The 115,343-nt window shown below is 64.3% G+C and carries 88 protein-coding genes and 1 pseudogene (1 of these 89 running past the window's edge); 59 read left to right on the forward strand and 30 right to left on the reverse strand.

Annotated features, from left to right (window positions below; all coding sequences use genetic code 11):
• Both ACFPN5_RS11330 and ACFPN5_RS11335 read left to right on the forward strand, forming a co-directional pair.
• Positions 1-272: hypothetical protein (locus ACFPN5_RS11330; protein WP_379783229.1), on the forward strand; the 272-nt coding region annotated here is incomplete at its 5' end.
• Between the two features lie 39 nt (positions 273-311).
• Positions 312-611 (forward strand): hypothetical protein, encoded by a 300-nt coding sequence (locus tag ACFPN5_RS11335; protein WP_379783231.1) that lies wholly within the window; start codon positions 312-314, stop codon positions 609-611.
• Positions 612-629: 18 nt separating this feature from the next.
• On the opposite strand, the gene ACFPN5_RS11340 is transcribed toward ACFPN5_RS11335, so the two are convergent.
• Positions 630-2,060: a DHA2 family efflux MFS transporter permease subunit gene (locus ACFPN5_RS11340; RefSeq protein WP_379783233.1), complete on the reverse strand. Its 1,431-nt coding sequence runs from the start codon at positions 2,058-2,060 to the stop codon at positions 630-632.
• A 130-nt stretch (positions 2,061-2,190) separates the two neighbouring features.
• Entirely contained in the window at positions 2,191-2,754 is a 564-nt protein-coding gene (locus tag ACFPN5_RS11345; RefSeq protein WP_379783235.1) for an acyloxyacyl hydrolase, read from the reverse strand.
• A gap of 107 nt (positions 2,755-2,861) precedes the next feature.
• Between ACFPN5_RS11345 and ACFPN5_RS11350 the strand changes: the two genes are divergently transcribed.
• Positions 2,862-3,761, forward strand: a complete 900-nt coding sequence (locus tag ACFPN5_RS11350; RefSeq protein WP_379783237.1) for an NAD(P)-dependent oxidoreductase — start codon at positions 2,862-2,864, stop codon at positions 3,759-3,761.
• 21 nt (positions 3,762-3,782) lie between these two features.
• On the opposite strand, the gene ACFPN5_RS11355 is transcribed toward ACFPN5_RS11350, so the two are convergent.
• On the reverse strand, positions 3,783-4,976 hold the full coding sequence (locus ACFPN5_RS11355) for a M20 aminoacylase family protein (RefSeq protein ID WP_379783239.1): 1,194 nt from the start codon (positions 4,974-4,976) through the stop codon (positions 3,783-3,785).
• A 149-nt stretch (positions 4,977-5,125) separates the two neighbouring features.
• On the opposite strand from ACFPN5_RS11355, the gene ACFPN5_RS11360 reads away from it, so the two are divergent.
• The 4 genes from ACFPN5_RS11360 to ACFPN5_RS11375 all read left to right on the forward strand — a co-directional run bounded on the left by ACFPN5_RS11360 (position 5,126) and on the right by ACFPN5_RS11375 (position 12,001).
• The gene (locus ACFPN5_RS11360; RefSeq protein WP_379783241.1) at positions 5,126-7,234 is read left to right on the forward strand and encodes a molybdopterin-containing oxidoreductase family protein; all 2,109 of its coding nucleotides are present in this window, start codon (positions 5,126-5,128) and stop codon (positions 7,232-7,234) included.
• Positions 7,215-8,345 (forward strand): aminopeptidase, encoded by a 1,131-nt coding sequence (locus ACFPN5_RS11365; protein WP_379783243.1) that lies wholly within the window; start codon positions 7,215-7,217, stop codon positions 8,343-8,345. Before ACFPN5_RS11360 ends, ACFPN5_RS11365 begins: the two co-directional genes overlap by 20 nt.
• A gap of 178 nt (positions 8,346-8,523) precedes the next feature.
• Positions 8,524-10,227 carry a long-chain-fatty-acid--CoA ligase gene (locus ACFPN5_RS11370; protein ID WP_379783245.1) on the forward strand — a complete coding sequence of 568 codons (1,704 nt, stop codon included), beginning with the start codon at positions 8,524-8,526 and terminating at the stop codon, positions 10,225-10,227.
• Positions 10,228-10,318: 91 nt separating this feature from the next.
• Entirely contained in the window at positions 10,319-12,001 is a 1,683-nt protein-coding gene (locus tag ACFPN5_RS11375; RefSeq protein ID WP_379783247.1) for a long-chain-fatty-acid--CoA ligase, read from the forward strand.
• A gap of 61 nt (positions 12,002-12,062) precedes the next feature.
• Here the strand turns inward: ACFPN5_RS11375 and ACFPN5_RS11380 are convergent, their stop codons facing one another.
• Positions 12,063-12,743 carry a DJ-1/PfpI family protein gene (locus tag ACFPN5_RS11380; protein ID WP_379783249.1) on the reverse strand — a complete coding sequence of 227 codons (681 nt, stop codon included), beginning with the start codon at positions 12,741-12,743 and terminating at the stop codon, positions 12,063-12,065.
• Positions 12,744-12,826: 83 nt separating this feature from the next.
• On the opposite strand from ACFPN5_RS11380, the gene ACFPN5_RS11385 reads away from it, so the two are divergent.
• Entirely contained in the window at positions 12,827-13,816 is a 990-nt protein-coding gene (locus ACFPN5_RS11385; protein WP_379783251.1) for a GlxA family transcriptional regulator, read from the forward strand.
• Here ACFPN5_RS11385 and ACFPN5_RS11390 read toward each other — a convergent pair.
• Both ACFPN5_RS11390 and ACFPN5_RS11395 read right to left on the reverse strand, forming a co-directional pair.
• Entirely contained in the window at positions 13,813-15,387 is a 1,575-nt protein-coding gene (locus tag ACFPN5_RS11390; RefSeq protein ID WP_379783253.1) for an alkaline phosphatase D family protein, read from the reverse strand. The two genes, ACFPN5_RS11385 and ACFPN5_RS11390, sit on opposite strands and share 4 nt — an antisense overlap.
• Positions 15,388-15,389: 2 nt before the next feature.
• Complete coding sequence (locus ACFPN5_RS11395) at positions 15,390-15,833, reverse strand: acyl-CoA thioesterase (protein WP_379783255.1); 444 nt, start codon at positions 15,831-15,833, stop codon at positions 15,390-15,392.
• 62 nt (positions 15,834-15,895) lie between these two features.
• Here ACFPN5_RS11395 and ACFPN5_RS11400 point away from each other — a divergent pair, with 62 nt between their 5' ends.
• A complete protein-coding gene (locus tag ACFPN5_RS11400; protein ID WP_379783257.1) occupies positions 15,896-17,743 on the forward strand; it encodes an ABCB family ABC transporter ATP-binding protein/permease in 1,848 nt (615 codons plus the stop codon).
• Between the two features lie 64 nt (positions 17,744-17,807).
• Here ACFPN5_RS11400 and ACFPN5_RS11405 read toward each other — a convergent pair whose 3' ends face one another.
• Positions 17,808-19,121: a metal-dependent hydrolase family protein gene (locus tag ACFPN5_RS11405; RefSeq protein WP_379783259.1), complete on the reverse strand. Its 1,314-nt coding sequence runs from the start codon at positions 19,119-19,121 to the stop codon at positions 17,808-17,810.
• A gap of 78 nt (positions 19,122-19,199) precedes the next feature.
• The gene (locus ACFPN5_RS11410) at positions 19,200-20,474 is read right to left on the reverse strand and encodes a dicarboxylate/amino acid:cation symporter (RefSeq protein WP_379783261.1); all 1,275 of its coding nucleotides are present in this window, start codon (positions 20,472-20,474) and stop codon (positions 19,200-19,202) included.
• A 215-nt stretch (positions 20,475-20,689) separates the two neighbouring features.
• Between ACFPN5_RS11410 and ACFPN5_RS11415 the strand changes: the two genes are divergently transcribed.
• The 5 genes from ACFPN5_RS11415 (at position 20,690) to ACFPN5_RS11435 (ending at position 24,821) form a co-directional block, all read left to right on the forward strand.
• Positions 20,690-21,415: an amino acid ABC transporter ATP-binding protein gene (locus ACFPN5_RS11415; RefSeq protein WP_379783263.1), complete on the forward strand. Its 726-nt coding sequence runs from the start codon at positions 20,690-20,692 to the stop codon at positions 21,413-21,415.
• Positions 21,416-21,495: 80 nt separating this feature from the next.
• Positions 21,496-22,560, forward strand: coding sequence for a dihydroorotase (gene pyrC, locus ACFPN5_RS11420; protein WP_379783265.1), 1,065 nt, complete (start codon positions 21,496-21,498; stop codon positions 22,558-22,560).
• Positions 22,561-23,364, forward strand: a complete 804-nt coding sequence (locus ACFPN5_RS11425; protein WP_379783267.1) for a DUF3025 domain-containing protein — start codon at positions 22,561-22,563, stop codon at positions 23,362-23,364.
• Between the two features lie 26 nt (positions 23,365-23,390).
• Positions 23,391-24,383: a Gfo/Idh/MocA family protein gene (locus tag ACFPN5_RS11430; protein ID WP_379783269.1), complete on the forward strand. Its 993-nt coding sequence runs from the start codon at positions 23,391-23,393 to the stop codon at positions 24,381-24,383.
• Positions 24,384-24,479: 96 nt separating this feature from the next.
• Positions 24,480-24,821, forward strand: a complete 342-nt coding sequence (locus ACFPN5_RS11435) for a hypothetical protein (protein WP_379783271.1) — start codon at positions 24,480-24,482, stop codon at positions 24,819-24,821.
• 40 nt (positions 24,822-24,861) lie between these two features.
• Here the strand turns inward: ACFPN5_RS11435 and recG are convergent, their stop codons facing one another.
• Entirely contained in the window at positions 24,862-26,922 is a 2,061-nt protein-coding gene (gene recG / locus ACFPN5_RS11440; RefSeq protein WP_379783273.1) for an ATP-dependent DNA helicase RecG, read from the reverse strand.
• A 106-nt stretch (positions 26,923-27,028) separates the two neighbouring features.
• Here recG and queA point away from each other — a divergent pair, with 106 nt between their 5' ends.
• From queA to ACFPN5_RS11560, 24 genes are all read left to right on the forward strand, one after another.
• The gene (queA, locus tag ACFPN5_RS11445; RefSeq protein WP_379783275.1) at positions 27,029-28,054 is read left to right on the forward strand and encodes a tRNA preQ1(34) S-adenosylmethionine ribosyltransferase-isomerase QueA; all 1,026 of its coding nucleotides are present in this window, start codon (positions 27,029-27,031) and stop codon (positions 28,052-28,054) included.
• 6 nt (positions 28,055-28,060) lie between these two features.
• The gene (tgt, locus tag ACFPN5_RS11450) at positions 28,061-29,200 is read left to right on the forward strand and encodes a tRNA guanosine(34) transglycosylase Tgt (RefSeq protein WP_379783277.1); all 1,140 of its coding nucleotides are present in this window, start codon (positions 28,061-28,063) and stop codon (positions 29,198-29,200) included.
• A 172-nt stretch (positions 29,201-29,372) separates the two neighbouring features.
• Positions 29,373-29,705: a preprotein translocase subunit YajC gene (gene yajC, locus ACFPN5_RS11455; protein WP_379783279.1), complete on the forward strand. Its 333-nt coding sequence runs from the start codon at positions 29,373-29,375 to the stop codon at positions 29,703-29,705.
• A 57-nt stretch (positions 29,706-29,762) separates the two neighbouring features.
• Positions 29,763-31,640: a protein translocase subunit SecD gene (gene secD, locus ACFPN5_RS11460; RefSeq protein ID WP_379783281.1), complete on the forward strand. Its 1,878-nt coding sequence runs from the start codon at positions 29,763-29,765 to the stop codon at positions 31,638-31,640.
• 15 nt (positions 31,641-31,655) lie between these two features.
• Positions 31,656-32,675 (forward strand): protein translocase subunit SecF, encoded by a 1,020-nt coding sequence (gene secF, locus ACFPN5_RS11465; RefSeq protein ID WP_379783283.1) that lies wholly within the window; start codon positions 31,656-31,658, stop codon positions 32,673-32,675.
• Between the two features lie 530 nt (positions 32,676-33,205).
• Entirely contained in the window at positions 33,206-36,202 is a 2,997-nt protein-coding gene (locus tag ACFPN5_RS11470; RefSeq protein WP_379783285.1) for a TonB-dependent receptor, read from the forward strand.
• Between the two features lie 126 nt (positions 36,203-36,328).
• Complete coding sequence (locus tag ACFPN5_RS11475; protein ID WP_379783287.1) at positions 36,329-37,690, forward strand: MFS transporter; 1,362 nt, start codon at positions 36,329-36,331, stop codon at positions 37,688-37,690.
• Between the two features lie 34 nt (positions 37,691-37,724).
• Entirely contained in the window at positions 37,725-38,675 is a 951-nt protein-coding gene (locus tag ACFPN5_RS11480) for a glycoside hydrolase family 43 protein (protein WP_379783289.1), read from the forward strand.
• A 21-nt stretch (positions 38,676-38,696) separates the two neighbouring features.
• A complete protein-coding gene (locus ACFPN5_RS11485; RefSeq protein WP_379783291.1) occupies positions 38,697-39,755 on the forward strand; it encodes an aldose epimerase family protein in 1,059 nt (352 codons plus the stop codon).
• Between the two features lie 10 nt (positions 39,756-39,765).
• Positions 39,766-40,653 carry an SMP-30/gluconolactonase/LRE family protein gene (locus tag ACFPN5_RS11490; protein WP_379783293.1) on the forward strand — a complete coding sequence of 296 codons (888 nt, stop codon included), beginning with the start codon at positions 39,766-39,768 and terminating at the stop codon, positions 40,651-40,653.
• 161 nt (positions 40,654-40,814) lie between these two features.
• A complete protein-coding gene (locus ACFPN5_RS11495; protein ID WP_379783295.1) occupies positions 40,815-42,557 on the forward strand; it encodes an IlvD/Edd family dehydratase in 1,743 nt (580 codons plus the stop codon).
• A 96-nt stretch (positions 42,558-42,653) separates the two neighbouring features.
• Positions 42,654-43,646 carry an AraD1 family protein gene (araD1, locus tag ACFPN5_RS11500; protein ID WP_379783297.1) on the forward strand — a complete coding sequence of 331 codons (993 nt, stop codon included), beginning with the start codon at positions 42,654-42,656 and terminating at the stop codon, positions 43,644-43,646.
• Positions 43,643-45,214, forward strand: coding sequence for an aldehyde dehydrogenase (NADP(+)) (locus tag ACFPN5_RS11505; RefSeq protein ID WP_379783299.1), 1,572 nt, complete (start codon positions 43,643-43,645; stop codon positions 45,212-45,214). Before araD1 ends, ACFPN5_RS11505 begins: the two co-directional genes overlap by 4 nt.
• Positions 45,215-45,247: 33 nt before the next feature.
• A complete protein-coding gene (locus ACFPN5_RS11510) occupies positions 45,248-46,015 on the forward strand; it encodes an SDR family NAD(P)-dependent oxidoreductase (protein WP_379783301.1) in 768 nt (255 codons plus the stop codon).
• Positions 46,016-46,157: 142 nt separating this feature from the next.
• On the forward strand, positions 46,158-48,077 hold the full coding sequence (locus tag ACFPN5_RS11515; RefSeq protein ID WP_379783303.1) for a glycoside hydrolase family 97 protein: 1,920 nt from the start codon (positions 46,158-46,160) through the stop codon (positions 48,075-48,077).
• Positions 48,078-48,103: 26 nt separating this feature from the next.
• Entirely contained in the window at positions 48,104-49,651 is a 1,548-nt protein-coding gene (locus ACFPN5_RS11520; RefSeq protein WP_379783305.1) for an alpha-N-arabinofuranosidase, read from the forward strand.
• An 86-nt stretch (positions 49,652-49,737) separates the two neighbouring features.
• Complete coding sequence (locus ACFPN5_RS11525) at positions 49,738-50,766, forward strand: arabinan endo-1,5-alpha-L-arabinosidase (protein WP_379783307.1); 1,029 nt, start codon at positions 49,738-49,740, stop codon at positions 50,764-50,766.
• 10 nt (positions 50,767-50,776) lie between these two features.
• Entirely contained in the window at positions 50,777-53,122 is a 2,346-nt protein-coding gene (locus ACFPN5_RS11530) for a beta-L-arabinofuranosidase domain-containing protein (protein WP_379783309.1), read from the forward strand.
• Positions 53,123-53,263: 141 nt separating this feature from the next.
• Positions 53,264-54,223, forward strand: a complete 960-nt coding sequence (locus tag ACFPN5_RS11535; protein WP_379783311.1) for an ABC transporter substrate-binding protein — start codon at positions 53,264-53,266, stop codon at positions 54,221-54,223.
• 7 nt (positions 54,224-54,230) lie between these two features.
• Positions 54,231-55,754, forward strand: coding sequence for a sugar ABC transporter ATP-binding protein (locus ACFPN5_RS11540; protein ID WP_379783313.1), 1,524 nt, complete (start codon positions 54,231-54,233; stop codon positions 55,752-55,754).
• A complete protein-coding gene (locus ACFPN5_RS11545; RefSeq protein WP_379783315.1) occupies positions 55,751-56,815 on the forward strand; it encodes an ABC transporter permease in 1,065 nt (354 codons plus the stop codon). Before ACFPN5_RS11540 ends, ACFPN5_RS11545 begins: the two co-directional genes overlap by 4 nt.
• Before the next feature lie 26 nt (positions 56,816-56,841).
• Positions 56,842-57,816, forward strand: coding sequence for a galactofuranose ABC transporter, permease protein YjfF (gene yjfF, locus ACFPN5_RS11550; protein WP_379783447.1), 975 nt, complete (start codon positions 56,842-56,844; stop codon positions 57,814-57,816).
• 39 nt (positions 57,817-57,855) lie between these two features.
• Positions 57,856-58,806 carry a glycoside hydrolase family 43 protein gene (locus ACFPN5_RS11555; RefSeq protein ID WP_379783449.1) on the forward strand — a complete coding sequence of 317 codons (951 nt, stop codon included), beginning with the start codon at positions 57,856-57,858 and terminating at the stop codon, positions 58,804-58,806.
• A 55-nt stretch (positions 58,807-58,861) separates the two neighbouring features.
• Positions 58,862-59,803: a LysR family transcriptional regulator gene (locus ACFPN5_RS11560; RefSeq protein WP_379783317.1), complete on the forward strand. Its 942-nt coding sequence runs from the start codon at positions 58,862-58,864 to the stop codon at positions 59,801-59,803.
• A gap of 40 nt (positions 59,804-59,843) precedes the next feature.
• Here ACFPN5_RS11560 and ACFPN5_RS11565 read toward each other — a convergent pair whose 3' ends face one another.
• The 3 genes from ACFPN5_RS11565 to ACFPN5_RS11575 form a co-directional block, all read right to left on the reverse strand.
• Positions 59,844-60,677 carry an HDOD domain-containing protein gene (locus tag ACFPN5_RS11565; RefSeq protein ID WP_379783319.1) on the reverse strand — a complete coding sequence of 278 codons (834 nt, stop codon included), beginning with the start codon at positions 60,675-60,677 and terminating at the stop codon, positions 59,844-59,846.
• A 71-nt stretch (positions 60,678-60,748) separates the two neighbouring features.
• Positions 60,749-61,030, reverse strand: coding sequence for a hypothetical protein (locus ACFPN5_RS11570; protein ID WP_379783321.1), 282 nt, complete (start codon positions 61,028-61,030; stop codon positions 60,749-60,751).
• Complete coding sequence (locus ACFPN5_RS11575) at positions 61,027-61,497, reverse strand: MarR family winged helix-turn-helix transcriptional regulator (RefSeq protein WP_379783323.1); 471 nt, start codon at positions 61,495-61,497, stop codon at positions 61,027-61,029. Before ACFPN5_RS11575 ends, ACFPN5_RS11570 begins: the two co-directional genes overlap by 4 nt.
• Before the next feature lie 118 nt (positions 61,498-61,615).
• Here ACFPN5_RS11575 and ACFPN5_RS11580 point away from each other — a divergent pair, with 118 nt between their 5' ends.
• A complete protein-coding gene (locus ACFPN5_RS11580; protein WP_379783325.1) occupies positions 61,616-62,518 on the forward strand; it encodes a DMT family transporter in 903 nt (300 codons plus the stop codon).
• A 22-nt stretch (positions 62,519-62,540) separates the two neighbouring features.
• On the opposite strand, the gene ACFPN5_RS11585 is transcribed toward ACFPN5_RS11580, so the two are convergent.
• Positions 62,541-65,468 (reverse strand): alpha/beta fold hydrolase, encoded by a 2,928-nt coding sequence (locus ACFPN5_RS11585; protein ID WP_379783327.1) that lies wholly within the window; start codon positions 65,466-65,468, stop codon positions 62,541-62,543.
• Positions 65,469-65,866: 398 nt separating this feature from the next.
• Between ACFPN5_RS11585 and ACFPN5_RS11590 the strand changes: the two genes are divergently transcribed.
• Positions 65,867-66,805 carry a GlxA family transcriptional regulator gene (locus ACFPN5_RS11590; protein ID WP_379783329.1) on the forward strand — a complete coding sequence of 313 codons (939 nt, stop codon included), beginning with the start codon at positions 65,867-65,869 and terminating at the stop codon, positions 66,803-66,805.
• Between the two features lie 467 nt (positions 66,806-67,272).
• On the opposite strand, the gene ACFPN5_RS11595 is transcribed toward ACFPN5_RS11590, so the two are convergent.
• Both ACFPN5_RS11595 and ACFPN5_RS11600 read right to left on the reverse strand, forming a co-directional pair.
• Complete coding sequence (locus tag ACFPN5_RS11595) at positions 67,273-68,001, reverse strand: alpha/beta hydrolase (RefSeq protein WP_379783331.1); 729 nt, start codon at positions 67,999-68,001, stop codon at positions 67,273-67,275.
• A 242-nt stretch (positions 68,002-68,243) separates the two neighbouring features.
• On the reverse strand, positions 68,244-69,305 hold the full coding sequence (locus tag ACFPN5_RS11600) for a DUF5694 domain-containing protein (protein WP_379783333.1): 1,062 nt from the start codon (positions 69,303-69,305) through the stop codon (positions 68,244-68,246).
• 286 nt (positions 69,306-69,591) lie between these two features.
• Between ACFPN5_RS11600 and ACFPN5_RS11605 the strand changes: the two genes are divergently transcribed.
• Positions 69,592-70,818 carry a hypothetical protein gene (locus tag ACFPN5_RS11605; RefSeq protein WP_379783335.1) on the forward strand — a complete coding sequence of 409 codons (1,227 nt, stop codon included), beginning with the start codon at positions 69,592-69,594 and terminating at the stop codon, positions 70,816-70,818.
• A gap of 356 nt (positions 70,819-71,174) precedes the next feature.
• Positions 71,175-73,400: a catalase/peroxidase HPI gene (gene katG, locus ACFPN5_RS11610; RefSeq protein WP_379783337.1), complete on the forward strand. Its 2,226-nt coding sequence runs from the start codon at positions 71,175-71,177 to the stop codon at positions 73,398-73,400.
• Between the two features lie 93 nt (positions 73,401-73,493).
• Here the strand turns inward: katG and ACFPN5_RS11615 are convergent, their stop codons facing one another.
• Complete coding sequence (locus ACFPN5_RS11615; protein ID WP_379783339.1) at positions 73,494-74,390, reverse strand: ion transporter; 897 nt, start codon at positions 74,388-74,390, stop codon at positions 73,494-73,496.
• 188 nt (positions 74,391-74,578) lie between these two features.
• Here ACFPN5_RS11615 and ACFPN5_RS11620 point away from each other — a divergent pair.
• The 8 genes and pseudogenes from ACFPN5_RS11620 to ACFPN5_RS11655 form a co-directional block, all read left to right on the forward strand.
• Positions 74,579-74,868: pseudogene (locus tag ACFPN5_RS11620) on the forward strand (IS110 family transposase); the annotation flags it as partial.
• Between the two features lie 472 nt (positions 74,869-75,340).
• Positions 75,341-76,585 carry an acetylornithine/succinylornithine family transaminase gene (astC, locus tag ACFPN5_RS11625; RefSeq protein ID WP_379783341.1) on the forward strand — a complete coding sequence of 415 codons (1,245 nt, stop codon included), beginning with the start codon at positions 75,341-75,343 and terminating at the stop codon, positions 76,583-76,585.
• 84 nt (positions 76,586-76,669) lie between these two features.
• On the forward strand, positions 76,670-77,695 hold the full coding sequence (locus ACFPN5_RS11630) for an arginine N-succinyltransferase (RefSeq protein ID WP_379783343.1): 1,026 nt from the start codon (positions 76,670-76,672) through the stop codon (positions 77,693-77,695).
• Between the two features lie 10 nt (positions 77,696-77,705).
• On the forward strand, positions 77,706-78,737 hold the full coding sequence (gene astA / locus ACFPN5_RS11635; protein ID WP_379783345.1) for an arginine N-succinyltransferase: 1,032 nt from the start codon (positions 77,706-77,708) through the stop codon (positions 78,735-78,737).
• Complete coding sequence (astD, locus tag ACFPN5_RS11640) at positions 78,730-80,211, forward strand: succinylglutamate-semialdehyde dehydrogenase (protein ID WP_379783347.1); 1,482 nt, start codon at positions 78,730-78,732, stop codon at positions 80,209-80,211. The genes astA and astD overlap by 8 nt, the downstream gene beginning before the upstream one ends.
• A 17-nt stretch (positions 80,212-80,228) precedes the next feature.
• Positions 80,229-81,572: an N-succinylarginine dihydrolase gene (gene astB, locus ACFPN5_RS11645; protein ID WP_379783349.1), complete on the forward strand. Its 1,344-nt coding sequence runs from the start codon at positions 80,229-80,231 to the stop codon at positions 81,570-81,572.
• Positions 81,573-81,896: 324 nt separating this feature from the next.
• Positions 81,897-86,591 carry an NAD-glutamate dehydrogenase domain-containing protein gene (locus ACFPN5_RS11650; RefSeq protein ID WP_379783351.1) on the forward strand — a complete coding sequence of 1,565 codons (4,695 nt, stop codon included), beginning with the start codon at positions 81,897-81,899 and terminating at the stop codon, positions 86,589-86,591.
• A gap of 3 nt (positions 86,592-86,594) precedes the next feature.
• Entirely contained in the window at positions 86,595-87,593 is a 999-nt protein-coding gene (locus ACFPN5_RS11655; protein ID WP_379783353.1) for a succinylglutamate desuccinylase, read from the forward strand.
• Positions 87,594-87,643: 50 nt separating this feature from the next.
• Here ACFPN5_RS11655 and ACFPN5_RS11660 read toward each other — a convergent pair whose 3' ends face one another.
• Positions 87,644-89,587: a serine hydrolase domain-containing protein gene (locus tag ACFPN5_RS11660; protein ID WP_379783355.1), complete on the reverse strand. Its 1,944-nt coding sequence runs from the start codon at positions 89,585-89,587 to the stop codon at positions 87,644-87,646.
• Positions 89,588-89,785: 198 nt separating this feature from the next.
• Here ACFPN5_RS11660 and ACFPN5_RS11665 point away from each other — a divergent pair, with 198 nt between their 5' ends.
• Positions 89,786-90,901: an NADH:flavin oxidoreductase/NADH oxidase gene (locus ACFPN5_RS11665; RefSeq protein WP_379783357.1), complete on the forward strand. Its 1,116-nt coding sequence runs from the start codon at positions 89,786-89,788 to the stop codon at positions 90,899-90,901.
• An 11-nt stretch (positions 90,902-90,912) separates the two neighbouring features.
• On the opposite strand, the gene ACFPN5_RS11670 is transcribed toward ACFPN5_RS11665, so the two are convergent.
• Both ACFPN5_RS11670 and ACFPN5_RS11675 read right to left on the reverse strand, forming a co-directional pair.
• On the reverse strand, positions 90,913-91,596 hold the full coding sequence (locus ACFPN5_RS11670; RefSeq protein WP_379783359.1) for a ferredoxin reductase domain-containing protein: 684 nt from the start codon (positions 91,594-91,596) through the stop codon (positions 90,913-90,915).
• A gap of 113 nt (positions 91,597-91,709) precedes the next feature.
• The gene (locus ACFPN5_RS11675; protein WP_379783361.1) at positions 91,710-92,177 is read right to left on the reverse strand and encodes an RrF2 family transcriptional regulator; all 468 of its coding nucleotides are present in this window, start codon (positions 92,175-92,177) and stop codon (positions 91,710-91,712) included.
• A gap of 193 nt (positions 92,178-92,370) precedes the next feature.
• Here ACFPN5_RS11675 and ACFPN5_RS11680 point away from each other — a divergent pair, with 193 nt between their 5' ends.
• Positions 92,371-93,837, forward strand: a complete 1,467-nt coding sequence (locus ACFPN5_RS11680) for an APC family permease (RefSeq protein ID WP_379783363.1) — start codon at positions 92,371-92,373, stop codon at positions 93,835-93,837.
• 101 nt (positions 93,838-93,938) lie between these two features.
• On the opposite strand, the gene ACFPN5_RS11685 is transcribed toward ACFPN5_RS11680, so the two are convergent.
• The 4 genes from ACFPN5_RS11685 to ACFPN5_RS11700 form a co-directional block, all read right to left on the reverse strand.
• The gene (locus tag ACFPN5_RS11685) at positions 93,939-94,889 is read right to left on the reverse strand and encodes a PGN_0703 family putative restriction endonuclease (RefSeq protein WP_379783365.1); all 951 of its coding nucleotides are present in this window, start codon (positions 94,887-94,889) and stop codon (positions 93,939-93,941) included.
• Between the two features lie 57 nt (positions 94,890-94,946).
• Positions 94,947-97,106, reverse strand: coding sequence for a S46 family peptidase (locus ACFPN5_RS11690; RefSeq protein WP_379783367.1), 2,160 nt, complete (start codon positions 97,104-97,106; stop codon positions 94,947-94,949).
• 109 nt (positions 97,107-97,215) lie between these two features.
• Positions 97,216-98,493 (reverse strand): phospholipase D-like domain-containing protein, encoded by a 1,278-nt coding sequence (locus tag ACFPN5_RS11695; RefSeq protein ID WP_379783369.1) that lies wholly within the window; start codon positions 98,491-98,493, stop codon positions 97,216-97,218.
• A gap of 70 nt (positions 98,494-98,563) precedes the next feature.
• Complete coding sequence (locus ACFPN5_RS11700; protein WP_211526581.1) at positions 98,564-98,833, reverse strand: GlsB/YeaQ/YmgE family stress response membrane protein; 270 nt, start codon at positions 98,831-98,833, stop codon at positions 98,564-98,566.
• A 297-nt stretch (positions 98,834-99,130) separates the two neighbouring features.
• Here ACFPN5_RS11700 and ACFPN5_RS11705 point away from each other — a divergent pair, with 297 nt between their 5' ends.
• Positions 99,131-100,627: a hypothetical protein gene (locus ACFPN5_RS11705; protein ID WP_379783372.1), complete on the forward strand. Its 1,497-nt coding sequence runs from the start codon at positions 99,131-99,133 to the stop codon at positions 100,625-100,627.
• Between the two features lie 84 nt (positions 100,628-100,711).
• On the opposite strand, the gene ACFPN5_RS11710 is transcribed toward ACFPN5_RS11705, so the two are convergent.
• Genes ACFPN5_RS11710 through ACFPN5_RS11720 form a run of 3 tightly spaced genes read right to left on the reverse strand, consistent with a single transcriptional unit; the run spans position 100,712 to position 102,411 of the window.
• Positions 100,712-101,281: a YceI family protein gene (locus ACFPN5_RS11710; protein WP_379783374.1), complete on the reverse strand. Its 570-nt coding sequence runs from the start codon at positions 101,279-101,281 to the stop codon at positions 100,712-100,714.
• Positions 101,282-101,305: 24 nt separating this feature from the next.
• Positions 101,306-101,869 carry a YceI family protein gene (locus ACFPN5_RS11715; RefSeq protein WP_379783376.1) on the reverse strand — a complete coding sequence of 188 codons (564 nt, stop codon included), beginning with the start codon at positions 101,867-101,869 and terminating at the stop codon, positions 101,306-101,308.
• Positions 101,870-101,877: 8 nt separating this feature from the next.
• The gene (locus ACFPN5_RS11720; RefSeq protein WP_379783378.1) at positions 101,878-102,411 is read right to left on the reverse strand and encodes a cytochrome b; all 534 of its coding nucleotides are present in this window, start codon (positions 102,409-102,411) and stop codon (positions 101,878-101,880) included.
• Positions 102,412-102,620: 209 nt separating this feature from the next.
• Here ACFPN5_RS11720 and ACFPN5_RS11725 point away from each other — a divergent pair, with 209 nt between their 5' ends.
• Positions 102,621-104,591: a TOL_0244 family TonB-dependent receptor gene (locus ACFPN5_RS11725; protein WP_379783380.1), complete on the forward strand. Its 1,971-nt coding sequence runs from the start codon at positions 102,621-102,623 to the stop codon at positions 104,589-104,591.
• Between the two features lie 92 nt (positions 104,592-104,683).
• Here the strand turns inward: ACFPN5_RS11725 and purB are convergent, their stop codons facing one another.
• A complete protein-coding gene (gene purB / locus ACFPN5_RS11730; RefSeq protein WP_379783382.1) occupies positions 104,684-106,063 on the reverse strand; it encodes an adenylosuccinate lyase in 1,380 nt (459 codons plus the stop codon).
• Positions 106,064-106,209: 146 nt separating this feature from the next.
• Between purB and ACFPN5_RS11735 the strand changes: the two genes are divergently transcribed.
• Together ACFPN5_RS11735 and ACFPN5_RS11740 are read left to right on the forward strand one after the other, a co-directional pair.
• Complete coding sequence (locus tag ACFPN5_RS11735; protein WP_379783384.1) at positions 106,210-106,830, forward strand: glutathione S-transferase N-terminal domain-containing protein; 621 nt, start codon at positions 106,210-106,212, stop codon at positions 106,828-106,830.
• A gap of 17 nt (positions 106,831-106,847) precedes the next feature.
• On the forward strand, positions 106,848-107,801 hold the full coding sequence (locus ACFPN5_RS11740) for a PfkB family carbohydrate kinase (RefSeq protein WP_379783386.1): 954 nt from the start codon (positions 106,848-106,850) through the stop codon (positions 107,799-107,801).
• 158 nt (positions 107,802-107,959) lie between these two features.
• Here the strand turns inward: ACFPN5_RS11740 and ACFPN5_RS11745 are convergent, their stop codons facing one another.
• On the reverse strand, positions 107,960-108,535 hold the full coding sequence (locus tag ACFPN5_RS11745; protein WP_379783388.1) for a TMEM165/GDT1 family protein: 576 nt from the start codon (positions 108,533-108,535) through the stop codon (positions 107,960-107,962).
• 183 nt (positions 108,536-108,718) lie between these two features.
• On the opposite strand from ACFPN5_RS11745, the gene ACFPN5_RS11750 reads away from it, so the two are divergent.
• Together ACFPN5_RS11750 and ACFPN5_RS11755 are read left to right on the forward strand one after the other, a co-directional pair.
• Complete coding sequence (locus tag ACFPN5_RS11750; RefSeq protein WP_379783390.1) at positions 108,719-110,584, forward strand: M1 family metallopeptidase; 1,866 nt, start codon at positions 108,719-108,721, stop codon at positions 110,582-110,584.
• Positions 110,585-110,615: 31 nt separating this feature from the next.
• Positions 110,616-112,274 (forward strand): serine hydrolase, encoded by a 1,659-nt coding sequence (locus tag ACFPN5_RS11755; protein ID WP_379783392.1) that lies wholly within the window; start codon positions 110,616-110,618, stop codon positions 112,272-112,274.
• 60 nt (positions 112,275-112,334) lie between these two features.
• Here the strand turns inward: ACFPN5_RS11755 and ACFPN5_RS11760 are convergent, their stop codons facing one another.
• Entirely contained in the window at positions 112,335-113,234 is a 900-nt protein-coding gene (locus tag ACFPN5_RS11760; protein ID WP_379783394.1) for a LysR family transcriptional regulator, read from the reverse strand.
• A gap of 109 nt (positions 113,235-113,343) precedes the next feature.
• Here ACFPN5_RS11760 and ACFPN5_RS11765 point away from each other — a divergent pair, with 109 nt between their 5' ends.
• Positions 113,344-114,612, forward strand: coding sequence for an SGNH/GDSL hydrolase family protein (locus ACFPN5_RS11765; RefSeq protein ID WP_379783396.1), 1,269 nt, complete (start codon positions 113,344-113,346; stop codon positions 114,610-114,612).
• A 91-nt stretch (positions 114,613-114,703) separates the two neighbouring features.
• Here the strand turns inward: ACFPN5_RS11765 and ACFPN5_RS11770 are convergent, their stop codons facing one another.
• A protein-coding gene (locus ACFPN5_RS11770) for a class I SAM-dependent methyltransferase (protein WP_379783398.1) crosses the window boundary here: on the reverse strand, positions 114,704-115,343 show its 3' portion. It continues 149 nt past the right edge of the window; the window shows 640 of its 789 coding nt (coding positions 150-789); the start codon falls outside the window, past its right edge; it ends in the stop codon at positions 114,704-114,706.

Here is a 115,343-nt window from a genome sequence, read left to right on the forward strand (position 1 = left end):
GCGCCGATGATAGTGCTGCAACCAGTGTGAAAGTAGGTTATCGTCAGGCTAGTTATAAAGAAAAACCCCGCAGAGTGATCTCTGCGGGGTTTTTTGCTTTTGGCTTTTGGTGTGTAATTACCGGTTTACTCCTTGCTTTGTTGGCGGAGCGGGCGTTGAAAAACGCCGCCGCACCCGGCGGCGCACCCACGACAAGGCGCGGCAGAGCTGAACGCGAGCGACACAAGCGCACGCAGGCCCGTTGCGGTAGCTCATCGCGTGTGCCAGGATAGCGCGCATGATTTCCCGGTTACCTTTCCGCGGAGATACACATGCAAGAGACGCTCAACCCCTCAGCCTTGTCCGACAAGCTGGCCGCGCCCTTCAATGCCATCCTCTGCCGCCATCGCGCCTCGCTCATGCCCATGCTGGGTGGTAGCGAAACGGCGGCACGCGCCGCCCTGTCCAATGACGAGGCGGTGCGCAAGGTCGCTGTGTTCTGCTATCCGCTGCTGCCGGGCATCGTGCGCCTCGCCATCAAGGAACACACCTTCATCGGCTTCGTGATGAACAACCGCGAAAAGCTGCTGGTGCGCCTGACCGGCAATATGGCGCCGGCAGATCACGCCTGACAGGGCCAACCAGGCGCGCTACTGCGCCACCGGCTCGGCCTGGCTGGCGGTAGCGCGACCGCGGCTGATACTGTCGCCGTCGCGCTTGCGCAGGCGCCAGAAGACGGCGGCCGACAGCACGGTCATGATGGCCAGCGCCCAGAATCCACGATGCAGGGCATCGGTCACCAGCACCTGGTTGGTCTGCGGTATGCGGCCAAGGAACCAGGCGGTCACGAGGGAGCCCGTCGCCAGGCCAAAGCTCATCGACAATTGCTGGAAGGAGCTCGAAATCGTGCTCGCCATGCTCGAGTCGCCCGGTTCGATGTCGGCATAGGCCAGGGTGTTCATGCTGGAGAACTGCAGTGAATTGAAGAAACCCAGCATCAGGCTGATGCCCACGATGAGGGCCAGCGGCGTCTCGCGCCCGACCAGCCCGAACAGCGCAATGGTCAGCCCGATGCACAGCGTATTCACGACCAGTACTTGCCGGTAGCCGAAGCGCGCCAGCACTTTCGGCGCAATCAGCTTCATGCCCATCGCCGCCGCTGCCGACGGCATCATCAAGAGGCCGGACTGCCAGGCCGGCAAGCCCAGTCCGAGCTGGTAGAGCAGCGGCAGCAGGAAAGGCAGGCCGCCGACACCCAGGCGCGTGACGAAACCTCCGACCACCGAAATACGGAAAGTGCGCACCTTCAGCAGGGTCAGGCGCAGCAGCGGGAACCTGGTGCGGGAGGCATGCCAGACGTAGGCCGCGAGCAGGCCAAGCGACAGGGCAAGCATCAGGCCCATCGTCGTACTGCTGAGCGTATGCTCGCCGAACACTTCCAGTAGCCAGGACAGGATGGCCGTTCCCGAGCTGAACAGGATCAGGCCGGGTATGTCGAGCGGGCGGCGTTCGTCGCCGTGGTAGTCCGGCATATGGCGCCAGACCAGGTACATCGCGATCACGCCAAACGGAATGTTGATGAAGAAGATCGCGCGCCAGGAAGTCCAGTGCACGATCAGGCCGCCGACGGTCGGCCCGAGCAGGGGCCCGATCAGCGCCGGAATGATGACGAAGTTCATCGCCCCCATCAGTTCGGACTTGGGGAAGGTGCGCACGATTGCCAGCCGGCCCACCGGCATCATCATCGCGCCACCAAGGCCTTGCAGCAGGCGTGCCGCCGTCATCATTTGCGCGGTCGGCGCCAGGCCGCACAGGACCGACGCCAGGGTGAAGATGCCGATGGCGATCAGGAACACGCGGCGCGTGCCGTAGCGGTCGGCCATCCAGCCGCTGACCGGAATGCCGACCGCCAGGCCGAGGATATAGCTGGTGACGACCGACTTCAGGCTCAGCGGCGTGACCCCGAGGCTGGCCGCAATGCTCGGGATGGCAGTGTTGACGACCGTGGCGTCGAGCTGCTCCATGAACAGGGCAGTGGCCACCAGCCACGGCAAGTAGGTCTTGACGCTGGAACTATTCAATCGGCCCTCATCCGGTCCGGCGCGTACGGGTGTGTGCGCCTGATCGGATTGTCACATAATTCGGAAAAGGCCGATTTCAAGAGGACCCGGCCTGGAGGGAGACTCCAGGCCGGGCAAGCCCTTGGTCCCTTCAGAAGTTGTAGCGTGCGCTGATGATGGCGAAATTGACGCCGCTGTTCGGCCGCTTGATGCTGGCGTTCGAATAATGCTGGAACTTCAGGCCGATATCCCACTTGTTCTGCGTGATATAGCCGATACCGACATGGTCGCCGAACTGGAAAGCGGTGGAGAGCTTGTTGTCGTAGTTATCGTACAGCTCGGAGAGCAGATTGGCGCCGATGCCGCCCTCGACATACCATCCGAGTTTGTCTTCGCGGCCGTAGCGCAGTACCGGGGTAAAGCCGATCACGCCGATGTGCTGGCGGTCGCCGCGCACGCCGCGGTGGGCAGTGCCGCGCCAGTAGGCGGCCGACACGTCCCAGTAACCCGACAGGTGGCGGCCATTCGAGGCGAGCCAGCGCCAGCGCGGGTCCCAGTCGGACTGCAGGCCCACGCGCACGAGGCGCACCTTGGCGCCAGTGCCATAGTCGAACGAGGCCGAGTCGATGAGGCCGGCGTCAAAGGCAAACGCCGGGCTCGCGGTCAGGAGCGTTGCGCCAAGAAAGATCCCGATTTTTTTTTGGAGTGAGAACATAATTGCTTTCGTCAGTAAAAGGCGCCAGTCCATGCTGGAACCATTAATTATTGTACTAGTACAAACGGAATCGCGTAGTCCTCACTCAACTCGCATGAAGGAACCACATGAGCTTCCCAACTGTCGCGTTTCTCGGTATCGGCCTCATGGGCCGGCCGATGGCAGCACGTCTCGCCGCTGGCGGCGTCCCGGTGCGCGCCTGGAACCGGACTGGCGCGAAAGTGCAGGCACTGGCGGTGCACGGTGCGCTGCCATGCGTGTCCCTTGCGGAGGCGGTCAGCGGCGCTGCGGTCGTGATCTCGATGCTCGAGGCGGGGCCGGCGGTGCAGGCAAGCATCGACGCCGCCTCCCCTGCGCTGGCCCCGGGTGCACTGTGGATCGACATGAGTTCCACGCGCCACGACGAAGCGCTGGCCTTCCATGCCCGCCTGGCAGCGCAGGGCGCGCGCTTCCTGGATGCGCCGGTATCCGGGGGCGTGCCGGGCGCCGAAGCGGGAACGCTCGCGATCATGGCCGGGGGCAGCCTGGCGGACTTCGACGAGGCGGCGCCGCTGTTTGCCATTCTGGGCAGCGCGCGCCTGGTGGGCCCGGCCGGGAGCGGCCAGGTCGCCAAGTTATGCAATCAACTGATTGTTGGCGCGACGATTAATATCGTGGCGGAAGCCTTGCTGCTGGCACAGGCGGCAGGGGCCGATCCGGCAGCGGTAGTGGAGGCGATCCGTGGCGGCTTTGCCGGCAGCCGCGTGCTCGAGGTGCACGGGCAGCGCATGTTGGAGCGCAATTTCGTTCCGGGCGGCCAGGTCAAAAGCCAGTTGAAGGACTTGCGCAACGTGCTGGCGGCGGCAGGGGAGGTCGGCTTGGCCTTGCCACTGGCGACGGCGGCGACGCGCAGTTACGAGTCGATTGCGCTGGAGCTAGGGAGGGCGGACCATGCGGCGGCGTTATTGGCGCTGGAGCGGATCAATCCGGGGCAGCGCCTGGGAACCGGGGAGGACACGTTGCCCTGAGTCCGCTCTGGTCACCTCATTTCACCCCACCGGCAATCCCGTCTCCACCAGCCGCACCCAGTAGCTCGCCCCGATCGGCAGCAGCTGGTCATTGAAATCATAACTGCCGTTATGCAGCTGGCATGGCCCCAGTCCGTGCCCGCCCGCCCGGTGCTCGCCATCGCCATTGCCGATGAACACATAGCACCCGGGCTTGGCCTGCAACATGAAGGCGAAATCTTCTGCGCCCATGGTCGGCTCGACCGCCGTATTCACATTCGCCGCACCCACGACAGCACGCATGGCCTCGACCGCAAACGCCGTCTGCTCGGGATGGTTGATCAGCGGCGGGTAGTTGCGCTTGAAGCCGAAGTCGACGCTGGCGTTATACGCGGCCGCCACGCCGTTCGCCATTTCCTCCATGCGGCGCTCGACCAGGTCGAGCACCTCGGTCGAGAAGGTGCGTACGGTGCCGATCAGGACCGCCTCGTCGGGAATGACATTGGTCGCGCTGCCCGCGTGGATTTGCGTGATCGACAGCACCGCCGTTTCCAGTGGATTCTTTTCGCGCGAGATGATCGTCTGCCAGGCTTGCGCAATCTGCACCGCGACCATCACCGGATCGATGCCGCGGTGCGGCTGGGCGGCATGCGCACCTTTCCCTTTTACCACCACGCGGAACTCGTTACTCGAGGCCATCATCGGCCCCGGAATCACGCCGAAGCTTCCCGTCGGCAGACCCGGCCAGTTGTGCATGCCGTACACGGCATCCATCGGGAACTGCTCGAACAGGCCATCCTCGATCATCTTGCGCGCGCCGGCCCCGCCTTCCTCGGCCGGCTGGAAAATCAGGTAGACCGTGCCATCAAAGTTGCGATGACGCGACAAATAGTGGGCTGCGCCCAATAACATCGCCGTATGCCCGTCGTGGCCGCACGCATGCATCTTGCCGGGGTGGCGCGACGCATGGTCAAATGTGTTGAGCTCCTGCATGGGCAGCGCATCCATGTCGGCGCGCAGGCCAATGGCGTGGCTGGAGGTCCCATTCTTGATGATGCCGACGACGCCGGTCTTGCCGAGCCCACGCACCACCGGAATGCCCCACTCGGCCAGGCGCGCGGCGACTACATCGGAGGTGCGCTGCTCTTCGTAGCAGAGTTCAGGATGGGCATGCAGGTCGCGGCGGATTTGTTCCAGTTCGGTCTGGAGTGCGAGGATAGGTTCAACGAGTCTCATCTTGTTCTCCCTGGCTGCATGGACAGCTATGCAAGTGTTGTGAACTATTGTAGCCCGTCTCATCATGCGAAATCCAGCACGCGATACCGGCCCCGGCGGAATCAGCTAAAGTATTGGTTTATCGACGTTTTTTCCAAGAATTGATTCCGATGTCTATCACCCAAGTCCGCGCCGCCTGCCCCCACGATTGCCCCGATACCTGTGCCTTGCTCGTCACCGTCGACAACGGCGTGGCGGTCGACGTGCGTGGCGACCCGGAGCATCCGACCACGGCTGGCGTGCTGTGCACGAAGGTGTCGCGCTACGTCGAGCGCACCTACTCGCCGGACCGGGTGCTGTACCCGATGCGCCGCGTCGGCAAGAAGGGGGAGGGCCGTTTTGAGCGCATCAGCTGGGACGCCGCGCTGGATGAGATTGCCGCCCGCCTGCAACCGATTGCCGCGCGCGATCCCGAAGCCATCCTGCCCTACAGCTATTGCGGCACGATGGGCCTGGTGCAGGGCGAGGCGATGTCGATGCGCTTCTTTAACAAGCTGGGCGCTTCGCTGCTGGACCGCACCATCTGCGCGACTGCCGGCTTCACCGGCTACAAGTACACGGTCGGCGCCTCCATCGGCACCGACATGGAGCAGTTCCAGGACGCCAGACTGATCATCATCTGGGGCGGCAACCCGATCGCCTCGAACCTGCACTTCTGGATGCGCGCGCAGGAAGCCAAGCGGCGCGGCGCAAGGCTGATCGCGATCGACCCCTACCGCTCGCTGACCGCCGAGAAGTGCCACCAGCACATTGCGCTGCTGCCCGGCACGGACGCTGCGCTGGCGCTGGGCCTGATGCATGTGCTGATGGAGGAAGACCTGCTGGATCACGACTACATCGCCGCCTACACCCTCGGCTTCGAGGAGCTGAAAGGGCGCGCTGCCGAATGGACGCCGGAGCGCACCGCGGACACCTGCGGCATCACCGCGCAGGAAGTGATCGACCTCGCACGCCTGTACGGCGGCATGGCCCAACGCGGCGAACCGGTCGCGATCCGCTGCAACTACGGCGTGCAGCGCGCACGCGGCGGCGGCATGGCCGTGCGCAACATGAGCTGCCTGCCGGCGCTGGTCGGCGCCTGGCGCCACGCGGCCGGCGGCATCCAGCTCTCGACCTCGGGCTCGTTCCCGGCCAACCGCGCGGCCCTGCAGCGCCCGGACTTGCTGGACGGGCGCACGCCGCGCACGATCAACATGACCACCATCGGCGACGACCTGTTAAAAGACGCCTCGCCCGAATTCGGCCCGAAGGTCGACGCCGTCATCGTCTATAACGCCAATCCGCTGGCGATCGCGCCGGATTCGAGCAAGGTACAACAGGCCTTTGAGCGCGAAGACCTGTTCACCGTGGTGCTGGAACACTTCCGCACCGACAGCGCCGATTACGCCGACATCCTGCTGCCTGCCACGACCCAGCTCGAACACGTGGACGCGCACCTGGCCTATGGCCACCTGTACATGCTGGCGAATAATGCGGCGATTGCGCCGATGGGCGAAGCGAAGCCGAACACCGAGATCTTCCGCCTGCTGGCGGCGCGCATGGGCTTCGACGACCCGTGCTTCGTTGAAACCGACGACGAACTGGCCGCTCAGGCTTTTGATAAAACCCATACCCGCGCGATCCACTTCGACTGGGAATCCCTGAAGCTGAAGGGCTGGCAAAAGCTGAACATGCCGGACGCGCCGTTCGCCGAAGGCGGCTTCCCGACACCGTCGGGCAAGTGCGAGTTTTATTCAAGCGCGATGGCGGCGGACGGGCTCGACCCGCTGCCGGCCTATATCGCGCCCTACGAATCGAAGGCGTCGAACCCGAAGTTGGCAGAAAAATATCCACTCGCAATGATTTCTCCGCCAGCAAGGAACTTCCTGAACTCGACCTTTGTCAACGTACAGAGTCTCCGTGCAACCGAGGGCGAGCCGCACCTCGACATCCACCCGAACGACGCCGCCCCGCGCGGCATCGCCCACGGTGACATGGCACGTATCTTCAATGATCGCGGCTCTTTTGTCGCCAAGGCGCGCGTGACCGAGAAAGCGCGACCGGGCCTCGTGGTGGGCTTGTCGATCTGGTGGAAGAAACTCTCCAGGGATGGCAAGAACGCCAATGAAGTGACCAGCCAGCGCCTGACCGACATGGGTCGGGCGCCCACTTTCTACGACACCCTGGTGCAGGTCGAACAGGCCGCGCCGACACCCGGACATGAAGAACCTATCCGCTAAACTCCCCCGTTTGTTCCGGCGCGCGCTCGTCATCGGCGGCGCCGCTTCCGCAGTTTCATTACTTGCCAGTTGTTCTACTCTGAATTACTACAGCCAGGCCGCCCAGGGCCAGCTCGAACTCCTCGCCGACGCCCGGCCCATCGATGACTGGCTGGCCGACCCGGCCACCAACACCTCGCTGCGACACCGCCTGGAGACCGCACGCCAGATCCGCCGCTTCGCCGTGCAGCAGATGGGCTTGCCCGACAACGGCAGCTACACCAACTACGCCTCCCTCAAGCGCAAGTATGTGTTGTGGAACGTCGTGGCCACGCCGGAACTGTCCCTGAAACCCCTGCAGTGGTGCTTCCCGGTGGCGGGCTGCGTGAATTACCGCGGCTACTACAGCAAGGCCGATGCCGACGCCTACGCCAACGAGCTGCGCGTCCAGGGCCGCGACGTCGAGGTAGGGGGTGTCTCCGCCTATTCGACCCTCGGCTGGTTCAGCGATCCGCTGATCTCGACCTTCATCAACTACCCCGATGCCGAGCTCGCCCGCCTGATCTTCCACGAGCTGGCGCACCAGGTGACCTATGTGCCGGGCGACTCGCGCTTCAACGAGTCCTTCGCCAGCGCGGTCGAGGAGGCCGGCGTCGAACTCTGGCTCGAGCGCTTCGGCAACCCGGCGATGCGCGAGGCCTACGAGCGCTACACGGTAAGGCGCAAGGATTTCCTGGCGCTGCTGCTGAAGTACCGGCGCGAGCTGGAACGCACCTACGCCTCCATCATTCCCGACGAGGACAAGCGCATCGGCAAGGCGCGCCTGTTCCTGGCGCTGAAGGACGAGTATCAGGTGATCAAGGCGAACTGGGGCGGCTATGCTGGTTACGACCGCTTCTTCGCCGAGCCGCTCTCGAATGCCCACCTGGCCTCGATCGCCACTTACAACGACTACGTGCCGGCCTTCCGCGCCATGCTGCGCGGCGAGAAAAACTTCGGCGCGTTTTACCGCAAGGTGAACGCCCTGGCCAAGCTCGACAAGGACGGGCGCCAGCGTGCCATCAACCGGATCGACGTCGCGCCGCCGTCGGGGGCGCTTATGGTGCAGCGCACCAGTGGAGGTCTCCGGTAGAGTGCCTGTTCCAATCGCCGCAAAACTGCTTGCTTCCAAGCGCGCTGCCCGATAGCATCACATTCAGCAATAGCAAAGGCACAAGCATATTCATGCTGTAGGCTGCTGACCGACACCAGGGCCCATCGTGACCCTGGTGCCGGATATAACGATACTATTGGAGACAGGGGCACTACTGATGGACAATATTTGGCTGAAGTCGTATCCGCCCGGCGTACCCGCCGAGATCAATCCTGACCAGTACACGTCGCTCGTGCACATGCTGGATGAGTCGTTCCAGAAGTACGCACAGAACAACGCCTACGTGTGCATGGACAAGTTCCTCACCTATGCGGAACTCGATGCCTGCTCGAGGAAGCTCGCCGGCTGGCTGCAAAGCCGGGGCATGGCCAAGGGCGCACGCGTGGCGGTGATGATGCCAAACGTGCTCCAGTATCCAATTGCGATTGCCGCGATCCTGCGCGCCGGCTACACGGTGGTCAACGTCAACCCGCTGTACACCCCGCGCGAACTCGAGCACCAGCTGAAGGACTCGGGCAGCGAAGCGATCATCGTGCTGGAAAACTTCGCGCACACGCTCGAGCAGGTGCTGAAGAACACCCCGGTGCGCCATATCGTCGTGGCGAGCATGGGCGAGATGCTCGGCGGCGCCAAGGGCATGCTGGTCAACTTCGTCGTGCGCAACGTCAAAAAAATGGTGCCCGACTTCGCCCTGCCGAACATGGTGCGCTTCAAGGAAGCGCTGGCGCAGGGCGCGAAGATGCCGTTCACCCCGGCCACGCTGACCTCGTCCGACATCGCCTTCCTGCAATATACGGGCGGCACCACCGGCGTCTCGAAAGGCGCAACGCTTACCCACCGCAACGTCATCGCCAACGTCCTGCAGGTCGAGACCTGGTCGCAGCCGGCAATGGCCCAGCCGCCGGTGGTCCAGTTCCCGACCATCGTCTGCGCGCTGCCGCTGTACCACATCTTCGCGCTGACGGCCTGCGCCATGTGGGGCATGCGCATTGGCGCCCTGAACATCCTGATCCCGAACCCGCGCGACATTCCGGGCTTCATCAAGGAGCTGGGCAAGTACCCGTTCAGCATGCTGCCGGCCGTGAACACGCTCTACAACGCGCTGGTCAACCATCCTGACTTCGCCAAGCTCGACTTCTCGAGCCTGAAGATTTCGAACGGCGGCGGCATGGCCGTGCAGAAGGCGGTCAGCGACAAGTGGAAGCTCGTCACCGGCCACGCCATCATCGAGGGCTACGGCCTGTCCGAGACCTCGCCGGTCGCCACCTGCAACCGCTGCGACGAAGTTGAATTCACCGGCAACATCGGCCTGCCGGTGCCGTCCACCGACATCGCCATCCTGGACGACGACGGCAACCCGGTGCCGAACGGCCAGCCCGGCGAAATCGCGATCCGCGGCCCGCAGGTGATGGCCGGTTACTGGAACCGCCCGGACGAAACGGCCAAGGTCATGACGCCCGACGGCTTCTTCAAGTCGGGCGACGTCGGCATCATGGACGAGCGCGGCTTCGTGAAGATCGTCGACCGCAAGAAGGACATGATCCTGGTGTCCGGCTTCAACGTCTATCCGAACGAGCTCGAGGGCGTGATCGCCTGCCATCCGGGCGTGCTGGAATGCGCGGTCGTGGGTGTACCGGATGAGCATTCGGGCGAAGCGGTGAAGGTGTTCGTGGTGCGCAAGGACCCGAACCTCACGGAAGCGGCCCTGATGGAATACTGCAAGGAGCAGTTCACCGCCTACAAGAAACCGAAGTACATCGAGTTCCGCGACGAGCTGCCGAAGACCAACGTCGGCAAGATCCTGCGGCGTGCCCTGCGCGACGAACAGCAGCAGAAAAAGCAGGATAAAGAAGCAGCCTGACACGCCGTTCGCGCGATCAGGTTGTGAAACCGCCCGGGCTCGGGCGGTTTTGCATTTTATTGACCACAGAGTTTGAAGAAGCGAGGCATAGATGGACAAGTTTTGGCTCAAGTCGTACCAGGCTGGCGTACCGGCGGAAATCGACCCGACACAGTACCGCTCCCTGACCCATTTGCTGGAAGAGTCCTTCCGCAAGTACGCGGGCCAACGTGCCTTTGCCTGCATGGACAAGAGCATCACCTACGGCGAGCTCGACCGCATGTCGCAGCAGATGGCGGCCTGGCTGCAAAGCCGCGGCCTGCAGCCGGGCGCGCGCGTGGCGATCATGCTGCCGAACGTGCTGCAATACCCGGTGGCGATGGCCGCGGCCCTGCGCGGCGGCTACACCATCGTCAACGTCAACCCGCTGTACACCCCGCGCGAACTCCAGCATCAGCTGGTCGACTCCGGCGCCGAAGTCCTGGTGGTGCTGGAAAACTTCGCCCACACGGTGCAGCAGGTGATCGGCAACACGCAAGTGAAACACGTCGTCGTCGGCAGCATGGGCGACCTGCTGGGCACCGTGAAGGGCACGATCGTCAACCTGGTCGTGCGCAAGGTCAAGAAGATGGTCCCGGCCTGGTCGCTGCCCGGCAGCACGCCCTTCAACAGGATGCTGCTTGAGGGTGCGCGCCATACCTTCAAGCCTGTCACGCTCGGCCACGACGACATCGCCTTCCTGCAGTACACCGGCGGCACCACGGGCGTCTCCAAGGGCGCCGTGCTGCTGCACCGGAACGTGCTGGCCAACGTGCTGCAGAACGAAGCCTGGTTCGGCCCCTCGCTCGCCAGGGCGCCCGCCGGCCGCCAGATCGAATTCATGTGCGCGCTGCCGCTGTACCACATCTATGCGCTGACCGTCTGCGCGCTGCTGGGCATGCGCCTGGGCGCGATGAACGTCCTGATCCCGAACCCGCGCGACATGGACGGTTTCATCAAGGAACTGGGCAAGTACAAGATCAACGTCTTCCCGGCCGTGAACACGCTGTACAACGGGCTGGTGAACCAGCCCGGGTTCGCCAGGCTCGATCATTCCGGCTACCTGGTCTGCCCGGGCGGCGGCATGGCGGTGCAGAAGGCGGTGGCCGACAAGTGGCTGAAGATCACCGGCACCGCGATCGTCGAGGGCTATGGCCTGTCCGAGACCTCGCCGGTCGTCACCGCCAACCGCTGCGACATCACCGAGTTCACCGGCACTATCGGCCTGCCGCTGCCGTCGACCGAAGTGCTGATCCTCGATGAAGCGGACCAGCCGGTGCCGTTCGGCCAGTCCGGCGAGATCGCCGTGCGCGGCCCGCAGGTGATGGCCGGCTACTGGCAGCGCGACGACGAAACCGCGAAAGTCATGACCGCCAGCGGCTTCATGAAGACCGGCGACATCGGCATCATGGACGAGAAGGGCTACACCCGCATCGTCGACCGCAAGAAGGACATGATCCTGGTCTCCGGTTTCAATGTGTACCCGAACGAAGTCGAGAATGTTGTCGCCTCGCATCCGGGCGTGCTGGAAGTGGCCTGCGTCGGCGTGCCGGACAACAATTCGGGCGAAGCCGTCAAGCTGTATGTGGTGAAGAAGGATGCTTCCCTGACCACCGATGCCCTGATGGACTTCTGCAAGAACGAACTCACCGGCTACAAGCGCCCGCGCCACATCGAATTCCGCGACTCGCTGCCGAAGACGAACGTCGGCAAGATCCTGCGGCGCGAACTGCGGGACGAGAAGCAGTCGGCTTGATATCGAAGGGGCGCTGCGACCCCTTTTGCTTGCCAGGGTCCGTGCCGGCCCGATGCGCAGATCAGTACAACGCCGCCTCGTCGATACGCTGCTCGATCGCCGCGATCCGCCCCGCCTGCAGCGCCTGGAGGCGCATGACACGTTCCGCGCCGGCCTTTTCCGGCGAGCCGCAATCGAAGGGTGGCTGCGGGTCGTATTCGAAAGCCAGCTGCAAGGTTTTCGCCAGCTCTTCGCCCGCCAGTTCGGCCGCGAGTGCCAGGCTGAAGTCGATGCCTGCGGTAACGCCACCGCCGGAAATCCGGTTCCGGTCGTGCACGATCCGCTGCGCGACCGGCTCGGCGCCGAAGCGGGGCAGGTACTTGCGCCACATCCAGTGGCAGGCCGACCGGTAACCGTCCAGCAGGCCTGCCGCCCCCAGCACCAGCGAGCCGTTGCATACCGAGGTGATGTAGCGCGCTCCGGCGCCTTGCCGGCGCAGGAAATCGAGTGTCTCGCGGTCCGCCAGCAGCTCGCCGATCCCGAAGCCGCCGGGCACGCACAGCACATCGAGTTGCGGACTCCCCTCAAAGCTGCCGGTCGGGACGATGGCGAACCCGGCATCGGTCATGACCGGCGCCGTGTTCTTCCATAACAGATGCACCTTGGCATTCGGCAGCCGGCTCAGGATCTGGACCGGGCCGGTCAGGTCGAGCTGCGTAAGGTTGGGAAACAACAGAAAGCCAATCTGGATGTGCTCGTTCATGTCCTGCCTCACCGTGGAAGAAGTGGCCAGTCTACCCAGCGCTTTGTTTGGCGGAAATGACAAAACTGCGTTAAATTCTGCCAATGCCACCCCCACTCGACATTGCAATACTCGCTTTCGACGGCGTCCAGATACTGGACGTGACCGGCCCGGCCGCGGTCTTTGCGGCTGCCAACGATGCTGTGGCGCAGCCGCATTACCGGCTGCACATCCTGTCGCCGGCGGGCGGTGGCGTGACGAGCAACAGCGGCGTCGTGCTCGGCACGCAAGCGCTCGCGAGCGTGGCGCCGTCCACGCTCGACAGCGTGTTCGTTGCCGGCGGCGATGGAGGCGGCCTGCGCGCGCTCGCGGCGCAGGCCCCGGTATGCGCGTGGCTCGACGAGGCAAGCACGGGCGCGCGCCGGTTCGGCTCGATCTGCACCGGCGCCTTCCTGCTCGCGCACCTGGGCCTGATCGATGGCAAGCGGGTTGCTACCCATTGGGAATCCTGCTCGGCCCTGGCGAAACGCTATCCCCGGGTCCAGGTCGATGCGAACGCCCTGTATGTCGAGGATGGCGGTGTCTGGACCTCGGCCGGCGTGACGACCGGTATCGACATGGCGCTGGCCATCGTCGAGCGCGACCTCGGCGCCCCTGTCGCCGGCGCCATCGCCAGGCGCCTGGTCCTGTATGCGCGGCGTCCCGGCTACCAGGCGCAGTTCAGCGCCTTGCTGATGGCGCAGGAACGCGCGCGCGAACCATTTGCCGGCCTGGTCGCCTGGATCGGCGACCACCTGGGACATAGGCTGGATGTCTCGACGCTGGCAGGTCGGGTGTCCATGTCCGAGCGCAGCTTCCACCGGAAATTCACGAGCGTCGTTGGCGACACGCCTGCGCATTTCGTTGAAACGCTGAGGCTGGACAAGGGGCGCAGCCTGCTTGCCGCCGGTGTGTCGGTCAAGCGGATCGCCGCCGATACGGGCTATTCGACAGCGGCGCAGTTCTCCAAGGCTTTCGAGCGGCGTTTCGGCATGGCGCCAGCCCTGTTTCGCGAGATGCATGCGCACCCGCCGGCTGCGCGCATGCTGGCTTAGCGCGCCAGCTTTGGCGAACCGTCCCGGACCGCAAACGCGGCCAGGGCCGACTGGCCCGACAAGGCGTCGCGGACATTGTCGAGGGCGATGAACTGCGCCCGCGTTGCGCCTGGTGCGATGTGGAGCAGCATGTAGCCGCGCCGGTCGCTGCGCCCGTATTGCATGTGCGGGTTGCGCTCGACGTTCTCCTGTGTGCGCGCCTGGGGCCGCGAGCTCGACGTGATCGAGGTCCCGCAAAACTCTGCCGCAATCACCGGATTCGCTTTCGACGCCGGACGGTTGAAGTCGCGCCGCAGTTCGCTCGCATAGAACGTGTGCACGTCGCCCGCCAGCACCAGCGGATTGCTGGCGCCGCTCTTCACCACGGTATCGAGCAGGCGCCGGCGCGCGAGCGGATAGCCATCCCAGCCATCGGTCCAGAAGCGGCCGTCCTCGGGGACGCGCACCGGCACCCCGCTCGACTGCGCCATGGGCGTCTGCTGGGCCAGGATGTTCCAGCGCGCGCGTGAAGACGACAGGCCCTGCGCCAGCCAGGCTTCCTGCTCGCTCCCCAGCATCGTGCGCGAAGGATCGCGCAATGCGTCGCAGGAGCGCGCCAGCACGACGTTCGAGCCGCCGCGCCCGGGTTTCGAACAGGGCAGGGGAGAGCGGTACTGGCGGTCGTCGAGCAGGTGGAAGCGCGCCAGGCGTCCCCAGTCGTAGCGCTGGAACATGTGCATGCTGCCGAAACGGCCTTCTTTTGGCGCTGCCAGCCGCAGCGGCATGTGCTCGTAAAAGGCCTGGTAGGCGGCGGCGCGGCGGGCGGCGAAGTCTTTTGACAGGCGCTCGTCGATATCGCCCGCGTAGTCGTTGGCCACTTCGTGGTCGTCCCAGGTCACGATCCAGGGCGCGGCGTGGTGCGCGCTTTGCAGGTCCGGGTCGCTTTTATACTGGGCGTAGCGTGCGCGGTACTGCGCCAGCGTGAACGATTCATCGCTGCGGATCGCGCGCGCAGGATGGCGCAGTCGGTAGGGTCCCCACTCGTAGATGTAGTCGCCCAGGAAAGCGACGAGATCGGGCGCGGCCGCCGCAATATGCCGGTGCGCGGCGTAGTGGCCGAATTCCCAGTGCTGGCAGGACGCGACTGCCAGCTTGAGCATCGACGGCATCGCATCCGGCGCGGGTGCCGTGCGCGTGCGCCCGACCGGGCTGACTGCATTGCCGAGCATGAAGCGGTACCAGTACGGACGGTCCGGTTGCAAGCCCGTCGCATCGACGTGCACGCTGTGCGCAAGGGCAGGGGAGGCAACTGCGCTGCCCTTCGCTACCACCTTGCGGAAGGCCTCGTCCTCGGCCACTTCCCAGCGTACAGTGAGGGCGAGCGCGGGCGCCGACGCCGCGTTCAGCGGGTCGGGCAGAATGCGCGTCCAGAGGATGACGGCATTGGGCAAGGGCGAGCCGGAGGCGACGCCCAGCGAAAACGGATAGGAAGGACCGCTTGCCACCGCGCTGGCCGTGAAGCCGGCGCCGGCGCTTGCCGCCGCTGCCAGCCGGGCAGCATCGAGCAGGAAGGTCCGCCGCGCCTCCTGCATCCTTACTGCTGGTGCGAGATCAGCGACTCGAGCGGCGGCAGCTGGCGCGGCTTGCGGTCGTCGCCGGTGGCGACATAGGTCAGCGTCGCTTCGGTAACCTTGACGATGTTCGTCTGCAGGCGGTTGCGTTCGGCGTACACCTCGACATACACGGTAATCGACGTATTGCCGACCTTGACGATATCGGCGTAGAACGACAGCAGGTCGCCCACGAACACCGGGTTCTTGAACAGGAAGGAGTTGACGGCAATGGTGGCCACGCGGCCATTCGCGCGGCGGGTAGCCGGCAGCGAGCCGGCGATGTCGACCTGGGCCATGATCCAGCCGCCGAACACGTCGCCATACACGTTCGCGTCATGCGGCACCGGCATCACACGCAGCTGCGGCATCTTTCCTTCCGGCAGACGGTTGGTATTGACGGGGGGCGTGTTTTCGGGCGTGGTCATCTTGAATTTCCGTGAGAAGCTACAATCGTCCCGAATTGAACCATAAATCCCGGACCCCTGCCATGCGACGCCATCCCGCTTCATCTCCCCCGCCTCCCGATGCGAAAGGCAGGCAGCGCAGCGACTGGGCCACGCTCAAGACCCTGTTCCCCTACCTGTGGGTCTACAAATGGCGCGTGATCGCCGCGCTCGGCGCCCTGATCGGCGCGAAGATGGCCAACGTCGGCGTGCCGCTGGTGCTCAAGCAGCTGATCGACCAGCTGGCGATCGACCCGGCCCATCCGCAGGCGCTGCTGGTGCTGCCGATCGGCGCGCTCATCGCTTATGGCCTGCTGCGCCTGTCCACGACGATCTTTACCGAGCTGCGCGAATTCCTGTTCGCGCGCGTCACGCAGCGGGCGGTACGCACCATCGCGCTGCAAGTGTTTCGCCACCTGCACGCGCTGTCGCTGCGCTTCCACCTGAACCGCCAGACCGGCGGCATGACCCGCGACATCGAGCGCGGCACCCGCGGGGTGAATTCCCTGATCTCGTATTCGCTGTTCAATGTGCTGCCGACGATCGTCGAAATCACGCTGGTGCTCGGCTACCTCGTGCTCAACTACGACAAGTGGTTCTCGATCATTACCGCCGTGGCGCTGGTGGGCTATATCGTCTTCACGGTGGTCGTCACCGAATGGCGCACCCACTTCCGGCGCACCATGAACGACCTCGACTCGAAAGCCAACACCAAGGCCATCGATTCGCTGATCAATTACGAAACGGTGAAATACTTCGGCAACGAGGATTACGAAGCCAAGCGCTACGACCAGGGCCTGCAAAGCTACGAGAACGCGGCGGTGCGCTCGCAGACCTCGCTGTCGGTGCTCAACACCGGCCAGTCGCTGATCATCGCCACCGCCGTTACCCTGATCCTGTGGCGCGCGACCGAAGGGGTGATTGCCGGCACCATGACGCTGGGCGACCTGGTGCTGGTCAACTCGTTCATGATCCAGCTGTACATTCCGCTGAACTTTTTGGGAGTGATCTACCGCGAGATCAAGCAGAGCCTGGCCGACATGGAGCGCCTGTTTTCGCTGCTCGACCAGAACCGCGAAGTGGCCGATTCGCCGGGCGCCCAGCCGCTGGTGGCAAAGGGTGCGCGCGTCGAGTTTTCGCATGTGGAGTTCAGCTACGAGGCCAAGCGCCAGATCCTGTTCGATGTCGACTTCACGATTCCCGCCGGGACCACGACGGCGGTGGTCGGGCACAGCGGTTCCGGTAAATCGACCCTGTCGCGGCTGCTGTTCCGGTTCTACGACGTGAACAAGGGCAGCATCGCCATCGACGGCCAGGATATCAGTAGCGTGACCCAGGCCTCATTGCGCGCGGCGATCGGCATCGTGCCGCAGGATACGGTGCTGTTCAACGACACCATCGAATACAACATCGCCTACGGCAAGCCGGGCGCGAGCCATGCCGACATCGTGGCGGCGGCGCGGGCGGCCTCCATCCACGAATTCATCGAAAGCCTGCCGGACGGGTATGCAACGATGGTGGGCGAGCGCGGCCTGAAACTGTCGGGCGGGGAGAAGCAGCGGGTGGCGATCGCGCGCACCCTGCTGAAAAATCCGGCGATCCTGATTTTCGACGAGGCGACCTCGGCGCTCGATTCGAAGTCGGAGCAGGCGATCCAGGCGCAGTTGAAGGAGATCGCGAAGAACCGCACCACGCTGGTCATTGCGCACCGGCTGTCGACGATCGCGGACGCGCAGCAAATCATCGTGCTCGATCACGGGAAGATCGTGGAGCGCGGCACGCACCAGAGCTTATTGGCGGCGCGCGGCCTGTATGCGCAGATGTGGGAGCGGCAGCTGGCGCGGCCGGATGAGGATGTGGCGTCGGTGCCCTTGGAGTTGCAGGGGGAGTGAGATCGGTAGGTGGCGCTGTTGCGTGGGATAACAGAACACGCAACAGCGCCACTACCACTGCGTCTTACGGCTTCTTGTAAACCACCCCATCCTTCATCACAAATTTCACCTGCTCGAGCACCTTGACGTCGCGCAGCGGGTCGCCGTCGACAGCGACGATGTCGGCCGCAAAGCCCGGCGCGATCATGCCCAGGCGTAGCGGCTGGTCGAGCAGGTTGGCGGCGTGGATGGTGGCGGCGCGGATGGCGTCGATCGGCGTCATGCCGGCTTCCACCATGTAGCCGAATTCCTTCGCGTTCTCGCCGTGCGGGAACACACCGGCATCGGTGCCGAAGGCGATTTTGACGCCGGCCTTGTGGGCGCGGGCGAAGGTCGCCTGTAGCTGCGGGCCGATGGCGGCCGCTTTCGGGCGCACCAGCGCCGAGTAGTAGCCTTCCTGCTTGGCCTTGTCGGCCACGTAGCGGCCGGCGGAAATGGTCGGCACGTACCAGTGGCCGGTCTTCTTGAACAGCGCCACGGTCTCGTCGTCCATCAGCGTGCCGTGCTCGATCGAGTCGACACCGGCGCGCAGCGCGCGCTTCATGCCTTCGGCACCGTGGGCGTGGGCGGCCACCCGGAAACCGTAATCCTTGGCGGTGCTGACGACGGCCTTCAGTTCGTCTTCGGTGTACTGCGAGTTCTGGCCGTTCGCCGCCTGGCTCAGCACGCCGCCGGTAGCGGTGATCTTGATCAGGTCCGCGCCTTCCTTGTAGCGCGCGCGCACTGCCTGTCGGCCTTCTTCCGGGCTGTCGATCACGCCTTCCTGCGGCCCGGGCGTGCCCAGCTTTTCGCTCAGGAAGTGCGACAGGTTGTTGGTCGGGTCGGCGTGGCCGCCGGTGGTGGCGATCGACTTCCCGGCGGTGAACATGCGCGGGCCCGGCACCGCGCCGGCCGCGATCGCGCGCTTGAGCGACACGTTCAGGCCATCGGCCGCGCCGAGGTCGCGCACCGTGGTGAAGCCCGCCATCAGCGTGCGTTCGGCGTACCTGACCGAGCGGTAGGCGAGGTCGGCCGGATCGGCGGTGAGGCGGTCGCGGTAGGCGTCCACCACCGGCGTGGTTTCGCTGGTGAGGTGCACATGCATGTCGATCAGGCCCGGCAGGCAGGATTTCGTCGACAGGTCGATGTTGCCCGTGTTGGCAGAGGCGGGCGTCATCGGCCCCACCGATTTGATCGTGCCGTTCTCGATGACGATGCTGACGCGTTCGCGCCAGGTGCCGCTTTTGACGTCGAGCAGGCGCCCGCAATCGACCGTCTGGGCGGCGGCGTCCGCGCCGCCGGCGCTGGCGCTGCCAGTGCTAACCAAGGCCAGCAAACCTGCTGCGTATAGTTGTTTCATGTTTGTTCTCCCGAAGTTTTTCTTATCAAAAAAAAGGCCTCCCATCGCTGGAAGGCCTCGTGTGCTCTATCGCGACGCTCAGCGCAGCGGCGAGGTAGCGATGTCCTTGTTCGGTGACGGTTCAGGCTCGAGGTCGCCTTCCCACTTGGCGACGACCGCGGTGGCGATGCCGTTGCCGATCACGTTGGTGGCCGAACGCGCCATGTCCAGGAAGTGGTCGATGCCCAGCAGGAGCAGCAGGCCCGCTTCCGGGATGTTGAACTGGGCGAGTGTGGCGGCGATCACGACCAGCGAGGCGCGCGGCACGCCGGCCATGCCTTTCGAGGTCAGCATCAGCACCAGCATCATCATGATCTGGGTCGACATCGGCAGTTCGATGCCGTAGGCCTGGGCGATGAAGACGGTGGCGAAGGTGCAGTACATCATCGAGCCGTCGAGGTTGAACGAGTAACCGATCGGCAGCACGAAGGCGGCCAGGCGGTTCTTGACGCCGAACTTTTCCAGGCCTTCCAGGGTTTTCGGGAAGGCCGCTTCCGACGAGGCGCAGGTAAAGGCGAGGATGGTCGGCTCTTTCAGCAGGCCGATCAGGCGCAGCACGCGCGGGCCAAGGAAGGCCATCCCGACCAGGATCAGGATCACCCACAGCAGCACGATCCCGAGGTAGAACTCGGCCATGAAGATGCCGTAGGTCTGCAGCACACCGAGGCCGCTCTTGGCAATCACGCCGGCCACTGCCGCGAACACGGCGATCGGCGCGAAGTTCATCACGTACGCAGTCACCTTCAGCATGACGTGGGCGACGCCGTCGATGGCGTCGATCATCGGCGTGGCGCGCGCGCCGACGGCGGCGGCCGCGGTGCCGAAGAACATCGAGAACACGACGATCTGCAGGATTTCGTTCTTGGCCATGCCGTCGACAATCGAGGCCGGGATCAGGTGGGTGATGAATTCCTTGAGCGTCAGGCCCGTGGTGGCAATGCCCGAGGCAGTGCCGACCGGCGGCGCCATGCCGGCTGCGAACATGGCGTCGCCCGGACGGAACAGGTTCACCAGGACCAGGCCCAGCGCCAGCGAAATGATCGATGCGATCACGAACCAGCCCAGCGCCTTGACGCCGATGCGGCCGACTTCCTTGGCGTCGCCCATGCGGGCAATGCCGACCACCAGGGTAGCGAATACCAGCGGCGCGATGATCATCTTAATCAGGCGCAGGAACATCGTCGTCACCAGCGACATCGTGTCCGCAAAACCGGCCGGGTTGGCAAAGGTGGTGTTGGCGATATAGCCCAGGACGACGCCGAGGGCCAGGCCGATCAGGATATAGGTAGTAAGGCGGTTTCGATTGGTGTTCATATGCTTCCAGTGGTCGGCAGGGCATGACGTTCAGCGGCGCCAGGACAGGGTCTTGGCGCCGCTGGGTAGTGCAACAGTCGCAAAATCGGGTGGTTCTGGGGCGGGCGAGGACCCGAACGGGGAGCTCGTCCTGGGTATCTTGGCAAGTTCCGCAGTATCCTAGGCACTGTTGGTGCTGTCAAGCACGCTCAAAGCTCTGGAAACAACGGGTAAACATGATTGAAATTGACAAGGTCAGCAAATGGTATGGCGACTTCCAGGTACTGGCTGACTGCAGCACCCAGGTGGCGCGCGGCGACGTGGTCGTGGTGTGCGGGCCGTCCGGTTCCGGCAAGTCGACTTTGATCAAGACGGTCAACGGTCTCGAGAGCGTGCAGCAGGGCGTCATCCGGGTCGATCGCGTGCTCGTCACCGACCGCAAGACGGATTTGCCGAAGCTGCGCGCGAAAATCGGCATGGTGTTCCAAAACTTTGAATTGTTCCCCCACCTGTCGGTGCGCGAGAACCTGACGCTGGCGCAGGTGAAGGTGCTCGGGCGCAGCAAGGGCGAGGCCATCGCGCGCGGCCTGGCCTACCTCGACCGTGTCGGCCTGCTGGCGCAGCAGGACAAATTTCCGAGCCAGCTCTCGGGCGGCCAGCAGCAGCGCGTGGCGATCGCCCGCGCCCTGGCGATGGACCCGGTGGCCATGCTGTTCGACGAACCGACCTCCGCGCTCGACCCGGAAATGATCGGCGAAGTGCTGGAGGTGATGGTGGGCCTGGCGCAGGACGGCATGACCATGATGGTCGTCACCCACGAGATGGGTTTTGCCCGCAAGGTCGCCGACCGCATCGTCTTCATGGACCATGGCCGGATTGTCGAAGATACACTGAAGGAGCAGTTCTTCAGTGCGCCGCGCTCCGAACGCGCGCGCGAGTTTCTGGCGAAGATCATCCATTAGGGGGCGGGTTTCGCCGGACCGGCGCGCACCCCATTCCCCATACAGGTAAAATGACGCCGTCCCGCAATCCGAGAGCCGCCATGTCCACCATCGAGATCCCACAATCCATCACGATCACCCGTCCAGACGACTGGCACCTGCACCTGCGCGATGGCGCGGCGCTGGCCAGCGTGCTGCCGCACACCGCGCGCCAGTTCGCCCGCGCCATCGTGATGCCGAACCTGAAACCCCCGGTCACCACGGTCGCCGACGCCGCTGCCTACCGCGACCGCATCCTGGCGGCGCTCCCAGCAGGGATGCACGGTCCGGCGCCCCGGTTCGAGCCCCTGATGACGCTCTACCTGACCGACAACACCGATCCCGACGAGATCCGCCGTGCGCAGGACACCGGCTTCATCCACGCGGTCAAGCTGTACCCGGCAGGCGCCACCACCAACTCGCAGGCCGGCGTCACCGACCTCAAGAAGTGCTACAAGACGCTGGAAGTGATGCAGGAAGTCGGCATGCCGCTGCTGGTGCATGGCGAAGTCACGGATAACGACATCGACCTGTTCGACCGCGAAGCCGTCTTCATCGAGCGCGTGATGCGCCCTCTGCGCCGCGACATGCCGGCCCTGGCCATCGTCTTCGAGCACATCACGACCAAGGACGCGGCCCAGTACGTGGCCGAAGCCGAAGGCCCGATCGCCGCCACCATCACCGCGCACCATCTGCTGTACAACCGCAACGAGATCTTCCGCGGCGGTATCCGCCCGCATTACTACTGCCTGCCGGTGCTGAAACGCGAAGAACACCGCCTGGCGCTAGTGACGGCCGCCACCAGCGGCGACGAGCGCTTCTTCCTGGGCACCGATTCGGCCCCGCACGCCATCGGCGCCAAGGAGTCCAGCTGCGGCTGCGCCGGCTGCTACACGGCGCTGCACGCGATGGAGCTGTACACCGAAGCCTTCGCCCAGGCCGGGGCCCTCGACAAACTGGAAGCCTTTGCCAGCTTCAACGGCCCGGCCTTCTACGGCCTGCCGCGCAACGAGGGCACGATCACGCTGGTGCGCGAATCGTGGAACCTGCCGGCCACGGTGCCGATGGGAGAGAACGACCTGGTGCCGCTGAACGCGGGGGAGCGCATCGACTGGAAGATGCTCTAAGTGGCGTCGGAGATCGGGCAGATCGACTGGTCGCGGCCGTGGTACGACTCGGTGCGGCCCGCCCATGCGGCCCTGGCGTTCGACGGCGGGGACTTCGTGGGTGCCTTCAACCGCAACGCCGCGCGCCTCGCGCTGCGCAACCACACGGGCCTGCCGATCGCCTTCGTGCCGCAGGAGTCGCTGCCCGAAGGGCGGGCGTACGAGGAATTCATCAGCGCCACCGGACAGGTGCCCACGCGCGACAACCTGCACGACTTCTTCAATGGCCTCGTGTGGCAGACCTTCCCGCTGATCAAGCGTGAACTGAACGCGCTGCAGGCGGCGCAGATCGCGGCCGCCGGCGGTGTGGGTAAGTCGCGCGGGCCGGCGCGCGACGCCGCCACCATCTTCGACGAAAACGCCGCGCTGCTGGTTGTGCGGGCATCGAGCGAGGGGCGCGAGCTGGTCGACGAGCTGCGCGCGCACTGCTGGGACGCCGCATTGTTCGAAAAGCGGGCCATGTTCGAGAGGGACGCCCGGGTCTGGCTGTTCGGCCATGCGCTGATGGAAAAGCTGGTTGCGCCGCGCAAGGCGATCACCGCGCATACCCGCGTCGTGTTTGCGGACGACGATTATTTTGACCTCGACCCGGACGCCCAGCGCGCCTGGATCGACACCACCGTCGCCGCGACGCTGCGCGACGAAGGCCTGGCCACTTCCAGCTTCACGCCGCTGCCCGTGCTTGGCGTGCCGGGCTGGTGGCTTGGCCAGGACCGCGACTTCTACCTGGACGCGAGCGTATTTCGTCCCAGGCGTGTGGCATAACCGGCATTACATGAAAGGGCAAGGCGATGGCTGACACGGTACGCTGGGGCATCCTCAGCACAGGCAAGATTGCACGCGCATTTGCGGAAGCATTGAAAGAGGTGCCGGGCGCGGTGCTGGCCGGCGTCGCGTCGCGCAGCCGCGAGAATGCGGACGCCTTCGCCAGCGAGTTCGGTGCGGGCGCCGCCTACGGCTCGTACGAAGAGCTGGTGGCTGCAACCGACATCGACCTGGTCTATATCGGCACGCCCCACCCCCAGCATGCCGCCAACGCGCTGCTCGCCCTGCGCGCAGGGAAGGGCGTGCTGTGCGAAAAAGCGTTCACGATGAACCGGCGCGAGGCGGAAGAGGTCGTGGCGCTGGCGCGGAGCAAGCGCCTGTTCCTGATGGAGGCGATGTGGACGCGCTTCCAGCCGGCGCTGGCCGAGGTCAAACGCATCATCGCGTCCGGCGAAATCGGCGAGGTCAGCCAGGTGGAGGCGGACTTCGGCTTCACTGCCAATGTCGGTCCCGAGCACCGCGTCTTCAATCCCGAACTGGGCGGCGGTGCGCTGCTCGACCTGGGCATCTACCCGCTGTCGATCGCGTCCAGCCTGCTCGGGCCCGTCGCCGAGGTCAGGGCCCAGGCGCAGATGGGCCCCACCGGCGTTGACGTGCAGACCGGGTTCACGCTGAAGCATAAAGGCGGCGCCCTGTCGGTGTGCAGTTGCTCGCTGCTGGCGCGCACCCCGTGCGAACTGACGGTGTCGGGCACGCGCGGCCATGTCCGCATGAATACGCGGTTCCACCATGCCCGCTCGGTGACCGTGGCCCTGGAGGATGGCAGCATGCGCACGATCGATACGCCCTATCTCGGCAATGGCTACGCGCACGAAGCGATCGAGGCGCAGCGCTGTTTCCAGGCAGGGCTGATCGAAAGCCCCGGCATGACGCACGAGGAAACGCTGGCCCAGATGGGCGTGATGGACGAGATCCGCCGCCAGATCGGCCTGGTCTACGAGGCCGACCGCCGGGGGTAACGCACAACACTGTGCGGCGTATGCATGTTGACAATGGAACTGGACAGGCGAATACTCGGCGGCTGTCCCGCTTCCATCATCCGTTCCGGAGTTGTCATGCATATGTTCCGCACCGCCGTCCTCGCCGCCTGCCTGCTGCCGCTCGCCGCGCAGGCCGATCCTGTTCCCGTTCCCGCTGAAAAGCTGGCCTATGTCGGCGACTGGCAGGGCAAGGACATGCGCCTGCAATTGGCCAAAGACGGCAAGGTCAAGTACAAGCGGGACCGGCCGAACAAGAAGATGGACCTCAGCCTCGACCTGCAGGGCTTCAATGGCGACAATTTCGATGTCGGCGCCTTCATGGTGCGCTCCACTTTCGTCGTCAGCAAGCCGCCGCACCGCGTAGGCGACAAGTGGATGATGACGGTTGATGGCGTCGAACTGACCAGAATTAATTAAACGCCGGGGAGTTGACGCGTGGACGGCAGAGCCGTCCACCCTACACCTTGAGGAATTCCTCGCGCCCGCCAAGCCAGCGTGCCAGATGCGCATCCACAATCGCCACGCTCTCCGCCGTCTCCCGCTCCAGCAAACTGGCCGCGATATCCCTCGCGTGCTCGACCAGCCACTGGTCCGTCTCCAGGTCCGCGAAGCGCAGCATGGCCTGGCCCGACTGGCGCGCGCCCAGGAATTCGCCCGGCCCGCGAATCTCGAGGTCGCGCCGGGCGATCTCGAAACCATCGGTCGTCTCGCGCATCGTCATCAATCGCTGCTTGGCCACCTGTCCCAGCGGGCTTTGGTACAGCAGCAGGCAGACGCTGGCCGCCGACCCGCGTCCGACGCGCCCGCGCAACTGGTGCAGCTGCGACAAGCCAAAACGCTCTGCATGCTCGATCACCATCAAGGACGCATTCGGCACGTCGACGCCCACCTCAATGACCGTGGTCGCTACCAGCACGTGAACCTCGGCCGCCGTGAAGGCATCCATCACCGCCTGTTTCTCGGCCGGCTTCATGCGCCCGTGCACCAGCCCGACCTGTAAATCCGGCAGGGCCTCGGCCAGCGTCTCGTAGGTTTCAGTGGCCGTCTGCAGCTGCAGCGCTTCCGACTCTTCAATCAACGGACAGACCCAGTACACCTGGCGCCCCTCGAGCGCGGCCGCATGCACGCGCTCGATGACCTCCTCGCGCCGGTTCTGGTCGATGGCACGGGTGACGATCGGACTGCGGCCCGGCGGCAGCTCGTCGATCACCGATACCTCGAGATCCGCGTAATACGTCATCGCCAGGGTGCGCGGGATCGGCGTGGCCGACATCATCAATTGGTGCGGCACCAGGCCGTCGCTGCCCTTGTTGCGCAGGGTCAGGCGCTGGCCGACGCCGAAGCGGTGCTGCTCGTCGACGATGACCAAACCCAGTTTTGCGAACTGCACGGTGTCCTGGATCAGCGCGTGCGTGCCGATGACCAGGTGCGCCTCGCCCGATTCGACCAGTTCGTTTGCCGCCGCCTTGTCCTTCTTTTTCAGGCTGCCGGTGAGCCAGGCGACTTTCACGCCAAGCGGCTCCATCCAGGCGGCGATCTTCCTGAAATGCTGCTCGGCGAGGATTTCGGTCGGCGCCATCAGCGCGGCCTGGTAGCCGCTGTCGATGGCCTGGGCCGCGGCCAGCGCCGCCACCACGGTCTTGCCGCTGCCGACGTCGCCCTGCAGCAGGCGCTGCATCGGATAGCCCTCGCGCAGGTCGGCGCGGATCTCTTTCACCACGCGCTGCTGGGCGCCGGTGAGCGAGAAGGGCAGGGCGCGCAGAAAACCTTCGGACAGCGTGCCGATCGCGCGCAAATGGGGCGCGCCCTTGTCGCGGCGGGCGCGCTGGGCGCGTTTCAGCGACAGCTGCTGCGCCAGCAGTTCGTCGAACTTCATGCGCGTCCAGGCCGGATGCGACTTTTCCATCAGCGCGTATTCGTCGACATCCACCGGCGGGTAGTGCAGCAGCTTCACGGCCGGCTCGAAGTCGATCAGCCCCATCTGGCGGCGCACGCCGGGCGGCACGGTGTCGATCCAGCTCACGCGCCGCATCGCTTCGGCGATCGCGCGGCGCAGGATCGGCTGCGACAGGCCCTCTCCCGACGGATACACCGGCGTGAGCGAAGTCGGCAGCGGCGCGTTTTCGTTGACCACCTTGTAGGTCGGGTGCACCATCTCGGCGCCGAAGAAGCCGTGCTTGATCTCGGTACGGGCGCGCACGCGCACGCCGTCGGCCAGCTGCTTGACCTGGCTGCCGTAGAAATTCATGAAGCGCAGCAGCAGCTCGCCGGATTCGTCCGCGATCGTCACCAGCAGCTGGCGCCGCGGTTTCAGGCTGATCTCGTTCTTGATGACGACGCCCTCGACCTGCGACACATGGCCGCCACGCAGGCAGGCCTCGCGGATCGACACGATTTTTGTCTCGTCCTCGTAGCGCATCGGCAGGTGCAGGACCAGGTCCATGTCGCTGCGCAGGCCGAGCTTGGCGAGTTTGGTTTGTGTCGTTTTCGGGGCGGGTGGGGTCTTGGGAGCGGGCATAAAAGCGGCAGATGGGCCAGTGCTAGCGTAAAATAGAGGGTTCGCCGCACGTACTTGGGGCCATATTGTAAGGCTGCCAGCACCTATTTTCCCAGAATTGACCAGAATGTACTCGCTTTCCGATTTCGATTTCGAACTGCCGCCCGAGCGCATCGCGCAATTGCCCCTGCCGGACCGCAGCGCCTCGCGCCTGCTGCAGCTCGACGGTGACCAGATTACCGACCGCCATTTCGCCGACATCGTCGACCAGCTCCAGACTGGCGACCTGCTCGTGATGAACAACACGCGCGTCCTGAAGGCCCGCTTTTTCGGCGTCAAGGAGACCGGCGGCCAGGTCGAGGTGCTCGTCGAGCGTGTCCTGGACAACCGCACGGTGCTGGCGCAGGTGCGTGCGTCGAAGTCCCCCAAACCCGGCACCCGCATCCGCCTGGCCGACGCCTTTGACGTGACCACGGGCGAGCGCGCCGGCGAATTCTTCACGCTGCACTTCGAGGGCGATGTGTTCGAGCTGATCGAGGCCCACGGCCGCCTGCCGCTGCCGCCCTACATCGAGCACACGGCAGACGAGTTCGACGAGCAGCGCTACCAGACGGTGTATTCAAAGGAGCCGGGCGCGGTCGCCGCGCCGACCGCCGGCCTGCATTTTGATCAGCCGCTGCTCGACAGGCTCAAGGCGAAGGGTGTCAACTTCGCCTACGTCACGCTGCACGTCGGCGCCGGTACCTTCCAGCCAGTGCGCGTGGAAGACCTGTCCGCGCACCAGATGCACACCGAGTGGTACACGGTGCCGGGCGAGACGGTCGATGCCGTGCGCGCCGCGCGAGCGGCCGGGCGCGACGTCATCGCCGTTGGCACCACCTCCCTGCGTGCGCTGGAATCGGCATCCCAGTCGGGAGAACTGGCGGCCGGCAGCGCCGACACGGCCCTGTTCATCACCCCGGGCTACAAGTTCAAGACCGTGACGCGCCTGATCACGAACTTCCACCTGCCGAAGTCGACCCTGCTGATGCTGGTGTCAGCCTTTGCCGGGTATGCGGAAATTCGCAAGGCCTATGCCCATGCGATCGCCAACGAATACCGCTTCTTCAGCTATGGCGACGCCATGCTGCTGACTACACAATCACGCCAATAACACCAGATGCTCGAATTTACCCTCCTTAAAAAAGACACCAGCGGCCTGTCGCACGCCCGCCGCGGCCGATTGACCCTCAACCACGGCACCATCGAAACGCCGATCTTCATGCCGGTCGGGACCTACGGTTCCGTGAAGGCGATGGATCCGGTCGAACTGAAGGAAGTCGGCTCGCAGATTATCCTCGGCAACACCTTCCACCTGTGGCTGCGCCCGGGCGTGGAAGTGTTCAACAAGTTCGGCGGCCTGCACGGGTTCATGGGCTGGGACAAGCCGATCCTCACCGACTCGGGCGGCTTCCAGGTGTTTTCGCTGGGCGCGATGCGCAAGATCACGGAAGAGGGCGTTACCTTCGCCTCGCCGATCGACGGCTCGCGTAAATTCCTGTCGCCGGAAGTGTCGATGCAGATCCAGCGCGCCCTGAACTCGGACGTCGTGATGCAGTTCGACGAGTGCACGCCGTACGAAATAGATGGTAGGGCAGCGACGGCCGAAGAGGCCGCGAAATCGATGCGCATGTCGCTGCGCTGGGCCCAGCGCTCGATGAACGAGTTCAACCACGGCGAGAATCCGAACGCGCTGTTCGGCATCGTCCAGGGCGGCATGTACGAGCACCTGCGCGACGAGTCGCTGGCCGGCCTGGAAGAGATCGACTTCCCGGGCCTGGCGATCGGCGGCCTGTCGGTCGGCGAGCCGAAGGAAGACATGAAGCGCATCCTGGCCCACGTCGGCCCGCGCCTGCCGGAGAACAAGCCGCACTACCTGATGGGCGTCGGCACGCCGGAAGACCTGGTCGAGGGCGTGGCGAACGGCGTCGACATGTTCGACTGCGTGATGCCGACCCGGAACGCCCGCAACGGCTGGCTGTTCACGCGCTTCGGCGACGTGAAGATCAAGAACGCGCGCTACAAGGAAGACACGGCGCCGCTCGACGAGTCCTGCACCTGCTACTGCTGCAAGAATTTTTCGCGCGCCTACCTGCACCACCTGCACCGCTCGAACGAGATCCTCGGCGCGCGCCTGAACACGATCCACAACCTGCACTACTACCTGAACCTGATGCAGGAGATGCGCGACGCGATCGATGCGGACGGGTTTCATGCGTTCCGGTTGCAGTTTGCAGCCGACCGCGCCCGCGGGATTTGATTTTGTGGGTGGGCACAGTGTGCCCGCCGACGACACTGACCGCATCCGGCCGTCGTTGCTGATTTCCTACTTGCAATTTCTGAAAGTCAATCCATATAGCTCGAAATGGCCGCTGCCAGTTCGCCGGTGCTAGAATACAGCGCTAATTTTTTATCTCACAATCGGAGTCCTTGTGTTCATTTCCAACGCTTACGCGCAAACCACCACCGCCGCCGATCCTGGCCTGATGGGCAGCCTGACGACCTTCGCACCACTGATCATCATGTTCGTGGTCATGTATTTCCTGATGATCCGTCCTCAGCAGAAGCGCCAGAAAGAAATGAAGGCAATGATGGAAGCGCTGGCCAAGGGTGACGAAGTCGTCACCGCCGGCGGCATCCTGGGCCGTGTGGTGCAGGTGAAAGATGCCTACGTCACCATCGAAGTGGCGACCGGCACCGAGATGGTCGTGCAAAAGAACGCCGTCACGACGCTGCTGCCGAAGGGCACGCTCAAGTCCCTGTAAGCACGCGCTGCGGCCCTCGCTGGCCGCACGCCGCTCAACATTGAACGCTGGAACACTATGAACCGCTATCCCGTCTGGAAATACATACTGATCGCTGTCGCGCTCCTGCTTGGCGCGCTGTACACGGCGCCCAACTACTTCGGCGAATCGCCGGCCTTGCAGATCACTACCGGCAAAACGGCGGTCAAGATCACGAGCGAGACCACGGCGCGGGTCGCGGACGTGCTCAAACGCGAAGGTGTTCCGGCAAACCAAGTCACCCTGGAAGGCGAAGGTAACTCGACGGCCGTGCGCGCCCGTTTCGACACCACCGATGCCCAGTTCAAGGCCAAGCTCGCGCTCGAGCGCCAGCTCAACCGCGACCCGGCCGACCCCGATTACATCGTCACCGTCAACCTGGTGAAGAACACCCCGGCCTGGATGGCGTCCCTGGGTGCGAAGGCGATGAACCTCGGCCTCGACCTGCGCGGCGGCGTCCACTTCCTGCTGCAAGTCGATTCGCGCGCCGTGCTGGAAACCAAGATGAAGGGCACGCAAGCGAGCGTGCGCAGCATCCTGCGCGACAAGAACATCCGCCACACCGGCATCGAGCGCGTCGGCAACACCGTGGAAGTCACCTTCCGCGACGCCGAAACCCGTGCCGCTGCCCGCACCACGCTGGCCGCCCAGTCGCAGGACCTGCTGCTGGCCGACGCCGCCGACGGCACCGACCTGAAGCTGCTGGTCACCCTCAAGCCGGAAGCGCTCAAGCGCACCGTGGAAGAGGGCGTCAACCAGAACATCGCCACCCTGTCGAAGCGGATCAACGAACTGGGCGTGACCGAGCCGGTCATCCAGCGACAGGGCGCTGACCGCATCGTCGTGCAATTGCCAGGCGAGCAGGACGTAGCCCGTGCGAAAGACATCATCGGCCGCACCGCAACCCTGGAAATGCGCATGGTCGATCCGACCATCACCCCGGGCACCGAACAGTCCGCCGCCATCCCGCTGAACTCGGAACTGTTCACCGACGGCCGCGGCGCCCCGGTCGTGGTCTACAAGGACATCATCCTGACCGGCGACTACATCTCGGGCGCGGTCGCCACCTTCGACCAGAACCAGCAGCCGGCCGTGTCGATCGACCTGAACGGCGACGGCGGGCGCAAGATTCGCCTGGCCACCCGCGAAGCCATCGGCAAGCGCATGGCGGTCCTGCTGAAGGAAAAGGGCAAGTACACCGTGCCGACGGCACCGACTATCCAGGCCGAACTCGGTTCGACCTTCCAGATCACCGGCATCGGCACGATCGAGGACGCGAATGAGCTGGCCCTGCTGCTGCGCTCGGGCGCGCTGTCGGCGCCGATGGAGTTCGTCGAGGAACGCGTGGTCGGCCCGCAGCTGGGCGCCGAAAACATCAGCCGCGGCCTGCACTCGACGGTGTGGGGCTTCGTGGCCATCGCCATCTTCATGGTCATCTACTACCACATGTTCGGCGTCTTCAGCGCGCTGGCGCTGGCGGCCAACGTGATGTTCCTGCTGGCGCTGCTGTCGATGCTGCAGGCAACCCTGACCCTGCCGGGCATCGCCGCAATCGCGCTGGCGCTGGGTATGGCAATTGACGCCAACGTGCTGATCAACGAGCGCATCCGCGAGGAACTGCGTGCCGGCGCCACCCCGCAACAGGCGATCACGAACGGTTTCAGCCACGCCTGGGACACGATTTTCGACTCGAACGTGACCACCCTGATCGTCGGCCTGGCGCTGCTGATCTTCGGTTCCGGCGCGGTGCGTGGCTTCGCCGTCGTGCACACCCTGGGCATCCTGACCTCGATGTTCTCGGCAGTGTTCGTCTCGCGTGGCATCGCCAACCTGTGGTACGGCCGCCGCGGCAAGAAACTCACGAAGCTGTCCGTGGGCACGGTCTGGAAGCCGGGCCTGCCAGCTGAACAGAAATAAGACTAGGGAATCGTCATGGAATTTTTCAAAATCAAACGGGACATCCCGTTCATGCGCCACGCGTTGATCTTCAACGTGATCTCGGCGCTGACCTTCGTGGCTGCGGTGTTCTTCCTGGTGACCAAAGGCCTGCACTTCTCGGTCGAGTTCACCGGCGGCACCGTGATGGAACTGCGCTACCCGCACGCGGCCGACCAGGAAAAGATCCGCGCCACGCTGCGCGGCATTGGCCATGAAGCGCCCGAGGTGGCCAGCTTCGGCACCGCCCAGGACGTCATGCTGCGCCTGCCGCCGGTGAAGACCGCCGCCGGTGCCACCGTGTCGTCGGAAGCCTTCAACGCCATCTGCGCCTCCGAAGGCGGAGCGCCGAAGCAGGTCACGGTGACGGAGAAGGGCCAGCAGGTGGCGCGTACCACCTGTGCCAACCCGGTCGGCGCCGAACTGGTGACGCTGCAGCGCGTCGACTTCGTCGGCCCCCAGGTCGGCGACGAACTGGCCACCGACGGCCTGAACGCCTTGATCATGGTGATCGTCGGCGTCGTGATTTACCTGGCCGTGCGCTTCGAGTGGAAATTCGCCGTTGCCGCCATCCTGGCAAACCTGCACGACGTCGTCATCATCCTGGGCTTCTTCGCTTTCTTCCAGTGGGAATTCTCGCTGACGGTCCTCGCGGCCGTGCTCGCTGTATTGGGCTATTCGGTCAACGAATCGGTCGTCATCTTCGACCGGATCCGCGAAACCTTCCGCAAGCAGCGCAAGATGAGCGTGACCGAAGTCATCGACCACGCGATCACCAGCACCATTTCGCGCACCATCATCACCCACGCCTCGACCCAGATGATGGTCCTGTCGATGCTGCTTTTCGGCGGCCCCTCGCTGCACCACTTCGCGTTGGCACTGACCATCGGCATCTGCTTTGGTATCTATTCCTCGGTGTTCGTGGCCGCGGCGCTGGCGATGTGGTTCGGCGTGAAGCGTGAAGACCTGATCAAGCCGGTCAAGGAAAAGGACGAGACCGACGGCGCCGTCGTCTAAGTCGTACGCGGCAACTGAAGCAGGAAAAAACGCCGCCCGGCTCCAGCCCGGCGGCGTTTTTCATTTCGGCCACAGGGTTTTCGCAAGGATTGGCCGGATACGTGACAATTCCCGGACTTGTGTGAGGTGACGCACAGAGCAGCCTGCTAGCCGAACCTTATAGTGGAACTGTCTCTTTCAGGACATCCCTAGTTTTGGACTTCACCCGCTCCGCTGGAGCGGGTTTTTTTTTGTCCCCTCGACCCGGCAGGCGATAAAACCAAAAATGTCACATAAGTGTGAATTAGCGCACAGAGTGTGCAGGAACCGGGAACTATAGTGGAACTGTCTCTTTCAGGACATCCCTAGTTTTGGACTTTGCCCGCTCCCTGAGCGGGCATTTTTTTTGCCCCTCCTCGCAAGACTTCCCGCCATCCGGCCCGTGCCGCCTTGCCGCCTTGCCGCAGCCGTCCGGTTTCCTGTCGAGACCGCAACGCGACGCGATGATGCCGCCGATATACAAACCGATATCGGAACGCCGGAAAAATTGATTGGAACGATCTTGCTCCAACGCCTACCATCCCTGTCGAGCATGTGAAAACAGCCAAGCCGCGATACAGCGGCCACAACAAAAACGACACAGGAGACGTATGAAACGCACATCATTCGGCCGCGCCGCGGCCAGTACCTGCCATGTCTTCACGCTGCGGGCAACGGTCGCAGCACTTGCCGGCGCCGGCCTGATCAGCAGCGCCACGGTCGGCGCCCAAGAATTTTCCCCCGCCGCAGCAGCCGAAACGACGGAGCCGAGTGACATCCAGACTGTGGTTGTCACGGGCGTCAAGGCATCGCTCATCAAGAGCTTGGCGAACAAGCGAATCAACGACCAGGTCGTGGAATCGGTCGTTGCCGAAGACATCGGCAAGCTGCCCGATAACAATGTGGTTGAAGCGCTGCAGCGCGTGACGGGGATCCAGGTCACCAACCGCGCCGGCGGCGAAGTCGGCACCTTGTCCATCCGTGGTCTGCCCGACGTCCAGACCACCTGGAACGGCCGCAATATTTTTACCGCGTCGGGCACGCAGGTCGCGCTTCAGGACATTCCCTCGACCCTGGTTCGCCAGATCGACGTTTACAAGACACGCGACGCCAGGCAGTTGGAAACCGGAATTGCAGGCCAAATTGACGTCAAGTCGCTGCGACCGTTCGATTTCAAGGGGCCGCAAGTGTCGCTTTCGGCGCGTGAGACCTATCTGGATCCTGCGAAAAAGTGGAACCCGCAGCTCAGCGCCATGTTCAGTAACCGCTGGGAAACCGGCATCGGCGAGGTCGGCGCCCTGGTCAATCTGGCCGCTACCCAGACGAAATACCGCAATGAAAGCGTGACGCCGGGTGCCATGGTGCCGTTTGCCAGCCCCAATGCCGCCGAAGTGCCGGCAGGTTACACGCCCTTGCAGCGCATCTTCGACAACAATATCTGGGCGCCCGGTACCCGTGCCGGCTTGCCGATGGCAGCGGGTTCGACGCTGAATTTCAACGACAAGGCGCATCCTTATTACCTGGCGCGCGACGCCGTTTTCCAGAGCGACGTCCAGGGTGAACGCAAGCGCCCGGCCGCCACTATCGCCTTGCAGTGGAAACCGAACAGCGATGCGGTCTACACCTTCGAGTCGATGTACAACGGTTATCGCGACAAGGCCTTCAATCAGCTGCTGTTCAGCTTCGTCGACTGGTGGGGCGATCTCGGCAGCAACCCGGCGGGGACGATCACGACCTTCCCGGGAACGAACGTCATCAAGACCCGCAAAGTTAATAACGTCTATGGCTTCAACAGCGGCGACTACACCACGTCGAAAACCGATTCCTTCGTGTATGCCCTGAACGGCAAGTGGAATATTGGCGAGCGCCTGAAGCTGGACGGTGATTTGTCATACCAGACGAGCGAGTTCGACACGCAATTCACCGCCACCCGGATCGATCGCGTTGCACCCTCCATCGACGTCGACTTCAATACCGGCGGCGATACGGCGTTCCGTTTCAATAACAATGCCGACCTGGCCGACCCGACCAAGTGGAATGTCGCGGAGTTCTACGATAACGCCAACCGTAACAAGGGCAGCGCCGCGACGGCCACTCTGGCGGGCGTCTTCGATGCCGGCTGGGGTGCGCTCGAGACGCTCCAATTCGGCCTGCGCCACGACGTACGCAAGGCGTCGGAGGCCAACCGGACGCAATCGGCCTTCCTGGGCCGCAACCTCGCCTCGCTGGGTCCGCAGTATTCCATTACCAACTCGAACTTCGGCACGGACATCTCGGACGTTCCGCGCTCATGGGTGGAACCCAATGCCTACTACATCCGCGACCATATCGATGAATGGCGCAAGCTCTATAACTCGGCCAACAGCAACTTCCTGACCACGGACAAACTGAGCCTGCAGAAGACGTTCGAGATCGAGGAAAAGACGAGCAATCTTTACCTGATGGGGGATTTCCAGAGCGAGCTGTTCGGCAATCGCCTGCGCGCCAATGTCGGCGTGCGCTACACCAAGGTCGATACCGACATGAGCTTCTATAAGGTCGACGCCACCACCAGGGCGGTCACGGCGTCCGGCGCCAGCAAGTCGACCAGCAAGTTCCTGCCCAGCCTGACCCTGATTTACGACCCGGCCAAAGACGTCGTAACGCGCTTTAACTTTGGTAAAACCCTGCGCCGCCCGAACTTCGGTGATCTGAATCCTGTCCTGCAACTCGGCGACGACGTATCGCGGGTGGGTTATGGCTCGGGCACCGGCGGCAATCCAGACCTGCAACCGACGCTTTCGACGAACTTCGATCTGACCGGTGAGTGGTACTTCCAGAAAGACAGCGCAGTCTACGGCACTGTGTTCAAGCGCAAGATCGACGGCCTGGTCGTGCCCCTGCGCCGCAAGATTCACGTCGACCCGGCGGACGACCCGTTCCGCAACTCGACCTCGGGCGGCGACCATACGAACGGCTATGACTACGTCATCAACTCCCCGGTCAACGCCTCCGACGGCACGATCAAAGGCGTCGAGCTCGGCTTGATCTACTTCCCGAAGTGGCTCCCTAGCCCGCTGGACGGCCTGGGCTTCCAGGGCAGTTATACCCGACTCAGCTCGTCGCAGAACGTTCCTGAGGCCAATAGCGCCGGCGAGATCATCGCCCAGCTCGAAACACCGTTCTTCGGGGTGTCCGACCGCTCCTACAACGCCACCCTGGCTTATGAAAAGGGCCCGGTCAGCGCGCGCTTGTCCTATGTCTGGCGCTCCGGCTTCCTGGCCGCCAACGAAGCGGCCTTGTTTGCAAATCCGATCGGTATCTGGCGTCATCCGGAAAAGAGCGTGGACATGCAGATCTCCTACAAAGTCAACGACAGGATGTCGGTCGATATCGGTGCGATCAATCTGACGAACGAAATGCAGCGGCAGTACTACCACTTCGGCAATGCGGGTAATCAAGAGTTGACCAATTTCGGTACGGTCCAGGTCGGACGTTCGGTCTCGGTCGCCTTGCGCTGGAAGATGTAAGCCGCGTGGTCGGCCTGGCGCTCAAGTGGCGTAACTAAGCTGTCCGGGGACAGCAGCGCAGTAAAACAGGGGCACTGCACGGTCGTATCCGGCAGTGCCCCCGGGTCGTTCTGATGGGAAGGCACTATGCACTCACAACACACACAAAAACTCTCCACCCTCGAAAAAGCGGGTTTCGGCGCCGGCGACATGGCGCTCAACGTGGTGATCTCGTCGATGATGCTGATCATTACCTTCTTCTACACCGACATCTACGGGCTGAAAGTCGGCGACCTGGCCATGCTGTTCGTCGTCGTCAAGATCGTCGGCGCCATCGCCGACCTGGCGATGGGCCAGATGACCGATATCGTCCTCACGCGCTGGGGGCGCTACCGTCCCTACCTGCTGCTGCTCGCGGTGCCCTATGGCGTGAGCGTCTTCCTGCTCTTCACGACACCAGGCTGGACCTATGACGCCAAGCTGGTCTGGGCGTATTCGACCTACATCCTGGTGACCCTGATGACGGCGGGCGTCGGCCTGCCCTATATCTCCCTGATCAGCGGCCTGACCTCGGACCCGCAGGAGCGCCTGTCGGCCAACGGCTACCGCCTGTTCTTCGCCAAGATTGGCGCCTTCATGGTGACCATCATCGTGCCGATCCTGGCCAACCGCTGGGACAGCACGAACCCGGCCGCCGGCTACCAGGCCGCGATGGCGGTGATGGCGGCAATGGGCGCGCTGCTGTTCCTGCTGTGCTTCTTCACCACCACCGAGCGCGTGATCCACAAGGTGGAAAAGCAGCCGCTGCTGGACCAGGTGCGCGTGCTGATGAAGAACGACCAGTGGCTGATCCTGTGCGCGGTGTGCGTGACCGGCACCATCGGCTACGTGATCCGCGGCTCGGTGGCGATCTACTATGCCAAGTACTTCCTGGGCGGCGATACCGCCACCGTGTCCGCCTTCCTCTCCACCGGCGTGGCCGCGGCCATCATCGCCATGGTTGTCTCGACCTGGACCACCAAGTTCTACTGCAAGGTCAAGCTGTTCCGCAATTCGCAGATCGCCGTGGCGGTCATCAGCCTGCTGATGTACTTCCTGGTGACGCCGGGCGACATCGTGCTGGCCTTCGTCCTGTATTTCATCCTGTCGCTGGTGGTGGACCTGCATGCGCCGGTGTTCTGGTCGGCGATTGCCGAGGCCATCGACTATGGCCAGGTCAAGACCGGCAAGCGGGTGTCGGGCTTCGCCTTTGGCGGCATCTCGGTCTGCCAGAAGGCGGGCATGGCGATTGGCGGCGGCATGGTCGGCATCCTGCTCGATTACTTCCAGTACCAGCCGAACCAGGAACAGTCGGCCCTGGCGCTGCAGGGCATCGCACTGATGCTGTCGGTGATCCCGGGCTTCTTCCACTTCGTGATGGGTGCCCTGATGTTCAAGTACCGCATCAGCGACAGCTATTACGACACCGTCAAGGCCGACATGCGCACCAACGGCTACGTCGCCGGCTGACACCACACAGACCATGACTCAACCGGACTCCATCATGCAAGACACCGTCCTTAAGCCCCTGATCGAACAACGCGCCGACCCGTACATCTACAAGCACACGGACGGCTATTACTACTTTACCGCCTCGGTCCCGCAATACGACCGCATCGAACTGCGCCGCGCCAGCACCATCGCCGGCCTCGCCACGGCGGAAACGGTCGACGCCTGGACCAAGCCCGACACCGGCAACTACTGCGAACTGGTCTGGGCGCCGGAAATCCATTTCAACCAGGGCGCCTGGTACGTCTATTTCGCCGCCGCCCCCAGCCGCGAGATCAAGCACAAGCTGTTCCAGCACCGGATGTACGCCATCCGCAACCCCAACCCCAACCCGCTCGAGGGCGAGTGGGAATTCATGGGCCAGGTCGACACCGGCATCGACAGCTTCTGCCTGGACGCCACCACCTTTACCCACAAGGGCCGGCTGTATTACCTGTGGGCGCAGAAGGACCATGAGATCGAAGGCAACTCGAACCTGTATATTGCGCCGATGAAGACCCCGTGGCAGATCGAAGGCAAGCCGGTCATGCTGAGCAAACCCGAATACGACTGGGAGACCCGCGGCTTCTGGGTCAACGAAGGCCCCTCGGTGGTGCGCCGCAACGGCAGGATCTTCATCAGCTATTCGGCCAGCGCCACCGACGAGAACTACGCGATGGGGCTGCTCTGGGCCGACGAGGACGCCGACCTGCTCGACCCGGCCGCCTGGACCAAGTCGCGCGAGCCGGTACTGCGCACCTGCTACGAGCATGGCATCTACGGCCCCGGCCACAACAGCTTTACCTATGCCGAAGACAGCGACACCGTCATGCTGGTCTACCATGCACGCACCTATACCGAGATCGTCGGCGACCCGCTCTGGAATCCGGACCGCCACACCTTCGTCAAACCCCTGCGCTGGGACGAGCAGGGCATGCCCGTCTTCGGCCGGCCGTCTACCTCGTAGTTTTCAACCAAGGACGATAACGTGCAAACCCGTATCACCCAAGCGCCCTTCGGCCAACTGCCCGACGGCGCCACCATCACGGCCTACACGCTCACGAATGCGAACGGCCTGGTGGCGAAGATCCTCGATTTCGGCGGCATCATCACCGAGCTGCACGCGCCGGACCGCGATGGCAAGTTTGCCGACGTGGTGCTGGGCTTCGACACGCTCGCCCCCTACCAGGAGACTGGCCCCTATTTCGGCGCCCTGATCGGGCGCTACGGCAACCGCATCGCCCGCGGCAGGTTCACGCTCGACGGCAAGGAGTTCGTGCTCCCCGCGAACAACGGCAACAACCACCTGCACGGCGGCACGGCCGGCTTCGACAAGGTCAAGTGGGATGCCGTCGTCGAGGGCGACACCCTGCGCCTGGCCTACCGCAGCCTCGACGGCGAGCAGGGCTACCCCGGCAACCTCGATGTGGTCGTCACCTACACGCTCACCGGCGACAACGAACTGGTGGTGCGCTTCCGCGCCGTGACCGACAAGCCCACGCCGGTCAACCTGACGCAGCACAGCTACTTCAACCTCGCCGGCCAGGGCGATATCCTCGATCACGTGCTGTCGATCGACGCCGATGCCTTCGTCGCCATCGACGCCGAATCGATCCCGCTGGCGGCGCTGTCCCCGGTCACCGGCACCCCGTTCGACTTCCGCACGCCGCGCCCGATCGGCGAGCGCATCGGCCAGCCGGACAAGCAGCTGCGCCACGGCCTCGGCTACGACCACAATTTCGCGCTCAACAAACCGCAGGGCAAGGCGCTGACGCGCGCCGCCCACGTCTGCGAAAAAGTGTCGGGCCGCGTGCTGGAACTGTTCACCGAAGAGCCGGGCGTGCAGTTCTACAGCGGCAATTTCCTCGACGGTTCGCTCCAGGGTAAAGGGCGCAACTACCCGCAGCGCAGCGGCTTTTGCCTCGAGCCGCAGCACTTCCCCGATTCGCCCAACCGGCCGGAGTTCCCGAACACGATCCTGCGCCAGGGCGAGGTGTACCAGACCGAATCCCGGTTCCGCTTCTCGGTCGATCATCAGGGATCATGAGGGAGCCAACATGATGGACGTATTCATCGACGCCCGCCACGAGCTGGGCGAATGCATCCTGTGGTGCGAGCGCACCGGGCGCCTGTTGTGGACCGACATTCCGGCCGCCACGCTGTGGGCGCACTCGCCGTCGACCGGCAAGACCGCTAGCTGGCCCATGCCCGAGCGCCTCTGTTCGTTTGCGCTGACCGGCAGCGACGACCGCCTGCTGCTTGGCTTGGCTTCCGGCCTGGCCTTCTTCACCTTCTCGACCGGCGCCGTGACGCGCATCCTCGATGTCGAAGCCGATATCCCGTCCACGCGCCTGAACGACGGCCGCTGCGACCGCCAGGGACGTTTCGTGTTCGGCATGTTTAACCAGGACCCGGGCCCGAAGGCGCCCGTCGGCAGTTTCTATCGCCTGAACCTCGACCTGACGCTCGAGCGCCTGCCGCTGGGGAATGTCGCGATCGCGAACAGCATCTGCTTCAGCCCGGACGGGCGCAGGATGTACTTTGCCGATTCGGTGACGCGCGAGATCCGCTGCTGCGACTACAACCCGTGCAGTGGCGAGATCGGCGAGTCGCGCACTTTTGTCGCTGCCGCTGCCGCGCCGGGAGAACCGGACGGTTCCACAATCGACGCCGAAGGCTGCCTGTGGACGACGCGCTGGGGCGCCGGGCAGGTGATGCGCTTCACGCCCGATGGCCGGCTCGACCGGGTGCTGGAACTGGGCGCGCCGCAGCCGAGCTGCCCCGCGTTCGGCGGGCCGGGCCTGTCGACACTGTACGTCACCTCGGCCCACCTGGGCATGGGGGAGGGCGAGCGCGCCGCGGCGCCCCTGTCCGGGGCGCTGTTCCAGCAGCGCCTTGACCTGCGCGGCCTGCCGGAATCGCGCTTCCTGCACGCCGGTTCGTGAATGCGGTTCAAGAGCATGACTTGATACGAAAATCGGTATCGATATCGTTAAATAATTGATTGGAAAGTTATCTGGCTGCATTTTAGACTTCACTATCGCTGAACAACACGACATGAGAGGGGGCATCAGCCTCCCGTGGCGGAGATAATGAGGAGGAATGCATGTCCGAGACGAAGAAAAAAACCACGCTGCGCTCGGCCGCGTGGTTCGGGACCCAGGACAAGAACGGCTTCATGTACCGGAGCTGGATGAAGAACCAGGGCATCCCCGACCATGAATTCCAGGGCAAGCCGATCATCGGCATCTGCAATACCTGGTCTGAACTGACTCCCTGCAACGCGCACTTCCGCAAGATTGCCGAGCACGTCAAGCGCGGCATCTTCGAGGCCGGCGGCTTCCCGGTCGAATTCCCGGTCTTCTCGAGCGGCGAATCGAACCTGCGCCCGACCGCGATGCTGACCCGGAACCTCGCCAGCATGGATGTCGAAGAGTCGATCCGCGGCAACCCGATGGACGCCGTCGTCCTGCTGGTCGGCTGCGACAAGACCACCCCGGCCCTGCTGATGGGCGCGGCCAGCGTCGACATCCCGACCATCGTCGTCACCGGCGGCCCCATGCTCAACGGTAAGCTGAACGGCAAGGACATCGGTTCCGGCACCGCCGTCTGGCAGCTGCACGAGCAGGCCAAGGCCGGCCAGATCACGATGCACGATTTCCTCTCCGCCGAAGCCGGCCACTCGCGCTCGGCGGGCACCTGCAACACGATGGGCACGGCGTCCACCATGGCCTGCATGGCCGAGGCGCTGGGCACTTCGCTGCCGCACAACGCCGCCATCCCCGCGGTCGACGCGCGCCGCTACGTGCTGGCGCACATGTCGGGCATCCGCATCGTCGAGATGGTGCACGAAGACCTGAAGCTGTCGAAAATCCTCAAGCGCGAAAACTTCGAGAACGCCATCCGCGTCAACGCCGCGATTGGCGGCTCGACCAACGCCGTGATCCACCTGAAGGCAATCGCCGGCCGCATGGGCGTGCCGCTCGAGCTGGAAGACTGGACCAACATCGGCAAGGGCACCCCGACCATCGTCGACCTGCTCCCGTCGGGCAAATACCTGATGGAGGAGTTTTATTACGCCGGCGGCCTGCCGGGCGTGATCCGCCGCCTGGGCGAAGGCGGCCTGCTGGCCAACAAGGACGCGCTGACCGTCAACGGCAAGTCGCTCTGGGAGAACTGCCAGGACGCGCCGATCTACAACGACGAAGTGATCCGTCCGCTCGACACGCCGCTGATCGAAGACGGCGGTATCCGCATCCTGCGCGGCAACCTGGCGCCGCGCGGCGCGGTGCTGAAACCCTCGGCCGCGTCGCCGCACCTGATGCAGCACCGCGGCAGGGCAGTCGTGTTCGAGGACTTCGACCACTACAAGCAGCGCATCGTCGACCCGGACCTGGACGTGGATGCGAACTCCATCCTGGTCATGAAGAACTGCGGCCCGAAGGGGTATCCGGGGATGGCCGAAGTCGGCAACATGGGCCTGCCGCCGAAGCTGCTGGCCCAAGGCATCACCGACATGGTGCGCATCTCGGACGCACGCATGAGCGGCACCGCCTACGGCACCGTCGTGCTGCACGTGGCGCCGGAAGCGATGGCCGGCGGACCGCTGGGCATCGTCCGCGACGGCGACTGGATCGTGCTCGATTGCGCTGGCGGCGGCCTGAACCTGGAACTGTCGGACGAAGAGATCCGCACCCGCCTGGCCGACCGCGCGGAGAACAACAAGCCGGTGCAGCACAGCGGCTACCAGCGGCTGTATCTCGATCACGTGCTGCAGGCCGACGAAGGCTGCGATTTCGATTTCCTCGTCGGCTGCCGTGGGTCGGCGGTGCCGAAGCATTCGCATTGATTCGAACGTAGGGTGGACGGCTCCGCCGTTCACGCGTTCAACCAGCCCCTGAACACTCGAATCGCCAAAACAAACCATCATCGGGAGACCCGGGCCATGCTGCTCGTACAATTCATCACCGAATCACAGGAACGCCGCGTCGGCATCCTGCACGACAACACCATCCGCGTCGTCAACGGCTATGCCACGACGCTCGACCTGGCGCGCGCCGCCATTGCCGCCGGCGCCACGCTGGCCCAACTGGCCGACAGCGCCGCCAGCCAGGAACATTACCACTACGACGACGTCGCGCGTGATGGCCGCATCCTGCCGCCGCTCGACCACTCGGACGCCGCCCACTGCTACGTCACCGGCACCGGCCTGACCCACCTGGGCAGCGCCGACACGCGCGACGCCATGCACAAGAAGATCGGCGGCGACGTCGACTCGCTGAGCGACTCGATGAAGATGTTCCGCATGGGTGTCGAAGGCGGCAAGCCGGCCTCCGGAACCGCCGGTGTCCAGCCGGAATGGTTCTACAAGGGCGACGGCTCGATCGTGCGTGCTACCGGCCAGGCGCTCGAGATGCCCGACTTCGCGCTCGACGGCGGAGAGGAGCCGGAAATCGCCGGCCTCTACCTCATCGGCGACGACGGCCAGCCTTACCGCCTCGGTTTCGCGATCGGCAACGAGTTCTCGGACCACGTCACCGAACGCCAGAACTACCTCTACCTGGCCCACTCGAAGCTGCGCAACTGCGGCGTCGGCCCGGCGCTGCTGGTCGGCGAGCTGCCAAGCCACGTGTCCGGCACCTCGCGCATCCTCGACCGCGACGGCAAGGTGCGCTGGGAAAAGGCGTTTGTGAGCGGCGAGCAGAACATGTCGCACACCATCGAAAACCTCGAGTACCACCATTTCAAGTACGGCCTGTTCAACCGCGCCGGCGACGTGCACATCCACTTCTTCGGCACCGCCACGCTGAGCTTCGCCGACAGCATTCGCGTCGAAGCGGGCGAGACCTTCGAAGTCGAGTCGCCGCAATTCGGCCCGGCCCTGCGCAACCGCCTGGCGGTCGAGGAGACCCGGTTCGCCCAGGTGAAGGCCTTATGAGCATCAGCGGCGAAGCCATCATTGGCGGCGTCCACGAACGGGGTGCCGCCGGTTCGTTCAAGGCTTGGGATCCCGCCAGGCGCGACTACCTCGAGCCGTCCTTCCACATGGTGGACGCCGCGCAGATCGACCGCGCCTGCACGCTGGCGGGCGAGGCCTTCGACATCTTCCGCAGCACTACCGACCGCCAGCGCGCGGCCTTCCTCGACACCGTCGCCGAGCAGATCCTCGCCCTCGGCGATGCGCTGATCGAACGCGCAATGGCGGAGACGGGCCTGCCGCGCATGCGCCTCGAAGGCGAGCGTGGCCGCACCTGCGGCCAGCTGCGCCTGTTCGCCGAGCTGCTGCGCGAAGGCTCGTGGCGCGATGCGCGCATGGATACGGCGCTGCCGCAGCGCACCCCGCCGCGCCCGGACCTGCGCTATCACCTCATCGGCGTCGGCCCGGTTGCCGTGTTCGCGGCATCGAACTTCCCGCTGGCGTTCTCGGTGGCCGGCGGCGACACCGCATCGGCGTTCGCGGCCGGCTGCCCGGTCGTCCTGAAGGCCCATTCGGCCCATCCGGGCACCTCGGAACTGGTGGCACGCGCGGTGGTAGAGGCGGTGCGCCTGTGCGGCCTGCCGCCCGGCGTGTTCGCGCTGCTGACCGGCACCGGCAACGGTATCGGCCAGGCCCTGGTGCGCCACCCGGCCATCCAGGCGGTCGGCTTCACCGGCTCGCGCTCGGGCGGCACCGCGCTGATGGCAGTGGCTGCCGCGCGCAGTCAGCCGATTCCCGTGTACGCCGAAATGAGCAGCATCAATCCCCTGATCATCCTGCCGCACGCGCTGGGTGACCGCGGCGCGGATATCGGCAAGGGCTTCGCCGCCTCGCTGACCATGGGCGTCGGCCAGTTCTGCACCAACCCCGGCCTCGTGCTCGCGGTCGACGGTCCGGGCCTGGACGCATTCTGCGGCGCGGCCGGCGAGGCACTGGTGGCGGCGCCAGCCGCCGTCATGCTGAACCAGGGCATCGCGGAAAGCTACCGCAAGGGCGTCGCGGCGCTGCACACGAACGATGCGGTCACGACGCTGGCGCGGGTCGAACACGATGAGGGTCAAGGCGGCGCCGCGCTGTTTCGCACCAGCGCCGAGCAGTTCCTGGCGCGCCACGAGCTGCACGACGAAGTCTTCGGCCCGGCGTCCGTGCTGGTGGTCTGCCGTGACCTGGCCCAGCTGCGCGAGGTCGTGGAAGGGCTGGAAGGCCAGCTCACCGCCACGCTGCAGATCGACCCGGCCGACCACGACGCGGCCAGGGCGCTGCTGCCGCTGCTGGAACGCAGGGCCGGCCGCATCCTGGCGAACGGTTTCCCGACCGGCGTCGAAGTGTCGAGCGCGATGGTGCACGGCGGCCCGTTCCCGGCCACGGCGGACGGGCGCAGCACCTCGGTGGGCACCGGCGCGATTGCCCGCTTCCTGCGCCCGGTCTGCTACCAGGACCTGCCGCAAGCGCTGCTGCCCGAGGCGCTGCGCGACGATAATCCTCTTGGCATCTGGCGCCGCAAAGACGGCGCATTGACCAAAGAGTAAGGCAACATCACAATAAGACAGATGGAGACAGGTATGACTCAGACGGCAAAGTACCCCAGCCTGCAGGGCCGGCGGGTATTCGTGACGGGTGGCGGGACCGGCATCGGCGAAGCGATCGTGAAGGCGTTCGTGGAGCAGGGCGCGGTGGTCGCCTTTGTCGATATCGCACAGGAGGCGAGCGAAGCGCTGTGCGCGAATCTGGCGAAGCCTGGACAGACCGCTCCCGTGTTCCGCTATTGCGACATCACCGACATCCCGGCGCTGCAGCGCACGATGGCCGAGCTGGCAGCGGAGCTCGGCGACTTCGATGTGCTGGTCAATAACGCGGCCAACGACCAGCGCCACGACATCGAGAACGTCTCGCTCGACTACTGGAACGAGCGCATCGCCATCAACCAGCGCCCCATGTTCTTCACCGCACAGGCAGTCCTGCCGGGCATGAAGAAAAAGGGCGGCGGCTCCATCATCAATTTCTCTTCCATGTCCTGGCATGCCAAGGGCGCCGGCTATCCGGTCTACGCCACCACCAAGTCGGCCGTCATCGGCCTGACCCGCTGCCTGGCGCGCGACCTCGGCCCCTTCGGCGTGCGCGTGAACACCGTCACGCCTGGCTGGGTCATGACCCAGCGCCAGGTCGACCTCTGGGTCGATGCCGAGGCCGAGGTGGAAATCAAGAAGGCCCAGTGCCTGCCGGGCAAGCTCATGCCGGACGATATCGCCGCGATGGTCCTGTTCCTTGGTGCCGACGAAAGCAAGATGTGCACCGCGCAGGACTTCGTGGTCGACGCCGGCTGGACCTGATGTGAGGCGGCTAGCGGCCGCCACATCCATCCGCACCGCTACCTCATGAACCGCCACCCTGGCAAAGGCCAGGGCTCCCGCCTGCGTGCGGGGAGGATGTTGCCGCCAGCAGCGGCTGCGTCACGCTACCAGGAAACCCGTCATGACCGCTCTGACCCGTACCGCGCTGGCGCTCGTCGCCGCCTTCAGCACCCAGGCGCAGGCAGCCTTTCTCACCAGCCCCGACGGGCGCATCTCGGTCGCCGTGACGGCCGCGCCTTCCGGCGCACTGACCTATGCCGTCGCCCGTGAGGGTAAACCCGTCATCCTGCCGTCCCCGCTCGGCCTGCAGCTGCAGGGCGCCGACCTCGCCAGTGGGCTGACGCTGGCCGCCACTTCGCCACGCAAGCTTGTGCGCGACAGTTACGAGCTCGCCGCCGGCAAGAAGCGCAAGGTCAGCTACGCTGCCAACGAACAGGTCTACACCGTGCGTAACGCGCAAGGGCAGGCGATGGACGTCGCCTTCCGCGTCTCGAACGACGGCGTGGCCTTCCGCTATCGGGTGGCCGAGCCGGCGCTGCCGCACAAGCAGTTCGTCTCCGAAGCCACCGGCTTCAACTTCGGCCAGTCCGCCAAGGCCTGGCTGCAGCCGATGTCGGTCGCCCAGACCGGCTGGATGAATACCAATCCCGCCTACGAGGAGCACTACCAGCGCGAAATCGCCGTCGGCACCAAGGCGCCGACCGCCGCCGGCTGGGTCTTCCCGGCGCTGTTCCAGGCGGGCGACACCTGGGTGGCGCTGACCGAGGCGAACATGGACGGCAGCTTCCACGCGTCCCGCCTCGAAGCCGAGTCGCCAAACGGCCGCTACAAGCTCGGCCTGCCCGCCGCGCCCGAAGTGTTTACTAACGGCGCGCTGCTGGCGTCAGCGCGCGGCGAGCTGGTGACGCCATGGCGCATCATCGCGCTGGGAACGCTGCGCACGGTCGTCGAATCGACGCTCGGCACCGATCTCGCCGCGCCCGCAGTCGCATTCGACAAGGCGCGCCTGCAGCCCGGCCACGCCTCGTGGAGCTGGGCCCTGCTCAAGGACGACGGCACCGTCTTCGACATCCAGAAGAAATTCGTCGACTACGCCGCCGACATGCGCTGGGACTACACCCTGGTCGACGCCGACTGGGACCGCAAGATCGGCGACGCCCGGATGCGCGAACTGGTGGCCTACGCGGCGAAGAAGAACATCGGCATCCTCGTCTGGTACAACTCGTCCGGCGCCTGGAACAAGACCGAGTACAGCCCGAAGGGCGCGCTCATCACGCGTGAAGCCCGCGTGCGCGAGTTCGAAAAGCTGCGCGCAATGGGCATCCGGGGCGTCAAGATCGACTTCTTCGCCGGCGACGGCCAGTCCATGATCGCCTATTACGTCGACATCCTGAACGACGCCGCCAAGGCCGGCCTGCTGGTGAACTTCCACGGCGCGACGCTGCCGCGCGGCTGGTCGCGCACCTATCCGCACCTGATGACGGCCGAAGCGGTAAAGGGCTTCGAGTTCACCACCTTCACCCAGGCTGACCAGGACGCCGTGGTGCGCCACGCTGCCATGCTGCCGTTCACGCGCAACCTGTTCGACCCGATGGACTTCACGCCGACGGTCTTCGGCGACATCCCGAAGATCGAGCGCAAGACCCGCAACGGCTTCGAGCTGGCCGAATCGGTGCTGTTCCTGTCCGGGATCCAGCACTTCGCCGAGACGCCGGAAGGCATGGCCACCGCGCCTGCTTACGTCAAAACCTTCCTGCAGGACCTGCCGCGCAGCTGGGACGAGACGCGCTTCGTCGACGGCTATCCCGGCCGCCACGTCGTCATCGCGCGCAGGGCGGGGCAGGCATGGTATGTCGCCGGCCTGAATGCCGACGACGCCGACCGCAGGTTCGAGCTCGACCTCTCCTTCATGGGAAAGCGCAGCGGCACCCTCATCGCCGACGGCCAGGGCAAACGCGAATTCAGCCAGTCCGGCATCAAGGGCGGCAAGCAGACAGTCAGCATCAAGGCCCACGGCGGTTTCGTCGCCGTATTCAAATAAATTTTAAATAGATCAGGGAGACAGCAGTGAAAGCATTCAAGCCCACCATCCTCGCGCTCGCCATCATGGCTGCGTCGGCCTCCGCCTTGGCCCAGGTGAGCGTCACCATCGACGCCACCAAACCCGGCCCGGTCATCAACAAGAACGTCTATGGCCAGTTCGCCGAGCACCTCGGCACCGGCATCTACGAAGGCCTGTGGGTCGGCCCGGGTTCGAAAATCCCGAATACCCGCGGCTGGCGCAACGACGTGGTGGGCGCCCTGAAGGAACTGCAGGTGCCGCTGGTGCGCTGGCCGGGCGGCTGCTTCGCCGACGAGTACCACTGGCGCGACGGCATCGGCGCGCGCAACAAGCGCCCGGTGAAGGTCAACACCCACTGGGGCGGCGTGGCCGAAGACAATGCCGTCGGTACCCACGAGTTCTTCGACCTGGTCGAGATCCTCGGCACCGAAGCCTACATCAACGGCAACCTCGGCTCGGGCACCCCGCAGGAGATGGCCGAGTGGCTCGAGTACATGACCTCGGACACCAAGTCCACGCTGGCCGAACAGCGCCGCAAGAACGGCCGCAAGGAGCCGTACAAGGTGGCCTATTTCGGCATCGGCAACGAAGCCTGGGGCTGCGGCGGCAACATGAAGCCCGAGTACTACGCGCACCTGTACAACCACTACGCCACCTTCCTGAAGACCCCGCCGAACGCGCGTCCGAAGATGATTGCCAGCGGCGGCAACGACAACGACACCAAGTGGACCGAGGTATTGAGCAAGGAAGCCGCGCGCGGCACCGATGGCATCAGCTTCCACTTCTACACCCTCCCGACCGGGGTGTGGGAGAAGAAGGGCGCCGCCACCGGCTTCGGCGAAAACGAATGGTTCTCGACCCTGCAGCAGACCCTGCGCATGGACGGCTTCATCAAGAACAACGTCGCGATCCTCGACAAGAACGACCCGCAGAAGAAGATCGGCTTCTATGTCGACGAATGGGGCACCTGGTACGACGTCGAGCCAGGCACCAACCCGGGCTTCCTGTTCCAGCGTAACACCCTGCGCGATGCGGTCGTGGCGGCGCTGAACTTCAACATCTTCCATGCCCATGCCGAGCGCGTGCGCATGACGAACATCGCGCAGATGGTCAACGTGCTGCAGGCGATGATCATCACCGACAAGGACAAGATGCTGCTGACGCCCACCTACCACGCGTACAAGATGTACGTGCCGTTCCAGGATGCGACCTCGCTGCCGACGGCCGTCAACAACGACGTGTCGTATTCAAGCGATAACAAGAGCATCCCGGGTATCAGCGCCTCGAGCGCCCGCGGCAAGGACGGCAAGGTCTACGTGGCGCTGGTGAACACCAATCCGCGCCAGGCCAGCGATGTCGTGCTCGACCTGAAGGGCCAGAACGTGACGGGAGCTTCCGGCCAGGTGCTGACCTCGGAAGCGATGGACGCGCACAACACCTTCGACAAGCCGCAAGCCGTCAAGCCGGCGCCGTACAGCGCGAAGGCGGTGGATGGCAAGCTGACCCTGAAGCTGCCGGCCAAATCGGTCGTGGTGGTGGCGCTCGAGGGCTAAGGCCTTAGGTGCACCCTTGTGCACCGTTCGCCCACGCTGGCCCCGGCCGGCGTGGGCGAGGATTCAACGACCATCAGGAGCATCGCATGTCTTTATTCTCCCGCTTATTCTCCCATTCGCTCGCCGGCGCGCTCGCGGTTGCGACTGCGCTACCGGCCCTCGCCGCACAGGTGGGCGTGCACGATCCGGTGATGGCCAAAGAGGGCGGCAAGTACTACCTCTTCAGCACCGGCCCCGGCATCACCTTCTACAGCTCCACCGACATGAAGTCGTGGAAGCCGGAGGGGCGCGTGTTCCCGGGCCAACCCGCATGGGCAAAGCGAGCCGCGCCGACGTTCGACGGCCACATCTGGGCGCCGGACATCTACCACCACAACGGCAAGTACTACCTGTACTACTCGGTGTCGGGCTTCGGCCTGAACACCTCGGGCATTGGCGTCACCACCAACACCACGCTCGACCCGCGCTCGCCCAACTACAAATGGGAAGACCAGGGCATGGTGCTGCAATCGGTACCGGGCCGCGACCTGTGGAACGCCATCGACTCGCACGTGATCGACGACGAGAACGGCACGCCATGGATGTCCTTCGGTTCATTCTGGACGGGCCTGAAACTGGTGAAGCTCGACGCCAGCCGCACCAGGCTGGCCGAACCGCAGGAGTGGCACACGATCGCCCGCCGCGACCGCCCGGCCTTTACGCCGGATAAACACGGTGGCGCGGCCCAGATCGAAGCGCCGTTCATCATGAAGAAGAACGGCTGGTACTACCTGTTCGCGTCCTGGGACCTGTGCTGCAAGGGCAAGGACAGCACCTATAAAGTGGTGGTCGGCCGCGCAAAGGCGGTTACAGGGCCTTACCTCGACCGCAAGGGCGTGGACATGGCGAAAGGCGGCGGCTCGCTCGTGATCGAGGGCACGCGCGATTGGAAGGCCCTGGGCCACAACAGCGCCTACACCTTCGACGGCAAGGACTATATGGTGCTGCACGCCTACGAGAGCGCCGACAAGTTCAAGCAGAAGCTGAAAGTGCTGGACATGACATGGGACGGGGATGGCTGGCCCATTGTCGACGCCGCCGACCTGAACCGCTACATGAGTGTCCAACTGCCATGAGATTCGTTCCATGAAAACCCGACTCGCCGCCCTGGCGCTGCTGGTAACGGGTGCGTGGGCCCAGGCGGCCGAGCTGTTCCCGCTGGCCGACGTGCGCCTGAAGCCCGGCCCCTTCCTCGACGCCCAGACCACCGACCTGAACTACATGATGGCGATGGAGCCGGACCGGCTGCTGGCGCCCTTCCTGCGCGAGGCGGGCCTGGCGCCACGCCAGCCGGCCTACGGCAACTGGGAATCGACCGGGCTGGACGGCCACATGGGCGGCCACTACCTGTCGGCGCTGGCGCTGATGCATGCGGCGACCGGCGACCCCGAAACCTTGCGCCGCCTGAACCATTTCGTGGCGGAGCTCAAGCGCGCGCAGGCCGCGAATGGCGACGGCTACCTCGGCGGCATTCCCGGCGGACGCCAGGCCTGGCGCGACGTCGCGGCCGGCAAGCTGGAAGCGGACAACTTCTCGATCAACGGCAAATGGGTGCCGTGGTACAACCTGCACAAGGTGTATGCGGGCCTGCGCGACGCCTGGCGCCATGCCGGCAACGAGGATGCGCGCAGGATGCTGATCGACCTGAGCGACTGGGCGCTGCGCCTCACGGCGCGCCTCTCCGACGAGCAGATGCAGCAGATGCTGCGCAGCGAGCATGGCGGCATGAACGAGATCCTGGCCGACGTGGCGCAGATGACGGGCGAGCGAAAATACCTCGACCTGGCGCTGCGCTTCTCGCACCAGGCGGTGCTGCAGCCGCTGGCGAAAGGCGAAGACAAACTCACCGGCCTGCACGCGAACACGCAGATCCCGAAGGTGATCGGCTTCAAACGCATCGCCGACATGACGGGGCGGCAGGACCTGGATGCCGCCGCAGCCTTCTTCTGGCAGACCGTGGTCGAGCGCCGTTCCGTGGCAATTGGTGGCAACAGCGTCAAGGAGCACTTCCATGACGACAAGGACTTCGGCTCGATGATCAACGAGGTCGAGGGGCCGGAAACCTGCAACACCTACAACATGCTCAAGCTCACCGGGATGCTGTTCCAGTCGCAGCAGAAGGGCAGCTACGGCGACTACTACGAGCGCGCGCTGTACAACCACATCCTGTCCTCGCAGCGCCCCGGCGGCGGCTTCGTCTATTTCACGCCGATGCGGCCGAACCACTACCGCGTGTATTCGCAGGTGGACAAGGGCATGTGGTGCTGCGTCGGCTCCGGCATCGAGAGCCATGCGAAGTACGGTGAGTTCATCTATGCGCACGAGGGCGACGCCCTGTTCGTCAACCTGTTCATTCCCTCGACGCTGCACTGGAAAGCGAAGGGCGTGCGCATCACGCAGAGCACGCGTTTCCCGGACCAGGGCAGCACGCGCCTGACGGTGGACGCGCCTGGCAAATTCGCACTGAAGATCCGCTACCCGGGCTGGGTGGCGGCCGGCAAGCTCACTGTAAAAGTCAACGGCAGGGCGGTAAAAATCGATGCGCAGCCGGGTGGCTACGTGAGCATCGCCCGCGCATGGCGCCGTGGCGATGTCGTCGACGTGCAACTGCCGATGACCACGCGCCTGGAGCAGATGCCGGATCGCTCGAACTACTACGCCGTGCTGCACGGCCCGATCGTGCTGGCGGCAAAAACGCGCCTGTTCGGCGACGAGGGGCTGAACTTCCTTGCGGACGCGTCGCGCATGGGGCATATCGCGCAGGGGCCGGTCTGCCCGCTCGAATCGGCGCCGATGTTGGTCAGCGATTCGCTAACCTTCCTGCGGCGCTTCAAACCGGTGAAGGGCAAGGCCCTGACCTTCACGGCGCCCGGCCTGGTGCACGGTGCCGCGGGCCCGGCCACCGAGTTCATTCCCTTCTTCCGCCTGCACGATTCGCGCTACACGATGTACTGGCAGCATTCCACGCCGGGCAAGCTGCAAGCCATGCTGGCGCAAAATGCCGAAGGCGAGGCCGAGCGCCTGGCGCTGGACGCGCGCACGATCGACAAGGTGGCGCCCGGCGAACAGCAGCCGGAGTCGGATCATTTTTTCAAGGGCGAGGGCAGCGCGACCGGTATCAGCAAGGGCGGGCGCTGGCGGCATGCGAGCAAGTGGTTCAGTTACGAGCTGAATGACCCGAAAGGGGAGGCGAAGCTGTTGCGGCTGACCTTTGCCAGGGCAGATGCCGGACGAAAATTCGACATCCTGGTGAATGGCCAGTTGCTCGCGAAAGTAGCCCTGGACGCGGCATCGGCGCAGGAATTCTATGCTGTCGACTACCCGATTCCGGACGCGATGCGGCAGGCAGCATCAGGCAAGCTCAGCGTGCGCTTTGTCGCCGCCGAAGGATCGATTGCAGGCGGTCTCTACGGCCTTCGCCTCCTGCGCTAGCACGTCGGGCCAGGATCCGCGATCAGGGTAGGCGCGCAACTGACGCATACAAAAAACGGTATCGAAGCGCTCGAAAAATTGATTGGATCAGCATCACACTTTGTCCTAGTATTGCGAGACAACAATACCGGAGACAACGTGATGCTCATCACCCGCAGAACCCTGCTGGGCGCGGCCGCCGCCTTTGCGCTGGCCGCCGCCATCCCCGCCCACGCCAAGCCGCTCACCATCGGTTTCTCCCAGGTCGGCGCCGAAAGCGAGTGGCGCACTGCCAACACCGCTTCGATCAAGAGCGCTGCCAAGCAGGCCGGCGTCAACCTGAAGTTTGCCGACGCCCAGCAGCGCCAGGAAAACCAGGTCAAGGCGATCCGTTCCTTCATCGCCCAGCGCGTCGATGTGATCGCGTTTTCGCCGGTCGTCGAATCCGGCTGGGATACCGTGTTGCGCGAAGCGAAAGCGGCAAAGATTCCCGTCATCCTGACCGACCGCGCGGTCAAGGTCAGCGATCCGTCGCTGTACGTCAGCTTCATCGGTTCCGACTTCGTGGAAGAGGGCCGCCGCGCCGCGCGCTGGCTGGTCGAGCACCAGAAGAAGAACCCGAACCGCGGCTACAACATCGTCGAGCTGCAGGGCACCGTCGGCTCGGCGCCGGCACTCGACCGCAAGGCGGGCTTTGCCGAAGTCATTGCCGGCAACCCGAAGCTGAAGATCATCCGCTCGCAGACCGGCGACTTCACCCGCGCCAAGGGCAAGGAGGTGATGGAAGCCTTCCTCAAGTCCGAGGGTAAAAACATCAACGTGCTGTATGCGCACAACGACGACATGGCCATCGGCGCGATCCAGGCCATCGAGGAAGCGGGCCTGAAACCGGGCAAGGATATCCTCGTGGTGTCGATCGACGGCGTGAAGGGCGCATTCGAGGCCATGTTGCAGGGTAAGCTCAACGTCACCGTCGAGTGCAACCCGCTGCTCGGGCCGCAGCTGGTCCAGACCGCGCAGCTGGTCAAGGCAGGCAAGCCGGTACCGAAGCGCATCACCGTGAACGAAGGCGTGTTCCCGGCTGAAGTCGCGGCCAAGGAATTCCCGAACCGTAAGTACTGAGGCGGCCATGGGAGCCTCGGCAACACAGGTGCCTGTTCTGGAAGTGACCGGCATCCACAAGCAGTTCCCGGGCGTGAAGGCGCTGTCGGATGCGGGCCTGCGCCTGTACCCCGGCGAAGTCCACACGCTGATGGGCCAGAACGGCGCCGGCAAGTCGACCCTGATCAAGGTCCTCACCGGCGTCTACCAGCCCGAGCGCGGCAGCATCGTCCTGGACGGAAAAGCGATCGCGCCAGGCTCGACCCAGGATGCGCAGATTCTGGGCATCAGCACGGTCTACCAGGAAGTCAACCTGTGCCCGAACCTGTCGGTCGCCGAGAACATCTTCATAGGACGCTATCCGCGCCGCTTCGGCATGATCGACTGGCGTGCCATGCGCCGGGACGCCGCCGCGCTGCTGGCGCGCCTGCAGATCGATATCGACGTCAGCAAACCGCTGTCGACCTACCCGCTCGCCATCCAGCAGATGGTGGCCATTGGCCGCGCCCTGAACATCTCGGCGCGCGTCCTGATCCTCGACGAACCCACCTCCAGCCTGGACGAGAACGAAGTCCAGCTGCTGTTCTCGGTGCTGCGCTCCCTGCGCGAGCAGGGCATGGCGATCCTGTTCGTCACCCACTTTTTGGAGCAGACCTACGCGATCTCGGACCGCATCACCGTGATGCGCAACGGCGAGCGCGAAGGCGAGTACCTGTGCAGCGAGCTGTCGCGCCTGGCGCTGGTCAACAAGATGGTCGGCGCGCCCGAGGCGGCGCCGGAGCAGGGCGCGAGCGCGGGCGCGACCAATGCCCCCCAGGGCGAGACCTTCCTGGCGACCCGCGCGTTGGCGCGCAAGGGCGTGCTGGCGCCGGTCGACCTTGCCATCCACAAGGGCGAGCTGCTCGGGCTGGCCGGCCTGCTCGGTTCCGGCCGCACTGAAACGGCGCGCCTGCTGTTCGGCGCCGACAAGGCCGACAGCGGCGCCATCGAGATCGGCGGCCGCAGCCGCAGCTTCTCCACGCCGCGCGACGCCATCGCAGAGGGCATCGGCTTCTGTTCGGAAGACCGCAAGCACGAGGGCGCGATCCTGTCGCTGTCCGTGCGCGAGAACCTGATCCTGGCGCTGCAGGCGCGCCAGGGGCTGTTGCGCGCGATCCCGATGCGCCGCCAGCAGGAACTGGCCACCTATTACGTACAACAGCTGGGGATCAAGACGGCGAGCATCGAGACGCCGATCGGCACGCTCTCCGGCGGCAACCAGCAAAAGGTCCTGCTGGCCCGCTGGCTGGCCACCGAGCCGAAGCTGATGATCCTCGACGAACCCACGCGCGGCATCGATGTGCGCGCGAAGCAGGAAATCATGGACTACGTTACCACCCTGTGCCGCAAGGGCATGTCGATCCTGTTCATCTCGTCCGAGCTGCCCGAGGTGCTGCGCGTGAGCGACCGCATCGTCGTCATGCGCGACCGGAATGTGTGCGGCGAGTACCGCCGCGGTGAGCTCGACGACAGCTCGGTGCTGCACGTGATCGCTGGGGAGGGCTGCGCATGAACGTCCCGCTCAACCCAGCCGCTCTCACGTCCGCGCAGCCGGCCTCGCCCTCGCTGTTCCAGCACCCGCTGTTCCGGCCGCTGGCGGCCCTCGCCGTGCTGCTGCTGATCGACTTCGCCCTGATTCCCGGCTTTTTTAAACTGGAGATCCGCGACGGCCACTTGTATGGCGGCCTGGTGGACATCGTCAACCGCGCAGCGCCCCTGATGCTGGCGGCAATCGGCATGACCCTCGTCATTGCCACGCGCGGCATCGACATCTCGGTCGGCGCCGTGGTGGCGCTGTCGGGCACGGTCGCGTCGATGCTGATCGGCGGCACGATGGTGATGAACAATGGCGTGCCCGAATACGTCGCGCAGACGCCGATGGCGCTGGCGATCCTCGCGGCCCTGGGCGCGGCGCTGCTGTGCGGGCTGTGGAACGGGTTCCTCGTCGCCGGTCTCGGCCTGCAGCCGATCGTCGCCACGCTGATCCTGATGGTCGCGGGGCGCGGCCTGGCGCAGTTGCTGACCGACGGCCAGATCGTCACCGTCTATTACCAGCCCTTCTTCTTCCTCGGCAGCGGCTACCTGTTCGGGCTGCCGTTCGCGCTGTTCGTCGTGGTGGCGGTGTTCGCGGTGACGAGTTTCCTGATGCGCCACACGGCGCTCGGCCTGTTCATCCAGGCCGTCGGCGTGAATCCTGTGGCGGCGCGCCTGGCCGGCATCCGCACTGCGGCGCTGATCGTCTTCGTGTATGTGTTCTCCGCGGCCTGCGCCGGCATGGCCGGGCTGATGATCAGCTCGAATGTAAAAAGCGCGGACGCGAACAACGCCGGCCTGCTGCTGGAACTGGACGCCATCCTCGCCGTGACGCTCGGCGGCACCCTGCTCGCGGGCGGCAAGTTTTCGCTGGTCGGCAGCATCATCGGGGCGCTCATCATCCAGACGCTCACCTACACCATCTATTCGCTGGGCGTGCCGCCCGAGGTCAACATGGTCGTCAAGTCGGTCGTGGTCTTCCTGATCTGCATTTCGCAATCGGACCAGCTCAAGACCCTGTGGAAGAGGAGGGCGGCATGAGTGCGGCCCTGACGAATTTGCGTGCCATGCGCGGGGTAAGCGGGGTGGGTAAACTCGCCGCCGCGCCCTGGTTCACGTCGATGGTGACGGTCGTGCTGCTGCTGGCGATGCTCGTCATCGGCGGCCAGGCCTACGAGGGCTTCCTGTCGCTGCAGGTGATGCTCAACCTCCTGATCGACAACGCCTTTTTGCTGGTGATCGCAATCGGCATGTGCTTCGTGATCCTCTCGGGCGGCATCGACCTGTCGGTCGGCGCGGTGCTGGCGCTGGCGACGATGATTGCGGCCTGGTTGCTGCAGGCGGGCTGGCCGCCGCTGGCGGTGATCGCGCTCGTGCTGCTGGGAGGTAGCGCCTTCGGCGGCGCCATGGGCGCCATCATCCATGTCTTCCGCCTGCAGCCCTTCATCGTGACGCTGGCCGGCATGTTCCTGGCGCGCGGCCTGTGCTACCTGATCAGCATCGAGTCGATCACCATCGAAGACCCGCTGTTCGTGGCGATGTCGCAGACGCAGATCCCCTTCCTCGGCGGCTTCCTGTCGCCGGGGGCGCTGATCGCACTCCTGATGCTGGCCCTGGCCGTGTGGGTGGCGCACTTCTCGTCGTTCGGGCGCGCGGTGTATGCCGTCGGCGGCAACGAGCAGTCGGCCGAGATGATGGGCCTGTCCGTCGGGCGCACCAAGATCCTCGTGTATGCGTTCAGCGGCTTCTGCGCGGCGCTGGCCGGGGTGCTGTTTTCGTTCTACATGCTGTCCGGGTACGGGCTGCATGCGCAGGGCACGGAACTCGACGCCATCGCCGCCGTCGTGATCGGCGGCACGCTGCTGACCGGCGGCTACGGCTACGTGCTGGGCGCGCTGTCCGGCGTGCTGGTGCTGGGCACCATCCAGACCCTGATCGCCTTCGACGGCACCCTCAGCTCGTGGTGGACCAAGATCGTCATTGGGGCGCTGCTGTTCGTGTTCTGCGTGGTGCAGCGCCTGATGGGCATGCGCCAGAAGTAAAGCTGGTCAATACATAAAAAAGATATACAAGGAGACATGATGCTGAAAACCTGCGTACTCGCGGTGGCCTGTGCCGCCTCGGCCCTCGCCCAGGCCGCCAACCCGATCGTCACCAACATCTTCACGGCCGACCCGGCCGCGCTGGTGGACAACGGCCGCGTCTATCTGTACGTCGGCAAGGACGACGCGCCGGAAGGGGGCAAGGACTACGTGATGAACGAGTGGCGGGTGTACTCCAGCTGCGACATGAAGAAGTGGACCGATCACGGCTCGCCCCTGCGCTACAGCACCTTCAAGTGGGCCAAGAGCGACGCCTGGGCCTCCGACATCGTCAAGCGCAACGGCAAGTACTACTTCTATTCGACGGTGTCGCACGCGACCATCCCCGGCAAGGCGATCGGCGTGGCGGTATCGAACAGCCCGACCGGCCCGTTCGAAGATGCCCGCGGCACCGCGCTCATCACCAACGACATGACGAAGGAAACCAGCATCGGCTGGGACGACATCGACCCCGCCGTCTTCATCGACGACGATGGCCAGGCCTGGCTGTACTGGGGCAACACGGTGATGAAGTACGCCAAGCTGAAGCCGAACATGCTCGAACTCGATGGCCCGATCCATACCGCCGGCCTGGAAGCGTTCACCGAAGCGGCTTACGTGCACAAGCGCAAGGGCACCTATTACCTGTCGTACTCGCGCCACTTCCCGGAAGAGACGGTGTACATGACCGGCCCTACGGCCACCGGCCCCTGGTCCTTCGGCGGCGTGATCATGGAGAAGAACAGCAACGTCAAGACCATCCACCAGGCGATCGTCGACTTCAACGGCAAGTCCTACATCTTCTACCACAACGCCAAGCTGCCGACCGGCGGCGAGTACCGCCGTTCGGCCGCCGTCGAGGAACTGCGCTACGGCCCGGACGGAAAAATCCTGCCGGTGGCGCAGACGGCGGAAGGTCCGGCCTCGAACCCCTCTCCGGGCTGCAAGTGATAACCGTTTGGTGTTATTTCTGCCGGAAGAATATCGAAACTGATATTATTTTCTGATGGATACAACCAACCCGAACTGGTTTTTGAAGGCGCGCCTCAAGACGCGCCAGCTCCTGCTCCTGATCGCGCTCGACGACTACCGCAACATCCACCGGGCGGCCGACGAACTCCACATGACGCAGCCCGCAGCCTCCAAGCAGATCAAGGACCTGGAGGAGATGCTGGACGTGCGCCTGTTCGACCGCCTGCCGCGCGGGATGGAGCCGACCATCTACGGCGAAACGATGATCCGCCATGCACGCATGGCGCTCACCAGCCTGGCGCTGGCGCACGACGACATGCTGGCGCTGAAAGCCGGCCTGGCCGGGCAGGTGGAAGTGGGGGTCATCATGTCGCCCGCGATGGCGCTGCTGCCGCGTGCCATCGCGCGCATCAAGGAGCAGGCGCCGCTGCTGCGCATCGGCGTGCACCTGGAGCCGAGCAACGTCCTGCTCGACAAGCTGCAGCACGGCACGCTCGACTTCATGATCGGCCGGATTCTCGAGAAGGAAGATTCGGCGGGCCTGGTGTACGAGGAGCTGACCGAGGAGCCGGCCTGCGCCGTGGTGCGTCCTGGCCATCCGCTGCTCGAGCAGAAAGGGCTGGCGCTGGAACACATCGCCGATCGCCCGTGGATCCTGCCGCCGCCGGGCAGCATCCTGCGCCACCGCTTCGACATGATGTTCCGCCGCGCCGGCCTGCAGCCGCCGGTGAACGTGGTGGACACGACCGCGCTGCTGCTCATTACCGCGCTGCTGCAGCAGACCGACTCGCTGCACGTGATGCCGCTGGAAGTGGCGCAGTACTACGCCTCGCTGAACGTCATGCGCATCCTGCCGATCGAGCTGCCCTGCAAGATGGACGCCTTCGGCATCATCCGCCAGCAAGACCACCTGCTGGCGCCCGGCGCCGATCTGCTGCTCAAGCAGGTGCGCCTGGCCGCTGCCGAGATTTATTGAGAATCTACTGAGACCTTACCGAGAAGCGGTGTCGCGGCGTTCAGATCAAGGCCGCGGTCAAACTCTGTACCTCGTGCGCCGACTCTTCCATGATCCGCGCCAGCGTCCCGTCGCCCACCGCAAAATCAATGGAGATCGCAGCCGCCGCCGTGGTCGCCCCGGGGCGTTCCAGCAGGGGCGAGGGTACCGGCGACAGGTCGTTCGCCAGCAGCAGGGTATCGCCCAGCGTCTCGGGCGGCAGCGCGCGCATGCCGTTCCACATCGCCTCGATCGACCCCATCACCGGTGCCGGCACGCCCAGGCGCAGCAGCACGCCGCGGCCGATGGCCACTTCGCCGTGCTCGAGCCATTCGTCGGCGTCGCCATCGAGCAGGCCCGGATACTCGTGCGCCCGCGACAGCAAATAAAAGCCGCCCACTTCATGCACGATGCCGGCAAACATCGCCGTCTCCGGATCGACAAACGACACCCGCCGCGCGATCACCTGCGCCAGCGCCGCCACGTGGGCGGTGTGGCGCCACAGGGCGTCCGCTTTCGCGCGCAGCTGCGGGTCGGTGATTTCGCTGCTCAACTGGCGCACGATGACGGCGGCAGCCAGCGCCCCGAGCGTGCGGAAACCCACGCGCTGCACGGCCGCACGCACATTGGTCACGTCGGCGCCGGAGCGGTTATAGGTAACGGAATTGGCGATCGCGACGGTACGCGCCGCAAGCAGCGGCTCGGCCTGCACCAGGCGCGCGGCGGCGTCGGCGTGGCATTCGGGATCGTTCAGGGCTTGTTGCAGCCTGAGCGTGGCGTCGACATTTGTCGGGAAACTGAGTTCGCCGCGGATGGCCTGGGCCGCGATACTCTTGAGGGCGTCAAGTCTGTCCATCGAAAAATTATACCCTCAAGGAACAGACGTGCCCCAGACAAACTTTGCTCTAGGGCACTTTTACAACGCAATCACTCTTCGCTGAAGATCGCGTCGCAGCCGTCTTTCAGCTCTTCGGTGTCCTGCAGCTCATCGACCAGGCCCAGGTCGATCAGTTCCTCGACGGCGTTCATGAAATTGTTCACTTTCATCGCACCGATAAGGCGGTAGATTTCGCCCGCCTCGTTGCGCACGCCGATCAGCATCTTTTCCTGGCGCACTTCCTCTTCCGGCGCCACGTCGAGCAGGATATTGCCGATGATGTGCTTGTCGAAGTGGGCGGGCTTTTTGCCCTCGAGCAGGGTAGTTTTCAAGATTCTTCCTTTTGTTGTAGTGATAACGGGACCGGGCGTCCGGCCTGATTGATGCGCTCGCGCAGCTTCTTCAGCGCGCCGTCCAGCTCGTCGAACTCGGCATCCCCGAAACCCGCGAACAGCTGCTTGCCGTGCGAGACCACTTTCGGGAACACGTCGCGAAATACCGCATCACCGGCGTCGGTCAGGCGTACGTAAAACGAACGCTTGTCGTCGCTGTTGCGCTCGCGCAGCACCAGGCCCTTCTGCTCGAGGCGTTCGATGACACCCGTCAGCGTGCCCTTCGTGATCAGGGTGCGCTCGCCCAGTTCCTTGTAGCTCATGCCCGGCGTATTGCCAAGCGTGGCAATGATGTCGAACTGCGCGTGCGTCAGGCCGTACTGCCGCACCGATTCGCCCGAATACCGCTCGAAGCCTTGCAGGCACTCGGCCAGCAAACGGACGCTCTTTAAATATCGTTCCCCCATCCCGGAATTATAGCCGCCAGCAGCACTTTGCCACCTGCGGTTCGCCCGCTGTTCCCTTTTTACTGCCGAGCGGCGTACCATAGCCGCTTTTGCCGATCGGCTATAACGCATTGCTCACATGACCCGCCACCTCCACGGCATCCTCGCCCTGTTGCTCGTCACCCTGGTATGGGGCACGACCTTCCCCGCCATGAAAGACCTGACCGGCCACTTCTCGGCGGTATGGATCATCCTGGTGCGCTTTGCCCTCGGCGCGCTGCTGCTGTCGCCCTTCCTGTGGCGCGGCAAGCTGGACGACATGCGTTCCGGCGCCATCCTCGGCGTCCTGCTGTTCTTCTGCTTCGTGTTCCAGGTCGAAGGCCTCGCGCTGACCACCTCGAACCGCAACGCCTTCATTTGCGGCCTGAACGTGCTGGTGGTGCCGTTGCTGGGCGTGCTGGGCGGACGCCTGCCGGAACGCCGCATCGTGCTCGCGCTGGCGATGTCGGTTGCCGGCCTGGCGGCGCTGTGCTGGGACGGCGGCGCCTGGGGCCTGGGCGATTCGCTTGCCCTGATGAGCGCGCTGTGTTTCGGCGTCTACATCAAGGTGATGGAAGTGCGCACCCGCCGCGCCACGCGCCTGCTCACCGTCACCGCCGCCCAGATCGGCACCGTCGCCCTGTGCGCCGCGCTGTGGCTGCTGGCGCGCGAAGTGCCGGGCGACGCCGCTGTCCGCAGCGCCTGGCTCGGCGGAGTGATGGAAGCCATCGGCCAGCACCGCTGGAACTTCCTCTACCTGGGCGTCATCGCCACCGCCGCCATCATCTCGCTGCAAACCTGGGGCCAGTCGCGCACCTCGGCCAACGAGGCGGCCGTCGTCTACGCCTTCGAGCCGGCCGCCGCCGCCTTCTTCGGCTTCCTCTGGCTGGGCGAGGCATTGACGCCCCGCGGCTGGCTCGGCGGCTTGCTGCTGATCGCCGGTGTGATCATCAGCCAATGGAATGCCGAGCGCCGGCCCGCCGCCGCGCTCGCCCCCGAGTGATGTCTGCTGCCGCAACGGCAAATCACGGCGATGCCTGATCCGGGCTGGCCAGGGTGACATACAGCCGGGCCATCGTTCCTCCTTCCAGCATCAGGCAGGCGCCGTTCCCACCGTTGGCGGGCGGCGTCATCCTCAAGCGGCATTGCGTGATGCCGGTCTTGTTGATGGCGTCGAGGCCGGCCTGCGAAAAATCGGTGGAATTGCAGGTCCCGGACGAGCACTCCTCGATCCGTGCGACGCCCTCGGCAGTCGCCCTGGCATCCCAGTCGCCCGCATGCAGGGCGCGCGAGGAGCCGAAATGCCCGCGTTGAACGTCCACCTCGATGTTCCTGCCGCCCGACCACGGATCGCCCGATTTGGCATGGAAGGCCACTTCCAGGCAGGCATGGCGGATCCCGGCGTTGTCCGGCAGGGATGAGGTATCGAAATGCAGGATCGCGCGGCTGTCGCCATGGGGCGCGGGCTGCTCGCTGCCTGCGGGCACGGTGCCCGCCGTGCTGCCCGCCACGGCGCCGATCCGGAGCATGTTCCCCGTCCCGACCAGGATGGTGCCCCCTTGCTCGGCGATCAGGTAGCCGGTGCACTGCGGGTCGCTGTCGAACACCAGGCGGTCGGGCTGCCGCGTCACGGTAAAGGTGGCGGTGTGCACCGGTTCCAGCTTGCCCGACAGGCTTTTCGAGCGAAAACGCAGGCGTGCGTTCTGGGCGAGCACGATCGGCGCCGTATAGGTTTCCCCATTCGTGTCCGACGGCTCGCTGCCATCGAGGGCGTCGTTATCGATCGTATACCGGGTCCATTCGCAGGGTTCGCAAACTTTCAGTTCGATGCGGACCTCGCCGACGACGTTGCCGCCCGCCGAAGGGGAAATGCGCGTCTCCGGATAATCGTCATCGTCGATCTGCCAGCCGAATGCCTGGAATGCCTCATGGCCCGCGCTGTCCTTCATATAGCAGAGGATGGCGTGCGTGCCGTTGCCGCGAATGGTGAAGCGTTTTTTGTCTACGAAGGATTTCCGGTTCGGGTTATTGGGATCGGATGGATCGGAGCCGTCGTCGGTGTAATACACCACGGTTCCGGAGCCGGCCTGGTCGGGGACCGAAATCATGGGATGGATTGGTCCCGGATATACGCCTCCAGGCTTGTCGCAACTGATCCGTGGACCGTCCTTGCACTCCATCGTGTAGGTTTTGGTCACCGTGTCGGACCAGTGGCCGGCCGCGTCGCATGCGCGGCAGGTGAGCGTCGTGGTGCCGGCGCTGTCCAGCCGGATCAGGCCCGAGGAGGTAAAGCAGGGCGAACGCCGGGTCGGCGGGGAACCATCGAGCGTGTAATAAATGGTGGGCGCCGAATCCGTGGCGTGGTGGGCAGCCAGCGCGACGGTAACGGGTGCGTCCTTGACGCCGCCCTCGTCGGAAATGCTGATGTCGGGCGGCGCCAGCGCCACCTCGGTGACGTCGGGATCGCGCACCCATTCGCCATTGACGAAATACAGGGTGATCACGGCATTCGCGCCAAGCTGGCGTGTCAGGTCGAGGTAGCCGCTGACATCGAGCCGGCCCGCGATGAAGTGCGCGGCCAGCGAGGCCTTGACGAATTCCACCGCTTTTTTCTCGTAGGTCCTGGAGACGATGGGAGAGGCCAGTCCTTCCGCATCGATCGCGATGAAATACAGCGTGGTCGTTTCGTGAATGATGGGATTCGACCTTGCGAGCCACTCGGTCTTGTCGGTACTGTAGTAGACCGTACCCTTGCTGGTCATGGTCTTGACTTCCAGGCTGCCCTGGAAGGGCGTGCCGTTGTCGGTCAGGATAGCCAGCTCGGGGACCAGGACGTTGACGCCATACGTGCGCGCCAACGGTTCCCCGCTGCCGGCCGTGAAGGTCACGTCCCAGGCGCCGTCGTGCGCCAGCGTCAGCGACTGCTGGTTCGACAGCGCGCCCTCGTGCGCTTCCGCTACGGTCTCGACCAGGTAACCGGCCTGCACCGCCCTGGTCAGGCGGCGTGCCGCATAATCGACCGTTGCGCCGGCAGGCGATACCGTGAGCGTGACCTGCAGGTTGGCCCCATAGTTGCCGCTTTCCTTGTCCACCGAGAAGCTCACCGGCGGTACGGGCGCTTGCCGGTTCAGGTAGCCCTTGAACGCATCGAACACGGCCTGTTCCTTGATGATCCGTTCATGCCCCGTTGTCCCCGAACCGACGTTAAATACCTTGTTCAGGTCGGCGCCATGGCGGCGGCTCGTATTCGGATGCATCTGGTCGACAAAATCCTCGCGCGCGATGATGCTGACGTAGCACACCTGGTTATCGTCCAGTGAGGTCGTGACCTTCCACGCTTCGTCGGGAGCGATCTGCTGCGACCGGTCGTTGGCCCCGGCCGGCGTGTCTTCGCTGGAGACGTCGCCAAAGCGGTGCGAGGCGACCTCGAACGGGCCGCCTGTCCTGAATTCATCGACGCTGCCTATTCCCGTTCCCAGGCCATAGGTGGCGCCGGCGATGCCGACAAAGGTGCCGGCCGCATCGAGGCGGTGGTCCTCATGGTTCCATTGCCCATCCGACTGCAGCCCGCGCAGGTAGCCATTGACCATGCCGCAGCCAAGCGAGTGCCCAATGAAGTCGAGTTTTTCCACGTCCAGGTAGTCGCGCACCTCGTCGACGAAACGCCTGAACGCGTCGATGTGGTTGCGATGGGGACCGAACAGGACGGGCAAGGTATTATGTTCGCCAAGGTAATCCAGGGCCCAGATCTCGCAGTCCTGGTAATCCGCGTTCTTCAGGAAGGTCCGCATGGCTTGCATGCCGTACTTCGGATCCGAAGAATTCGTCGCGTTACCGTGCACAAGGATTACCGGGCATTTCTTGCACCGCTCCCGGTGCTGTGCCTGATCCAGGCTTGGGTCGCCGCCAAAGCCCGTCAGGGTGTGTGGAAAGTCGTTGGGGAACTGGTTCATGACGAACTCCTTCCTGGCTCGTTTCCTTCACGCCTGCTTGCCCTTGCGAATAAAGTGGGTGAAGGAACGCGTTCGGCGACAGCGGGGCGTCGGGCGTGGATTCAATCTAGGCATGCGATCCGGGTGCGGCGGGAGGAAAATGGGTCTCTCTGACGCAGATCAAGGATTAGGGTGAGGAAGTTAGTGCGCCTGCAATTGTGCAAATGCGCTTTGATCGACGAGACATTTTCTGATCACAATGGCATGTTCCCACGGGTTCCGTCGGTGCGCCTCCCCGGGCTGGCCTGCAGACGCCTCGTGCCCGGCTGTTGATCTCCGGTATGATTGTGAGCCATTGATTTCGAATGCCAGCGCGCCGCCGCGCCAGACCCACGTAATGACCTCATTGACCCGCAACGATGCCCGCTGAACTGTCCGTCCTGGCCCAGGAACGGCCGCTGCGCATCCTGCTCGTGAATGCCGGCGAACCGGACGCCCTGACCTGGTCGGGCCTGGTGCAACCGCTGCGCCAGGCCGCGAAAATCCTCGGTCCCGAGCGCCTGCACGTGGACGTGCGCAGCCCCGACAAATTCACCAGCGACGCCCCGCGCCACTGGCACCTGGTGCTGCTCGCCGCCGACGAAGCGCAAGCCGGCCTGAAACCGGCGAATTTCCGCGCCCTGGTGGAACGCTGCCGCGCCGCGCCGTTCTGGGGCGGCGTCGGCGCCGGCGTGCTGTGGCTGGCCGAGGCCGGCGCCCTGAATGGCGTGAAAACCGCCTTGCCCTGGTCGCTCTACGCCGACGCCGACAGCCGCGCCGACCAGGCCGTGTTCACCCCCAACCTGTTTGAGATCGACGGCAACCGCCTGACCTGCTGCGGCGGCGCCGCCTCCGTCGACTTCGCGCTGACCCTGATCGACATCATTTTTGGCTCCAACGTGCAGGCACCGGTGAAAGAATTGCTGTGCGTCGACCGCGTGCGTGGCCGCGAAGAGCGCCAGCGCGTCGCCCTGCAGGCCCGCTTCGGCACCCTGCAGCCGAAGTTGACGGAAGCCGTGACGCTGATGGAAGCGAACATCGAAGAGCCGCTCTCGACCGACGAGGTCGCCCAGCTGGCCGGAGTGTCGCGGCGCCAGTTGGAGCGGCTATTTAAACAATATCTCGGCAGCCTGCCGTCGCGCTACTACCTGGAGCTGCGCCTGCAACGGGCGCGGCAACTGCTGATCGATACCAATTACTCGATCGTGCAGGTAGGGCTGATGTGCGGGTTTTCGTCGGGGTCGCACTTTTCGACGGCGTTTGGGGCCTTGTTTGGGAATACGCCGCGGGAGGAGCGGCAGCGCAGGTTGGCGGAGTAAGGCATGGAGGTTCGGTAGTGTCGCTGACGACCCGAAGCGACACTACCGGATATCAATTTTGTTACTGGACGATAAGAGTGACAGCCCAGTACCGACACCGATGAAGAACACGCTCGCGTATATGCAGGACCTGCCCCAGAACGCGAGATTTTCCGGGTCTACCAAAACGCCTGCCGCGCACAGAAGCATAGGTGCGACCACATTCCATGTGCGAATCTCCCGCAACCGATTCTTCAAAGGGATGGAAGGCCGGATCAGCAGCAGTGCCGTTAACCCTAGGGTAGTGAGGACCGCAGCGAAAAAGCGCTCCCCGGAAGGGGCGAAAGACGCCGTCGCTGCCACGACAGCAGCGATCGCAATTGAAAACAGAAGCCGGTTTCGGATGTCAGGAATCATACCTACCTTAGGCACGCGAACTTATTTCGAGATTGGACACACCAGGCCAACAGTCCTCTGTGGAACGTTTGTCAATTCAGATTCGAGTCCCGGTCGCAGGCGTACTTCGGATACGGCACTGGAGCGAGGAAAGTGCCGATGGCGGATGTAATCCTGGCCTTTAATTGCTCGCTACCGCCATCTTGCATATCGTTGTGGCGGGAGCCTTCGATGCGGACCACGCAGGTACTGTAGCGGCTCCGCTCTTCCTCGTTCGGCAGGACACCGGGGTCCGCAGTGGTGTCGCTGGCACGAATTGTCAGGACCTGGATACCAGCCGAGCGGGGCAACGCGACCCGCCGGCTGTCGAGGCTGATCAGGCCGGAAACGCGGTTCGGGTTGTCAGCGGCAAACTGAGCCGAACTGTCCCCGCCAAGCGAGTGCCCGATGAGGAGCAGGCGTTGCCAATCGAACTGAGGATAGCGTACGGCGACCTCGCCGATCAAGGTGGAGATCGACCGCGAGGCTACCCGGGCCATTGCTTGTACTTGCGGCGACACCGGGGCGTTCCGGTCCAATATGACGCCGCCGGCACTGTCATGCAGGGCAACCACCAGATAACCCATCTTGTTAAGATGGTTGGTGACGAATGAGTAGTCCGAACCAGAAAGTCCATATCCCGGGCTTAGGATTGCTACTGGACATGGTTTCGCATGAGTACAGGCTTGTATATTGGCTGGAGGGTGAATATCCACTGGGACGGCAGCCATGGCCATAGGCATGGCAAGCAGCAAGGGGAATAGGGCGAACAGACGGTGCATGAGATCTTTTCTTTTCCTCATAGGTGGCGCTAGTGCTGGGACCTGCCCTTCGCTTCCGACCCCAAGCGACCGAAACTGCCCGACACAGTTATGGCTGTTGAAGTTCAGGCCAACGCTGGATCAATCCCACAGATGGACTATGCCGAATCCAAAGCAAATGACAGAACTCCACAGCCGCCCTGAGCCAATTGTGGACCTAGGGTTGAGTCCGCTTACGGCCCAAAACGGACGCTAGAGTGCCTCTAGCGCAGCACCTGATCGGGCGCGACGATTCGCACATCGTGCATCTGGTTAAGGTAAGCTTCCAGATACGCTTTGTGCGCGGCACCGACGATGACAAGCGTCCGGCTGCCCGGAACAGTTCCAGACACTTCTCGGATGTTGGAAGCCATGCGCAGGTTGCGCACCTCCCAGCCGGCCACGTAACCACGGCCGAACTGTTGCGCAGAGCCTTCATTTAGCACCGCGCCGAAATCGCTGTCGTAAACAAGTTTGGCCCGTGCCGGAGCGTTGAGAGCGCGGTACAGGGCCATGACACCTTCCGCGTCTGCAAGGCGGGCATGCAAGTGTTTATTCGTTTGCCTGATTTCGGCGGACGCGGGGTTCTCCCAAGCTTTCATGATGGCTGCGCCATACGCTTTCATGTCCGTATCGGGCACGCTTCCCGCATCTGCAGTATGGTCGTCCATGCCGTAGACGCGCTCGAGCCCCAAGGCAGCTGCCAGTGGCGCGGCAATCAGGGCATCTTCACCCTGTCCGTTGTGCAATTTTTCGAGCGTTGCGACCAAGGTAGCATTGAGGCCATTGCCGGCATGCCGCTCAGCGTTTGCCAAGCGCAGCCACTGCACCAGTGCCGAGACCGGCTCACCAGCGGCGAGGAACACAGCCGCGAGGTGGCGCCGCTGCGACGCCGCAGGGACGGCAGGCCAGGCTGCAAGCAGTCGGTCGATCTCGGCGGTCGCTGCCGGCACATCGAGGCCGGTGGCAGTCTGCGCCGGCGCTGGATCCCAGCAATACCTTTGCACTGATTGCGCATAGCGCTGGGGAAACTGACGCATGAAGGCACATTGCGTGCCGGAGCGTTCTTCGATGGCGATGATCCGAGGCTTCCAGGCGAGCAAGCGGGCATGAAGGGCTTGGAGGCTTGCAGCTTGGAAGGTGGCCGGCAGATCCGCCAGGTGAGGGGTGCCAAGGACTAACACTTCGCTTGGCGAGCCCTTTGCCGGACCCTTTAATTTGCTCGGATCGAAGATTTTCGCAGGCTCTTGAGCACTTGCGCCTGCAGCGCAGAGCATCGCGGCCATTATTGGAGCAATATATTTTTTAAGCATTCGATGATGACTAAACTGATGCACGTTGGCGGACGCAGATTAGGGCAGAGAAATAAACCGGTCTAGCTTATCATTTCCAACGGGCAGCGAAACTCTCCGAATCTATCGCCGATTACAATCCTGGCGCGAAAGCAGCGTGGACGCGAGTGGCCACCTATGGTCCCGGCATGCCAGCTCACATCTGCTTACAAACCGTGCTAACCCGATCTTCAAAAGGCGTTAAGCTCTACCTTCGGCACTGAGAAGTAGGTAGCACATCATGAAGACGCAACTGCTTGAAGACATTGGTCAAAGCACAACGGTATCCCTTGCGCCTTCCAAAATAGTCGCAAATTCGAATGCAGACACACAGGTGAGAAACCTTGCGCCTGCAGGGAAGGCGCAGCCTGTCAGGCCTCGCGCTGACCTCGGCGTATGGCGGCAGAAGCCTGCAGCAGAGCCGCTTATTTCCCCGACGCAGCAGCCAGACCAACGACCGGCAACGCTGGAGTTGCAAAACGTCTTCGAGGAAATCGCGGCTCTGGAGGCACAGTTGGTGGATCCAACGCAGCAGCGTGAGCCTGCCATTGCGCCCGTCGAGCCCCCGCACGCGCTTGCCACGCCTGCAGCCGCACCTCGGCAGGAGGCTCCCACTCCCCCAGCCAAGTTTCTGCCCGAGCCTCCTGATCCTCCAGCCAAGCCTGTACATAAGCCTGCCGTTCCGCAAGCCGAGGCCACGCTTGCCCCGCACACGACGCAAGATGCGACTGTGCCGCAAGACCCTTTGTTCGACTTCACAGCCCCCTTGCCGGCACAACAGGCAGCTGATCCATTCACGCGTGCCCCGACCGGGCTGACCCAGTCCAGGAAGCGCTATCTCCTGTGGGCCGCGTGCGTGCTGTCCGGTGCACTGCTCATCCAGGGCGGCCGGTGGTTATACCAGGAGCGCAACGACGCCGGATCGCTCGCGCTCATCGCCAATGAAGCGAGAGAAAAGCCTCAGGTCGACAATGCCGTGAAGGGAGCAATCGCTCCACGGGAGCTTACGCCGGGGCCTGACAGTGACCCAAGTGTGACGCCCACTGTGCCCGCGAGCCGTCCTGTATCTACTGTGCCGCCGCTCGTGATGCTGGAACCTGAACCGTCCACTGTCGCCAAGGTTGAACAGAGCTCCCCATTGGTGGCGGACCGGGTAGAGCAGCAGATGGCGCCGAAGCCTGAACCTGTTGCGAAACAGGCGCCCGCTGCTGCGTTACCGAAACCGCCAAGCCGAACGGCAGAGAAGCAGACCGACGCGCCAGCCAAGCGGGCAACGGAAAAAGCGAAACGTGAGCCCGTGCGTCAGGTTGCACGCGCCTCCGCCGCCGAGGCAGAAAGACCGGCGAAGCGAGACACCACGATGACGGCAACGCTCCAGGCATGCAGGGAACACGGGTATAACGCGGTGCAATGCGTCAAGCGGGCCTGCGAGGTGACCCAATATGGGTTCGTTTGCCGTGGGCGTTGAGGTATAAGCCAGACATCGTCGGCGCTGCGGTTTCAGGGCCTGACGCAACTGCGCCGGCGCGTCACGCTCCAGGCGCGCTTCGGCACCCTGCAGTCGAAGCTGACGCAAGCCGACTGGCATCAGGACATCGGCGCCATCTCCCTGTATTTCACCAGCCAGAAGCTACTGCCCGCTAAGACACGCGCTTTTGTGGACTTCATTACCGAGCAGTTTCGCGCCAGCGCCTGGCATAGCGCTTCACAGCGCGACATAGATTTCGGCTTGTCGGCTATCTCGCTCATCAATAAAACAAATTGGTCTTGAGTTGTTAATTGTCATACTCTATCAAACACCAGCCCACAGCCGATAGGATCGATATGAGTGACAACAAGATGGATTTGAATACCGCCGAGAATGAACTGAAGTGCCCAATGGGACACGGCAGCAAGCCGAAGCAGACCCGCACCAACGCCCATTGGTGGCCTGATCAGCTGAATCTGACCGTCCTGCACCAGCATGCCAACCTGGGCGATCCGATGCTGGAAGATTTCGACTACAGAGCCGAATTCCAGCGGCTCGACCTCGACGCGGTCATTGCCGACCTCCATGCGCTCATGACCGATTCGCAGGACTGGTGGCCAGCCGACTATGGCCACTACGGTCCCTTCTTCATCCGCATGGCCTGGCATTCGGCGGGCACCTACCGCATCTTCGACGGCCGCGGCGGTGCGCGCTCGGGCGAGCAGCGTTTTGCACCGCTGAACAGCTGGCCGGACAATGGCAACCTGGACAAGGCGCGCAGGCCGCTCTGGCCGATCAAGCAGAAGTACGGCAAACAGCTATCCTGGGCCGACCTGATGATCCTGGCCGGTAACGTCGCACTCGAATCCATGGGCTTCAAGACCTTCGGCTTCGGCGGCGGCCGCGAAGACATCTGGGAGCCGCTGCCGATCGACTGGGGCCCGGAATCGACCTGGCTCGGCGACGAGCGCTACAGCGGCGAGCGCGAGCTGGCCAAGCCGCTCGCGGCCGTCCAGATGGGCCTGATCTATGTGAACCCGGAAGGCCCCAACGGCAAGCCCGATCCCCTGGGCTCGGCACGCGACATCAGGGACACCTTTGCCCGCATGGCGATGGACGACGAAGAAACCGTGGCGCTGGTCGCGGGCGGCCACACCTTCGGCAAGTGCCATGGCGCCGGCCCGGGCCACCACCTGAACGCCGATCCCGAAGGCGCGAATATCGAGGAACTGGGCCTCGGCTGGAAGAACTCGTACGAGAGCGGCATCGGCGCGCATGCCATCACGAGCGGCCTGGAAGGGGCATGGACTGCGACGCCGACGACCTGGGACATGAGCTACCTCGAGACCCTGTTCGGCTTCGACTGGGAACTGACGACCAGCCCGGCAGGCGCTCACCAATGGAAACCTGTCGGCGATGCGGGCCGCAACGTGCCCGACGCCCACATCCCCGGCAAATTCCACCAGCCGATGATGACCACGGCCGACCTGGCGCTGCGCTTCGATCCTGCTTACGAAACCATCGCGCGCCGCTTCCTGGACAATCCGGAGCAGTTCGCCGACGCTTTCGCACGCGCCTGGTTCAAGCTGACGCACCGCGACATGGGTCCGAAGCTGCGCTACCTGGGCCCGCTGGTGCCGCAGGAAGAGTTGCTGTGGCAGGACCCGATCCCCGAGGCGGACCACCCGCTCGTGGACGAGGCAGACATCGCCGTCCTGAAGGGGCAGCTGCTCGCTTCAGGCTTGAGTATCCCACAACTCGTCAAGACAGCCTGGGCGTCCGCTTCCACATTCCGCGGCAGCGACATGCGCGGCGGCGCCAATGGCGCCCGCATCCGCCTGGCGCCGCAAAAGGACTGGGAAGGGAACGATCCGGCCGAGCTGGCAGAGGTGCTGGCGCGCCTGGAAGCGATCCAGGAGCAGTTTAATAGCGCAGCCAGTGGCGGCAAGCGCGTCTCGCTGGCCGACCTGATCGTGCTGGGGGGATGCGCCGCGGTGGAAGCGGCAGCCAAGGCGGCCGGCCACGATATCCGGGTGCCCTTCCGGCCCGGCCGCATGGACGCCTCGCCGGAGCAGACCGACGTCGACGCCTTCGAGGTCCTCGAACCCGCCGTGGACGGGTTCCGCAACTACATTCACGCAAGGGGCGCCGGCAATGTGGCCAATGCGATGATCGACAAGGCCAACCTGTTGATGCTGACCGCGCCCGAGATGACGGCCCTGGTAGGCGGCATGCGGGCATTGGGAGCGACCAGCGGCAACGTGCAGCACGGCGTATTTAGCACCCGTGCCGGCACGCTCACGCCTGACTTCTTCATCAACCTGCTGGACATGCGCACGGCGTGGAAGCGCGTCGAGGGCAGCACGCACCTGTTCGAGGGCACCGACCGCCAGACCGGCGAGCGCCGCTGGACCGCGACCCTGGCTGACCTGATTTTCGGCAGCAACGCGCAATTGCGCGCGTTGTCGGAGGTCTATGCTGCGCGCGACGGCGAGGATCATTTCGTGCAGGACTTCGTGAAGGCGTGGACGAAGGTCATGGAGCTCGACCGCTTTGACTTGAAATACCGCAAGGCGGCCTGATCCGGTAGTGTTGGGGGCAGGCCTGCAATTCGGACGCGGACGCTAGAGTGGAGGCCGTGTCCGGATGCCAGGCCTTGCCCCGGCTGTGTGCTCTTAGGTGCTCCTGGCCGGTTCAGGCAAGGCAGTGCCGCAGTTCCTGCAATAGCGTGAACTGACTTCGTGTCCGCCACTCCCGCAGTGACCGCAGCGCAACGTTGACCGAAGTGGGGTTCGTCGTCCGCTCCGTTGCGCCGTCATCTCGGCGGTCACGATGCCGGTTGGTACTGCAAGGATGCCCCAGCCGAGCAGCATCATAAACGAGGCAATTGCTTGGCCTAGCGCGGTCTTGGGGGTGATGTCCCCATAACCGACGGTAGTCATGGTGACGATGGCCCAGTACATCGCTGCCGGAATACTGGTGTAGCCGTTTTCCGGTCCTTCGACCACGTACATTACGGTACCGAGGATGAGCACGGCCATTAAGACCACGGCCAGAAAAACCATAATCTTTCGTCGGCTCGCTGCCAGTGCTTCACCCAGGCGCGTAAATTCCTCGAAATACCGAGAGAGCTTGAAAATCCTCAGCACACGCAGCAAGCGCAGGATGCGGATGTCAAGCAGTGCCTCTGTTCCTGGAATCAGCAGCGAAACATAGGTCGGTAGCAGCGATATAAGGTCGATAAGGCCATAGAAACTGAGCGCATAGCGTAGTGGATGCCGCACAGTCGCGAGCCTCACCGCGTACTCGATCGTGAACAGCAACGTGAAGAACCACTCCAAGCCATTCATCAGATCAGCGTGCGGGCCACCAATTGCCGGTACGCTCTCAAGTACGACTACCAGGATGCTGAGCAGGATTGCAACAACCAGGCCGATGTCAAACGCACGTCCCGCCGGCGTTTCGATCCCAAAAATGATTTCGTGGACATGCGCACGCCATCCTCCTTCCGGGCCGGCAGACTCTGCCGGGCGGAACGCATCATGTTGGTGATGTTGAGATGGGGTCGACACAGAGCCTCTTGAGGATGTAGCTAATTACGTTCGGCCCATGCCGAAATCATTAACTCTCGGCATGAACATCCTGGACTTCGTGCTCTGAATAGTCCCGGTTTTCGGCACTCGAGAGGCACTATTGCAACGTCGATTATAGCCAATGCGACCCTGCGAGCCACGACCGGCTTGAAAAGAAGGAGTCCGTCATGAAGCTTATCCGCGTTGGGATCGACTTGGCAAAGAATGTCTTTCGGATTCACGGTGTTGACCGGTCTGAGAAGGCGATATGGCGACGCAAGCTCGTTCGGGGCGACTGGATCAAGGCAATGCTCGACCGAATTGAGCCGGGCTGCGAGATCGGCATGGAAGCGTGCAGTAGCGCGCATCACTGGCCCGGTTGCTGCAGGCTCGAGGCTATACGGTCAAGCTCGTCGCCCCGCAGTTCGTTAAACCCTACGTCAAGAGCAACAAGAACGACGTCAACGATGCCGAAGCAACAAGCCGCATGATGGCCAACAGGTCAAACCGGCGCTGACAGAACCCGCAAACGTCTGAGGCTTTTAAGCCCGTCAAAGTGATAGGGAGTCAGCGCGCGAATAGCCCATCAGGGTCCAGCGCCTGGAACAGGTGTAGCAGTACGAGACCGCATATACGTAAGCAGTCGCACCTCACGGCCAAAATACGGATTGTTTACAAACGAGGAGGAGTCCGTATACGGACGTCCGTGCTGCTTAGTGTACGGGAATGATTGTCTGCCATACAAGTAACCCATACCGCGCGTGTCGGTATCGTGGCTAATGTTGCAGAGCCTTCGTCGGCACAAGATCGCTTACCTTGCAGTACTCCGGCCAAAAATGAAAATCCCCGTCGCACTTCTGCAAGAACTTGCCACCCCGTCTTCCTATAATGATCAGGTTCGGCGCCCGTCCCTTGGCGCGCCAGTCACCAACGTGGATGAGGAAAAAGTCATGAATGCAAAGCTCGATTCGGGTGTCACAACGCGGCCTGTCACTCGGCAGACCTTCGACGAAGTCCTCGTCCCGACCTACGCCCCGGCTGCGATGGTGCCGGTGCGCGCGGCGGGGCTGGATGTGTGGGACCAGGAAGGCAAGCGTTACCTCGACTTCACCTCGGGCATCGCCGTCTCGAGCCTCGGGCACTGCCACCCGGTGCTGGTCGACGCGATGACGAAGCAGATCAACACCCTGTGGCACCTCGGTAACGGCTACACCAACGAGCCGGTGTTGCGCCTGGGTTCGGCCCTGGTCGAAGCGACCTTCGCCGACCGCGCCTTCTTCGCCAACTCGGGCGCGGAAGCGAACGAAGCGGCCCTGAAACTGGCCCGCAAGTACGCGCACACGAAATTCGGCGCGCACAAGTCGCGCATCGTTTCCTGCCTGTCGTCGTTCCACGGCCGCACGCTGTTCACCGTGTCGGTCGGCGGCCAGCCGAAGTACACCGAAGGCTTCGAGCCGCTGCCGCAGGAAATCAACCACATCCCGTACAACGACATCGAAGCGGCGCGCGCCGCCATCCTCGATGACGTCGCGGCCGTGATCGTCGAGCCGATCCAGGGCGAGGGCGGCGTCATCCCGGGCGACCATGACTTCCTGGTCGCGCTGCGCGAACTGTGCGACAAGACCGGCGCGCTGCTGATCTTCGACGAAGTGCAGTCGGGCGTGGGCCGCACCGGCGCCTTCTATGCGTACATGAACACCTCAGTCATCCCGGATGTCCTCACCAGCGCCAAGGCGCTCGGTAACGGCTACCCGATCGGCGCCATGCTCACCACCGAGGAGATCGCCCAGCACCTGAACGTCGGCTCGCACGGCACCACCTACGGCGGCAACCCGCTGGCGGCCACCGTCGCGCTGAACGTGGTCGAGATGATCAACCAGCCGGCCTTCCTGGCACGCGTCAACGAAGCGAGCGCGAAGATCTTCGCCAATCTGGAAAAGCTCACTGCCGAGTTCCCGCAGCTGTTTGGCAAGGCGCGCGGTCAGGGCCTCTTGATCGGCCTGCCGCTGGCCGAAGGCTTCAAGGGCCGCGCCAAGGACGTTACCAAGATCGCCGAGAAGATGGGCCTGATGCTGCTGATCGCCGGCCCGGACGTGATCCGCTTTGCGCCGGCGCTGATCGTCACCGACGAGCAGATCATGGAAGCGGACCGCATCCTGCGCGCCGCGGTCGCGGAATTCCTGGCCGCCGCCTGACGCTGCCCGCTTTTATACCACCCGGCCCGCGCAGCGACGCGGGCCGCGGTTCGTCCGCAGCGCAGTGATTGGGAGTGAGTCCATATGTATGTAGTCCGTCCGGTAGAACTGAGGGACATCGACGCCCTGGAAAGCCTGGCCGCCGTGATGACGCCCGGCGTGCATACGCTGCCGCGCACGCGCGATACCATCGCCGCTTTCATCGAGCGCTCGATCGCTTCCTTTGCGGCGCAGGTGGACATTCCGAGCGAAGAGTCCTACCTGTTCGTGCTGGAAGAGACGGCGACAGGTGACGTTGTCGGTACCGCCGCCGTGCACGCCTCGGCCGGCTCGAACGGCACCTATTTCGCGTTCCGCAACGACGTCATCCAGCAGGTCTCGCGCGACCTGAACATCTGCCACAGCGTGCATGCGCTGACGCTCTGTTCGGAACTGACCGCCTGCTCGCAGCTCTCGGGCTTCCACCTGCGCGACCGCGAGCACGCCGGCATCGAGGCCGCGCTGCTGTCGCGCGCGCGCCTGCTGTACGCGGTGCTGGCGCCGAAGCGCTTCGGCGACCGCTTCTTCGTGCCGCTCGCCGGCGTCACCGATAACGACGGCCAATCGCCGTTTTGGAACGCGCTGGGCCGCAAGTTCTTCAAGATGGATTTTTTGGAGGCCGAACGCGTCGTCGGCGGCGCGCGCAACCGCACCATGATCGTCGAGCTGATGCCGCACTATCCGGTTTATGTGCCGCTGCTGCCTGGCGACGCCCAGGCGGCGATGGGGCAGATCCACCCGAGCGGCCAGCTGGCCTTCAACCTGCTGACGCAAGAAGGCTTCGAGGCGGACGAATATGTCGACATCTTCGACGGCGGCCCGATCCTGGCGGCCCATAAACTCTCGCTGCGCTCGTTCTGCGGCTCGCAGCACCGCCGCGTCGAGACTACGCGCGGGGCCGACAGCGACAAACTCGTCACCTATGCGGTGGCGACGAATGCCGAGCGCTTCCGCGCCATCACCGTGGCCTGCCCGCCATGCGACACTTCCGACGTCGTCTGCCTGCCGCTGGCAGCGCAGCAGGCGCTTGGCGTGAAGCCGGGCGACCCTGTCATCTGCGTCAGAATCTGAGAGAGGCACCATGCTCGTCATTCGTTCCATTGCCGCTTCGGACCTCGACCCGCTGATCGAGATGGCCCACCAGGTCGGCGGCGGCATGACCACCTTAAAGCCCGACCGCAAGATGCTGGGCGACCGCGTCGACTGCGCGGTGGCCTCGTTCGCCGGCACCATCCCGCCGGAAGAGCGCGACTACATGTTCGTGATGGAAGACACCGACAACGGCCAGCTCGCCGGCATCTGCGCCATCAAGGGCGCGGTCGGCCTGACCGAACCGTTCTATAACTACCGCATCGGCACCCTGGTGCACTCCAGCCGCGAACTGAACGTGTTCACGCGCATGGAAACGCTGTACCTGTCGAATGACCTGACGGGTGCCACTGAGCTCTGTTCCCTCTTCCTGCGGCCGGACTACCGCAAGGGGTATAACGGCAAGTGGCTGTCGAAAAGCCGTTTTCTCTTCATCGCCCAGTTCCAGCAGCTGTTCACCGAGAAGATCATCGCCGAGATGCGCGGCTACCTGCTGGAAGACGGCACCAGCCCGTTCTACGAAGGCCTGGGCCGCCACTTCTTCAAGATGGATTTCAACCACGTCGACGGCCTGACCGCGATCGGAAAAAAATCCTTCATCGCTGAACTGATGCCGCGCCAGCCCTTGTATGTGGACTACCTGCCGGAGTCGGCGCGCGAAGTGATCGGCCAGGTGCACCGTTCGACGCTGCCGGCCCGTAAGCTGCTCGAGCAGGAAGGCATGCACTACGAGGGTTATGTCGACATCTTCGACGCCGGCCCGGTGCTGCAGGGCCGCGTGAAGGAACTGCGTTCGGTGCGCGACAGCGTGCTGCGCGTGGCGGTCGAAGGGCGCCCCGAAGGCGAGACCGAATGCTTTCTGGTGTCGAACACGAAGCTCGACGATTTCCGGATGGTGCTGGGCCAGACCACGATCGACGGCGGCGAGGTTGCACTCTCGGTGCAGGAGCTGGCCCTGCTGCATGTCCAGGCGGGCGACCCGGTGCGCACGCTGTCACTCAACGTAAGGAAGAACAATGGCTAACCTGTCGAACTACATCAACGGCGAATGGCTCTCAGGTAGTGGCGCGGAACTGGTTACGATCGACCCGTCCACCGGCCGCCAGACCTGGGCCAGCAACGAGTCCACAAGCGAGGACGTGCAGGGCGCCGCCCAGGCCGCGCACGACGCCTTCGAAGCCTGGGCGCTGCGCCCGCTCGAAGAGCGCATCGCGGTGTGCACGCGTTTTCGCGACCTGCTGAAGGAACACGCCGAGGAACTGGCGTCAATCATCGCCGAGGAAGTGGGCAAACCCCTGTGGGAAGCGCGCACCGAAGCGGCGACAATGGCGAACAAGGTCGACATCTCGGTCCAGGCCTACGGCGCGCGCACCGGCGAAACGGCGGCGAAGGTTGCCGACGGCAACGCCGTGCTGCGCCACCGGCCGCATGGCGTGTTCGCCGTGTTCGGCCCGTATAACTTCCCGGGCCACTTGCCGAACGGGCACATCGTGCCGGCGCTGATCGCCGGGAACACGGTCGTCTTCAAGCCGAGCGAGTACGCGCCGCGCACTGCGGTGAAAACCGTGCAGCTGTGGGAGCAGGCCGGCCTGCCGGCGGGCGTGCTGAACCTGGTCAACGGCGGCCGCGACACCGGCGTCAACCTCGGCCAGAACGCGCTGATCGACGGCGTGCTGTTTACCGGCAGCAGCCAGACCGGCGCCGCCCTGCATAAACAGTTCGGCGGCCAGCCGGGCAAGATGCTGGCGCTGGAAATGGGCGGCAACAATCCGCTCGTCGTCTGGGACTTGCAGGACGACCCGAAAGCGATCGACGCCGCCGTGCATCACGCCGTCATGTCGGCCTTTATCTCCGCCGGCCAGCGCTGCACCTGCGCGCGCCGCCTGGTGGTGCAGGACAACGAGCAGGGCCGAAAATTCATCGAGCGCCTGGTCGAGGTGGCGTCCAGGCTGCAGGTCGGCGCCTCGAAGGCTGAGCCGCAGCCCTTCATGGGTCCGGTCGTCTCGGCCGCCGTGGCCGCGCGCCTGGTGCAGGCGCAGGCCGACATGGCGGCCAAGGGCGGCAAGGTGCTGCTGCAGATGCGCCAGCTCGATCCGAATGCAGGCTTCGTCACTGCCGGCATGGTCGACGTGACTGACGCCCAGGGCATCCCGGACGAAGAGTGGTTCGGCCCGCTGCTGCAGGTGATCCGCGTGAACAGTTTTGACGACGCCGTGCGCGCTGCGAACGCCACCGAATTCGGCCTGGCCGCGGCCCTGTTGTCGCCGTCGGAAGAACTCTGGAAGCGTTTTGCGATAAAAGCGCGCTCCGGCATCGTCAACTGGAACCGCCCGACTACGGGCGCGGCCAGCTCGGCGCCTTTCGGCGGCGTCGGTAAATCGGGCAACCATCGCCCGAGCGCCTATTACGCGGCCGATTACTGCGCCTATCCGGTCGCCTCGATCGAGACGTCCGAACTCGAAATGCCGGCCAAGCTGTCGCCGGGACTGCGCTTCTAAAGCTGAACATTTAAATTATGCGTAACGCTCGCGAATACAATTTCGACGGCCTGGTTGGCCCGTCGCACAACTACGCCGGCCTCTCGTTCGGCAACGTCGCTTCGTTCAGCAATGTGCGGAGCGCCTCGAACCCGCGCCTGGCCGCGCTGCAGGGCCTGGCCAAGATGCGCGACCTTGCCGCGCGCGGCTTCGCCCAGGCGGTGATGCCGCCGCAGGCGCGTCCGAACTTCCGGCTGCTGCGCAGCCTCGGCTTTTCGGGCACCGACGCCGACGTGCTGGCGCAGGCCTGGCGCGAGGCGCCGGTGATCCTGTCCTGCGCCTGGTCGGCCGCACCGATGTGGACCGCGAACGCGGCCACCGTCAGCCCTTCGGCCGACACCCGCGACGGCCGCGTGCACTTCACGGCCGCCAACCTGAACAACAAGCTGCACCGCTCGGAAGAGCACGTGCAGGCCACGCGCACCCTGCGCGCGATTTTTGCGGACCACGACCACTTCGTCGTGCACGACCCGCTGCCGCCGACGCCGGCCTTTGGCGACGAGGGCGCGGCAAACCACACGCGCTTCGCTGCCAGCCACGGTGCGGCCGGAGTCGAGTTCTTCGTGTATGGTCGGGTGGAGTTCGACCCGTCGGCGCCGTTTCCGAAAAAATACCCGGCGCGCCAGACCCTGGAAGCCTCGCAGGCCGTCGCCCGCCTGCACGGCCTGGACCCGGCGCGCACCGTGTTCGCCGCGCAGAACCCGGACGTGATCGACCAGGGCGTGTTTCATAACGACGTGATCGCAGTCGGAAACGGCAACGTCTTGTTCTATCATGAGCAGGCGTTTGCCGACGAGGCGGCCACGATCGAGGCGCTGCGCCGCTCGGTGGCCGGTGTCGGTGCCGAGTTTGTACCGGTACGCGTAGATGGTGGCATGGTGCCGGTGGCGGACGCGGTCGCGAGCTACCTGTTCAACAGCCAGCTGCTCTCGAAACCCGACGGCAGGATGGCGCTGCTGGTGCCGCACGAGTGCCGCGAAAATGCGGCGGTCGCGAACTACCTGGCTGGGCTGGTTAGCAGCGGCGGGCCGATCGACGAATTGCTCGAATTCGACCTGCGCCAGAGCATGCGCAACGGCGGCGGCCCAGCCTGCCTGCGCCTGCGCGTGGCGCTGACCGACGAGCAGGCAGCGAGCCTGCACGGCAGCGTGATCATGACTGAGACGCTGTATGCGCAGCTGGTGGAGTGGGTCGAGCGCTATTACCGCGACCGCGTGGAGCCGAAGGACCTGATGGACCCACAGCTGGCGATCGAATGCACGACGGCGCTGGAAGCATTGGAGCGCATTCTCGGGTTGCCGGGGTTGTACGATTTTAGTTAGTTTGCAGATGATCAGCCGGTGAGACCGCGTGGGCATGAATGCCCACCCTACGGTGCACCTCTTTTGTAGGGTGGGCCGGGCGGCGAACCGCTCTTGAGCCCACGCGGTACAACGGTAATAAGAAGACGGCGCTAAGCGAAGCGTCCGCAGAATTAAAACGAGCGCGGTGCAAGACGCACCGCATGTGAAGCACACGATGTACACGCTTCCGGGACAAGGAAGCCAGAGACCTGGACGGGCCAACCCCGTCCACCAAACGCCGGTCCGCGCAAAGCCAAAAGCCGTAGCGCCGACCAGCGACAACATTAGCTTTTGGAGAAGCACATGAACTACATGCCGCAAGATTTGCGTACCCAGACCCTTGCGCTGGTGACGAACCAGCCAGCAGCCGGCGCCACCGACCAGGTCCGCTCCCTGATCAGCGCCTGGCTCGGCGCGCTCGACGAGGAAGACCTGGCGGGCACCACGCCTGAAGCCCTGGCCCCTGTGCTGTGGGACGGCTTCACGCAGGCTGCCAAACGCACCGGGCCTGGCTGCCAGATCGCGCAACTGAGCTACATGGACACCAAGGGTAACAAGGACACGGCACTGCTGATCCTGAACGAAGACATGCCTTACCTGGTCGACTCGTTCGTCATGGCGCTGCGCAAGGAACGCGTCACCGCCGCCGGCGTCATGAATGCCGTGCTGCCGGTGCAGAGGGATGGCAACGGAGTCGTCACCAGCGTTGGAGACCCTGGTGCTCCCCTTGAATCGGTCGTGCTGGTGCTGATGAACGACGAACTGACCTTCGAAGAACTCGACCGCCTGACCGCGCGCATCCGCATGGTCGCCAACGATGCCGCCGTCGTGCACCGCGACGCCGTCGCCATGGGCGACCGCATGACGGAAGTTGCCGCCGCCGCTGCTGCGAACGGCACCCCGGCCGGCCAGGAAGTGGCCGCCTTCCTCGAGTGGGCCAAGAACGAAGGCTTCGAGCCCTTCGGCTACGCCTACTACGTCGTCCAGCCGGGCCAGACCGAACTGGCACGCGACATCCCGAGCCGCATCGGCGTGCTGAAGGACACCTCGCACCCGGTCTACGGCACCTGCCTGGCCAACATCCCGGGCGAACTGAATACCTTGTCAAGCCGCGCCGAGACCCTGTCGATCGTCAAGGCCGACGTCGAAGGCACGCTGCACCGCGACCAGCCGCTCGACTTCATCGGCGTGCGCAACACCGACGCACACGGCAACATCCTCGGCGAGCACTGCTTCGTCGGCCTGTTCACCCGCGCCGCCACCGCGACCCCGCTGGCGCGCCTGCCGTTCGCGCGCGGCCGCGTCGCGAAAGTCCTGAGCCTGGCCGGTGTGCGCCAGGAAGGCTTCCGCGCCGAGAAATTCCTCGAGATCCTGGAATCCCTGCCGCGCACCGAAACGGTGGAAGCCGATCCGGAGTGGCTGGCGCAAGTCTGCAGCTCGGTCGTTTCGCTGTACAAGCAGCCGCGCGCGAAAGTCTTCGCCCGCCGCGACGTGTATGGCCGCCACATGAACGCGCTGGTCTACCTGCCGCGCGAGCGCTACAGCGCAGCCGTGGCCACGTCGCTGGTCCAGGCCATGAAAGAAAGCACCGGCGCGCATGACGTGCGTTACTTCACCCTGGTCGCTGACGGCCCGCTGGCCCGTGTCTACCTGATCGCACACGGCGCTCGCAACGAACTGGACCTGGAAAAAGACGTCCAGCAGCCGCTGCTGTCCGTGCTGGACGACTGGCACGACCGCTTCGCCGCGCTCACCAGCGACATGCAGGACACTGCTCAGCGCAGCAACCTGCGCAAGCTCGTCCCGAACCTGCCGGTCAACTACATCACCGCCACCGAGCCGTCGGTTGCCTTCCGCGACCTGCAGGTCATCCTGCAGAACGAACAGTCGAACCGCGTGTCGGCGCGCATCGAAGCCGGCGACGTCGGCACCGCATCGGTGCGCTTGTACTCGGACGAGACCGTGCCGCCGCTGTCGCGCATCCTGCCGGCCCTGCATAACGCCGGTGTCGCCATCGACCGCGAGCAGACCTACCGCATCACCACCGCCGACGGCGGCCATCACTACGTGACCGCGCTCGCCGTCGACGCCGAATCGGCCGCCAAGCTGGCCAAGCCGGGCATCGTCAACGTGGCCGAAGAACTGTTCGCCGCGCTGTTCAACGACGAAGCCGAAGACGGCCGCATGAACGGCCTGTCGATCGAAGGCGGCCTGTCGATGCGCGAAGTGCAGCTGGTGCGTGCCTACATCAGCTACTGGCGCCAGCTGGGTTCGAAGTTCTCGGTGCGCTACATGGCCGAGACGCTGCGCTCGCAGCCGGCCCTGGTGAAAGAATTCGTCACCGCCTTCCTGCAGCGCTTCAACCCGGCCCTGGCCGAGTCCGAGCGCGCGGCCGGCACCGCCAAGCTGGCGTCGCTGAAGGCCGGCCTGTCGAGCGTGAACCACGCCGACACCGAAGAAATCATGGCCGCCCTGGTCGAGCTGGCGCTGGCAACGGTCCGCACCAACTACTTCCAGAACGCTGGCGAAAAAATCATCTTCAAGTTCGATACCAGCAGCCTGTCGCTGGCGCCGGAACCGCGTCCGTACCGCGAAATCTACGTGTTCTCGCGCCGCTTCGAAGGCGTGCACCTGCGCGGCGGCCCGGTCGCCCGTGGCGGCCTGCGCTGGTCGGACCGCATGGAAGACTACCGTACCGAGGTGCTGGGCCTGGTGAAGGCGCAGATGGTCAAGAACGCCGTCATCGTGCCGGCCGGCTCGAAGGGTGGTTTCGTCTGCAAGCAGATGCCGAAGGATGCGGCGCGTGAAGTCATCGCTGCCGAAGGCGAAGCCTGCTATCGCATGTTTATCTCCAGCCTGCTGGAACTAACCGACAACCGCGTGCGCGGCGCGATCGTGCCGCCGGAAGCAACCGTGCGCCATGACCAGGACGACCCGTACCTGGTGGTCGCCGCCGACAAGGGCACCGCAACCTTCTCTGACATCGCCAACGGCATCGCCGTGCAGCGCGGCTTCTGGCTGGGCGACGCCTTTGCGTCCGGCGGCTCGAACGGCTACGACCACAAGAAGATGGGCATCACCGCCAAGGGCGCCTTCGAGGCGGTCAAGCGCCACTTCTACGAAATCGGCCACGACATGAGCACGACGCCGATCACGATGGTCGGCGTGGGCGACATGTCGGGCGACGTGTTCGGCAACGGCGTGCTGCTGTCGCGCCAGCTGAAAGTGCTGGCCGCGTTCGACCACCGCCACATCTTCCTCGACCCGGCACCGGATGTCGCGGCCTCGTTCGCCGAGCGCCAGCGCATGTTTGCGCTGCCACGCTCGTCGTGGGAAGACTATGACAAGTCGCTCATCTCGGCCGGCGGCGGCGTGTTCCCCCGTTCTGCCCGTTCGATCGACCTTTCGCCTCAAGTACGTTCTGCGCTCGGCATCGAAGAGACCTCGCTGGCGCCGGAAGAGCTGATGCACCGCATCCTGCTCGCGCCGGTCGACCTGTTCTACAACGGCGGCATCGGTACCTATATCAAGTCGTCGAACGAGACCCACGCCCAGGTGAAGGACCGCGCCAACGACCGCATCCGCGTCAACGGCAACGAACTGCGCTGCAAGGTGGTGGCCGAAGGCGGCAACCTGGGCGCGACCCAGGCCGGCCGTATCGAATTCGCGCTGGCCGGTGGCCGCATCTTCACCGATGCGATCGACAACTCGGCCGGCGTGGACTGCTCGGACCACGAAGTCAACATCAAGATCTGGCTCGACACCGAAGTCAATGCCGGCAAGCTGCCGGAAGCCGACCGTAACCGCGTCCTGAACGACATGACCGGCGACGTCGAGACCCTGGTCCTGCGCGACAACACGCAGCAGACCCACCTGCTGACCCGCGAAGTGCAGGCCCAGGCGAACGGTTCGGTCGTGGACAGCTACGCTGCCCTGATCACCAGCCTGGAAAGCGAAGGCGCGGTATCGCGCGAGCTGGAGCAGCTGCCGACGGACACCGAACTGCAGCGCCGGAAAGCCATGGGCGTCGGCCTGACGGCACCGGAACTGGCCGTCGTCGTCGCCAACGTCAAGAACCGCTTCAAGCGCATCCTGGCCGCGCTGCCGCTGACCGACGAACCATGGGCCGACACCGTGCTGCGCCCGTACTTCCCGGCGCAACTGGTTGCCACCCGCGATCCCCTGGACCACCCGCTGGCCAACGCCATCCTGGCCACCGTGCTGGCCAACGAAGCGGTCAACCGCTGCGGCCCGCTGATGATCCGCGACCTGGCCACCGAGCACCGCGTCGACGAAGCGGAAGTCGTCAAGGCCTGGGGCCGTGCCTGGGCGGCGCTGAACCTGGCGCCGGTGTTCGACGCGCTCGACGCCGACGCGCTGAAGGTGCCGCGTGACGTGTCGGTCGCGGTCGATGCGCGCACCCGTGCGCTGCTGCGTGCCGTGATCGAAGGCGTGCTGTCGCTGCCGCAGGGCGCCGACGGCATGGAAGAGCTGCAGTCGCTGTTCGCCAATAGCGACCAGGTGCGCCAGCTGATGCCGGCCAAGGCGGAAGCCGACGGCCACGCCGGCCTGAACGCGGGCTTCGTGCATGCCTGGAAGTCGGTCGAGACCATCGAGTCGCTGGCCACCTTCCTGTTCGCCGCGGTATCGGTGCAGCGTCCAGCCGGGATGTCGCTGGCCCAGTTCCTTCAGGTCGGCATGGCGCTGCGCGAGCGCGCCGGCATCGACACGCTCGAGCGCGGCCTGAAGCTGCCGCCGCAGAGCAAGTCGCAGGAACAGCTGCGCAACTACGCGATGCAGGCACTGCGCCGCACCCAGCAGCGCCTGCTGCTGCAGGTGATCGGGCGTGCCGGTAGCGGCGACGCGCTGGCGGCGGTGGATGCGGTAACGTCGGAAATGGGCCTGACCGGCTACGCGCCGGTCACCGACCTCGAACAGGCAATGCTGGACGTCTGGTCGCTGTCGGAAGGTTCCAATCCCGAGCGCCTGGCAGCGTAAAGCATGAGCGCGCCCGTCATTCCCGTGGTGCCCGAAGCGGTGCGCGCGCTGGCCGAGGCTGATTTCGGCCCGGTCGCGCAGCGCTTCACCGATGCCGGCTTTGTGGTCGGGATGCCGTTCAAGGGCATCCTGACGGTGAAGGGCGCGCGGCCCGACATTTCCCGTCCGGCGGTGCTGCTGTCGGTCGGCGTGCATGGCGACGAGACCGGGCCGATCGAAATGGTCGCGCACGTGATCGAGGCGCTGTCGCGCCAGCCGCAGCAGATGGTGGTGGACCTGATGCTCTGCGTCGGCAACATCGACGCCATCGCCGCCGGCAAGCGCTTTATCGACGCGGACCTGAACCGCATGTTCAGGCCCGAACGTGGCACGCTGGCCGGTACCGCGGAAAGTGCGCGGGCCGATGAGCTGATCGCCGCCACCGATGCCTTTTTCGAAGGCACGGGACCGGTGCGCTGGCACCTCGACCTGCATACTGCAATCCGCGCCTCGCACTATCCGATGTTCGCGATCGTGCCGGATCTGATCGGGGAAGAGGGCAGGGCGATGCTGCTCGACTGGCTGGGGCAGGCGGCGATCGGAGCGATCGTCATGAACCCGAAGTCGGCCGGCACCTACAGCTATTACTCGGCCGAGCACCACGGCGCGGCAGGCAGCACCGTGGAACTGGGGCGGGTCGGCACGCTGGGGCAGAACAACCTGGCCCAGTTCGTCGATGCCTCCGCTGCCCTCGACGGCCTGCTGCGCGGCGTGCATGCCGGCGCCAGGAGCAAGCCGCATGTGTTCAAGGTGGCGCAGGAGATCCTTAAATTATCCGATGATTTCAGGATGGGCTTTTCCCGCGAAACGCCAAACTTCGCCTCGCTCAAGCGGGGCGACGTGATCGCCACCGACGGGGAGACGGTGTACACCGTGTTCCATGAGGAGGAGCGGGTGGTGTTTCCGAATCCCGATGTGCGGGTGGGATTGCGCGCCGGGTTGATGGTGGTGCGCGTGGAGTGATGGGGTGAATAGAAGGACCAAAGCCGCGAGAGATCGCGGCTTTTTTTGTTTCACCAGCGCCCGTCCCACAACAGCAAGTTGCCTTGCAGGGCAACTGTGGCCAAACCCAGCGCGGCAAGTACCAAAACCGATTGCCAGGCACGCTGTCCCCAACCAGCAGGCGTTGCGCGCCATGTACGAACGGCTGCCCACAGGTACAGGCCAATCGCGCCGATAGCTGCCCATGACAGGACCTGAATGCAGCGGAGCGCCATGCCGAAGGCCGGGGTCGAAACGAGCAGTTTGTGGTTCAGGACCACGACCGCTGTCGCAGCGTAGAGGAGCCAGGGCGACAGCGTAAGAACCGAAGCAAGGAGACTTACCTTGCCCACACTCGCGCCGATACGGGCGCTGGAGGGCAGCTTGCTGGCGCGCCTTCGCCACACGGCGGCGCCGGCCCGCCAGATCAGATGCAGGCACAGGACGGCCAGCGAGATGGTCAGCGTCGGCATAATTACGTGGGGATGCTGATACCAGGGCAGCCTTCTGTCTACATGGGTCGGATTGCTGCTGTGCCCCATCACCCAATTGCCGTGCAGGTCGCGGCGGAAATATTTTCTGGCCGAACCGTCGTCGCTTTGCCAGACATTTTCGGCAATTGGTCTCCAGGTAATGGCCCGGCCATCTTCCCGGTGTGTCCTTCCGATAATGAGCGATGCGCCCGGTCCTTGGCGTATCACGGTCTGGTTTGTCAGGAGATCGCTCATGTACAGGGGACTCGAGGCATAACTCCGCGTGAGCATATAGCTCCCGACCAGGCTTGAAGCGCCAGATGCAGCCGCCAGGGGTACCGCAGGAGGAGATAGCAAGGGGAAATAGCGATGTCCGAACTGCTTCAGGAGGCTGGTACGAATGGGATGGACGCCACTATTCTGGACAACAAACAGTCCGGTCCGGCCATCGGCGAACAAGTACATTGCCGAGTTCGACAAAGGGATATCTCCGTGATGCCCCAGTACGCGCCCCGCTCCCAGCTCCATTTCGTAGACTCCCAGCGCCACGCCGGGTGCGGAAGGATGATGGCGATAGGCGACCGTGTGCATCCGGGCACGGGTGCCAGGACCGAAGAGCTTGTTTGCAAGTTCACCGGCCGACAAGTGGGCAAGCATGAACTTCGCCATGTCGGCCGCAGTACTGGACGCTCCGGCGGAAGGGCTGACTTGGGTAATTTCAAATGGACGTTCCGGCTCTCGCGCACTCATGTAGTTCTTCGAGGCCTTGGCCGCCAGGTCTTCCGGAAGCGGTTGTTGAAAGCTGGTATGGCGCATGCCAAGGCGTCCAAGGATATTACTCTCGACATAATGATCGAAAGTTTCGCCCGATACTCTTTCAACGATATAGGCGGCGAGGGCCGTTCCATAACTGGAGTAAGAAGGGGTCGACCCGGGTGGGTAGATTTTCCTGGGCATGTGGCGCACCACATAGTCGCGCAAGGGACCTGGCGAGCCTGACTGGATCCAGCGATCTTCGATCGTCTCGTCGAAGCCAGCGGTATGTGTCATCAGGTGACGCATGGTGACTGGTTGGCCAAAGGCCTTCGGCACCGGAAAGTCAAGATAGGCGGCGATGTCGCGGTCCAGATCGATCTGCCCCCGCTCGACCAGTTGCATCACAGCGGTATAGGTAAACACTTTCGATAACGACGCGATGCGAAAGAGCGTTTCCGTGCCGGAAACCGGGATGCCCCTTGCCACGTCGGCATGGCCATAGCCACGCACGAAAAGAATTTTACCGTCCCTGACCACTGCCACCGCCGCCCCTGCGACCTGGCCGCGTGTGAGTTCGTTTGGAACACGCGAATCGAAAAAGGTGCTGAGATCGTCCGCCGTCATGTGCACGGTCGGAGACGCTTCGGCATGCGCCAGCCGCATGCTAGCTGCCAACTGACAGGTAATGACTAGCGTCGAGAGCAAAGCTACCCGGATGAGTCGTCGCAGGTCGAGGGATGGATGCATGTGAAGGTGGGTAGTTAAACAATCGGATCAGATATGTTGCCATTCTTTTTATTTCCTGCCGTCATCATAGACGATTTGCATAATTGTTAATAGTGGGGCGATACCGGCACCCGAGGGGGCCCCTGCCGCTTCCTTGCGCCTGCACAATCTCCCCATGTTCGCTAGACTTTGCGCTTCCAACAAGCACCGAAAGCCCCCATGAGCATGCTGTTCACCCCCTACCAACTCGGCCCGCTGGCGCTGTCGAACCGCATCGCCATCGCGCCGATGTGCCAGTACTCGGCCGATGAGGGCCATGCCACCGACTGGCACATGATCCACCTTGGCCAACTCGCCCTGTCGGGCGCGGCGCTCCTGATCATCGAGGCCACCGCCGTCACCCCGGAAGGCCGCATCTCGCCGGACGACCTGGGCCTGTGGTCCGACGCGCATCTCGCGTCATTACAACCGGTCATCGCCGCGATCCGCCGCCATTCGCCGATCAAGGTCGCAATCCAGCTCGCGCATGCCGGCCGCAAGGCGTCGAGCGCGTCGCCGTGGCTGGGCGGCGCCAACATCGCGCCGGATGAACCGCGCGGCTGGCAGACCGTGGCGCCTTCGAGCGTAGCGCATGCCGAAGGCGAGACCGTGCCGCTGGCACTCGATGCGGACGGCCTGCAGCGCATCAGGCAGGGTTTCGTCGACGCCGCCGTGCGCTCGCAGGAGCTGGGCCTGGACGCCATCGAACTGCACGGCGCCCACGGCTACCTGCTGCACCAATTCCTGTCGCCGCTGTCGAACCGGCGCGCGGACGAGTATGGCGGCTCGCTGGAAAACCGCATGCGCTTCCCGCTCGAGGTGTTCGCCGCCGTGCGGGCGGCGCTGCCGTCGTCGATGAGCCTGGGCATGCGCATTTCGGCGACCGACTGGGTCGACGGCGGCTGGGAGATTGAACAGAGCGTGCGCTTTGCCCGCGAGCTGGAAAAACTCGGATGCCACTTCATCCACGTGTCGAGCGGCGGCGTATCGCCGGCGCAGAAGATCCCGGTCGGCGCCGGCTACCAGATCGCTTTCGCAGAGCGCATCAAGCGTGAAACAAGCATGCCGACGATCGGCGTCGGCCTGATCACCGAGCCGCAGCAGGCCGAGCACATCCTGCAATCGGGCCAGGCCGACATGGTCGCCCTGGCGCGCGCCATGCTCTACAACCCGCGTTGGCCCTGGCACGCCGCCGCCGAACTCGGCGCGCAGGTGGACGCGCCGCCGCAATACTGGCGCTCGCAGCCGCACCAGCACAAGCACCTGTTTGGCGATACGAAGCTCGGTCAGCGCTAAGGGTAGAAACCTTACAGCAAATGGTCCAGCAAATCCGGCCCGAACACCTCGCGGTGCAGGCGGGGGGCAGGCACGCCCGCGGCCAGCAGCGCCAGCCACTGCGCCTGCATGAACTTCAGCGGGCCGCACAGCCAGACGTCGGTCTGCTCCAGGTCCCATGCCGGCAGGCGGGCGATGTCCATGCGCCCGGCCAGCACGCCGGCAGGGGCATCTGCGCCGACGTCCTCATGGAACGTCACCACATGCAGGTTCGGCATCGTTGCCTGGGCGGCGGCGACGTCGTCCTGCAGCGGGTGATGGCGCGCGTCGCGTGCGGCGTAGGCGAAGATCACCTGGCGCTCGGGATGGACCATGGCGATGCGGTTCAGGGTCGACACCATCGGGGTGATCCCGACGCCGGCCGCCAGCAGCACGACCGGCGCATCCGACTCGGTATCCGGCGTGAATTCGCCGAACGGATGCGTTACCTGCAGCACGCTGCCCACGGTGACGTTCGCATGGATCCAGTTCGACACTTCGCCGGCCGGTGCCGCGTCTAACGCATCCTCGCGCGCATCTTCACGTTTAACCGAAATGCGCAGGCTGTCCTTGCCCGCCGCGTCGGACAGGCTGTACTGGCGCAACTGGTGGCGCCCGTCGGGCAGGTCGACCGCGACGCTGACGTACTGGCTCGCGCAGGACCGGGACGCTGGCATCGATGTACGGACGGGAAGCGGCGGAAATCATGGTGTGTTCCTCAGTTTATGCATTTTAAATGCAGGTTTGCAGTTCAAAAAAACGCCCGCATGGGGCGATCGTCAGAGCCGGCTCAGGCTGCCGTGCCGGCCGTCGTTCCACTCCAAAACATCTGGTGCATCCGGACGATCTGCTCGCCGGTTCCGCCTTCGGTCATCCGGGCCAGCGTGTAGCGGTCCAGCTCCTGATAGAAGGCGCGCATGCCGGCTTGCAAAGCGCCGCGCAGCTGGCAATCGAGGCTCAGGGCGCATTTCGTCCCGGCGCAGTCGACCAGTTCGTCCTCGCCTTCCAGTTCGCGCAGCACCTGGCCCACCGTCAGCACATGGGGATCGGCGGCCAGGCGCAGGCCGCCATTGCGGCCGCGCATGGCGCGTACCCAGCCGGCGCGAGCCAGGTGGCCGACGACTTTCACCAGGTGGTTCAGCGGTATGTCGAACTGTGCGCCGATCTCGGCGACGGTCACCGGATGCGGGCGTTCGCCGGCGCGCTCGAGGTAAATCAGGACGCGCAGGCCAATGTCGGAAAAGCGGGTCAGGCGCATGGGATGCCATTGGAAGAGAACAGAAATATTCTAGCTCAAATAATACGCATAGGAAATGCATATTTAGCGAAAACTATTTTCTCAACGGCAGCCGAAGCGCCCCGAAGCACCCTATAATCGCGAGCTTTGGCGGCGCGTTTGCTCAACCGTCTGCCCAGCCATCTCTCTATAAAGCGCGACAAAGGACACCTCCGTGAATTTGACACTGGGCCAAAAGCTGTTCCGTACCAAATCGGCCGAACGAGCGCATGAAGACAGCCATGCCCATGGCGGCGGCCTGACCCGCTCGCTGGGCCTGTTCCCGTTGACGATGATCGGCGTCGGCGCCACCGTCGGCACCGGCATTTTCTTCACGATGGTTGAAGCGGTGCCGAAGGCCGGCCCGGCCGTCATTCTGTCGTTCCTGATCGCGGCGCTGACCGCCGGCCTGACCGCGCTGTGCTACGCCGAACTGGCCGGACGCGTGCCCGCCTCGGGCTCTTCCTACTCGTTCGCCTACGCCACCGTCGGCGAATTCGCCGCCTTCATCGTCGCCGCCTGCCTGCTGCTGGAATATGGGCTGGCCGGCAGCGCGGTGGCGATCGGCTGGTCCGATTACCTGAACAACTTCCTGCAAAACGCCTTCGGCTGGGAGATCCCGGCCCACCTGCGCTCGCCGATGTTCGTGTCGGACCACAGCAACCTCACTGTTCAGTCCGGAAACTTCAACCTGCCCCCGGTGCTGTTGATCATCATGTGCTGCTTCCTGCTGGTGCGCGGCGCCAAGGAATCGGCCACGACGAATGCGGTCATGGTGGTGATCAAGCTGGCGATCCTGGCCTTCTTTGCCGCGATTGCCTTTTCCGGTTTCGACGCCAACAATTTCACCCCTTTCTTCAATACCGACGACAGCAAGGGCTTTGCCGGCATGGCGGGCGTCACGGCCGCCGCGGGCACGGTGTTCTTCTCGTTCATCGGCTTGGACACCATCGCCACCGCCGGCGAAGAAGTGAAGGACCCGCGCCGCAACGTGCCGATCGGCATCCTGATGGCGCTGGTCATCGTCACCGTGTTCTACCTGCTGGTCGCCCTGGCGGCGATGGGCGCGCAGCCCGCACACCTGTTCGAAGGGCAAGAGGCTGGCCTGTCGGTGATCCTGCAAAACGTGACCGGCCAGGCCTGGCCGGCGCTCGTGCTGTCGGCCGGCGCCGTGGTGTCGGTGTTCTCGGTGACGCTGGTGACGATCTACGGCCAGACGCGCATCCTGTACGCCATCAGCCGCGACGGCCTGATCCCGAAAACCTTCCAGAAGGTCAACCCCCGCACCGGCGCACCGGTATCGAACACGGTCATCGTCTGCGTGGTCGTCGGTCTGATCGCCGGCCTGGTCGACTCGACCTTCTTGTGGGACATGGTCAGCATGGGCACGCTGACCGCCTTCATCGTGGTCTCGATCGCGGTGCCGGTGATCCGCGCCAAGCAGGGGCCCAATGCCGAAGTCGGTTTCCGCGTGCCCTTCGGGCCCTACGTGATCCCGGGTCTGTCGGTCCTCGCCTGCCTGTACATCATGAAGGATTTGCCGCTGGCGACTTACCGCGTGTTCATCATCTGGATGGCGGCGGCGGTGGCGACCTATTTCCTGTACAGCGTGCGGCATAGCAGGCTGAACAAGAAGGGCTGATGCAGAGTATGCAATAACGAAAACGCCGCGCTTGACGCGGCGTTTTTGTGTCGCGAGCCTGTTGCGGGCTACTGACCGTTCGACGAGAACCGGATTGCGCGCTATCGGCTGAGGAAATAACGATCGCGCAAGTAGGCAATATAGTCGCGATCCTGCTCGCAAGAGTTGTTCGCCATGGCGCCGAACAGAGTCTGGTAAGTCCGGGAGTCGAAGCGGATTTCATCCGCGACCATTGCCGAAAACCGCCCGATCTCGTCGCGATGGGCCGCACCTTCCTTGCCCTGGCTGTCGAAGTAGAGGTATTGCAGGCTGAACTGTCCAGGCAGCGCCGTGGCGAGGCCGAGCGCGTGCTTGAGTAGTTGGGGCGCGTCCAGCCACTGGAAGCGCTCCTTGCCTGCCTGGATGGCCTCAGCGAGTTGCTGGCAGCGGGGAAGGCAACGGCTGCGCCATACAGGATTGGCTTCTGGGAAATACGCGGGCCTGAACACGTCCTCCCCGGTCGACTTCGGCGTCATCCATTCGGTGAACTTGCTCTCGACACCAATCGTAAAGCCAGATTCAAGGTGCAGGGCGATGTCCAGATTCGGAGGATTGCCGCCGAGGCCGGTCGGATACTGGCGCTCGAAGGCCATCGCGCGGATGGGGTCCTGCCGCCCAAGTCGTGCAAGGCCCAGGGCGGTCCCGAGCGGGGCAGGGTCGCGCATGCTCCAGTAGTCGAAGACGTTCACGGCCAGCGCGGCGGACGAGTGCAGTGCCTTCATTTTGGCAGGACGCAGGGCGGTGTCGGCCAGTTCGGAACCGCTGCCGCGTTTGAAGCCCGCGAGCGCCACGGCCGACAGCGGCTGCAACAGGTTCGCTTCAATCGAATCCAGGTAGCCGCGCGAATCGATGCTTTTTGCGTGACCTTGGGCCCACTCCCTCTGGCGCCCGAGGACAATGCTCTTGCCTGATTGTTGCAGCATATCGCTCCCTGTTTTTTCTTCTGGCAGTGTGCAAATTGATGCTCGAGTGTAGCGCTTCTCAGCCGTGCCGGGCAGGCGAAAAAAAGCCACGCGCCTTCCGGCAGCGTGGCTTTTTCGCTTCGAGGAGGCGCAGGGCGCCTCAGCCGATTACTGAACGTTCATTTCCTTCAGCAGGTTATCCGCCTTGTCCACATGTTTCATGTTCCACAGCATGTAACGGACATCGACCTGGATGTCGCGGGTATTTGCCGCATTGAAATCCCAGTCCGAGATGATCGAGTCCAGGGTGCCATCGAAGGCCAGGCCGATCAGCTCGCCGCGCTTGTTCAGCGCTGCCGAACCGGAGTTGCCGCCGGTGATGTCGAGCGTTGCCAGGTAGTTCACCGGCACCGTCTTCAGTTGCGGGTCGACGTACTTGCCGAAGTCCTTGGCCTTGATCGCAGCGAGCTGGGCGGTTGGGGCGTTGAACTCGCCTTCGCCGGTGTGCTTCGCAACCACGCCTTTGACGGTGGTGAACGCGGTCCACGAACCGGTGCCGTCGGCGCCGTGTTCACGGCCGGCGATCTTGCCGAAGGTCACGCGCAGGGTGCCGTTCGCGTCCGGGTAGACGGCCTGGCCCTTGCTGTTCATGTAGGCGATCTTCGCCTTCATGTAGCCGGAGTACGACTTCTGGATCTTGCCGCCGAGTTCTTCCTCTTTGGCTTCGTTCTTCAGGTCGGCGTCATACATGGAGACGGCAGCCTTGATGAAGGCGTCGTTGCTGGCCTTGAATTCGGCCGGCGACTTTTTGAGCCACGCGGTGCGCGCTTCCTTGTTGGCCAGGGTCGAGCCGGCGTAGGCCTTGTCGAGCGCGGCCTTCAGTTCGTCCTGGCTCATGCCGGCACGGATGCCGAGGGCGGCGTTGAAGGCGGCGTCCTGCTCGGCCACCGGCTGGGCCAGGTACTTGGCGAGGAAGTGCTGCACCAGGGCCTTGTCGACCTTTTCGTCATAGGTGCGGTCTTGGCCGGTGATGACCGAGGTCAGGCGCGCCATGTCGCGTTCCTGGTAGCCCGACTTGCGCTGCGCGTCCGGTTTGGTGCGCTCGTTGGCCAGGCGGTACAGCGTCTGTGCCGAGCCCAGGAAACGTGGTTGCATGTAGCTGGCGTAGAAGCTCTTCCTGGCCTTGCTGTCGCGCTCGGCGATCAGCTTTTCGACGGCCTCGATGTCGGCGCCGAACTGCTTCTTGCGGGCCGTGTCGCCGTTGACCCAGGCCTTCATCGCATTGTGTTCGGCCGTCTTGCGCGCCAGGAAGTCGCTGTTCTCGTACGAGGTCAGCATGCCCTTGCGGTTCTTGTAGTAGTTGTTGACGTTCGCGACCTGGCCAGCGTACTTCAGCTTGGCAGCCGGATCGTTCTTGGTCTCGCGCTCGATGATCGACAGGACGTCGGCCGAGGCCTGCACGAACGCCGGGTAGTTCCATTCGAAGGTGGATGCCACTTCCGACGGCAGGCGGTGGCGGTTGGTACGGCCAGGGTAGCCCAGGACCATGATGAAATCGCCTTCCTTCGAGCCTTCAGCCGCCACTTTCAGGTGGTGCTTCGGCACGTAGGGAACGTTGTCGGTCGAGTAGTCGGCGGCCTTGCCGTCTTTCGACACGTAGGCGCGGTAGAAACCGTAGTCGCCGGTATGGCGCGGCCACATCCAGTTGTCGGTGTCGCCACCGAATTTACCCACGCCCGACGGCGGCGCGTGCACCAGTCGCACGTCGCGGATTTCCAGCTGCTTCAGGCGATAGAACTCGAGGCCGCCGTAGTAGCTGGCCACGGTGCAGCGGTAGCCCGGGGTCTTTTCGCAGGCTGCAACCATTTCCTTCTGGTTCTTTTCGATCGCGTCGATGCGTGCCTTGCCGGTCAGCTTCGCCACTTTGGCGTCGATGATCTGGTCGGTGACGTTCGCCACTTCCTCGGTCACGAACACGCGGCTGCCAGGCGAGGCCGGCACTTCTTCAGCAAAGGTCTTGGCCAGGAAACCGTTTGCCAGCAGGTCGCGCTGCGGGGTCGAGTTGACGGCGATGCTGTTGTAGACGCAGTGGTGATTCGTGACCACCAGGCCCTGCGGCGACACGAACGAGGCCGAGCAGCCGCCCAGGCTGACGATTGCGCCCATCGGGAATTCGGTCAGTTTGGTCAGCGTTGCCGGGTCGAGTTCGAGGCCGGCGGCCTTCAGTTGCTGGGCTACTTGTGGCAGCTGCTGCGGCATCCACATGCCTTCGTCCGCTTGTGCGGCGAAGCTGGTGAAGATGGCCAGCGAGAGGAGAGTCTTTTTCATTCGCGATCGATCAGGAAATTTATCGGAAACACCGGGCTCGAAAAGAGCATCCCGAGAGTATCCGTAATCCGCTGTCGGCTCGTCAACCGTTATTTCCTATGCCGTCTGCTTAAAGCTGCGAACCGAACAGAGAGAAGAATTCGCCGCTCAATTTTTCCGTCCACGGACGGTTTTGCCAGGTTGCCAGCGTCATCCGGCGCGCGCGGCGCCAGTCGTCTTCGAACACGGCGACCTGGACGCGCGCGAAATCGGCGTCGAGCACGTTCAGGTTCGCTTCGTCGTTGATGCTGAACGAGCGGTTGTCGAAATTGGTCGAGCCGACCGACACCATCAGCGCGTCGACGATCAGCGCCTTCACGTGGTACATCGTCGGCTGGTATTCGGCGATCTGGACCCCGGCTTCGAGCAGGCGGCCCCAGCGCTCGCGCGAGGCCTGGCGTACCACTTCAGCGTCGATTTTCGTGCCCGGCGTGATGATGCGTACCCGCACGCCCCGTTTGGCGGCCGCAACCAGGGCGCGGATGGCCAGCTCGTCCGGCACGAAATACGAGGCCGACAGGTCGATCGACTCGCGCGCGGCGGTAATGGCCAGCAAATACATCAGGTGCATGCTGGCGCTGCCCCCGGTCGGGGAGCTGGAAAACATTTGCGCCGGCATCGTGCCGCGGGCGACGAGGGGCGGGAAATACAGCGCGCCGTCGAGCACCTTGCCGGTCGCCTTGGTCCAGTTGTCGGTGAAGACCGCCTGCATCTGGCCGACGACCGGGCCTTCGATGCGGAAATGGGTGTCGCGCCAGTGCTTTTCGTCCTGGGCATTGCCGCGCCACTGGTCGGCAATGCCGACCCCGCCCGTGAAGCCGACTGCGCCGTCGACGATCAGGAGCTTGCGGTGGGTGCGGTTGTTCAGGCGCGCCAGTTTCCACCAGGTCGGCTTGTGGTAGCGCTGGACCTGCACGCCGGCGTCGCGCATCTTCTGGAGGGCGGCGTCGTCCATCTTCATGCTGCCGACGAAGTCGAGCATCAGGTGGACTTTCACGCCGGCGCGGGCGCGTTCGCACAGCGCATCGGAAAATTCGTGGCCGATCGATTCGGACCAATAAATATAGGTTTCAAAGGTGATGCTTTTCTGCGCGCCACGAATAGCGGCGAGCATCGCCGGGAAGATCTGGTCGCCGTTGAGCAGTGCCTCGACGCGGTTGCCCTCGATGATGGGGGGGCCGAGCAGCACGCCCATCGAGCGCCGGAACTGGGCGTCGTGCACGTCGTACTGGCGAATTAATTGGGTCTCGATCTGCTTCTCGCTCGGCATGAAATTGAGCGCAAGAAAACCAACGACGAGCGTCAAGATGCTGGTGGAAATTGAAACGGCGATGGTATTGGCACGCATGGGTATGTCCGGGCGAAAAAAAACCAACGCATGAAAGCGTTGGTTTTATGTAGGGCAGTCCAACTTATTATTAGCGAACGCGGCCGCGACGCAGCAGGTTCACGATAGCCAGCAGGATGACAGCGCCCAGGAACGAGACCAGCAGCGAGGAGACGCTGAAGTCATCGGAATTGATGGTGCCGGAACCAAACAGCGGGGAAAGCAGCCAGCCGCCCAGGAAGGCGCCAACGATACCAACCACGATGTTCAAGATCATACCTTGCTCAGCATCCGTCTTCATGACCATGCTTGCGAGCCAGCCCAGGATACCACCGACGACGATCCAGATAATGAATAGCATTTTGATTCCTCCTCAAGTTAAAAAAAACCTACCCGAGGCCAATTGATTGCTGTGGCCATGTGAAAAAGTCTACGGAACCTCAACCCATCGGGTCGGTGCGGCAACGAACGTTAGACGACGAATCAGTGCATGACGTTCCGCAAACATTTTTTTGCATTAGAAGTTGCTATTTTGGAATGTCCTGAAGTGAGTGCGGCACCGTACAGAAGAGCGTGTCCGGGGGGCATATTGTTCGACCACTGGCAACCTACTGTTGCAAGACCTGAATGCCATAACGACCTTTGAAAGGGATACATCATGAGCTACGATTCCAACAATACCCAGAATTCGCGTATGGTCACCGGCCTGTTCCCGGACCGTGCCAGCGCAGAGCGCGCTTACGGCGCCGTCTCGGAGCGTGGTTACAGCAAGGACGACGTCAACCTGATGATGGCTGATGAGACCCGCAAGACCCACTTTGCAGATACCGATACGGAACTGGGCAGCAAGGCCGCCGAAGGCGCTGGCATTGGCGCCGGCATCGGCGGCACCATCGGCGCCGTCCTGGCAGGCATCGCCGCCGTCGGCACCACCCTCGTGCTGCCTGGCGTTGGCCTGGTCGTAGCGGGTCCCCTGGCAGCAGCCCTGGCCGGCGCCGGCGCCGGCGGCCTGACCGGTGGCCTGATCGGCGCCCTGATCGGCGCCGGCATCCCTGAAGAGCGTGCCCAGCACTATGAAGCCGGCATCAAGCAGGGCGGCATCCTGATGGGCGTGAATGCCCGTTCGGATGAAGATGCTGCCCATATCGAGCGTTCGTGGACCGAACACGGTGGCTCGCACGTGATCGGCACCGGCGTCGGCGCGGTCGGCGGTGCACTGGCCGGTGCCGCCATCGGCTCCGCAGCCGGTCCGATCGGTACCATCGCTGGCGCCGCCATCGGCGGTGTCACTGGCGGCATGGCCGGCAAGGGCGTGGGCGAAGTCGTCAACCCGAAAGCCGGTGACGACCTGAACGAACACCACCTGGCCAAGGGCGTCGGCGCCGGCACCGGTGCAGCGACTGGCGCGGCGCTGGGCGCCGTGGGCGGCCCGATCGGCATGGCTGCGGGCGCCGTTGTCGGTGGCCTGGCGGGCGGCGCTGCCGGCCGTGGCGCTGGCGAAGTCGTGAACCCGAAGGGCAACGACGACCTGAACGACCATAATCTGGCGCAAGGTGTCGGCGCTGGCGGCGGTGCGCTGGCTGGTGCATCGGTCGGCGCCGTCGGCGGCCCGATCGGCATGGCTGCGGGCGCCGTGATCGGCGGCCTGGCGGGCGGTGCTGCAGGCAAGGGTGCTGGCGAAGTCGTCAACTCGAAGCCGGACGACGAGCGCAGCGACCATAACCTCGCCAAAGGTGTTGGCGCCGGCGGCGGAGCGCTGGCTGGTGCATCGGTTGGCGCCGTGGGCGGCCCGATCGGCGCGGTCGTGGGTGCGGGCATCGGCGCCGCAGTCGGCGGCATGGCCGGCAAGGGTGTCGGCGGCATGGTCAACCCTGCGCAGGAAGACGCGCACTGGCGCAATACGTACCAGACCCAGTCGCACTACACGCCGGGTTACACCTACGACGACTACCAGCCGGCCTATGCGCTGGGCTACAACGGCAAGAGCCGTTACCCAGGCAGCTACGACCAGAACGAGTCGCACCTGTCGGACGAGTGGAACACCACCAAGGGTAACTCGCGCCTGTCGTGGGACCAGGCCAAGATGGCCAGCCGCGCGGCCTGGGACAAGGTCGAGCGCGCCATTCCGGGCGACTCGGACCGTGACGGCAAGTAATTCGGCGTCGCAAGAGAGGTAAAAAAAGCCCCGCTGCCGAAAGGTAGCGGGGCTTTTTTCTTTATGGCGGGGATGCCGAAAAGCTTATTGCTTGACGGCTTCCACCTGGATCGCCAGCTTGACTTCCGGCGAGAAGCGCGGCAGGCCGAAGGTGACGCCGTAGTCGCTGCGCTGGAAGGTGGCCGACGCATCGGCGCCGCAGACTTCGCGCTTGAGCATCGGGTGGTCGATGCACTTGAATTTGTTGATGGTCAGCGTCAGCGGCTTGGTGACGCCGTGCAGGGTGAAATCGCCGTCGACGGCCACCGGGGTGTCGCCGTTGAAGCGCACTTTATTGCCCTTGAAAGTGGCGGTCGGGTATTTGGCGACGTCGAAAATGTCCGGCTTTTTAGCGTGCTCGTTCATCTTCTGGTGGCCGAAATCGACGCTGTTCATGTCGATCGTGATGTCGACACTGCCGCTTTTCGCCGCGCGGTCGAGCACGACGGTGCCGCTGGTCTTGGTGAACTTGCCGCGCCAGACCGAAATGCCCATGTGGTCGGCTTCGAAGCTCGGGTAAGTGTGGTTCGGCTCGATCTGGTAGGTATCGGCGGCAGCGCAGGCGAAGCTGGCGCTGGTGGCAAGCGTGGCGGCGATTAGGAACTTGAATTTCATAGGGTACATCCCTTGGTTAATGAGTTATTTACCCGCGGTGACGCGGAATTTGATGACAACTTCGTCGGCGACCATGCTCGTGTCTTTCCACTCGCCTTCGCCGATATTAAAAGCCAGCCGTCGAATCGGCAACTGTCCTTCGAACACTTGTTTTCCGGCTTCGGATCTGACCGTCAGTGGAAAACTGACGTCGGCAACCCGTCCCTTGAGCGTCAGCTTGCCGGCGACGTTCAGTTTGCCGGGGCCGGCAGCCTTGATCGAGGTCGACGTGAAGCTCGCTTTTGGGAACTGTGCCGTATTAAACCACTCCTTCTTGGCAACTTCCCGATTGTATTCGGCGTCGCCGAGGTCGATGCTGGCCGTCGTGATGTCGACGGTCGCTTTCGACGCTTCCGGGCGCGCGGCGTCGTAATCGATGTTGGCCGTAAAGGTTTTGAATTTCGCTTCGACCGGCACGTTCATTTGCTTGAACACGGCGGCGACGCCGCTTTTGGCCGGATCGGTCTTGAGCGGGACGGCGCCGGCGATGGGGCTGGCAAATGCGCTGGCGAGCAGCGCTGCGGCGGAGAGCAGGTGCAGGGTTTTCATCGATTTCCTTATTTAGAGAACGGCAGCATGCGTCCCATGATGCCGTCGCGGTCGACCAGCAGGTGCTTGAACGCGGCCAGCACGTGCAGGGCCACGAGACCTGCCAGGCCCATGTTGAGCCAGTAGTGCAGGGCGCCGAGCACGGGTTTCAGGGCAGGGTCGGCGTCGATCAGGACCGGCAGCGGGAACAGGCCGAAATACACGACCGGCACGCCGGCCGCCAGGCTGTAGAAATAACCCGACAGGGGAACGGCAAACATCATGACATACAACAGGCCATGCAACAGGTGCGCGGCGCGGCCCTGCCAGGGCGCCACCGTGTCGGGGTAGGCGGGCGGGCTGCGGCGCAGGCGCCACAGCAGTCGCAGCGCGGCCAGCGCCAGGACTGTTACCCCGGCCCATTTATGCCACGAAAAATAACGCAGCTTGGTCGGCGTCAGGCCGGGGATGTCCGTCATCACCAGGCCAAGCGTGAATGTGGCGACGATCAGGAGGGCGATCAGCCAATGCAAGGCGATGGCGATGGAAGAGTAGCGCTGCATAATGGCCCGATGGTGTACTTGGTACTGACTAGAACAAAACTATAACAAAAAAGAACGAACGGCGCTCACCGGACAACTGTTTCTTTTGTACACTATCAGCAATTGTTAAACGTGCACAGGCGTAAGCGGCTCGGAATGTAAAATTCGTAAAGAGCGCGCAAGGCCTGGAAGTCCAGGGCGAGCCTGTTCGCATCGAGTCGAGGAATCATATGTACAACTGTCATCCGAGCCGGCCACGCCTGCGCCCCCTGGCCCTGTTGCTCGGCTGCGCGCTGGCTGCCGGCGCTGTTACGGCTGCGAGCGCGGCAGCTGTCGACCAGCCCGAAGGTGCGGACTTTGCCGACCTGTCGATCGAGGAACTGGCCAACATCCAGGTGACGTCGGTGTCGAAAAAGCCCGAGCGCCTGCTCGAGGCCCCGGCGTCGGTGTTCGTCATCACGGCCGACGACATCCGCCGCTCGGGCGCCTCGACCTTGCCCGAAGCGCTGCGCCTGGCGCCCAACTTGCAGGTCGCGCAAGGGAACGGCGCGTCGTATGCGATCACGGCGCGCGGCCTGAATGGCGGCGGTAACAGTGCCCCGAACAAGCTGCTGGTGCTCATCGATGGACGCTCGGTCTACACGCCGCTGTTTTCCGGCGTGTTCTGGGACGTGCAGGACGTGATGCTGGAGGACATCGAGCGCATCGAAGTCGTCAGCGGTCCGGGCGGCACCCTGTGGGGGGTGAATGCCGTTAACGGCGTCATCAACATCACCACTCGCTCGGCGCATGACACGCAGGGTAGCCTGGCCATGCTGCGCGGCGCGAACGATGGCGCCGATGTCGCGTTTCGCCAGGGCGGACGCAAAGGCGAGGCCAGCTGGCGCGTCTACGGCAAGGCGCAGGGACGTTCGCACACGGAGCGGGCCAGTGGCGCGCCCGTCAATGACGCCTGGCACTCCGGGCAGATGGGCTTTCGCACCGACTGGGAGCGTGGCGCGGACCGCTTCACCCTGAACGGTAATGCCAATCGCGGCGCCTTCGAGCAGCCGGCGCCGGGCACGATCCGCGTCGGTGGTACCAATCCCCGGCTGGGCACGGTCGACACGCGCGGCCTCAACCTGACCGCCGGCTGGCAGCATGCGCTGCAGGACGGCGGCAGCGTCAACCTGCAACTGTATTACGACTACACCCGGCGCGAGGTGCCGCCGACCTTTACCGAATCGCTCGACATCGTCGATTTGCAATTCCAGCATACGCTGGCGCCGTTTGGGGCGCACAGCCTGGCGTGGGGCGCGAATGCGCGTTACAGCTGGGACCGGGTACAAGGCAGCGAGTACGTCGCCTTCCTGCCGGAACGCCTGAACCAGACCTGGCTCAGCCTGTTCGCCCAGGACGAGATCACGCTTACGCCCACGCTGCGCGCCACGCTCGGCGCGCGCATTGAAAGCAACCCGTATACGGGTGCCGAATTCCTGCCCAGCGCGCGCCTGTCATGGAGCGCGGCGCCGGGGCATGCATTCTGGGCCGCGGCCTCGCGTGCGGTGCGCGCCCCATCGCGCATCGACGCCGATACCTTCATCCCGGGGCGGCCGCCCTATATCCTGGCGGGCGGCCCCGGCGTGCGCTCGGAGGTGGCCAAGGTGTTCGAACTGGGCTATCGCGGCCAGCCGCTGCCGCGCCTGTCGTACTCGGCCACGCTGTTCTATAACGATTACGACCACCTGCGCACCCAGGAATTGTTGCCGAGCCGTACCGCGGTCCGCTTTGCGAACCTGATGGATGGCCACGCGCTTGGGATCGAGATGTGGGGCAGCTTCCAGGCGACGAAAGCGTGGCGCCTGTCGGGCGGGCTGACGGCGATGCGCGAACGCGCGTACCTGAAGCCCGAAAGCAACGATGTCAGCGGCCCCTTGAATGCCGGGTTTGACCCGTCGCACAGCCTGCAGCTGCGCTCGACTTACAGCGTCGACGCAAGCCGCGATGTCGAGATTGCCTTGCGCAAGGTCGGCGCGCTCGACCTCGGTCCCGTGCCGGGCTACACCGCATTGGATGCGCGCTTCGGATGGCGCGTGCGGCCCGGCCTCGAGCTGTCGGTCGCCGCCATGAACCTGAACGGCAGCCATCCGGAATACGGTGGTATCACGACGCGTGCTGAGGTGCCGCGCACGGTAGCGGTCAAATTGGTGTGGCAGAACTAAAGGGGAGACCATCCAACCTACGGCAACAACATAAAAAAAGCCCGCGCCATTTCTGGCGCGGGCTTTTTTTGGACGAAGCATCCGCCGAACGCTTAGATCGCCTTGGCCAGCTCTGCCGCCAGACCCGTGTAGTTCGCCGGCGTCATTTTCAGCAGCAATTCTTTCGCTTCCTGGGGAATTGCCAGCGTCTCGATGAACTCGCGCAGCGCCTCTTTCGTAATGCCCTTGCCGCGGGTCAGTTCCTTCAGCTGTTCGTACGGGTTCTCGATGCCGTAGCGGCGCATCACCGTCTGCACCGGCTCGGCCAGCACTTCCCAGTTCGCGTCCAGGTCCTGCTCCAGTTTGGCGGCGTTCACTTCCAGCTTGTTCAGGCCGCGCAGGCAGCTGTCATAGGCCAGCAGCGCATAGCCGAAGCCGACGCCAATGTTGCGCAGCACGGTCGAGTCGGTCAGGTCGCGCTGCATGCGCGAGACCGGCAGCTTTTCGGCCATGTGGCGCAGCACGGCATTGGCCAGGCCTAGGTTGCCTTCGGAATTCTCGAAGTCGATTGGGTTGACTTTATGCGGCATGGTCGACGAACCGATCTCGCCGGCCTTCAGCTTTTGCTTGAAGTAGCCCAGCGACACGTAAGTCCAGATGTCGCGGTTCAGGTCGAGCAGGATGGTGTTGGCGCGGGCGATGGCATCGAACATCTCGGCCATGTAGTCGTGCGGTTCGATCTGGATGGTGTACGGGTTAAACGTTAAGCCAAGCCGCGACTCGATCACGTCCTTCGAGAACGCGGGCCAGTCGAAGCCCGGGTAGGCCGACAGGTGCGCGTTATAGTTGCCGACCGCGCCGTTCATCTTGCCGAGGATCTCGACGTCGGCGATCCGTTTGACGGCACGTTGCAGGCGCGCGACGACGTTGGCGAATTCCTTGCCGAGCGTGGTCGGGCTGGCGGTCTGGCCGTGGGTGCGCGAGAGCATCGGCAGCGCCGCGTTGGTGTGGGCGATCTCGGTCAGCTTGGCAACAATGCCCTGCAGGGCCGGCAGCATCACGGTATCGCGCGCGGCTTTCAGCATCATGCCGTGCGAGGTGTTGTTGATGTCTTCCGAGGTGCAACCGAAGTGGATGAACTCGGAGGCCGCCACCAGTTCCGGTACGTCCTTGACCTGTTCCTTCAGCCAGTACTCGACCGCCTTGACGTCGTGGTTGGTGACCGCCTCGATTTCCTTGATGCGCGCCGCATCGCCCTCGCTGAAACCCGACGCGATCTTGTCGAGGTGGGCGCTTGCTTCGGTCGAGAACGGCTTGATCTCGGCAAAGCCGGCCTGTGCCAGCGCCTGCAGCCAGGCGATCTCGACCATCACGCGATGGTGCATGAAGCCGGCTTCGGACAGGATCGGGCGCAGCTGGTCGGTCTTGGCCGCGTAGCGGCCGTCGAGCGGCGACAGGGCCGACAGGGAGGAAAGTGGGGCGGTAGCGGTCATGGCGGGCGGTCCGTGCAAAAACGCGGATTTTACCACCGCAGGCCCGTTGGGGCTTTGTGGTGGGCGCAGCGCAAACGGTCGCTTGGGCCGAATTCAGGCCTCCAGCCGATGTTATACTCCTACCAAATCCCCCTTTCCGAGCATCTATGAAACTCATCGGTTCGAACACCAGTCCGTATGTGCGCAAGGTCCGCGTCGTGCTGGCGGAGAAGAAGCTCGACTATTCATTCGAGCTCGACAATGTGTGGAGCGCCGAGACGCAAGTACACCGGTCCAACCCGCTGGGCAAGGTGCCCTGCCTGGTGATGGAAGACGGCAGTGCGCTCTACGATTCGCGCGTGATCGCCGAATACCTCGACACGCTCACGCCCGTGTGCAAGTTGCTGCCCGCGAACGGGAACGGGCGCGACCGCGCCGACGTCAAGGTGTGGGAAGCGCTGGCCGACGGCGTGCTCGATGCCGCCGTGCTGGTGCGCCTGGAAAAGACGCTGCGACCGCAAGAGCAGCAGAGCCCGCAGTGGATCGAGCGCCAGCTCGGCAAGGTGCATGCGGGCCTGGCCGTGATGTCCGAAAAACTAGGCGAGCAGCCGTTCTGCATGGGCAAGTCGTACACGCTGGCCGACGTGGCCGTCGGTTGCGCGCTCGGCTGGATCGCGTTCCGTTTCCCCGATATCGACTGGCGCGGCGACTATCCGAACCTCGCAAAACTGTTCGACAAACTGGGCGAGCGTGTTTCCTTCAAGGACACCGTCCCAGTGGAAGCATGAGCGCGCAGGTCAATGGTGTGAATAGTGGCACCCTGGCGACCGTCGTCTTCGGCGAAGCGCTGGTCGACGATTTCGCCACCGAGCAGGTGGTCGGCGGCGCGCCGTTCAACGTCGCGCGCCACCTGGCCGCCTTCATGGCGCCGCAGCTGATGATTACCCGCGTCGGCGCTGACCACAATGGCGATACCATCCGCGCCGAGTTCGAACGCTTCGCGATGTCGCAGGCCGGCCTGCAGGTCGATACGATCGAGGAAACCGGCCGTGTGCTGGTCGAGCGCGGCGCAAAGGGACACCGCTTCGTCATCGTGCCGAACCAGGCGTATGACTACATCGGACGCGAGGAGGCGCTGGCGGCGCTGGCGGCGTCCGCCACCGCCGCGCCCGGCGCGCTGTATTTCGGCACGCTGGCCCAGCGCGCCGAGCGTTCGCGCGGCACGCTCAAGGCCCTGCTGTCCGCAACCGGCGCAATCCCCGGCACAACCCGCTACCTCGACCTCAACCTGCGCGACGGCCAGGTCGACGAGCGCACCATCGCCGATTCGCTGCACGCCGCCGACATCGCCAAGCTCAACGAAGACGAGCTGCAGTCGCTGTTCCAGACCTGGTTCCAGCTGGGGCCGAACGATCCGCCGATGGCGCCCGACGAAACGCGTTCCGCCTGCCGCGCGCTGCTGCAGATGTTCGGGCTGCAGGCGCTGATCGTCACGCTGGGGCATCGCGGTTCGGTGTATTTCGGCGCCGACGGCACCACCATCGACACCCGAGACACGCCGGCGCCGCCCTTCGTGATCGACACGGTAGGGGCGGGCGACGCGTTTTCCGCCATCTTCCTGCTCGGCCGCGCCCGCGGCTGGCCGCTCGAGCTGACCCTGGCGCGCGCCAATGAATTCGCCGGCGCGATCTGCGCCATTCCCGGCGCCGTGCCGCGCGACCTGGGCTTCTACGACAAGTGGATGACGCGCTGGCGGTGAGTGTGGCTGGGGGTGTTCAACCGTGCGTTGAACGCGTGGGCGGCAGAGCCGTCCACCCTACGTCCCTCCGATAAGAGACAGCGTTCCGCAAGCCAGTGTAGGGTGGACGGGTTCCCCGTCCACGCGTTCAACGCCCGATCGCATATCGAACACCGCGTTCAAAACCCGAAACGCTCGCCCGCCCCCAGCAGCGTCGCAATCCCCAGTCCCGCAAAAATCAGTGCCGCAATCCCATGCACCAGGGTGAGCGGCACTTTGCCCGCAATGCGCTCGCCGAAATACACGGCCGGCACGTTCGCCAGCATCATGCCCAGGGTGGTGCCGGCGACGACCATCGCCATCTCGCTGTAGCGCGCGGCCAGGGCCACGGTCGCCACTTGCGTCTTGTCGCCCATCTCGGCGACAAAAAAGGCAATCAGCGTCGTCATGAAGACGCCGAAACGTGCCAGCGAGGCTTCGGTTTCGTCGATCTCGTCGGGGATCATCGTCCATACCGCCATGGCGAGGAAGGACAGGCCAAGCACCCAGCGCATCACGGATGGGCCCAGCAGCTCGCTGACGAGCGCACCGACGGCGGCGGCAAAGGCGTGATTCAGAAGGGTGGCGACAAAAATGCCGAGCACAATCGGCAGCGGCCGGCGAAAGCGGGCGGCCAGGAGGAAAGCGAGGAGCTGCGTCTTGTCGCCGATTTCAGCGAGGGCGACGATGCCGGTTGCGACGAGAAAGGCATCCATAAGGGCGCAGGTGGGGGTGAAAGCGCGAAAGCGCAAAAGCGCGGATCATAGCAGAGTCGGCGCGCCGGCAGATGCCAATCCGTCCCGAAAACCAACGCAAGCGTGCCCTCGAGAGGAGAGCTTTCCCGCCCCTCATGAAAGTGCTATTCTGCTCGCGCCCTCCGCTCTGCCTTACACCACGACATGAACACCAGCACCCTCCTGCGCGCCAGCGCCTGCGCCATCCTCGGCCTGTCCGCCAGCGCCGCATGCGCGCTCGACCCCCTTAGCTACGCGAACTACGACCAGGTCAGGACGCGCGCCCTGCACCTCGACCTGAAGGCCGATTTCACGAAGAAGACGCTGGCTGGCCATGCCGAACTGAGCCTCGACTGGCTGGATACATCGGCGCGCCGACTCGACCTCGATACGCGCGACCTGGCGATCTCGAAGGTCGAAGCGATCGACACGCGCGGGCGCTGGACGCCCGTGAAGTACACGCAGGGCAAGTTCGACGCCGAGAAGGGCCAGGCGCTGCACATCGACCTGCCGGCGCAGGCGCCGAAGGTGCGCATCCATTACCGCACCGCGCCGACCGCCAGCGCGCTGCAGTGGCTCAGCCCCGCGCAGACGCTCTCCGGCAAGCGCCCCTTCATGTTCAGCCAGTCGCAGGCGATCAATGCCCGTTCCTGGGTGCCGGTGCAGGACACGCCCTCGGTGCGTTTCACGTATAGCGCGCGCATCGAAGCGCCCGAGGGCCTGCGCGTCGTGATGAGCGCCGATAACGACCCGAAAGCGACGGGCAGGGGTGGCTGGAAGTTCACCATGCCGCAGCCGATTCCATCCTACCTGCTGGCGATCGGCATCGGCGAACTGGAAACGCGCACGCTCGGCGGGCGCACCGGCGTGTACGCGGAACCAGGGCGCATCGACGCCGCCGCCTACGAACTGGCCGACACCGAAAAGATGGTGGCCGCCGCCGAATCGCTCTACGGCCCTTATCGCTGGGGGCGTTACGACATGCTGGTGCTGCCGCCCTCGTTCCCGATCGGCGGCATGGAAAACCCGCGCCTGACCTTCCTGACGCCCACCATGATCGCGGGCGACCGCAGCCTGGTCGACCTGATCGCGCACGAACTGGCGCATAGCTGGTCGGGCAACCTGGTGACCAACGCCTCGTGGAAGCACTGGTGGCTGAACGAAGGTTTTACCACCTACGTCACCACGCGCATCCTCGAGGTGCTGTACGGCGAGGAAGTGGCGACCATGAACCTGCAGCTCGAGCAGGAAGAGGCGATCGAATCGCTGAAGGACCTGGCCCCAGGCAAACAGGCCCTCGTCACGCGCGACCCGGATACGGGGTCGGCCACCTACACCGATGAAGGCCTTGCCTATCCAAAGGGCGCCTGGCTGCTGCGCACCCTCGAGCAGCGCGCCGGCCGCGCCGTGTTCGATCCCTTCCTGCGCGGCTGGTTCGACACGCACGCATTCCAGAGCGTTACCACCGACCGTTTTGTCGCCTACCTGCGCACCAACCTGCTGGCGAAACACCCGCAGGTGATGAGCGACTCGGAACTCGACGAATGGCTGTACGGCCCGGGCATCCCGAAAAGCGCGCAGTATGCGAAGTCGCAGCGCCTGGTCGCCCTGGACGCAACCACTGCCGCCTGGCTGAAGGGCACTCTGCCGACCGCGAAGCTCGATACGAAAAACTGGACCGCCAACGAGTGGATGAAGTTTTTGAACGATATCGACAACAAGGCCGATGCGGCCCGCCTGAAGGAACTGGACAGCGCATTCGGCCTGGCGAAGACGCGCAACAACGAAGTGGCATTCCGCTTCTACCGCGCCGCGGTGCATGCCGGCTACCGCGACATTCGTCCGCAGCTCCAGGCTTTCTTGAACAGCGTCGGGCGGCAGAAATTCGTGGTGCCGCTGTACGCCGCACTGCGCGCGAACGCGGAAGACCGCGTGTGGGCCGAGAATATCTACAAGGCGGCGCGCGAGCGCTACCACCCCGAGACGCAATCGAGTGTCGACAAACAGATGGCAGCAGCAACGACGAAGTAACCTACAGTAAAGGAACCGAAGAGTGCAGCAGATGAAACGCATTGCAGCCGCGATCCTGATCGCCGCCGCTACCACCACCGCCGCCGCCGCGCAAGCGCAGGCCCCGGCCGTTAATACCGCTACTCCGGTCGTCGCGCCAGCCGCCACATCGGCATTCGACCTAGAACAGGACGTCACGCGCGTCATGAAAGCCTTCGACGTGCCCGGCATCGCGATTGCCGTCGTCAAGGACGGTAAAGTGATTGCCGCGCGCGGCTTCGGCGTGCGCAAGCTCGGGGAACCGGCCAGGGTCGACGGCCAGACCCTGTTCGAGATCGCCTCGAATTCGAAAGCCTTTACCGCCGCTGCGCTGGCGATGCTGGTCGACGAAGGCAAGCTGAAATGGGACGACCCGGTCGTCAAGCACCTGCCCGGCTTCCAGATGCACGACCCCTACGTCACGCGCGAAATGACCGTGCGCGACCTGCTGGTGCACCGCAGCGGCCTGGGCCTCGGCGCGGGCGACCTGCTGTGGTGGCCGACGACGAATTTCAGCACCGACGAAATCATCGAGCGCCTGCGCTACGTGAAGCCGGCGACGAGCTTCCGCAGCAGCTATGCCTACGACAACCTGCTGTATATCGTGGCCGGCAAGATCATCGCGCAAAAGTCGGGTAAATCCTGGGGCGACACGGTGCGCGAGCGCATCCTCAAACCCGTCGGCATGAAGTCGACCACCACCAGCCTGGCCGAGAACGCGGGCAACCCGAACACCTCGAACGCGCACAGCAAGATCAACGACAAGATCGCTGCCGTCAAATCCATGCCGGTCGATAACGCAGTCGGCGCCGTCGGCATCAACACCAATGCCGAGGACATCGCGCGCTGGATGAAGGTACTGCTCGACGGCGGCCGCGTCGAGGGTTCCAAGGGCGCGGACGGCAAGGAGCTGCGCCTGTTCAGCGAGGCGCAGTCGCGCGAGATGTGGACCGCGCAGACGCCGATGAAGATCAACACGCCGAAGCCGCCGCTGGCGGCGACGAAACCGAACTTCTTCGCCTACGGCCTGGGCTTCCAGCTGCGCGACTACAAGGGCCAGCTGGTCGCCATGCACGGCGGCGCCCTGCAGGGCTTCTATTCGCGCGTGCTGCTGGTGCCGGAGTCGAAACTGGGCATCGCCATTCTCACCAACGCCGAGAGCGGCGGGTCGCTCAACGCGCTGCAGTACCGCCTGCTCGACCAGTACATGACGGGCTCCGCGCCGACCGACTGGATCAAGGCCATCGCCGACCTCGAACACGAAGCGCACGAGAAGGAAAAGGCGCGCCTCAAAGGGGCGTCCGCGACGCGCGCCGCCGCATCGAAACCGGCGCTGGCGCTGACCGCTTACGAAGGCCAGTACGAAGACCCGTGGTACGGCGCGATGCAGATCAAGCGCATTCCTGATAACAAGCGCGGCAACAAGCTGATCATGTCCTTCACGCGCACGCCCGACCTGACCGGCGAAATGGAGCACTTCCAGCACGACACCTTCATCGTGCGCTGGAAGGAGCGCAACTTCAACGCCGACGCCTACGTCACTTTCTCGCTCGACCACGACGGCAGCATCGAGCACGTCAAGATGAAGGCGGTGTCCACCGAGACCGACTTCAGTTACGACTTCCACGATTTGCTGTTCACGCCAGTGAAGGCGAAAGCGGCGAAGCTGTAAAAGCACGGCAGTGACGGGTTCACCGGCGGCCATACCCGACCGCAGCAGCGCCGTCCCGCTTTACGCAAAACCGGGCAGGGTGGCGACTTCGGCCTCCAGTTGCTCGGCGAACAGGCGGGCGCGCAGCGGCTGGTAGCGGCGCGAAGGGAATAGCAGGAACAGTTCCTGTGCGCCGGCGCTCCATCCGTCCAGCACGGGCGCAAGCTGCCCGCTGGTGAGCAGGTCGTCGACCAGCCATTCGGGACACAGGCCGATACCGGCGCCCTGGATCATGGCATCGCGGATCGCCATTGCGTTGTTGATGCGGTAGCGCCCGCCGGCCGGCACCTGCACGGATTCGCCACCACGTTCCAGGGGCAGCGTGCCAGCGTCAAGCGCCCAGGCGAAGCGAATGAATTCGTGCGCTGCCAGCTCGTCCGGAGCGGCCGGCGTCCCGCGGCGCTCCAGGTAGGCAGGCGCAGCGTACAGGCGCCGCTGCGAGGCCGCAATGCGGCGTGCGATGGCATCGGGCGGCAGGCGGCGGCCCAGGCGTAATGCCACGTCGACACCGTCTTCGACCAGGTCCACATAGCGGTCCTCGAGAATCAGTTCGACTTCGATCTCGGGCCAGGCGGACATGAAACGCTGCACGATCCCGTTCAGGCGCAGCTGGCCAAAGGCCACGGGCGCATTGATGCGCAGCAGGCCGGCCGGGCGCTCGGTCAGGCCGCGCGCTTCGTCCAGTGCTTCCCGGTATTCCTCCAGCACGCCCTTGGCACGCCGGTAGAAGCGCATCCCCTGGTCCGTCGGCGTCAGGCCTGCCGTGCTGCGTTCGACCAGGCGCGTGCCGAGCTCTGCTTCAAGCGCGCGCAGCACCTTGCTCACGTTCGGCTGGCTGGTCGCTTCCTCGCGGCTGACTGCCGAGATGCTGCCCAGCTCGATTACCCGGACAAAATAGCGCATCGCACGCAATGTATCCATCCCGCCTTCCCATTCATATTTGGAATGCATGTTAGCGCAATTTGGCGGGTAGTATTACAAATCTGCATAACCTATCGTGACGCTTTCCTCATCGTCCGACAGGAACAACATGAAAAACCCTGCAGCTTTCGCATGCACCCATGGCTGCGCGCTGATCCTTGCCCTTGGCCTTGCCGTCAGCGCCAATGCCGCGGCGCCACCTGCCCGCTGGGTCAGCTCCTGGTTCGCCAGCCCGCAGCCCCTTTGGGACACCGACTTCATCCTGCCGACCGGGCTGCCCCCAAGCCTGCACGGCCACACGGTGCGCGAGACCGTGCGCCTGAGCAGCGGAGGACGCCGTATCCGTCTCGTCTTCTCGAACCGCTACGGTACGGCGCCGCTGGTGTTGGGCGAAGTGCGGGTCGCGCCGGTGGGACCGGACGGGCAGGCGCTGCTCACCGCCGGCCACGCCGTGCGCTTCGGTGGCGAACGCCGTGCGTCGGTTCCCCCCGGCGCGCCGCTCGTCAGCGACCCGATCGAGCTCGCCCCGGCCGCCTTTGCGCGCCTGGCGGTATCGGTATTCGTGCCCGAGCCGACGCCCTTGCGCACCTTCCACTGGGGCGCCCAGCAGGAAGCCCTGGTCGGGAAGGGCAACCTGACCGGTGCCACCGCCATGGCGTCGGCGCAGCGGGTACCCGGCCGCCTGTTCCTGAGCGCGGTGCTGGCCGAGGCGCCGCCGGCAACGCGCACGGTGGTCGCCTTCGGCGACTCGATCACCGACGGCAACGGCTCGACACCGGGCGCCGATCGCCGCTGGCCCGACTTCCTGGCGCAACGTTTTACCGGCGTAGCAGTGGCAAATGCCGGGATTTCCGGTGCACGCCTGCTGGGCGACCGGATGGGTGTCAACGCGCTGGCACGCTTCGAGCAGGATGTGCTGAGCCAGCCGGGCGTGGCGGCAGTGGTCGTGCTGATCGGGATCAACGACATCGGCTGGCCGGGCAGCCCCTTCGCACCAAGCGAGCGCCCCACGACGGCTGCCCGGCTGATCGCCGGTTACCGCCAGCTGATCGCAGCGGCGCATGCACGCAACGTGCGGGTGGTGGGAGCGACGCTGCCGCCGTTCGAAGGCGCCTTGCGGGGAACACCCTTCGAGGGGCATTACAGCCCGGCCAAGGAGCGGCTGCGCCAGGAGGTCAATGCTTGGATTCGCGGTGCCGGCGCGTTCGATGCCGTGGCCGACTTCGACCTGCTGCTGCGCGACCCTGCACGGCCGTCGCGGATGCTGCCGGCCTATGATTCAGGCGATCACCTGCACCCCGGCGATGCGGGCTACCGGGCAATGGCCGGATCGATGAGCCTGGAGATGTTGTTCGGCGACGCGGGCGCGTCGCCCTGAGCCGCGCGCAGCGGCTTGCACGCCGCTGGCGGGAGCCACTCGCGCAATGGCGCGAGTGGGAGGGCGGAACCTGGCGTCCCGCCCGTCCGGCTTACTGCTTCACGAACTTCAGCGTCATCCGGTCGCTCTCGCCGATCGCCATGTACTTCTCGCGGTCCTTGTCCTTGTTGGCCAGGACCGGCGGCAGGGTCCAGACGCCTTTTTCGTGGTTCGCGGTGTCCTTCGGGTTGGCGTTGACTTCGGACTTTGCCGCGAGCTTGAAGCCGACGCTTTCGGCCATCTTGATCACGTACGACTCGTGCACATAGCCGCTCGAGGCCTTTTCGTCCTGCTTCATCGACACCGGCAGGCGGTGGTCGACCACGCCCAGCACGCCGCCCGGTTTCAGCACCTTGTGAATTTCCTTGAAGGTCGTCCTGACCGCTTCGTCGCCGGCGCCGACCCAGTTATGCAGGTTGCGGAAGGTGAGCACCATGTCGACGCTGTTGGCCGGGGCGATCTCGTAGCGGGTCGGCGGCTCGAAGATGCTGGTGACGACCTTGCCGTACAGGGCAGGGTTCGAATCGAGCTTTTTCTTGAACGCTTCGCCATAGCGCTTGCCAGGGGCGATCTCCTGGCCTGCGCCGATCAGCTTGCCCTTGTCGCGCAGGTAGGGTGCGAGGATCTCGGTGTACCAGCCGCCGGACGGCACCAGCTCGACCACCGTCATGTTCGGCTTGATGCCGAAGAAG

Source organism: Massilia niabensis (assembly GCF_042655085.1).
Taxonomy (GTDB): Bacteria; Pseudomonadota; Gammaproteobacteria; order Burkholderiales; family Burkholderiaceae_D; genus Telluria; species Telluria niabensis.

Bases quoted from the DNA above. Each gene is read 5' to 3' on its own strand.
- ACFPN5_RS11335 (WP_379783231.1), top strand. From the start codon at position 312: ATGCAAGAGACGCTCAACCCCTCAGCCTTGTCCGACAAGCTGGCCGCG.
- ACFPN5_RS11345 (WP_379783235.1), bottom strand. From the start codon at position 2,754: ATGTTCTCACTCCAAAAAAAAATCGGGATCTTTCTTGGCGCAACGCTC.
- ACFPN5_RS11350 (WP_379783237.1), top strand. From the start codon at position 2,862: ATGAGCTTCCCAACTGTCGCGTTTCTCGGTATCGGCCTCATGGGCCGG.
- ACFPN5_RS11355 (WP_379783239.1), bottom strand. From the start codon at position 4,976: ATGAGACTCGTTGAACCTATCCTCGCACTCCAGACCGAACTGGAACAA.
- ACFPN5_RS11360 (WP_379783241.1), top strand. From the start codon at position 5,126: ATGTCTATCACCCAAGTCCGCGCCGCCTGCCCCCACGATTGCCCCGAT.
- ACFPN5_RS11365 (WP_379783243.1), top strand. From the start codon at position 7,215: ATGAAGAACCTATCCGCTAAACTCCCCCGTTTGTTCCGGCGCGCGCTC.
- ACFPN5_RS11370 (WP_379783245.1), top strand. From the start codon at position 8,524: ATGGACAATATTTGGCTGAAGTCGTATCCGCCCGGCGTACCCGCCGAG.
- ACFPN5_RS11375 (WP_379783247.1), top strand. From the start codon at position 10,319: ATGGACAAGTTTTGGCTCAAGTCGTACCAGGCTGGCGTACCGGCGGAA.
- ACFPN5_RS11380 (WP_379783249.1), bottom strand. From the start codon at position 12,743: ATGAACGAGCACATCCAGATTGGCTTTCTGTTGTTTCCCAACCTTACG.
- ACFPN5_RS11385 (WP_379783251.1), top strand. From the start codon at position 12,827: ATGCCACCCCCACTCGACATTGCAATACTCGCTTTCGACGGCGTCCAG.
- ACFPN5_RS11390 (WP_379783253.1), bottom strand. From the start codon at position 15,387: ATGCAGGAGGCGCGGCGGACCTTCCTGCTCGATGCTGCCCGGCTGGCA.
- ACFPN5_RS11395 (WP_379783255.1), bottom strand. From the start codon at position 15,833: ATGACCACGCCCGAAAACACGCCCCCCGTCAATACCAACCGTCTGCCG.
- ACFPN5_RS11400 (WP_379783257.1), top strand. From the start codon at position 15,896: ATGCGACGCCATCCCGCTTCATCTCCCCCGCCTCCCGATGCGAAAGGC.
- ACFPN5_RS11405 (WP_379783259.1), bottom strand. From the start codon at position 19,121: ATGAAACAACTATACGCAGCAGGTTTGCTGGCCTTGGTTAGCACTGGC.
- ACFPN5_RS11410 (WP_379783261.1), bottom strand. From the start codon at position 20,474: ATGAACACCAATCGAAACCGCCTTACTACCTATATCCTGATCGGCCTG.
- ACFPN5_RS11415 (WP_379783263.1), top strand. From the start codon at position 20,690: ATGATTGAAATTGACAAGGTCAGCAAATGGTATGGCGACTTCCAGGTA.
- pyrC (WP_379783265.1), top strand. From the start codon at position 21,496: ATGTCCACCATCGAGATCCCACAATCCATCACGATCACCCGTCCAGAC.
- ACFPN5_RS11430 (WP_379783269.1), top strand. From the start codon at position 23,391: ATGGCTGACACGGTACGCTGGGGCATCCTCAGCACAGGCAAGATTGCA.
- ACFPN5_RS11435 (WP_379783271.1), top strand. From the start codon at position 24,480: ATGCATATGTTCCGCACCGCCGTCCTCGCCGCCTGCCTGCTGCCGCTC.
- recG (WP_379783273.1), bottom strand. From the start codon at position 26,922: ATGCCCGCTCCCAAGACCCCACCCGCCCCGAAAACGACACAAACCAAA.
- queA (WP_379783275.1), top strand. From the start codon at position 27,029: ATGTACTCGCTTTCCGATTTCGATTTCGAACTGCCGCCCGAGCGCATC.
- tgt (WP_379783277.1), top strand. From the start codon at position 28,061: ATGCTCGAATTTACCCTCCTTAAAAAAGACACCAGCGGCCTGTCGCAC.
- secD (WP_379783281.1), top strand. From the start codon at position 29,763: ATGAACCGCTATCCCGTCTGGAAATACATACTGATCGCTGTCGCGCTC.
- secF (WP_379783283.1), top strand. From the start codon at position 31,656: ATGGAATTTTTCAAAATCAAACGGGACATCCCGTTCATGCGCCACGCG.
- ACFPN5_RS11475 (WP_379783287.1), top strand. From the start codon at position 36,329: ATGCACTCACAACACACACAAAAACTCTCCACCCTCGAAAAAGCGGGT.
- ACFPN5_RS11480 (WP_379783289.1), top strand. From the start codon at position 37,725: ATGCAAGACACCGTCCTTAAGCCCCTGATCGAACAACGCGCCGACCCG.
- ACFPN5_RS11490 (WP_379783293.1), top strand. From the start codon at position 39,766: ATGATGGACGTATTCATCGACGCCCGCCACGAGCTGGGCGAATGCATC.
- ACFPN5_RS11495 (WP_379783295.1), top strand. From the start codon at position 40,815: ATGTCCGAGACGAAGAAAAAAACCACGCTGCGCTCGGCCGCGTGGTTC.
- araD1 (WP_379783297.1), top strand. From the start codon at position 42,654: ATGCTGCTCGTACAATTCATCACCGAATCACAGGAACGCCGCGTCGGC.
- ACFPN5_RS11505 (WP_379783299.1), top strand. From the start codon at position 43,643: ATGAGCATCAGCGGCGAAGCCATCATTGGCGGCGTCCACGAACGGGGT.
- ACFPN5_RS11510 (WP_379783301.1), top strand. From the start codon at position 45,248: ATGACTCAGACGGCAAAGTACCCCAGCCTGCAGGGCCGGCGGGTATTC.
- ACFPN5_RS11515 (WP_379783303.1), top strand. From the start codon at position 46,158: ATGACCGCTCTGACCCGTACCGCGCTGGCGCTCGTCGCCGCCTTCAGC.
- ACFPN5_RS11525 (WP_379783307.1), top strand. From the start codon at position 49,738: ATGTCTTTATTCTCCCGCTTATTCTCCCATTCGCTCGCCGGCGCGCTC.
- ACFPN5_RS11530 (WP_379783309.1), top strand. From the start codon at position 50,777: ATGAAAACCCGACTCGCCGCCCTGGCGCTGCTGGTAACGGGTGCGTGG.
- ACFPN5_RS11535 (WP_379783311.1), top strand. From the start codon at position 53,264: ATGCTCATCACCCGCAGAACCCTGCTGGGCGCGGCCGCCGCCTTTGCG.
- ACFPN5_RS11540 (WP_379783313.1), top strand. From the start codon at position 54,231: ATGGGAGCCTCGGCAACACAGGTGCCTGTTCTGGAAGTGACCGGCATC.
- ACFPN5_RS11545 (WP_379783315.1), top strand. From the start codon at position 55,751: ATGAACGTCCCGCTCAACCCAGCCGCTCTCACGTCCGCGCAGCCGGCC.
- yjfF (WP_379783447.1), top strand. From the start codon at position 56,842: ATGCGCGGGGTAAGCGGGGTGGGTAAACTCGCCGCCGCGCCCTGGTTC.
- ACFPN5_RS11555 (WP_379783449.1), top strand. From the start codon at position 57,856: ATGCTGAAAACCTGCGTACTCGCGGTGGCCTGTGCCGCCTCGGCCCTC.
- ACFPN5_RS11560 (WP_379783317.1), top strand. From the start codon at position 58,862: ATGGATACAACCAACCCGAACTGGTTTTTGAAGGCGCGCCTCAAGACG.
- ACFPN5_RS11565 (WP_379783319.1), bottom strand. From the start codon at position 60,677: ATGGACAGACTTGACGCCCTCAAGAGTATCGCGGCCCAGGCCATCCGC.
- ACFPN5_RS11575 (WP_379783323.1), bottom strand. From the start codon at position 61,497: ATGGGGGAACGATATTTAAAGAGCGTCCGTTTGCTGGCCGAGTGCCTG.
- ACFPN5_RS11580 (WP_379783325.1), top strand. From the start codon at position 61,616: ATGACCCGCCACCTCCACGGCATCCTCGCCCTGTTGCTCGTCACCCTG.
- ACFPN5_RS11585 (WP_379783327.1), bottom strand. From the start codon at position 65,468: ATGAACCAGTTCCCCAACGACTTTCCACACACCCTGACGGGCTTTGGC.
- ACFPN5_RS11590 (WP_379783329.1), top strand. From the start codon at position 65,867: ATGCCCGCTGAACTGTCCGTCCTGGCCCAGGAACGGCCGCTGCGCATC.
- ACFPN5_RS11595 (WP_379783331.1), bottom strand. From the start codon at position 68,001: ATGCACCGTCTGTTCGCCCTATTCCCCTTGCTGCTTGCCATGCCTATG.
- ACFPN5_RS11600 (WP_379783333.1), bottom strand. From the start codon at position 69,305: ATGGCCGCGATGCTCTGCGCTGCAGGCGCAAGTGCTCAAGAGCCTGCG.
- ACFPN5_RS11605 (WP_379783335.1), top strand. From the start codon at position 69,592: ATGAAGACGCAACTGCTTGAAGACATTGGTCAAAGCACAACGGTATCC.
- katG (WP_379783337.1), top strand. From the start codon at position 71,175: ATGAGTGACAACAAGATGGATTTGAATACCGCCGAGAATGAACTGAAG.
- astC (WP_379783341.1), top strand. From the start codon at position 75,341: ATGAATGCAAAGCTCGATTCGGGTGTCACAACGCGGCCTGTCACTCGG.
- ACFPN5_RS11630 (WP_379783343.1), top strand. From the start codon at position 76,670: ATGTATGTAGTCCGTCCGGTAGAACTGAGGGACATCGACGCCCTGGAA.
- astA (WP_379783345.1), top strand. From the start codon at position 77,706: ATGCTCGTCATTCGTTCCATTGCCGCTTCGGACCTCGACCCGCTGATC.
- astD (WP_379783347.1), top strand. From the start codon at position 78,730: ATGGCTAACCTGTCGAACTACATCAACGGCGAATGGCTCTCAGGTAGT.
- astB (WP_379783349.1), top strand. From the start codon at position 80,229: ATGCGTAACGCTCGCGAATACAATTTCGACGGCCTGGTTGGCCCGTCG.
- ACFPN5_RS11650 (WP_379783351.1), top strand. From the start codon at position 81,897: ATGAACTACATGCCGCAAGATTTGCGTACCCAGACCCTTGCGCTGGTG.
- ACFPN5_RS11655 (WP_379783353.1), top strand. From the start codon at position 86,595: ATGAGCGCGCCCGTCATTCCCGTGGTGCCCGAAGCGGTGCGCGCGCTG.
- ACFPN5_RS11660 (WP_379783355.1), bottom strand. From the start codon at position 89,587: ATGCATCCATCCCTCGACCTGCGACGACTCATCCGGGTAGCTTTGCTC.
- ACFPN5_RS11665 (WP_379783357.1), top strand. From the start codon at position 89,786: ATGAGCATGCTGTTCACCCCCTACCAACTCGGCCCGCTGGCGCTGTCG.
- ACFPN5_RS11670 (WP_379783359.1), bottom strand. From the start codon at position 91,596: ATGCCAGCGTCCCGGTCCTGCGCGAGCCAGTACGTCAGCGTCGCGGTC.
- ACFPN5_RS11675 (WP_379783361.1), bottom strand. From the start codon at position 92,177: ATGCGCCTGACCCGCTTTTCCGACATTGGCCTGCGCGTCCTGATTTAC.
- ACFPN5_RS11690 (WP_379783367.1), bottom strand. From the start codon at position 97,106: ATGAAAAAGACTCTCCTCTCGCTGGCCATCTTCACCAGCTTCGCCGCA.
- ACFPN5_RS11695 (WP_379783369.1), bottom strand. From the start codon at position 98,493: ATGCGTGCCAATACCATCGCCGTTTCAATTTCCACCAGCATCTTGACG.
- ACFPN5_RS11700 (WP_211526581.1), bottom strand. From the start codon at position 98,833: ATGCTATTCATTATCTGGATCGTCGTCGGTGGTATCCTGGGCTGGCTC.
- ACFPN5_RS11705 (WP_379783372.1), top strand. From the start codon at position 99,131: ATGAGCTACGATTCCAACAATACCCAGAATTCGCGTATGGTCACCGGC.
- ACFPN5_RS11710 (WP_379783374.1), bottom strand. From the start codon at position 101,281: ATGAAATTCAAGTTCCTAATCGCCGCCACGCTTGCCACCAGCGCCAGC.
- ACFPN5_RS11715 (WP_379783376.1), bottom strand. From the start codon at position 101,869: ATGAAAACCCTGCACCTGCTCTCCGCCGCAGCGCTGCTCGCCAGCGCA.
- ACFPN5_RS11720 (WP_379783378.1), bottom strand. From the start codon at position 102,411: ATGCAGCGCTACTCTTCCATCGCCATCGCCTTGCATTGGCTGATCGCC.
- ACFPN5_RS11725 (WP_379783380.1), top strand. From the start codon at position 102,621: ATGTACAACTGTCATCCGAGCCGGCCACGCCTGCGCCCCCTGGCCCTG.
- purB (WP_379783382.1), bottom strand. From the start codon at position 106,063: ATGACCGCTACCGCCCCACTTTCCTCCCTGTCGGCCCTGTCGCCGCTC.
- ACFPN5_RS11735 (WP_379783384.1), top strand. From the start codon at position 106,210: ATGAAACTCATCGGTTCGAACACCAGTCCGTATGTGCGCAAGGTCCGC.
- ACFPN5_RS11745 (WP_379783388.1), bottom strand. From the start codon at position 108,535: ATGGATGCCTTTCTCGTCGCAACCGGCATCGTCGCCCTCGCTGAAATC.
- ACFPN5_RS11750 (WP_379783390.1), top strand. From the start codon at position 108,719: ATGAACACCAGCACCCTCCTGCGCGCCAGCGCCTGCGCCATCCTCGGC.
- ACFPN5_RS11755 (WP_379783392.1), top strand. From the start codon at position 110,616: ATGAAACGCATTGCAGCCGCGATCCTGATCGCCGCCGCTACCACCACC.
- ACFPN5_RS11760 (WP_379783394.1), bottom strand. From the start codon at position 113,234: ATGGATACATTGCGTGCGATGCGCTATTTTGTCCGGGTAATCGAGCTG.
- ACFPN5_RS11765 (WP_379783396.1), top strand. From the start codon at position 113,344: ATGAAAAACCCTGCAGCTTTCGCATGCACCCATGGCTGCGCGCTGATC.